Annotated in this window: 105 protein-coding genes and 13 pseudogenes (1 of these 118 cut by a window edge); 63 read left to right on the top strand and 55 right to left on the bottom strand. The window is 68.8% G+C overall.

Going from position 1 to position 111763, the window contains the following annotated elements:
* Positions 1-799: patatin-like phospholipase family protein (locus G6N48_RS00005; RefSeq protein ID WP_163670755.1), on the top strand; the 799-nt coding region annotated here is incomplete at its 5' end.
* A gap of 10 nt (positions 800-809) precedes the next feature.
* Here the strand turns inward: G6N48_RS00005 and G6N48_RS00010 are convergent.
* Together G6N48_RS00010 and G6N48_RS00015 are read right to left on the bottom strand one after the other, a co-directional pair.
* Positions 810-1887, bottom strand: a pseudogene (locus G6N48_RS00010) (patatin-like phospholipase family protein).
* A gap of 65 nt (positions 1888-1952) precedes the next feature.
* Positions 1953-2385, bottom strand: a pseudogene (locus G6N48_RS00015) (lipoprotein LpqV).
* Positions 2386-2492: 107 nt separating this feature from the next.
* Here G6N48_RS00015 and G6N48_RS00020 point away from each other — a divergent pair.
* Positions 2493-3067: pseudogene (locus G6N48_RS00020) on the top strand (cysteine dioxygenase).
* Positions 3067-3506: pseudogene (locus tag G6N48_RS00025) on the top strand (rhodanese-like domain-containing protein). The pseudogenes G6N48_RS00020 and G6N48_RS00025 overlap by 1 nt, the downstream one beginning before the upstream one ends.
* Here G6N48_RS00025 and G6N48_RS28850 read toward each other — a convergent pair.
* The 4 pseudogenes from G6N48_RS28850 to G6N48_RS00040 form a co-directional block, all read right to left on the bottom strand.
* Positions 3503-4581 (bottom strand): annotated as a pseudogene (locus G6N48_RS28850) (alpha/beta-hydrolase family protein). The pseudogenes G6N48_RS00025 and G6N48_RS28850 sit on opposite strands and share 4 nt — an antisense overlap.
* Positions 4569-5235, bottom strand: a pseudogene (locus G6N48_RS28855) (alpha/beta-hydrolase N-terminal domain-containing protein). The pseudogenes G6N48_RS28850 and G6N48_RS28855 overlap by 13 nt, the downstream one beginning before the upstream one ends.
* Positions 5236-5245: 10 nt before the next feature.
* Positions 5246-5994 (bottom strand): annotated as a pseudogene (locus G6N48_RS00035) (enoyl-CoA hydratase).
* Between the two features lie 35 nt (positions 5995-6029).
* Positions 6030-7067 (bottom strand): annotated as a pseudogene (locus G6N48_RS00040) (enoyl-CoA hydratase/isomerase family protein).
* Between the two features lie 224 nt (positions 7068-7291).
* On the opposite strand from G6N48_RS00040, the gene G6N48_RS00045 reads away from it, so the two are divergent.
* Positions 7292-8146 (top strand): Bax inhibitor-1/YccA family protein, encoded by an 855-nt coding sequence (locus G6N48_RS00045; protein WP_163670757.1) that lies wholly within the window; start codon positions 7292-7294, stop codon positions 8144-8146.
* A 65-nt stretch (positions 8147-8211) separates the two neighbouring features.
* Here G6N48_RS00045 and G6N48_RS00050 read toward each other — a convergent pair.
* Together G6N48_RS00050 and G6N48_RS00055 are read right to left on the bottom strand one after the other, a co-directional pair.
* A pseudogene (locus G6N48_RS00050) lies at positions 8212-9431 on the bottom strand (acetyl-CoA C-acetyltransferase).
* Between the two features lie 232 nt (positions 9432-9663).
* A pseudogene (locus tag G6N48_RS00055) lies at positions 9664-10469 on the bottom strand (SGNH/GDSL hydrolase family protein); the annotation flags it as partial.
* Positions 10470-10714: 245 nt separating this feature from the next.
* Here G6N48_RS00055 and G6N48_RS00060 point away from each other — a divergent pair.
* The 4 genes and pseudogenes from G6N48_RS00060 (at position 10715) to G6N48_RS00075 (ending at position 15289) form a co-directional block, all read left to right on the top strand.
* Positions 10715-11781 (top strand): annotated as a pseudogene (locus G6N48_RS00060) (alpha/beta hydrolase).
* Positions 11782-11848: 67 nt separating this feature from the next.
* Positions 11849-13266: pseudogene (locus tag G6N48_RS00065) on the top strand (cystathionine beta-synthase).
* A 92-nt stretch (positions 13267-13358) separates the two neighbouring features.
* On the top strand, positions 13359-14093 hold the full coding sequence (locus G6N48_RS00070; RefSeq protein ID WP_085269412.1) for an RDD family protein: 735 nt from the start codon (positions 13359-13361) through the stop codon (positions 14091-14093).
* Between the two features lie 35 nt (positions 14094-14128).
* Entirely contained in the window at positions 14129-15289 is a 1161-nt protein-coding gene (locus G6N48_RS00075) for a cystathionine gamma-synthase (RefSeq protein ID WP_085269411.1), read from the top strand.
* Positions 15290-15298: 9 nt separating this feature from the next.
* Here G6N48_RS00075 and greA read toward each other — a convergent pair whose 3' ends face one another.
* Together greA and G6N48_RS00085 are read right to left on the bottom strand one after the other, a co-directional pair.
* The gene (gene greA / locus G6N48_RS00080) at positions 15299-15793 is read right to left on the bottom strand and encodes a transcription elongation factor GreA (protein ID WP_085269410.1); all 495 of its coding nucleotides are present in this window, start codon (positions 15791-15793) and stop codon (positions 15299-15301) included.
* Between the two features lie 220 nt (positions 15794-16013).
* Positions 16014-16448 (bottom strand): DUF4307 domain-containing protein, encoded by a 435-nt coding sequence (locus tag G6N48_RS00085; protein WP_085269409.1) that lies wholly within the window; start codon positions 16446-16448, stop codon positions 16014-16016.
* A gap of 111 nt (positions 16449-16559) precedes the next feature.
* Between G6N48_RS00085 and mca the strand changes: the two genes are divergently transcribed.
* Genes mca through G6N48_RS00105 form a run of 4 tightly spaced genes read left to right on the top strand, consistent with a single transcriptional unit; the run spans position 16560 to position 20128 of the window.
* On the top strand, positions 16560-17432 hold the full coding sequence (mca, locus tag G6N48_RS00090) for a mycothiol conjugate amidase Mca (protein WP_085269408.1): 873 nt from the start codon (positions 16560-16562) through the stop codon (positions 17430-17432).
* Positions 17429-17710: a hypothetical protein gene (locus G6N48_RS00095; RefSeq protein WP_085269407.1), complete on the top strand. Its 282-nt coding sequence runs from the start codon at positions 17429-17431 to the stop codon at positions 17708-17710. Before mca ends, G6N48_RS00095 begins: the two co-directional genes overlap by 4 nt.
* The gene (locus G6N48_RS00100; RefSeq protein ID WP_085269406.1) at positions 17697-19730 is read left to right on the top strand and encodes a thioredoxin domain-containing protein; all 2034 of its coding nucleotides are present in this window, start codon (positions 17697-17699) and stop codon (positions 19728-19730) included. Before G6N48_RS00095 ends, G6N48_RS00100 begins: the two co-directional genes overlap by 14 nt.
* 14 nt (positions 19731-19744) lie before the next feature.
* A complete protein-coding gene (locus tag G6N48_RS00105) occupies positions 19745-20128 on the top strand; it encodes a nuclear transport factor 2 family protein (protein ID WP_085269405.1) in 384 nt (127 codons plus the stop codon).
* A 26-nt stretch (positions 20129-20154) separates the two neighbouring features.
* On the opposite strand, the gene trhA is transcribed toward G6N48_RS00105, so the two are convergent.
* On the bottom strand, positions 20155-20916 hold the full coding sequence (gene trhA, locus G6N48_RS00110; protein WP_085269404.1) for a PAQR family membrane homeostasis protein TrhA: 762 nt from the start codon (positions 20914-20916) through the stop codon (positions 20155-20157).
* A gap of 165 nt (positions 20917-21081) precedes the next feature.
* Between trhA and G6N48_RS00115 the strand changes: the two genes are divergently transcribed.
* From G6N48_RS00115 to G6N48_RS00125, 3 genes are all read left to right on the top strand, one after another.
* Positions 21082-21870: a (2Z,6E)-farnesyl diphosphate synthase gene (locus tag G6N48_RS00115; RefSeq protein ID WP_085269469.1), complete on the top strand. Its 789-nt coding sequence runs from the start codon at positions 21082-21084 to the stop codon at positions 21868-21870.
* A gap of 2 nt (positions 21871-21872) precedes the next feature.
* The gene (locus G6N48_RS00120; protein ID WP_085269403.1) at positions 21873-23243 is read left to right on the top strand and encodes a hypothetical protein; all 1371 of its coding nucleotides are present in this window, start codon (positions 21873-21875) and stop codon (positions 23241-23243) included.
* A gap of 235 nt (positions 23244-23478) precedes the next feature.
* Positions 23479-23892 (top strand): hypothetical protein, encoded by a 414-nt coding sequence (locus G6N48_RS00125; protein ID WP_085269402.1) that lies wholly within the window; start codon positions 23479-23481, stop codon positions 23890-23892.
* 37 nt (positions 23893-23929) lie between these two features.
* Here G6N48_RS00125 and coaA read toward each other — a convergent pair whose 3' ends face one another.
* A complete protein-coding gene (coaA, locus tag G6N48_RS00130; protein ID WP_085269401.1) occupies positions 23930-24868 on the bottom strand; it encodes a type I pantothenate kinase in 939 nt (312 codons plus the stop codon).
* A 116-nt stretch (positions 24869-24984) separates the two neighbouring features.
* On the opposite strand from coaA, the gene glyA reads away from it, so the two are divergent.
* From glyA to G6N48_RS00155, 5 genes are all read left to right on the top strand, one after another.
* A complete protein-coding gene (gene glyA / locus G6N48_RS00135) occupies positions 24985-26265 on the top strand; it encodes a serine hydroxymethyltransferase (RefSeq protein ID WP_085269400.1) in 1281 nt (426 codons plus the stop codon).
* 100 nt (positions 26266-26365) lie between these two features.
* Entirely contained in the window at positions 26366-27193 is an 828-nt protein-coding gene (locus G6N48_RS00140; protein ID WP_085269399.1) for an acyl-ACP desaturase, read from the top strand.
* Positions 27194-27416: 223 nt separating this feature from the next.
* Positions 27417-28718, top strand: a complete 1302-nt coding sequence (locus G6N48_RS00145) for a PhoH family protein (RefSeq protein WP_085269398.1) — start codon at positions 27417-27419, stop codon at positions 28716-28718.
* A gap of 87 nt (positions 28719-28805) precedes the next feature.
* A complete protein-coding gene (locus G6N48_RS00150) occupies positions 28806-29681 on the top strand; it encodes a polysaccharide deacetylase family protein (RefSeq protein WP_085269397.1) in 876 nt (291 codons plus the stop codon).
* Positions 29682-29718: 37 nt separating this feature from the next.
* The gene (locus G6N48_RS00155; RefSeq protein WP_085269396.1) at positions 29719-31182 is read left to right on the top strand and encodes an adenylate/guanylate cyclase domain-containing protein; all 1464 of its coding nucleotides are present in this window, start codon (positions 29719-29721) and stop codon (positions 31180-31182) included.
* 9 nt (positions 31183-31191) lie between these two features.
* Here the strand turns inward: G6N48_RS00155 and G6N48_RS00160 are convergent, their stop codons facing one another.
* From G6N48_RS00160 to glpX, 3 genes are read right to left on the bottom strand one after another with little or no spacing between them, the layout of a single operon-like run.
* The gene (locus G6N48_RS00160; RefSeq protein ID WP_085269395.1) at positions 31192-32172 is read right to left on the bottom strand and encodes a hypothetical protein; all 981 of its coding nucleotides are present in this window, start codon (positions 32170-32172) and stop codon (positions 31192-31194) included.
* 24 nt (positions 32173-32196) lie between these two features.
* Complete coding sequence (locus tag G6N48_RS00165) at positions 32197-33609, bottom strand: class II fumarate hydratase (protein WP_085269394.1); 1413 nt, start codon at positions 33607-33609, stop codon at positions 32197-32199.
* A gap of 33 nt (positions 33610-33642) precedes the next feature.
* On the bottom strand, positions 33643-34743 hold the full coding sequence (gene glpX / locus G6N48_RS00170) for a class II fructose-bisphosphatase (protein WP_085269393.1): 1101 nt from the start codon (positions 34741-34743) through the stop codon (positions 33643-33645).
* A 55-nt stretch (positions 34744-34798) separates the two neighbouring features.
* On the opposite strand from glpX, the gene G6N48_RS00175 reads away from it, so the two are divergent.
* Genes G6N48_RS00175 through G6N48_RS00185 form a run of 3 tightly spaced genes read left to right on the top strand, consistent with a single transcriptional unit; the run spans position 34799 to position 37920 of the window.
* Positions 34799-35506, top strand: coding sequence for a DUF4245 domain-containing protein (locus G6N48_RS00175; protein WP_232066502.1), 708 nt, complete (start codon positions 34799-34801; stop codon positions 35504-35506).
* Between the two features lie 40 nt (positions 35507-35546).
* Complete coding sequence (locus tag G6N48_RS00180; protein ID WP_085269391.1) at positions 35547-36344, top strand: dienelactone hydrolase family protein; 798 nt, start codon at positions 35547-35549, stop codon at positions 36342-36344.
* A 16-nt stretch (positions 36345-36360) separates the two neighbouring features.
* On the top strand, positions 36361-37920 hold the full coding sequence (locus G6N48_RS00185; RefSeq protein ID WP_085269390.1) for a carboxylesterase/lipase family protein: 1560 nt from the start codon (positions 36361-36363) through the stop codon (positions 37918-37920).
* Between the two features lie 6 nt (positions 37921-37926).
* Here the strand turns inward: G6N48_RS00185 and G6N48_RS00190 are convergent, their stop codons facing one another.
* From G6N48_RS00190 to G6N48_RS00205, 4 genes are all read right to left on the bottom strand, one after another.
* Entirely contained in the window at positions 37927-39033 is a 1107-nt protein-coding gene (locus G6N48_RS00190) for a 3-beta-hydroxysteroid dehydrogenase (protein ID WP_372511164.1), read from the bottom strand.
* 85 nt (positions 39034-39118) lie between these two features.
* The gene (locus G6N48_RS00195) at positions 39119-39349 is read right to left on the bottom strand and encodes an exodeoxyribonuclease VII small subunit (RefSeq protein ID WP_085269388.1); all 231 of its coding nucleotides are present in this window, start codon (positions 39347-39349) and stop codon (positions 39119-39121) included.
* A complete protein-coding gene (gene xseA / locus G6N48_RS00200) occupies positions 39339-40589 on the bottom strand; it encodes an exodeoxyribonuclease VII large subunit (protein WP_085269387.1) in 1251 nt (416 codons plus the stop codon). The genes G6N48_RS00195 and xseA overlap by 11 nt, the downstream gene beginning before the upstream one ends.
* Entirely contained in the window at positions 40586-41176 is a 591-nt protein-coding gene (locus G6N48_RS00205; protein ID WP_085269386.1) for a lipid droplet-associated protein, read from the bottom strand. Before G6N48_RS00205 ends, xseA begins: the two co-directional genes overlap by 4 nt.
* Positions 41177-41265: 89 nt before the next feature.
* On the opposite strand from G6N48_RS00205, the gene G6N48_RS00210 reads away from it, so the two are divergent.
* Positions 41266-42264, top strand: coding sequence for a 4-hydroxy-3-methylbut-2-enyl diphosphate reductase (locus tag G6N48_RS00210; protein ID WP_085269385.1), 999 nt, complete (start codon positions 41266-41268; stop codon positions 42262-42264).
* Between the two features lie 21 nt (positions 42265-42285).
* Here the strand turns inward: G6N48_RS00210 and G6N48_RS00215 are convergent, their stop codons facing one another.
* Positions 42286-43473, bottom strand: a complete 1188-nt coding sequence (locus G6N48_RS00215) for a DUF6542 domain-containing protein (protein ID WP_179969831.1) — start codon at positions 43471-43473, stop codon at positions 42286-42288.
* Positions 43474-43603: 130 nt separating this feature from the next.
* Between G6N48_RS00215 and ychF the strand changes: the two genes are divergently transcribed.
* The gene (gene ychF / locus G6N48_RS00220; RefSeq protein WP_085269383.1) at positions 43604-44674 is read left to right on the top strand and encodes a redox-regulated ATPase YchF; all 1071 of its coding nucleotides are present in this window, start codon (positions 43604-43606) and stop codon (positions 44672-44674) included.
* Between the two features lie 97 nt (positions 44675-44771).
* Here the strand turns inward: ychF and G6N48_RS00225 are convergent, their stop codons facing one another.
* Positions 44772-45275: a nitroreductase/quinone reductase family protein gene (locus G6N48_RS00225; RefSeq protein WP_085269382.1), complete on the bottom strand. Its 504-nt coding sequence runs from the start codon at positions 45273-45275 to the stop codon at positions 44772-44774.
* A gap of 233 nt (positions 45276-45508) precedes the next feature.
* Here G6N48_RS00225 and G6N48_RS00230 point away from each other — a divergent pair, with 233 nt between their 5' ends.
* Positions 45509-45823, top strand: coding sequence for a hypothetical protein (locus G6N48_RS00230; protein WP_232066736.1), 315 nt, complete (start codon positions 45509-45511; stop codon positions 45821-45823).
* An 85-nt stretch (positions 45824-45908) separates the two neighbouring features.
* Here the strand turns inward: G6N48_RS00230 and phoU are convergent, their stop codons facing one another.
* The gene (phoU, locus tag G6N48_RS00235) at positions 45909-46556 is read right to left on the bottom strand and encodes a phosphate signaling complex protein PhoU (protein WP_085269381.1); all 648 of its coding nucleotides are present in this window, start codon (positions 46554-46556) and stop codon (positions 45909-45911) included.
* A gap of 145 nt (positions 46557-46701) precedes the next feature.
* Between phoU and G6N48_RS00240 the strand changes: the two genes are divergently transcribed.
* The gene (locus tag G6N48_RS00240) at positions 46702-47010 is read left to right on the top strand and encodes a DUF3349 domain-containing protein (protein WP_085269380.1); all 309 of its coding nucleotides are present in this window, start codon (positions 46702-46704) and stop codon (positions 47008-47010) included.
* A gap of 144 nt (positions 47011-47154) precedes the next feature.
* Here the strand turns inward: G6N48_RS00240 and G6N48_RS00245 are convergent, their stop codons facing one another.
* Positions 47155-47514, bottom strand: coding sequence for an Rv2640c family ArsR-like transcriptional regulator (locus G6N48_RS00245; protein ID WP_085269467.1), 360 nt, complete (start codon positions 47512-47514; stop codon positions 47155-47157).
* Positions 47515-47612: 98 nt separating this feature from the next.
* On the opposite strand from G6N48_RS00245, the gene G6N48_RS00250 reads away from it, so the two are divergent.
* From G6N48_RS00250 to G6N48_RS00260, 3 genes are all read left to right on the top strand, one after another.
* Complete coding sequence (locus G6N48_RS00250) at positions 47613-48074, top strand: ArsI/CadI family heavy metal resistance metalloenzyme (protein WP_085269379.1); 462 nt, start codon at positions 47613-47615, stop codon at positions 48072-48074.
* A 20-nt stretch (positions 48075-48094) separates the two neighbouring features.
* Entirely contained in the window at positions 48095-49174 is a 1080-nt protein-coding gene (gene arsB / locus G6N48_RS00255) for an ACR3 family arsenite efflux transporter (protein WP_372511163.1), read from the top strand.
* A 62-nt stretch (positions 49175-49236) separates the two neighbouring features.
* A complete protein-coding gene (locus G6N48_RS00260) occupies positions 49237-49611 on the top strand; it encodes an arsenate reductase/protein-tyrosine-phosphatase family protein (RefSeq protein WP_232066737.1) in 375 nt (124 codons plus the stop codon).
* 75 nt (positions 49612-49686) lie between these two features.
* Here G6N48_RS00260 and G6N48_RS00265 read toward each other — a convergent pair whose 3' ends face one another.
* Together G6N48_RS00265 and G6N48_RS00270 are read right to left on the bottom strand one after the other, a co-directional pair.
* Positions 49687-50511: a hypothetical protein gene (locus G6N48_RS00265; RefSeq protein WP_085269377.1), complete on the bottom strand. Its 825-nt coding sequence runs from the start codon at positions 50509-50511 to the stop codon at positions 49687-49689.
* The gene (locus tag G6N48_RS00270; RefSeq protein WP_232066503.1) at positions 50508-51116 is read right to left on the bottom strand and encodes a TetR/AcrR family transcriptional regulator; all 609 of its coding nucleotides are present in this window, start codon (positions 51114-51116) and stop codon (positions 50508-50510) included. Before G6N48_RS00270 ends, G6N48_RS00265 begins: the two co-directional genes overlap by 4 nt.
* A 132-nt stretch (positions 51117-51248) precedes the next feature.
* Between G6N48_RS00270 and G6N48_RS00275 the strand changes: the two genes are divergently transcribed.
* On the top strand, positions 51249-51647 hold the full coding sequence (locus G6N48_RS00275) for a VOC family protein (RefSeq protein WP_085269376.1): 399 nt from the start codon (positions 51249-51251) through the stop codon (positions 51645-51647).
* 42 nt (positions 51648-51689) lie between these two features.
* Here the strand turns inward: G6N48_RS00275 and G6N48_RS00280 are convergent, their stop codons facing one another.
* Genes G6N48_RS00280 through G6N48_RS00290 form a run of 3 tightly spaced genes read right to left on the bottom strand, consistent with a single transcriptional unit; the run spans position 51690 to position 53591 of the window.
* Complete coding sequence (locus tag G6N48_RS00280; RefSeq protein ID WP_085269375.1) at positions 51690-52370, bottom strand: guanylate cyclase; 681 nt, start codon at positions 52368-52370, stop codon at positions 51690-51692.
* Positions 52371-52393: 23 nt separating this feature from the next.
* Positions 52394-52780, bottom strand: a complete 387-nt coding sequence (locus G6N48_RS00285) for a carboxymuconolactone decarboxylase family protein (protein ID WP_085269374.1) — start codon at positions 52778-52780, stop codon at positions 52394-52396.
* Positions 52773-53591 carry an SDR family oxidoreductase gene (locus G6N48_RS00290; RefSeq protein WP_085269373.1) on the bottom strand — a complete coding sequence of 273 codons (819 nt, stop codon included), beginning with the start codon at positions 53589-53591 and terminating at the stop codon, positions 52773-52775. Before G6N48_RS00290 ends, G6N48_RS00285 begins: the two co-directional genes overlap by 8 nt.
* A 94-nt stretch (positions 53592-53685) precedes the next feature.
* On the opposite strand from G6N48_RS00290, the gene G6N48_RS27620 reads away from it, so the two are divergent.
* On the top strand, positions 53686-53850 hold the full coding sequence (locus G6N48_RS27620; protein ID WP_169718434.1) for a hypothetical protein: 165 nt from the start codon (positions 53686-53688) through the stop codon (positions 53848-53850).
* Here the strand turns inward: G6N48_RS27620 and G6N48_RS00295 are convergent.
* Positions 53847-54656 carry an adenylate/guanylate cyclase domain-containing protein gene (locus G6N48_RS00295; RefSeq protein WP_232066504.1) on the bottom strand — a complete coding sequence of 270 codons (810 nt, stop codon included), beginning with the start codon at positions 54654-54656 and terminating at the stop codon, positions 53847-53849. The two genes, G6N48_RS27620 and G6N48_RS00295, sit on opposite strands and share 4 nt — an antisense overlap.
* Before the next feature lie 142 nt (positions 54657-54798).
* On the opposite strand from G6N48_RS00295, the gene G6N48_RS00300 reads away from it, so the two are divergent.
* The gene (locus tag G6N48_RS00300) at positions 54799-56208 is read left to right on the top strand and encodes a glucose-6-phosphate dehydrogenase (RefSeq protein ID WP_085269371.1); all 1410 of its coding nucleotides are present in this window, start codon (positions 54799-54801) and stop codon (positions 56206-56208) included.
* A gap of 14 nt (positions 56209-56222) precedes the next feature.
* Positions 56223-57245, top strand: a complete 1023-nt coding sequence (gnd, locus tag G6N48_RS00305; protein ID WP_085269370.1) for a phosphogluconate dehydrogenase (NAD(+)-dependent, decarboxylating) — start codon at positions 56223-56225, stop codon at positions 57243-57245.
* Between the two features lie 30 nt (positions 57246-57275).
* Here gnd and G6N48_RS00310 read toward each other — a convergent pair whose 3' ends face one another.
* On the bottom strand, positions 57276-58136 hold the full coding sequence (locus G6N48_RS00310; protein ID WP_085269369.1) for an alpha/beta fold hydrolase: 861 nt from the start codon (positions 58134-58136) through the stop codon (positions 57276-57278).
* 289 nt (positions 58137-58425) lie between these two features.
* Here G6N48_RS00310 and G6N48_RS00315 point away from each other — a divergent pair, with 289 nt between their 5' ends.
* From G6N48_RS00315 to G6N48_RS00325, 3 genes are read left to right on the top strand one after another with little or no spacing between them, the layout of a single operon-like run.
* Positions 58426-59331: an alpha/beta fold hydrolase gene (locus G6N48_RS00315; RefSeq protein WP_085269368.1), complete on the top strand. Its 906-nt coding sequence runs from the start codon at positions 58426-58428 to the stop codon at positions 59329-59331.
* A 31-nt stretch (positions 59332-59362) separates the two neighbouring features.
* Positions 59363-60589, top strand: a complete 1227-nt coding sequence (locus G6N48_RS00320) for a WS/DGAT/MGAT family O-acyltransferase (protein ID WP_085269464.1) — start codon at positions 59363-59365, stop codon at positions 60587-60589.
* A 47-nt stretch (positions 60590-60636) separates the two neighbouring features.
* Positions 60637-61146 (top strand): DoxX family protein, encoded by a 510-nt coding sequence (locus tag G6N48_RS00325; RefSeq protein ID WP_085269367.1) that lies wholly within the window; start codon positions 60637-60639, stop codon positions 61144-61146.
* Between the two features lie 79 nt (positions 61147-61225).
* On the opposite strand, the gene G6N48_RS00330 is transcribed toward G6N48_RS00325, so the two are convergent.
* The gene (locus tag G6N48_RS00330) at positions 61226-62020 is read right to left on the bottom strand and encodes a DUF6065 family protein (protein WP_085269366.1); all 795 of its coding nucleotides are present in this window, start codon (positions 62018-62020) and stop codon (positions 61226-61228) included.
* A 409-nt stretch (positions 62021-62429) separates the two neighbouring features.
* Between G6N48_RS00330 and G6N48_RS00335 the strand changes: the two genes are divergently transcribed.
* The 3 genes from G6N48_RS00335 (at position 62430) to G6N48_RS00345 (ending at position 66361) form a co-directional block, all read left to right on the top strand.
* Positions 62430-62897, top strand: coding sequence for a hypothetical protein (locus G6N48_RS00335; RefSeq protein WP_139825785.1), 468 nt, complete (start codon positions 62430-62432; stop codon positions 62895-62897).
* Between the two features lie 123 nt (positions 62898-63020).
* On the top strand, positions 63021-64526 hold the full coding sequence (gene prpD, locus G6N48_RS00340; protein ID WP_179969832.1) for a 2-methylcitrate dehydratase PrpD: 1506 nt from the start codon (positions 63021-63023) through the stop codon (positions 64524-64526).
* Between the two features lie 101 nt (positions 64527-64627).
* Entirely contained in the window at positions 64628-66361 is a 1734-nt protein-coding gene (locus G6N48_RS00345; protein WP_085269363.1) for a DUF3556 domain-containing protein, read from the top strand.
* An 81-nt stretch (positions 66362-66442) separates the two neighbouring features.
* Here the strand turns inward: G6N48_RS00345 and G6N48_RS00350 are convergent, their stop codons facing one another.
* From G6N48_RS00350 to G6N48_RS00370, 5 genes are all read right to left on the bottom strand, one after another.
* Complete coding sequence (locus tag G6N48_RS00350) at positions 66443-67084, bottom strand: SDR family oxidoreductase (protein ID WP_085269362.1); 642 nt, start codon at positions 67082-67084, stop codon at positions 66443-66445.
* Positions 67085-67127: 43 nt separating this feature from the next.
* The gene (locus G6N48_RS00355; protein ID WP_085269361.1) at positions 67128-67970 is read right to left on the bottom strand and encodes an SDR family oxidoreductase; all 843 of its coding nucleotides are present in this window, start codon (positions 67968-67970) and stop codon (positions 67128-67130) included.
* A gap of 77 nt (positions 67971-68047) precedes the next feature.
* Complete coding sequence (locus G6N48_RS00360) at positions 68048-69328, bottom strand: TetR/AcrR family transcriptional regulator (protein WP_085269360.1); 1281 nt, start codon at positions 69326-69328, stop codon at positions 68048-68050.
* A gap of 298 nt (positions 69329-69626) precedes the next feature.
* Positions 69627-70724, bottom strand: coding sequence for an acyl-CoA dehydrogenase family protein (locus G6N48_RS00365; protein ID WP_085269359.1), 1098 nt, complete (start codon positions 70722-70724; stop codon positions 69627-69629).
* Complete coding sequence (locus G6N48_RS00370) at positions 70721-71866, bottom strand: acyl-CoA dehydrogenase family protein (RefSeq protein ID WP_085269358.1); 1146 nt, start codon at positions 71864-71866, stop codon at positions 70721-70723. Before G6N48_RS00370 ends, G6N48_RS00365 begins: the two co-directional genes overlap by 4 nt.
* A 195-nt stretch (positions 71867-72061) precedes the next feature.
* Here G6N48_RS00370 and G6N48_RS00375 point away from each other — a divergent pair, with 195 nt between their 5' ends.
* The 7 genes from G6N48_RS00375 (at position 72062) to G6N48_RS00405 (ending at position 80891) form a co-directional block, all read left to right on the top strand.
* The gene (locus G6N48_RS00375; protein WP_085269357.1) at positions 72062-73729 is read left to right on the top strand and encodes a nitric oxide reductase activation protein NorD; all 1668 of its coding nucleotides are present in this window, start codon (positions 72062-72064) and stop codon (positions 73727-73729) included.
* A gap of 131 nt (positions 73730-73860) precedes the next feature.
* Positions 73861-74712, top strand: a complete 852-nt coding sequence (locus G6N48_RS00380; RefSeq protein ID WP_085269356.1) for a CbbQ/NirQ/NorQ/GpvN family protein — start codon at positions 73861-73863, stop codon at positions 74710-74712.
* Between the two features lie 95 nt (positions 74713-74807).
* On the top strand, positions 74808-75920 hold the full coding sequence (locus G6N48_RS00385; protein WP_085269355.1) for an ABC transporter substrate-binding protein: 1113 nt from the start codon (positions 74808-74810) through the stop codon (positions 75918-75920).
* Between the two features lie 13 nt (positions 75921-75933).
* Positions 75934-77082 carry a spirocyclase AveC family protein gene (locus tag G6N48_RS00390; RefSeq protein ID WP_085269354.1) on the top strand — a complete coding sequence of 383 codons (1149 nt, stop codon included), beginning with the start codon at positions 75934-75936 and terminating at the stop codon, positions 77080-77082.
* Positions 77075-78064 carry an SDR family oxidoreductase gene (locus G6N48_RS00395; RefSeq protein ID WP_085269353.1) on the top strand — a complete coding sequence of 330 codons (990 nt, stop codon included), beginning with the start codon at positions 77075-77077 and terminating at the stop codon, positions 78062-78064. Before G6N48_RS00390 ends, G6N48_RS00395 begins: the two co-directional genes overlap by 8 nt.
* 10 nt (positions 78065-78074) lie before the next feature.
* The gene (locus tag G6N48_RS00400; RefSeq protein WP_085269352.1) at positions 78075-79292 is read left to right on the top strand and encodes a cytochrome P450; all 1218 of its coding nucleotides are present in this window, start codon (positions 78075-78077) and stop codon (positions 79290-79292) included.
* A 114-nt stretch (positions 79293-79406) separates the two neighbouring features.
* A complete protein-coding gene (locus tag G6N48_RS00405; protein ID WP_085269351.1) occupies positions 79407-80891 on the top strand; it encodes an aldehyde dehydrogenase family protein in 1485 nt (494 codons plus the stop codon).
* A gap of 60 nt (positions 80892-80951) precedes the next feature.
* On the opposite strand, the gene G6N48_RS00410 is transcribed toward G6N48_RS00405, so the two are convergent.
* The 9 genes from G6N48_RS00410 to G6N48_RS00450 all read right to left on the bottom strand — a co-directional run bounded on the left by G6N48_RS00410 (position 80952) and on the right by G6N48_RS00450 (position 91128).
* A complete protein-coding gene (locus tag G6N48_RS00410; protein WP_085269350.1) occupies positions 80952-81404 on the bottom strand; it encodes a universal stress protein in 453 nt (150 codons plus the stop codon).
* A 129-nt stretch (positions 81405-81533) separates the two neighbouring features.
* A complete protein-coding gene (locus G6N48_RS00415) occupies positions 81534-83084 on the bottom strand; it encodes a virulence factor Mce family protein (protein ID WP_085269349.1) in 1551 nt (516 codons plus the stop codon).
* On the bottom strand, positions 83078-84235 hold the full coding sequence (locus G6N48_RS00420) for a virulence factor Mce family protein (protein ID WP_085269348.1): 1158 nt from the start codon (positions 84233-84235) through the stop codon (positions 83078-83080). The genes G6N48_RS00415 and G6N48_RS00420 overlap by 7 nt, the downstream gene beginning before the upstream one ends.
* Positions 84232-85698, bottom strand: a complete 1467-nt coding sequence (locus G6N48_RS00425) for a virulence factor Mce family protein (protein WP_139825784.1) — start codon at positions 85696-85698, stop codon at positions 84232-84234. Before G6N48_RS00425 ends, G6N48_RS00420 begins: the two co-directional genes overlap by 4 nt.
* Positions 85695-87116, bottom strand: coding sequence for a virulence factor Mce family protein (locus G6N48_RS00430; protein ID WP_085269347.1), 1422 nt, complete (start codon positions 87114-87116; stop codon positions 85695-85697). Before G6N48_RS00430 ends, G6N48_RS00425 begins: the two co-directional genes overlap by 4 nt.
* Positions 87113-88153 (bottom strand): virulence factor Mce family protein, encoded by a 1041-nt coding sequence (locus G6N48_RS00435; RefSeq protein WP_085269346.1) that lies wholly within the window; start codon positions 88151-88153, stop codon positions 87113-87115. Before G6N48_RS00435 ends, G6N48_RS00430 begins: the two co-directional genes overlap by 4 nt.
* The gene (locus G6N48_RS00440; protein ID WP_085269462.1) at positions 88150-89457 is read right to left on the bottom strand and encodes an MCE family protein; all 1308 of its coding nucleotides are present in this window, start codon (positions 89455-89457) and stop codon (positions 88150-88152) included. The genes G6N48_RS00435 and G6N48_RS00440 overlap by 4 nt, the downstream gene beginning before the upstream one ends.
* 5 nt (positions 89458-89462) lie before the next feature.
* On the bottom strand, positions 89463-90332 hold the full coding sequence (locus G6N48_RS00445) for an MlaE family ABC transporter permease (RefSeq protein WP_085269345.1): 870 nt from the start codon (positions 90330-90332) through the stop codon (positions 89463-89465).
* Position 90333: 1 nt separating this feature from the next.
* Entirely contained in the window at positions 90334-91128 is a 795-nt protein-coding gene (locus G6N48_RS00450; protein ID WP_085269463.1) for an MlaE family ABC transporter permease, read from the bottom strand.
* 340 nt (positions 91129-91468) lie between these two features.
* On the opposite strand from G6N48_RS00450, the gene G6N48_RS00455 reads away from it, so the two are divergent.
* On the top strand, positions 91469-92617 hold the full coding sequence (locus tag G6N48_RS00455; protein WP_085269344.1) for a thiolase family protein: 1149 nt from the start codon (positions 91469-91471) through the stop codon (positions 92615-92617).
* Complete coding sequence (locus tag G6N48_RS00460) at positions 92614-93429, top strand: crotonase/enoyl-CoA hydratase family protein (RefSeq protein WP_085269343.1); 816 nt, start codon at positions 92614-92616, stop codon at positions 93427-93429. Before G6N48_RS00455 ends, G6N48_RS00460 begins: the two co-directional genes overlap by 4 nt.
* Before the next feature lie 10 nt (positions 93430-93439).
* Here G6N48_RS00460 and G6N48_RS00465 read toward each other — a convergent pair whose 3' ends face one another.
* Positions 93440-94456, bottom strand: a complete 1017-nt coding sequence (locus tag G6N48_RS00465) for an NAD(P)/FAD-dependent oxidoreductase (protein ID WP_085269342.1) — start codon at positions 94454-94456, stop codon at positions 93440-93442.
* Complete coding sequence (locus tag G6N48_RS00470) at positions 94453-94953, bottom strand: isoprenylcysteine carboxyl methyltransferase family protein (protein ID WP_085269341.1); 501 nt, start codon at positions 94951-94953, stop codon at positions 94453-94455. The genes G6N48_RS00465 and G6N48_RS00470 overlap by 4 nt, the downstream gene beginning before the upstream one ends.
* A gap of 153 nt (positions 94954-95106) precedes the next feature.
* Here G6N48_RS00470 and G6N48_RS28860 point away from each other — a divergent pair, with 153 nt between their 5' ends.
* Both G6N48_RS28860 and G6N48_RS00480 read left to right on the top strand, forming a co-directional pair.
* On the top strand, positions 95107-95379 hold the full coding sequence (locus tag G6N48_RS28860) for a hypothetical protein (RefSeq protein ID WP_408632581.1): 273 nt from the start codon (positions 95107-95109) through the stop codon (positions 95377-95379).
* Positions 95376-96098 (top strand): CPBP family intramembrane glutamic endopeptidase, encoded by a 723-nt coding sequence (locus G6N48_RS00480; RefSeq protein WP_085269339.1) that lies wholly within the window; start codon positions 95376-95378, stop codon positions 96096-96098. The genes G6N48_RS28860 and G6N48_RS00480 overlap by 4 nt, the downstream gene beginning before the upstream one ends.
* 6 nt (positions 96099-96104) lie before the next feature.
* On the opposite strand, the gene G6N48_RS00485 is transcribed toward G6N48_RS00480, so the two are convergent.
* A complete protein-coding gene (locus G6N48_RS00485; RefSeq protein WP_085269338.1) occupies positions 96105-97448 on the bottom strand; it encodes a DUF2867 domain-containing protein in 1344 nt (447 codons plus the stop codon).
* Between the two features lie 90 nt (positions 97449-97538).
* Positions 97539-98351, bottom strand: coding sequence for an enoyl-CoA hydratase (locus G6N48_RS00490; protein ID WP_085269337.1), 813 nt, complete (start codon positions 98349-98351; stop codon positions 97539-97541).
* A 129-nt stretch (positions 98352-98480) separates the two neighbouring features.
* Between G6N48_RS00490 and G6N48_RS00495 the strand changes: the two genes are divergently transcribed.
* Together G6N48_RS00495 and G6N48_RS00500 are read left to right on the top strand one after the other, a co-directional pair.
* Positions 98481-99566: a CaiB/BaiF CoA transferase family protein gene (locus G6N48_RS00495; RefSeq protein WP_085269336.1), complete on the top strand. Its 1086-nt coding sequence runs from the start codon at positions 98481-98483 to the stop codon at positions 99564-99566.
* Between the two features lie 54 nt (positions 99567-99620).
* Complete coding sequence (locus tag G6N48_RS00500; protein ID WP_085269335.1) at positions 99621-100385, top strand: 3-hydroxyacyl-CoA dehydrogenase; 765 nt, start codon at positions 99621-99623, stop codon at positions 100383-100385.
* A gap of 173 nt (positions 100386-100558) precedes the next feature.
* Here the strand turns inward: G6N48_RS00500 and G6N48_RS28555 are convergent, their stop codons facing one another.
* Complete coding sequence (locus tag G6N48_RS28555; protein ID WP_139825783.1) at positions 100559-100684, bottom strand: hypothetical protein; 126 nt, start codon at positions 100682-100684, stop codon at positions 100559-100561.
* A 305-nt stretch (positions 100685-100989) separates the two neighbouring features.
* Between G6N48_RS28555 and G6N48_RS00505 the strand changes: the two genes are divergently transcribed.
* On the top strand, positions 100990-103323 hold the full coding sequence (locus G6N48_RS00505; protein WP_085269334.1) for an MMPL family transporter: 2334 nt from the start codon (positions 100990-100992) through the stop codon (positions 103321-103323).
* Positions 103316-103432, top strand: a pseudogene (locus G6N48_RS28005) (hypothetical protein); the annotation flags it as partial. The gene G6N48_RS00505 and the pseudogene G6N48_RS28005, both read left to right, overlap by 8 nt.
* Positions 103433-103452: 20 nt before the next feature.
* Here G6N48_RS28005 and G6N48_RS00510 read toward each other — a convergent pair.
* Positions 103453-104166 (bottom strand): NAD-dependent deacylase, encoded by a 714-nt coding sequence (locus tag G6N48_RS00510; protein WP_085269333.1) that lies wholly within the window; start codon positions 104164-104166, stop codon positions 103453-103455.
* A gap of 37 nt (positions 104167-104203) precedes the next feature.
* On the opposite strand from G6N48_RS00510, the gene G6N48_RS00515 reads away from it, so the two are divergent.
* Positions 104204-104581 (top strand): GntR family transcriptional regulator, encoded by a 378-nt coding sequence (locus G6N48_RS00515; RefSeq protein WP_085269332.1) that lies wholly within the window; start codon positions 104204-104206, stop codon positions 104579-104581.
* Positions 104582-104593: 12 nt separating this feature from the next.
* Here the strand turns inward: G6N48_RS00515 and G6N48_RS00520 are convergent, their stop codons facing one another.
* Positions 104594-105115: a DUF1697 domain-containing protein gene (locus tag G6N48_RS00520; protein WP_085269331.1), complete on the bottom strand. Its 522-nt coding sequence runs from the start codon at positions 105113-105115 to the stop codon at positions 104594-104596.
* Positions 105116-105157: 42 nt separating this feature from the next.
* Here G6N48_RS00520 and G6N48_RS00525 point away from each other — a divergent pair, with 42 nt between their 5' ends.
* From G6N48_RS00525 to G6N48_RS00540, 4 genes are all read left to right on the top strand, one after another.
* Positions 105158-105601, top strand: a complete 444-nt coding sequence (locus tag G6N48_RS00525) for a PPOX class F420-dependent oxidoreductase (protein ID WP_085269330.1) — start codon at positions 105158-105160, stop codon at positions 105599-105601.
* A gap of 37 nt (positions 105602-105638) precedes the next feature.
* Positions 105639-105824, top strand: coding sequence for a DUF5302 domain-containing protein (locus tag G6N48_RS00530; RefSeq protein ID WP_085269329.1), 186 nt, complete (start codon positions 105639-105641; stop codon positions 105822-105824).
* A 98-nt stretch (positions 105825-105922) separates the two neighbouring features.
* Entirely contained in the window at positions 105923-106498 is a 576-nt protein-coding gene (locus tag G6N48_RS00535) for an HhH-GPD-type base excision DNA repair protein (protein WP_085269328.1), read from the top strand.
* A 28-nt stretch (positions 106499-106526) separates the two neighbouring features.
* Entirely contained in the window at positions 106527-106673 is a 147-nt protein-coding gene (locus G6N48_RS00540; protein WP_063892814.1) for a hypothetical protein, read from the top strand.
* Between the two features lie 57 nt (positions 106674-106730).
* Here G6N48_RS00540 and G6N48_RS00545 read toward each other — a convergent pair whose 3' ends face one another.
* Complete coding sequence (locus G6N48_RS00545) at positions 106731-107729, bottom strand: Rv1157c family protein (RefSeq protein WP_085269327.1); 999 nt, start codon at positions 107727-107729, stop codon at positions 106731-106733.
* 44 nt (positions 107730-107773) lie between these two features.
* Entirely contained in the window at positions 107774-108472 is a 699-nt protein-coding gene (locus G6N48_RS00550) for a hypothetical protein (protein ID WP_179969833.1), read from the bottom strand.
* 176 nt (positions 108473-108648) lie between these two features.
* On the opposite strand from G6N48_RS00550, the gene G6N48_RS00555 reads away from it, so the two are divergent.
* Positions 108649-109947, top strand: a complete 1299-nt coding sequence (locus tag G6N48_RS00555; protein WP_085269326.1) for a mannosyltransferase — start codon at positions 108649-108651, stop codon at positions 109945-109947.
* Here the strand turns inward: G6N48_RS00555 and G6N48_RS00560 are convergent.
* Positions 109892-110176, bottom strand: a complete 285-nt coding sequence (locus G6N48_RS00560; protein WP_085269325.1) for a 4a-hydroxytetrahydrobiopterin dehydratase — start codon at positions 110174-110176, stop codon at positions 109892-109894. The genes G6N48_RS00555 and G6N48_RS00560 overlap by 56 nt on opposite strands.
* A 235-nt stretch (positions 110177-110411) precedes the next feature.
* Between G6N48_RS00560 and G6N48_RS00565 the strand changes: the two genes are divergently transcribed.
* Complete coding sequence (locus G6N48_RS00565) at positions 110412-110645, top strand: hypothetical protein (protein ID WP_085269324.1); 234 nt, start codon at positions 110412-110414, stop codon at positions 110643-110645.
* Between the two features lie 673 nt (positions 110646-111318).
* A protein-coding gene (locus tag G6N48_RS00570) for an SDR family NAD(P)-dependent oxidoreductase (RefSeq protein WP_085269323.1) crosses the window boundary here: on the top strand, positions 111319-111763 show its 5' portion. The gene runs 287 nt beyond the window's last position; the window shows 445 of its 732 coding nt (coding positions 1-445); the start codon lies at positions 111319-111321; the stop codon falls past the right edge of the window.

Here is a 111763-nt window from a genome sequence, read left to right on the forward strand (position 1 = left end):
CTGCGCGGGATCGCCGACGGAGTCGCCGAGCGGCGCGGCACGGTTGTTGACGGATTCCGACGTGCTGGTGGGAACCTCGGCCGGTGCGGCCGTCGCCGCGCAACTCGGCAGCGCCAGCACCCTCGACGCGCTGTTCGGCCGGCAGGTCGGCCAGGCGTCGGCCGAAATCGACTCCGGTGTCGACGTCGACACCATCACCGAGCTCTTCCTGGCGGCCTTGGCGGAACCCTGTGAGGGCGAAAACGAACCGGACCACATGCGGCGGCGGCTGCGGCGCATCGGCGGTCGCGACCCACGGTCCCCGCGCCGGTGCGCCGCGAGGTCATCGCGCGGCCTGCCCTCGCTCGACTGGCCCGCGCGGCCGCTGCGGCTCACCGCGATCGACGTCGACACCGGCGAGCTGGTCGTCTTCGACCGGGATTCGGGTGTCGACCTCGTCGACGCGGTGGCCGCGAGTTGCGCGGTGCCGGGGGCCTGGCCGCCGGTGGCCATCGGGGGCCGGCGCTACATGGACGGAGGGGTCGGCAGCAGCGTGAACCTGGGCGTGGCCGGTGACTGCGACGTCGCGGTGGTGCTCGTGCCCTCGGGCGTGGACGCGCCGGCGCCCTTCGGCGACGGGCCGGCCGCCGAGATTGCGGCGTTCGGCGGCTCGGCGTTCGCCGTGTTCGCCGACGGCGCCTCGCTGACGGCGTTCGGGGCCAACCCGCTCGACCCGCGCTGCCGCATCGCCTCGGCGACGGCCGGGCGCGAGCAGAACCGGCGCGAAGCCGCGGCCGTCGCCCGGTTCCTCGGGGTCTGACCGGCCTCGCTCAGCCCTCGATGGTGGGAGGGGCGGGCCGATCGGGCGCCCCGTCCAACGTGGCGCCCGCCTCGCCGCCCGCTTCGCCGCCCACCTCAAAGGCGTCCAGGGCCCGGTTTGCCAGAGCCCGGCCCACGTCGATCACCTCGAGCGCCCGGTGAAAATCCAGGCTCCTGCAGACCGAGCGCGGCACCTCGATGAGCAGGTCCGGCGGGTAGACCGCCAGCGTGTGGCGCGCCAGCGCCGCCTGGGCGATGTCGATGGTCCGGTTCATCACCTCGAAGCTGCCCAGTTTCGGGATTTCCGCGGCGCGCGCCAATTCGTCTTCGATCCGGTCGGGCGTAGCGGGTTCGGCGTCCGGATCGTCCGAGGCTTTCGGGTGTCGCGCCGAACCTGCTCAGCACGGCCCGCGCGGTGGGCCGGTCCAACAACGCCGAGGTGCTGCGCACCACGCGGTTGAGCCACTCGACGCCGGCACCGGGCTCGTCTTCGCGAGCGCCGATGGTCTCGCTGCCGCTCAGGCTCACGGCGATGGTCAGGTCGGCGTTCACCGCCGAAGGGGCCATCGGGGCGGGTCGAGGATGCCCGCCGTCGGCGAGCAGGCGCCCGTCGATCTCGTGCGGGGCGATCACCCCCGGTATCGCGATGGACGCGCGGATCGCCTCGTCGACGGGGCCGCGCTGGAACCACACCGACTTCCCCGCCAACAGGTCGGTCGCCACCGCCGTGTAGGGGATGGGCAGTTCCTCGATCGTGACCGGACCGAGGATGTCGCGGACCGCGTCCAGGATCTTTTCGGCCCGCATCACGCCGGCCGCGCTGATGGACAGGTCGAGCAGCCGCAGCACGGCGCGCTGCGTGAGGGACTTCGCCCAGTCGGCGAACTCGTCGAGAGACGCGGCCTCCAGCCACCGACCACCGCGCCCATCGACGAGCCGGAGATTCCCGCGATGCTGTAGTCGCGTTCCCGCAGCGCCTCGATGACCCCGATGTGGGCGTAGCCGCGGGCGCCGCCGCTGCCGAGCGCCAAGGCCACCGGGCGGCGCCGATCGGCGCGCCGCTGGTGACAGGTCCGCCGGCCATGCCATCATTCTGCGCGGCGAATCAGCCCGGCGTCTGGCGAGCCGACGTTTGAGTAGCCGTGATCGAATTACTAACCGCACTCGTCGGCGGCGGCCGCGCGCGGCCGTGATCACGGCGGCGGCGCCGGGGTCAGGTCCGCCCACCGGTGGTTCCACGTGCCCGGGGTGCCCGACGGCGCGGCCTGGACCATCGCCAGGTACGGCTCCAGCTGCGCCTGACCGGTCTTCGGCTGGGCATCCATCCACCCTTGCGGCGTGACACGCCTGGTAGTACTGCTCTTCCGTCGAATCCGCGGGCACGTCGACCCGGGTGGTCACCCCTCCGGGGGAAAGCCCGACGGCGCCCGGCGGCCCCCGGTCCGCCGCGGGCGGCCGTCGACGGCGCCGGCGAGGGCGCCGTCCCGGCGTTCTGGGGGCATGCGAGCAGCCCACGACCGGCCACAGACCTGCCACGAGAACAACCCGCCCCAAAGCAGGGGCCGATGAGCGGACGCACGTTCTCAATGTATGCAACACTGGCTGCCGTGATGGAGCGCTTCGGATTTTGCGAGTGTTGTCGGCCCTGACCCGCCGCCGCTTGCCCGACCCTTCCATCCTGGAGCCCTCGTCAAATGTCTCTGCCCGTCACCCATGACGCTGCCCTGCGCCCACGTTCCTTCGCGACGCCTTCCTCCGGTCCGACCCGGCTGCGGGTGCCCGACCTGCTGCACGCCACCGACCAAGCCGCCGACGACGTCCTCAGCGGACGCTGCGACCACCTGCTGCCCGAGGGTGGCCCGCGATCGCGGCGCTGGTTCACCCGCATCCACGGCGACGACGAGCTTGACGTCTGGCTGATCAGCTGGGTTCCCGGCCACGCCACTGAGCTGCACGACCACGGCGGCTCGCTGGGCGCGTTGACCGTCGTGTCCGGGTCGTTGGCCGAATTCCGCTGGGACGGAACGACTTTACGACGACGAAGGCTCGACGCGGGCGATCAGGCCGGGTTCCCGCTGGGCTGGGTGCACGACGTGGTGTGGTCGCCCCGGCCCGTGGCCGAGTCCGCCGCCGCGGCGACGGCGCCGGCGACGCTGAGTGTGCACGCCTACTCGCCGCCGCTGACCGCGATGTCGTACTACGAGATCACCGAGCGCAACAGGCTGCGCCGCCGGCGCCAGAACTGACCGACCAACCGGAAGGACCGTGATGAGCCGCATCGACCTGGTGCTCAGAGCCGCCCGGCGCCGCTACCGCCGGCTTCCCGCCGCCGAGGTGCCCGACGCGCTGCGGCGCGGCGCGGTCGTCGACATCCGGCCGCAGGCGCAGCGCTTCCGCGAGGGCGAGGTGCCCGGCGCCCTGGTGATCGAACGCAACGTCCTGGAATGGCGCTGCGACCCGACCAGCGACGCCCGCCTGCCCGAAGCCGTCGGCGACGACGTCGAGTGGGTGATCCTGTGCTCGGAGGGCTATACCTCCAGCCTGGCGGCGGCCGCGCTGCTGGACATCGGACTGGTCCGCGCCACCGACGTCATCGGCGGCTACCACGCGCTGGCCGGAGCCGGGGTGCTCGAGCAGCTCGGCGGCGGCTCCGTCGACCAGGGCCGGGCACCGGCGCACGCCGGCGCTCCGGCCGCCGCTGGATCTAGCCGCTGTTGGCGTGCAGCAGCGGCCGTAGCCTGTCGGTTTTCTCCTGCGTCCACCCCGGCGGGGACGGTACCGCCGCCCACCCGTCGGCGACGTCACCGACGTAGTGATGTCCGTGCCCGTCGGGCACGTCCACCGCGACGGCCATGTCGGCCGACACCTGCAGGAAGGTGACCACCGGGATCCAGCGGGTCTGCGGCAGCGTCGTAGCCCGCTTCTCCTTGAGCCAGTCCGGCTCCTTGAACAGCAGGTTGGGGGTCCACCAGGCGATCGGATCGGAAGCGTGCTGCAGGTACACCACCCGCGGGTGGTCCCATGGAGAGTTCGGACGGGTCAAATCGCTTGCGCGAGCGACGAACCGGACCGCCCTGCCGTCCTGGTAGATCGGCAGCCACTCCGGTGACCCGGCGTCGCGGGTGGCGGTCAGGTCGGTCCAGATGGTGTTGTTGAAGGTCGGACCGCTGAACAGCGCGCCGTCGGTGCGGGCGAGGACATTGTTGAGGCTCATGAAGGGCGCCTCGCCGCCGAAGGACCCGAGCTCTCGCCGAAGACGACGAGCTTGGGACGCCGGTTCTCGGGCATCTGCCGGATCAGCCTGTCGACCGCTTCGAAGAGGGCCTGCCCCGCGTGCCGGGCGTTCTCCTTGTCCACCAGGAACGACAGCCAGCTCGGCAGGAACGAGTACTGCATGCTCACGATGGCGGTGTCGCCGTTGTACATGTACTCCAGCGCCGAGGCCTCGGCCTCGTTGATCCAGCCGGTGCCGGTGGTGGTGCCCACCGCGACGACGGCCCGCTGCAGCCCTCGCGCTGCAGCTCCCGCGCCCAGTTCCGCGGTCTCGGTGATGCCGTGCGCGGAGTTCAGCCCGGCGTAGGCGCGGATCGGCTCGGTGGCAGGCGTCCCGTTGAAGGCGCTGAGCTGCGCGACGCTGGGACCCCTTCGATGAAGATGCGGCCCTCCCGCCCCAGAGTCCCACGACGCCAGCGACTGCGGGCCGAGCGCAGGGGCGTCAGGGGCCGCCGTTGCGGGGCTCATCTCGTCGTTCGCCGAGGCGAAGGTGTTGTTCATGATGCGCATCGCGAGCAGGCACGACACCGTTGAGCACCGTGATGGTGAGCGTGATCAGCACGACCACCACGATGGTCGCCGAGGGCGATCGGTGCGACCCGGTCGAGCTCACCGACCAGGAAGCGCACCAGCCAACGGATGAACTGGCCGATCTCGACCAGGGTGAACAGGATGACGAGCGACAAGACCCCGGCCAGCGGATGGTCGTACCACTTCAGGTGGGCGACGCCCATCAGGTCGCGCACGTCGTCCTGCCACGTGGAATCGGATCGCCATCACGACCATGCCGACCGCGCCGACGGGTATCAGCACCTTCCAGGCCCAGCGCGGGGCCGGCGGACTGGAGCTCCAACCCAGCATGTACCGGACCAGCCAGACCGAGAAGACGCCGATCCCGTAACCGATGGCGCCAGAGATGCCGCTGACCAGGCCCTGGAACAACGCGGCGCGGGGCGGCAACGAGGGCGTCATCGAAAACCACACGAACACAAGGCCGCCCGCAGTGCCGGTGAAGGTGTAGTGACGAACCCACCAGGGCTTGGCGGTCGCCGGTGGCCCGGCGCCTTCGGGAGCGTTCGCGGCCTGCGGCGCGGTCGCCGGCTCGGCCGTCCGGCCGGCGTGCGGTTCGGCGTCGGTGTCTGTCGCAGAACCCGGCTCGTCCATGCCAGGCGTCCTACCGGTGGGTGAAGTTGGGAGCGCGCTCGACGAACGCCGCCATGCCCTCGGATTGGTCCGCGGTCGCAAAGCCGAGTGGAACAGCCGGCGCTCGTACAGCAGCCCTTCCGCCAGAGTGGATTCGAATGCCCGGTTGACGGCCTCCTTGGCCATCCGGGCCGCCGAACGCGACATCTGCGAAATGGTGGTGGCCACCGCCATCGCCTCGCTGATCAAATCGTCGGCCGGCACCACCCGCGAGACCAGCCCGCTGCGCTCGGCCTCGGCGGCGTCGATGGTGCGGCCGGTCAGGATGAGGTCCATGGCCTTGGCCTTGCCGATGGCCCGGGTCAGCCGCTGCGAGCCGCCCATGCCCGGCAGCACACCGAGTTTGATCTCCGGCTGACCGAACTTCGCGGTGTCGGCAGCGATCAACAGGTCGCACATCATCGCGAGCTCGCAGCCCCCGCCCAGCGCGTGTCCGGCCACGGCGGCGATCGTGGGGGTGCGCACGGCCAGCTTCGCCCAGGGGCAAAAGTCGGCGCCGAACGCGTCGGCGAAGCTGAGGCCGGCCATCTCCTTGATGTCGGCCCCGGCGGCGAACGCCTTGGCCGAGCCGGTGATCACGATTGCTCCGATGTCGGATTCGTTGTCCAATTCGGTTGCGGCACAGGTGACTTCGTTCATCATCTGACTGTTGAGCGCGTTGAGCGCGTTGGGCCAGTTCAACGTGATGATGCCGACCCGGTGGTCGCGCTCGACGATGATCGTTTCGTAAGTCGCGTCTGTCGCAAACCGCCTTTCTAGAAACTCAAGTCGTCGTCGACCGGGGCGAAATACGCTTCCACGTCGGCCGCGCTGACCTCTGCCAGCTCCGCCGGCGACCACTTCGGATTGCGGTCCTTGTCAACCAGCTGCGCGCGGATGCCCTCCACCAGGTCGTGCGAGCGCAGCGACGCCGACGACACCCGATAGTCCTGCACCAGAACGTCTTCCAGCGTCTGCGCCTTGCCCGCGCGGCTCACCGCTTCCAGGGTGACCGACAGCGCGATGGGGATCGGGTCGCGATCAGGTCGGCGGCGTCGTTCGCCGGACGCGCGTCATGCCCGCGCAGCTCCGCGACGATGTCCTCGACGCTGTCGCCCGCGTAGCATTCGTCGATCCAGTCCCGTTGCGCGGCAAGCTCACTCGGCGGCGGTTCGACCGCGTGGCGAGGCCAGTGCGGCGTCCACGCCGTCGGCGACCACCGCCGCGGTGAACGCCTCGAGGTCGCCGTGCGGCACATAGTGGTCGGCGAACCCGAGCGCGATCGCGTCGGCGCCGGAGAACGGCGCCCCGGTCAGCGCGGCATGCAGCCCCAGCGCGCCGGGCGCCCGCGACAGCAGATAAGCTCCGCCGACGTCGGGGATGAACCCGATGCCCACCTCGGGCATCGCGACCTTCGAGGTGTCGGTCACCACCCGGGTGTTGCCGTGCGCGCTGACCCCGACGCCGCCGCCCATCACGATGCCGTCCATGAGGGCCACGTAAGGTTTCGCGAACCGGCCGATCTGGCCGTTCATCAGGTACTCGTCGCGCCAGAATCGCCGCGCCTCGGCCCCGTCCTTGCGGGCGCTGTGGTAGACCGCCACGACGTCGCCGCCCGCGCACAGCCCGCGCTCGCCGGCTCCGGAGACAACCACCGCGCGCACCGCGTCGTCGTCCGCCAGCGGGCCAGCACGTCACGCAGGAGGTCGACCATGTTCTGGTTGAGCGAGGTTGATCGCCCTGGGGCGGTTGAGCGTGATCAGGCCGACGTCGCCCTCGACGCGGGTCACGACTTCATCGGATTGGTCGCTCACGCCTTTACCCTCCCATCGCCGGCCCGTTCCCGACCTGCAATCTAGATCCTCTCTGGCGCAGCGGCGCCCGCGGGTAAGGTTTATGTTTGACCCGACGACGGCAGCAGAGATCCCGAACGGCCGGAAACGCCCGCAACCAGCGGCTGGGAACCCGGGCCGGCCGCCAATCGTTGAGCAGATGTTCGCGCAGCTAGAGCCAACAGTTTCAGCAAGAGGATCCGACGGTGCGGGAGACAAGCAACCCGGTATTTCGTTCACTGCCTAAGCAGCGGGGCGGATACGCGCAGTTCGGCACTGGCGCGCCCCCCGTGCAGGGGTACCAGACCAACCCCTATTCGGCGCCCTATCAGGCCCCCTACCAGGAGGCCCGCGAGGTCTCCCGGCCTCTCACCATCGACGACGTCGTCACCAAGACCGGCATCACGCTGGCCGTGCTGACGGCGACCGCCGCCGTCTCCTACTTCCTGGTGAAGTCGGACCTGGCGCTGGCCATGCCGCTGAGCCTGGTCGGGGCGCTCGGCGGCCTGGGCCTGGTGCTGATCGCGACCCTGGGCCGCAAGCAGGACAACCCGGGGATCGTGCTGAGCTACGCCGTCCTCGAGGGGATGTTCCTCGGCGCCATCTCGTTCGTGATGGCGAATTTCAGCGTGTCGTCGGCCAACGCCGGCATGTTGGTCGGCGAGGCCATCATGGGCACCATGGGCGTGTTCTTCGGCATGCTCGTCGTCTACAAGACCGGCGCCATCCGTGTCACACCCAAGTTCACCCGAATGCTGGTCGCTGCCATGTTCGGCGTGCTGGCCCTGATGCTCGGCAACTTCGTGCTCGCGATGTTCGGTGTCGGCGGCGGAACCGGCCTCGGACTGCGCAGCGGCGGACCGCTGGCCATCATCTTCTCGCTGGTGTGCATCGGCATCGCGGCGTTCAGCTTCCTGATCGACTTCGACGCCGCCGATCAGATGATCCGCGCCGGGGCGCCGGAGAGGGCGGCCTGGGGCATCGCGCTGGGGCTGACCGTGACCCTGGTATGGCTGTACATCGAGATCCTGCGTCTGCTGAGTTATCTGCAGAACGACTAGTCAGCCACGACGAAAAAGGCCGGCACTTCGGTGCCGGCCTTTTTCGTGGGCGTCGGCCGGGGGCGTCAGCTCAGCCGCTCGATCACCATCGCCATGCCCTGGCCGCCGCCGACACACATGGTCTCGAGGCCGAAGGTCTTGTCGTGGGTCTGCAGGTTGTTGATCAGCGTGGTGGCGATGCGCGCGCCGGTCATGCCGAACGGGTGGCCCAGCGCGATCGCCCCACCGGACACGTTCAGCTTCTCCTCGTCCATGCCCAGCTCTCGGGCCGAACCGAGCACCTGGACGGCGAAGGCCTCGTTGATCTCGTACAGGTCGATGTCGTTGATCGACATGCCGGCCCGCGCCAGCCTCAACTTCTTGACGCCTCGATCGGGCCCAGGCCCATGATCTCCGGCGACAGGCCGCTGACTCCGGTGGACACGATGCGCGCCAGCGGGGTCAGGCCGAGTTCCCTGGCCTTGGTGTCGCTGGTGATCACCAGCGCGGCGGCGCCGTCGTTGAGCGGGCAGGCGTTGCCCGCGGTGACGGTCCCGTTCGGCCGGAAGACGGGCTTGAGCTCGCTGACCTTCTCGTAGGTGGTTCCGGGCCGGGGGCCGTCGTCGGTGCTGACCGTGGTGCCGTCGGGCAGGGTCACCGGAACGATCTCGCGCTCGAAGAAGCCGCTCTTGATGGCCTCCTCGGCGCGGTTCTGGCTGCGCACGCCCCAGTGGTCCTGGTCCTCGCGGCTGATGCCGGTCATGATCGCGACGTTCTCGGCGGTCTGGCCCATCGCGATGTAGACGTCGGGCAGGTTCCCGTCGGCGCGCGGGTCGTGCCACTCGTCGGCGCCCTGGGCCGCCGCGGCCGAACGCTCCTGAGCCGGGTCGAACAGCGGGTTCTTGGTGTCCGGCCACGAATCGGAGTTGCCCTTGCCGAACCGCGACACCGTCTCCACCCCGGCGGAGATGAAGGCGTCGCCCTCGCCGGCCTTGATCGCGTGGAAGGCCATCCGGGTGGTCTGCAGCGACGACGAGCAATACCGGTTGACGGTGGTCCCGGGCAGGAAGTCGTACCCGAGCTCGACGGCGACCACGCGGGCCATGTTGAATCCGGATTCACCGCCGGGCAGTCCGCAGCCCAGGATCAGGTCGTCGATCTGATGCGGGTTGAGCGCGGGCACCTTGTCGAGCGCGGCGCGCACCATCTGGGCCGCCAGGTCGTCGGGCCGCATCGAGACCAGCGACCCCTTCATGGCGCGGCCGATCGGCGAGCGCGCGGTTGCGACGATGACGGCTTCGGGCATGGCGATTACCTCCAGTGGATGTGGGCTCGCGTCACCGGCGGGTGCTGCGCACGCCGCCGCGACGAGACGCGTCAAATCTAGTCGCTGCCCGGCGGCGAGCACGACGACGGGGCGGTCGCCTCGGGGGCGGGGCGCCGCCGCACCCCGGTCATCACGCCGGTTCGCGCCTGCCCGGGCCCCGGCGCGGGGTCGTCCGCGGCCGCCACCACCTCCGGCGTCGCGGACTCGACCTGCTCGCCCAGCGCGTCGCAGATTGCCGGCAGCAGGGCGTTGGCCGCCAACGCGTACGCGACGGCCGAGGGGTGATAGTTGTCGGCGGAGAACATCTGCTCGGGTGTGGCGCGAAACTGGTGCGCCAGCAACTGCGCCAGCGGCACCGGGATGCCGCCGGCCGCCCTGACCGCCGCGGCCTGCGCGCGGGCGAGCTGGCTTCCGCGGGCGTGCGCCAGCGAGCGCAGCGGCTGCGGGATGACGCTGATGACGCCGAGGTCCGGGCACGTGCCGACGACCACCAACGCCGCGGGCGCGCAGCTTGCAGCTCAACCCGAGACGTTGGGCCGACTGGCTGACGCCGTTGAGGGCCGTCACGTCGTTGGCGCCCACCATGATCACCGCGATGTCGGGCGGCGGACCGGCCACGAACATCGCGTCGACCTGCCCGCAGACGCCCCTCGAGGTGGCGCCGACGATGGCCTTGGTGCTCAGCCGCACGAGCCCGCCGGTCTGCTCGGCGAGGCCGCGGGCGATCAACACGCCCGGCACCTCCTCGGCGCTGGTGCAGCCGTATCCGGTGGCCGTCGAGTCGCCGAAGATCATCAGGTGCAAGTCGTAAGCCATGCCGCGCCGCCACCGCTGCACGGGCCCGCCGCCGCTGGTGTAGACACCGTCGGCGCGCGGCGGGGTCTCCCAGGACTTCGGGATCACGGTGCGCGCGTGCGTCGCCTGGCCCACAAGCAGATTGCGCGCCCCGAGATAGGCCGTACCTGTCGAGGCGAGTGCGCCCGCTGTGGCCAGGGCGATCGTCGAACGACGCGGCAGCCGGATGGTCACGAGAGACATTTTAGAACGGCCGAAAGCCGTGCGAGGGCGGCTCGTCAACAATGTGGTTACGTTGAGAATCAAAAGTGGTATCGAATCAGCTTCTTCAAATGTTCCACCAAGAAACGCCTGTCAAGCTAATTTCATGAGGTCGGCTCAACGCTTGGGGAACCGGGCATAACCAGACGTTGGCCGCCTCGTGTCACATGCTGTTTCGCACTACAAAGGCGTAGGAAGTGTTGAGCATGACCGCACCAGACAAGGTATCCGGCTCGCCCGGAATGCCCTTCGGCCACATGACATCCTGAGGAAGCGCAAGGCACAGGCGCGCAAATTCGCCATCAGCGACGGCGCTCCCGTCGAGGTTCTCGAGTCCGGGCCCAGCGTCGCCGCACGAGTCGCCACCGTGACCTCCCGGCTGACGATCCGGCCCGTCCTGTCCGTCGGCAGCCACGTCCCCAACCTGCCCTGGCCGTGGGGGCTCATCGACCTGGCCGCCCGGGTCCTGCTCCCGGTGTCCGCCACCGTCCGCGAGACGATCGCGCTGCCGCACGCGTCGGCGCAACTGGTGCGGGCGCCCGGGGTGCTGCCCGCCGACGGCACCCGCCGGGTGATTCTCTACCTGCACGGCGGCGCGTTCTTGACCTGCGGGGCCAACTCGCACGGCCGGCTGGTCGAAACCCTGTCGAAGTTCGCCGACTCACCCATCCTGGTGGTCAACTATCGCTTGCTGCCCAAGCATTCGGTGGGAATGGCCCTCGACGACTGTCACGACGCCTACCGGTGGCTGCGCGAGCGCGGCTACGAGCCCGACCAGATCGTGCTCGCCGGGGACTCCGCCGGCGGATATTTGGGGCTTACCCTCGCACAGCGCCTGCAGGAAGAAGGCGAGGAGCCCGCCGCGCTGGTGGCGATCTCGCCGCTGCTGCAGCTGGCCAAGGAATACAAACAGGCCCATCCCAACATCAAGACCGACGCGATGTTCTCCGCGAAGGCGTTCGACGCGCTCGGCGCGCTCGTCGCGGGCGCCGCCGGGAAAAACGTCGTCGACGGTAAGCCGGAAGAGATCTACGAGCCGCTGGAGCACATCAAACCGGGACTGCCGCGCACCCTGATCCACGTTTCGGGGTCCGAGGTCTTGCTGCACGACGCGCAGCTGGCCGCAACCAGGCTCGCGGCGGTGGGCGTGCCGGCCGAGGTGCGGGTCTGGCCCGGCCAGGTGCACGACTTCCAGCTGGCCGCCCCGATGCTGCCGGAGGCAATCCGTTCGCTGCGCCAGATCGGCGACTACATCCGCGAAGCCACGGATTAGGCAGCGCGTCAGCAGCCGGGCGCCAGACCGTCGTGCACCGGCCGAAACGGCCTGAGACGATGGACGCATGCGGATCGCGCAGCACATCAGTGAACTGATCGGCGGCACGCCGCTGGTCCGCCTGAACTCCGTCGTCCCCGACGGCGCCGGCATCGTGGCGGCCAAGGTCGAATATCTCAATCCCGGTGGCAGCTCGAAGGATCGGATCGCTTCGAGGATGATCGACGCCGCCGAAGCCGCCGGGTTGCTCAAGCCCGGCGGCACCATCGTGGAACCCACGTCCGGCAACACCGGCGTCGGCTTGCGCTGGTGGCTCAGCAGCGCGGCTACAAGTGTGTCTTCGTCTGCCCCGACAAGGTCGGCGAGGACAAGCGCAACGTGCTGCTCGCTTACGGCGCCGAGGTGGTCGTGTGCCCGACGGCGGTGCCGCCCGAGCACCCGGACAGCTACTACAGCGTCTCCGACAGGCTGACCGAGCAGATAAGCGGCGCCTGGAAGCCCGACCAGTACGCCAACCCCGAAGGACCGGCCAGCCACTACGCCAGCACCGGACCCGAGATCTGGGCCGACACCGACGGCAAGGTCACCCACTTCGTGGCCGGCATCGGCACAGGCGGGACGATCACCGGCGCGGGCCGCTACCTCAAGGAGGTCTCCGCCGATCGGCCGGGGGGAAGGGTGCGCATCGTGGGCGCCGACCCCGAGGGCTCGGTTTATTCGGGGGGCAGCGGGCGGCCCTACCTGGTCGAGGGCGTCGGCGAGGATTTCTGGCCGGCGGCCTACGACCGGACGGTGCCCGACGAGGTCATCGCGGTCTCCGACTCCGACTCTTTCGACATGACCAGGCGGCTGGCCCGCGAGGAAGCGATGCTGGTCGGCGGGTCCTGCGGGATGGCGGTGGTCGCGGCGCTGCGGGTTGCCGCCGCGGCCGGGCCCGAAGCGCTGGTGGTGGTCCTGCTGCCCGACGGCGGGCGCGGCTACATGGCGAAGATCTTCAACGACGCCTGGATGTCGTCGTACGGGTTCCTGCGGAGCCGCCTCGACGGGTCGGCCGAGCAGTCCACGGTCGGCGACGTGTTGCGCCGCAAATCGGGGGCGTTGCCGGATCTGGTGCACACCCACCCGTCCGAGACGGTGCGCGATGCCATCGGCATCCTGCGCGAGTACGGCGTGTCCCAGATGCCGGTGGTCGGCGCCGAACCGCCGGTGATGGCCGGTGAAGTCGCCGGCAGTGTCTCCGAACGCGAACTGCTCTCGGCCGTCTTCGAGGGCCGCGCGAAGCTGGCCGACGCCGTCGCGGAGCACATGAGCCCGCCGCTGCCGATGATCGGCGCCGGCGAGCTGGCCGCCGCCGCGGGCAAGGCGCTGCGCGACTGGGACGCGCTGATGGTGGTGGAGGGAGGCAAGCCGGTCGGGGTTCTCACCCGCTACGACCTGTTGGGCTTCCTCTCGGAGGGGCCCCGCGGAGTGACGGGCCGACGCTAGATCGGCGGCCGCTCGTGGTTGCGCCGGCACGGGCCGGCGCTCGGGTACTGTAATGCCCCGTTCGGCCGATCCGCGTGGATGGAGGGTTGCCCATGACCGATCAACCGCCGCCTGGTGGCGATTTCCCGCCGCCTGCGCCCTCGTCCGGGCCGTCCGGGCCGTCCGGGCCTTCCGGTGACCATGGGGCGCCGTCCGGCGGGCACGAGGTCCCCGCGCCGCCGTCCGGCGGCGGTTCCTATCCGCCGCCGCCCCCGCCGCCGCCGCCCGGCGGGTCCTACCCGCCGCCGCCACCTCCGTCCGGCGGGTACGCGCCGCCGCCTCCCGGACCGGCGATCCGCACCCTGCCGACGCAGGAGTACACGTCGTGGCTCACCCGGGTGCTGGCGTTCGTGATCGACATCCTCCCGTACGCCGTTCTGCACGGCATCGGCGCCGCGATCCTGTACTCCACCCAGCAGACAGCCTGCGTCACCGACATCACCCAGTACGCCGTCAACCAGTACTGCGCCACCGAGAACTCGACGTTGGGGCTGATCGCGCAGTGGCTGGCGTCTGTGTTGGGGCTGTTCTACCTGATCTGGAACTACGGCTACCGCCAGGGCACCACCGGGTCGAGCCTGGGCAAGTCGGTGATGAAGTTCAAGGTCGTCAGCGAGATCACCGGGCAACCCATCGGCTTCGGGAAGTCCGTCGTGCGCTTCCTCGCGCATTTCATCGACGCCGCCATCTGCTTCGTCGGGTTCCTCTTCCCGCTCTGGGACGCCAAGCGGCAGACGCTGGCCGACAAGATCATGTCGACGGTCTGTCTGCCGATCCCGCAAGGCTGACCGACGACCCGGGGCTGTCACTAGGCTGGCCGTCGATGAGCAACGATCGGCACCGCGAGTTCACCGGGCTGGCCACCAAGGCGATCCACGCCGGCTATCGGCCGGACCCGGCGACCGGGGCGGTCAACGCGCCGATATACGCGAGCAGCACTTTCGCCCAGGACGCCGTGGGGGTGCTGCGCGGCGGCTACGAGTACGCGCGGACCGGCAATCCCACGCGCGCGGCGCTGGAGGCCTCCCTGGCGGCCGTGGAGGAGGGCGCGTTCGCCCGCGCGTTCAGCGCCGGGATGGCCGCCACCGACTGCGCCCTGAGGGCGCTGCTGCGTCCCGGCGACCACCTGGTGATTCCCAACGACGCCTACGGCGGCACCTTCCGGCTGATCGACAAGGTGTTCACGCAGTGGAACGTCGGTTACACGCCGGTGGCGCTGTACGACCTCGACGCCGTCCGCGCGGCGATCACACCGCAAACCCGGCTCATCTGGGTCGAGACGCCCACCAACCCGCTGCTGTCCATCGCCGACATCGGCGCGCTCGCCGAGATCGGTGCGCAATCGCACGCAAAGGTGTTGGTGGACAACACGTTCGCCTCACCCGCGCTGCAGCAGCCGTTGACGCTGGGCGCCGACATCGTGCTGCACTCGACCACCAAGTACATCGGCGGACACTCCGATGTGGTGGGTGGCGCGCTGATCACCGACGACGAAGAGCTGGACGACGCCTTCGCTTTCCTGCAGAACGGGGCCGGCGCGGTGCCGGGCCCGTTCGACGCCTACCTCACCATGCGGGGGCTCAAGACGCTGGTGCTGCGGATGCAGCGGCACAGCGAAAACGCCTTGGCCGTAGCCGAATTCCTCGCCGGGCAATCCGCCGTCGACACCGTGCTGTATCCGGGCCTGCCCGGCCATCCGGGGCACGACGTCGCGGCCCGGCAGATGAGCGGATTCGGTGGGATGGTGTCAATACGCCTGCGCGGCGGCCGGGCGGCCGCTCAAAGCCTTTGCGCCAGAACCGAAGTGTTCATCCTGGCCGAATCGCTGGGTGGGGTGGAGTCGCTGATCGAGCATCCGAGCGCCATGACGCACGCGTCGGTCGCGGGTTCGCAACTTCAAGTACCCGACGACCTGGTGCGCCTGTCGGTCGGCATCGAAGACGTCGCCGATCTGCTCGGCGATCTCGAGCAGGCGCTGGCGTAGTCGCCGCGACTACGCGTGGTAGGGCTCCGCGCTGATCAGCGTGACCTCGACGGTGCTGCCGTTGGGCACGACATAGCTGCGGGTCTCGCCCACCTTGGCGTCGATCAGCGCCCCGCCCAGCGGCGAGTTGGGCGAGTAGACCTCGAGCTTGCCGTCGTTGACGCCTTCCTGGCGGGTGGCGATCAGGAACGTCTCGGTGTCGGACTTGTCGCCGTCGTAGTAGACCTTGACCACCGAACCGGGCAGCGCCACTCCGGACTGCTTGGGCGCCTCGCCGACCTTCGCGTTGTTCAGCAGGTCCTGCAGCTGGCGGATGCGCGCCTCCTGCTGACCCTGCTCCTCGCGGGCGGCGTGGTAGCCGCCGTTCTCGCGCAGGTCGCCCTCCTCGCGCCGGTCGTTGATCTCCGCGGCGATGACCGGACGATTCGCGATCAGCTGGTCGAGCTCGGCCTTGAGTCGGTCATGTGACTCCTGGGTCAGCCAGGTCACCTGAGTATCCGTCATCTCGTCGTGCTCCTCTTATTGTCGTTCCGCGCATCCGCGTGAGCTCTCGAACTCCGCCGCCGGAGTAACCGGGATTGTGCCCGCGTGCTGCGGTCCGTTGTTCTCACGGCCATTAATGCAGCAATACACGGTCCCAGCTGGAACCGTGCATTCATCCATGTTACCACCGCGCAAACAGATGATGACCCTGAAAATTCGCAGCTGAGCCTCCGCGGGACGGTCAGCCCGGGCGCAGGTAGCCGGGCACGTCGGTGCCGCAACCGTAGATATCGGCCATCACCGGAGGCTTGCTGGACTTGAGCGTCGTCGTCACCTGCACCGTGGATTCTCGGGACGGAGCGACCAATACCTCCCGCCTGCCCGTCTCTGCGCCGTCCTCGGACCGCACCCGGACGATGCAGTCCACCGGACGCGCCGGGTCGGATCGGGTCACGCTGATCGTTACCGACGCCGTCTGGGCGTCGATCACCCGGTAGCCGGCCAGTGACCCCGTGACGTCGCTGGTAGCCAGCCGCTGGTAGCCGATGACGGCGACCGCGACGCCCGCCGCGATCACCAGCGCGGACCCGACGATCACCAGGCGGTGCCGGGAGACGCGCGACAGCCGGGGCCGCCCGTAGCGGCTTTCGGGGCGTGGCGGAGGAATTTCGGTCATGCCTGGTACGTCTCGATTATCGGTGGGGTGGTGCCCGCCGACGTCATGCAGCGAACGGAACTGCAATTATAGGGTCTGATCCGGGTGATCAGCGGACCGACAAGGGGGCACGTGAGCAAGCTGCGGTTGATGGCGGTGCACGCCCACCCGGACGACGAATCCAGCAAGGGTGCCGCGACACTGGCCCGCTACGCCGACGAGGGCCATCGGGTCATGGTGGTGACGTTGACCGGTGGCGAGCGCGGCGACATTCTCAATCCGGCGATGGACCTGCCCGACGTGCGCGGGCACATCACCGAGATTCGCCGCGACGAGATGGCCAAGGCCGCCGCGATACTCGGCGTCGAGCACACGTGGCTCGGTTTCGTCGACTCCGGACTGCCCCAGGGCGACCCGCCGCCACCGCTGCCCGAGGGTTGTTTCGCGCTGGTGCCGCTGGAGGTCTCCGTCGAGGCCCTGGTTCGGGTGGTCCGGGAGTTCCGGCCGCACGTGATGACCACCTACGACGAGAACGGCGGCTATCCGCATCCCGATCACGTTCGCTGCCATCAGGTTTCGATCGGCGCGTTCGAGGCGGCCGGTGACTACCGGCGCTTTCCGGACGCCGGCGAGCCGTGGTCGGTGTCCAAGCTCTACTACAACCACGGGTTCCTGCGGGCGCGGATGCAGTTGCTGCACGACGAAGCCGTCAAGCACGGCCACGAGCCACCGTTCAAGAAGTGGCTCGAGCACTGGGACGCCGACCACGACCCGTTCGAATCGCGGGTGACGACGCGCGTGGAGTGCTCTGCGTATTTCGGCCAGCGCGACGACGCATTGCGGGCGCACGCCACCCAGATCGACCCGAACCACGACTTCTTCGCCGCCCCGATCGCCTGGCAGGAGCGGCTATGGCCGACCGAGGAGTTCGAGTTGGCCCGGTCACGCGTCCCGGTGCGACTGCCCGAGGACGACCTTTTCGCGGGATTGGAGGGCGACGAATGAACCACCTGCTCGCCTATGGCGCGGCCGTCTGGACCGGGTGGCAAGCCGACGCCGGCCCGCACAACAACGGGCCTGATTTCGGTAAGGCCAGCCCCATCGGGCTGCTGATCGTCGTGCTGCTGCTGATCGCCACGATGCTGCTGTTGCGATCCATGAACCGGCAGCTCAAGAAGGTACCCAAGTCCTTCGACCCCAAGCACCCGGAGGCCGATCAGGCGGCGGACGAGGGGACCGACGCCGTCGACCCCGACACGGAGGAGCCCCGTGGGTCGGCATAGCAAACCGGAGGCGGAGGCCGGCCAGTCCGGTTCGAACACCTTGGGGCAGGCGATCAGCCCGTATCTGCGTCAGCACGCCGGCAACCCGGTGCACTGGCAGCAATGGACACCGGAGGCGCTGGCCCAGGCCGTGGCGCGCGACGTGCCGATCCTGCTGTCCGTCGGCTACGCCGCCTGTCACTGGTGTCACGTCATGGCCCACGAGTCGTTCGAAGACGACGAGGTGGCCGCCGCGATGAACGCGGACTTCGTCTGCATCAAGGTCGACCGCGAGGAACGGCCGGACATCGACGCGATCTACATGAGCGCGACGGTGGCGTTGACCGGGCAGGGCGGCTGGCCGATGACCTGTTTTCTGACCCCCGACGGCAGGCCCTTCTTCTGCGGTACCTACTACCCGAAAGTCGACTTCTTGCAGCTGCTTTCGGCGGTCTCCTCCACCTGGCGGGAACGCCGCGGGGAGGTTGAGGAGGGGTCCGACCGCATCGCGGCGGAGCTGCGCAGGATGACGGCGGGGCTGCCCGGCGACGGCCCGGCCGTGACGGCGGCATTGTGTGACCACGCCGTCGCCAACGTGCTGGCCGACGAGGACGCGACGCACGGCGGCTTCGGTACCGCGCCCAAGTTCCCGGCGTCGACGGTGCTGGAGGCGCTGCTGCGCAACTACGAGCGCACCGGCTCCCGCGCCGTGCTGGAGACCATCTCGCGCACCGGAAACGCGATGGCCCGCGGCGGCATCTACGACCAGCTGGCCGGCGGCTTCGCCCGCTACAGCGTCGACAAGGCCTGGGTGGTACCGCATTTCGAGAAGATGCTCTACGACAACGCGCTGTTGTTGCGGACCTACGCGCACTGGGCGCGACGGACCGGGGACCCGTTGGCGCGCCGGATCGCCACGCAGACGGCACGATTCATGCTCGACGAGCTTTGCGTGGGGGGCATGTTCACGTCGTCGTTGGACGCCGACGCCGACGGCCGTGAGGGCTCGACCTATGTGTGGACGCCTCAGCAGCTGGCCGGGGCGCTGGGTGGCGTCGACGGACCCTGGGCGGCAAAGGTTTTCGGCGTCACCGAGTCCGGGACCTTCGAGCACGGGACCTCGGTGCTGCGGCTGCCCGCCGACCCGGACGACCCGCAGCGACTCGAACGCGTCCGGACCGCGCTGCTGGCCGCCCGGCGCGCGCGACCCCAGCCCGAACGGGACGACAAGGTCGTCACGTCGTGGAACGGCCTGGCGATCACCGCGCTCGCCGAGGCCTCCGTGGCGTTGGGGGAACCGGAGTTCGCCCGGGCCGCGCAGCGCTGCGCGACGGCGCTGCTGGAGCTGCACCTGGTCGGCGGCCGGCTGCGGCGCGCCAGCCTCGGGAAAGTGGTGGGCGACAGCGCCGCCATCCTGGAGGACTACGCGATGCTGGCGACCGGTTTGCTTTCGCTGTACCAGCTGACCGCCAGCGAGTCCTGGCTGACGGCGGCGGCCGGCCTGCTGGACGCCGCGCTGCGGCACTTCGTCGACCCCGAACGGCCCGGCCGCTGGTTCGACACCGCCGATGACGCCGAGGCGCTGGTGCTACGGCCCGCCGACACCCTGGACGGGGCGACCCCGTCGGGCGCGTCGTCGATCACCGAAGCGCTGCTGACGGCGGCGCACCTGGTCGCCGGCGACCGCGCGGACCTCTACCTGAGTGCCGCGCTCGAGTCGCTGAGCGCGCACTCGCTGCTGCTCGAGCGCGCGCCGCGCTCGGCCGTGCACTGGCTGGCGGTCGCGGAGTCCGCCGTCCGCGGGCCGCTGCAGGTCGCGGTGGTCTGCGATCCGTCGCGGTCGGCGCTGCTGGCCGACGCGCGCCGGCTGGCGCCCGGCGGGGCCATCGTGGTGGGCGGCGCGAGCGACTCGTCGGCGCTGCTGGTCGGGCGCGACCGGGTCGCCGACGCCGACGCCGCCTACGTCTGCCGCGGTCGCGTCTGCGATCTACCCGTAACCGGGGCAACCGAACTCGCCGCCGCGCTGGGCGTCCCGGGGTAGTAGCGTCTCGTCACATGCGCAACGCCGCCGACAGGGTCCAAGCAATCACCGACACGGTCAACCGCTACATCGAACTGGTCGCCAAGGGCAGCGCCGACGACCTGGTCGAGCTGTACGCCGACGACGCCACGGTCGAGGATCCGGTGGGGGGCGAGGTGCACATCGGACGCCAGGCGATCCACGGCTTCTACTCCGCGGTCGACGGCGTGGCGCGCGAGTGCGAACTCGTCTCGTTGCGGGTCGCGGGCAACGAGGCGGCCTTCCTGTTCCGGCTGACCGTGACCGCGGGCGACCACCGGATGGTGATCGAGCCCATCGACGTCATGGTCTTCGACGACCGCGGCAAGGTCACCGCCATGAAGGCCTACTGGTCGGCGGCGAACGTCACCCAGGGGTAGCCCGGCGACGATGCGGCCCGCCCGGCTCAGTGCGCGAGCCAGGCGTGGTTGCCCGCGTAGAAGACCGCGAGCCACATCGCGATGTAGTGCAGGATCGCGGCGACCGCGGTGAAGGCGTGGAAGATTTCGTGGTAGCCGAACGTTCGCGGCCAGGGATCCGGCCAGCGCAGCCCATAGAACACGCCGCCGACACTGTAGAGCACCCCGCCGACAGCCAGTAGCACCATCGCGGCCACCCCGGCCTGGTGCAGGATCGTGGGGGCGTACCACACCGCCACCCAGCCCAGCAGCAGATAGAGCGGCACGCCGAGCCAGCGGGGCGCCGTCGGCCAGCACACCTTCAGCAAAATGCCCGCGGCCGCGCCGCCCCAGACGATCCACAGCACCACCACCCCGGTGTCCTGCGGCATCACCAGCCGTGCGAAGGGCGTATAGCTGCCGGCGATGAACACGAAGATCATCGAATGGTCGAGCCGCTTCATGCGCGTGCGCACGATCGCCGACTTCCAGTGCACGCGGTGATAGGTGGCGCTCACGGCGAACATCGCCACCGTGGAGGCGGCGTAGATCAGCGTCGAATGACCGGCGCGGGGCGAGGCGACCGCCCACGACACCGACACCAGCGTCGCGCCGGTGATCACGGCCAGCCACGCCGAGTAGAAGTGGATCCAGCCGCGCATCCGCGGCTTGCTGGCGGCGCCCTCGACGATGTGGTCGACGGTGTTGCCGGGTGTGATCGGTTCGGACTCGGGTTCCGGATTGGTGGCCGTGCTCGTCTGGCTGCTCATGTCTCCTGTTGCCTCTGCAGCGGGTACGCAAGTAGGGACTTGCCAGGGGGTCGATCGAGATCCACAGTAGTCAGGGTTGGTTACGGGCCGGTCTCGACCGCTCCGGTGGGCTTCCCCCGGATTGCCCCCCGAAATTCGCGGGCGCTCGCAGTAGGGTGAGTGGTCGTGGAAGTCATTCCGCCGCGGCTCAAGGAGCCGCTGTACCGCGTCTACGAGTTGCGGCTGAGGCAGGGGCTGGCCGCCTCGAAGGCCGAGTTGCCCCGCCACATCGCGGTTCTGTGCGACGGAAACCGGCGGTGGGCGCGCGATGCGGGCTACGACGACGTGCGCTACGGCTACCGGATGGGCGCCGCCAAGATCGCCGAGATGCTGCGCTGGTGCCAGGAGGCCGGCATCGAGATGGCCACCGTGTACCTGTTGTCCACCGAGAATTTGCAACGCGATCCCGCAGAGCTCGCCGGGCTCATCGAGATCATCACCGACGTGGTCGAGGAGATCTGCGCGCCGGCAAATCAGTGGAGTGTGCGCACCGTCGGCGATCTCGAACTGCTCGGCGAGGAACCCGCCCGCCGACTGCGCGGTGCGGTGGACTCCACGCCGGTCGTCGCGTCGTTCCACGTCAATGTCGCGGTCGGTTACGGGGGCCGCCGCGAGATCGTCGACGCGGTGCGTGCGCTGTTGAGCAAGGAACTAGCCAACGGCGCGACGGCCGAGGAACTGATCGACGCGGTCACGGTCGAGGGCATCTCGGAAAACCTTTACACCTCCGGCCAGCCCGACCCCGACCTGGTGATCCGCACGTCGGGCGAACAGCGGCTGTCCGGGTTTCTGCTGTGGCAGAGCGCGTACTCGGAGATGTGGTTCACCGAGGCGCACTGGCCCGCGTTCCGCCGGGTCGACTTCCTGCGCGCGCTGCGCGACTACAGCCAGCGGCATCGCCGGTACGGCAGGTAGCCATGGCCGCCCTGTCCGCGTTGGTGTTCACGCTGAGCGGGTGGCTCGGGCTCTACCTGTTGGCGCGCGATCCCCGCAAACCGGTGCTCGCGCTAGCGGCGGTGGGCCTGTGCGGTTTCGCCGTCGTGGTGGCACTGGACGCGGTGCGCACGGCGGGCGTCACGCACACCGGGCTGCTGAGCAAGCTCGAGATCTACCTCGTCGCGGTGCCCGGCGTGGCGTGGTTCGCAGTGCTGGTCGAGCTGGCGCGGCCGCGCGATCACTGGCGGGCGCGCTCCCGCGAGCTGCTCCTGGTGGCCGGCGTCGCCGCGCTGACCCTGTGCGGCGCGGTGCTGGCCGGCAGCGTCGAGGGGCCGCTGCGTGCCGGCCACGTGCTGATGTTCGCCGCGATCTCGCTGTCCACGCTGGGGGCGATGGTGGCCGCGCTGTTGCGTCCCGCGCAACCGGTTCCCGTGGCGGGCGTCGTCGTGGTCGCCACCCTGTTCTTCGCGCTGGGCAACGCCATCCTGATCATTCCCCTGGGCCTGCTGCCGAGCTGGCTGGCGCTGGCCTCCACCGGTTTCGACGTGCTGATGCTGGGGTTGGCGGTGGCCGTCTGGGACGCCTTCGACGAGGGTCAGGCGCTGCGCGCCGACATGCTGCGCTCGTTCGCCGGCTCGATCGTCGTGGCGGTGCTCTTCGGTGGCCAGGCGCTGGTCGCGTTGGCGGTCACGCGCCACGACCCGACGGCGCAGGCGGTGTTGAGCGTCCTGCTGTTCGGCAGCCTGGCGGTCGCGATCGCCGTACAGGTACTCGCCGACCCGCTCGCCGGGATGCTCGACCGGCTCGCCTTCCGGCGGTCGCCGGGTCTGCGGCAGGACCGGGCCACACTGCGGCACACCGGGGCGGCGCTGCCCCTGCGCTCGGTCGACCCGCTCGAAGACGTCGACGACGACACCTTCGCGAGGCTGACCCGCCGTGCGATCGGGCATTACGGCGACCTGACCAAGCTGGTCGCCAGCCCGCTGACCGCGCTGCCCGTGATCGACGAGCGACTGGCGGCGCGGGGCGCGGCCGATCAACCGCTGGAGCGGGCCAACGAGCTCAAAGCCGTTCTCGCCGATGCCATCGGCCGGCTCAAGCCGCGCGACGGCGGGGATTTCGGCACCACCGAGCACTGGCGCCACTACAACTCGCTCTACTTCCCCTACGTCGTCGGTGTGCGCGCGTACGCGCAGAACGCCACCGCGGCGGGGCTGGACCCGACGGCCCGGCAAGCCTGGCAGTGGTTCGCCACCGAGGTCCCTCAGCGTTCGCTGCACAACTGGCAGAACGCCGCGGCGCGGCTGATCGCCGCCGATCTTCGCGGTCGCGTCGCGGTCACCAGCGAGTGAGCCCCCGGCCGAAGCCCCACACGTCACGGCCGTCATCCACGCAGGCGGGTGGCGGTCTGCCCGCTGTGACCGGTGAGGCGGACGTGACGGGGATCACCGCCGCGGGAATAGCGGCGGGAAGTCACTGGTCGTTGTATCCGTGGCAGTGGTTGGCAGTGCCACGAGTCGATATGGCAGTGCTTGGGCGGGACGCTCAAACCTGTTCGACCCATCCGCCATCGCGAGGAGAGATCCCATGACCGCCCTGTCCGGACTACCCACCCGACCCCTCTACGACTCGACCGACTCGCTGCTGCGTTTCGCCATGCGCGCCGATGCCACGTTCACGGGACTTTGCGGCCTTGCCGTCGCGTTCGTCGCAGATCCGCTGTCGTCGCTGACGGGCCGGACGTCTCTGCAGGAGTACGCCCTCGGCGCCTTCTTCGTGCTCTCGGGCCTGCTGGTCTTCGGCCTGGCAGCGATGCCGGACCTGCGCCGTGCGGGGATCGGCGTCATCATCGCCAACGCCGCCACCACCCTGGCCGCCGTCGCCGCCGCCGCAGCGGTGCCCATGACCACGTTCGGGGTCGTCGCGACGCTGGCCGGCGGCGCCTACACCGCCGCGTTCGCCGCGCTGCAATACCTGGGCGTGCGGCGCCTCCCGCGCTGACCGGCCGGCCAGGCGCGGCCACGCAACCGGGGGCCCGTCACAGCTTGCGCAGGCGGAGCCGATTGATGGAGTGATCGGCGTCCTTGCGCAGCACCAGGGTGGCGCGGGGACGGGTGGGCAGGATGTTCTCGACCAGATTGGGGCGGTTGATGGACCGCCAGATCTCGCGCGCGGCGGCGACGGCCTTGGTGTCGTTGAGGGGCGCGTAGTGGTGGAAGTGTGATTGCGGGTCGGCGAACGCTGTGCTGCGCATCGCCAGGAACCGCGACACGTACCACTGTTCGATGTCCTCGATGCGGGCGTCCACATACAGCGAGAAGTCGAACAGGTCCGAGACCATCAGGGTGGGGCCGGTCTGTAAGACGTTGAGGCCCTCGAGGATCAGGATGTCGGGGTGCCTGACGACCTGCTTGGCGCCCGGGATGATGTCGTATTTCAGGTGCGAGTACACCGGCGCGCACGCGTGGTCCGAACCGGACTTGATCGACGTCACGAAGCGCATCAGCGCCCTACGGTTGTAGCTCTCCGGAAACCCCTTGCGATGCATGAGGTTCCGCCGGTCCAGCTCGGCGTTGGAGTACAGGAAGCCGTCGGTGGTCACCAGGTCCACCCGGGGATGGTGATCCCAGCGGGCCAGCAGCGCTTGCAGCACGCGTGCGGTCGTCGACTTGCCGACCGCGACGCTGCCGGCCACGCCGATGATGAACGGCACCGGCCGGTCGGGATTCTGCTGGGGCTCACCCAAGAACTCCGCGGTGGCGGCGAACAACCGCTGCCGCGCGGCGACCTGCAGATGGATCAACCGGGCCAGGGGCAGGTAGACCTCTTCGACCTCGAGCAAGTCGATCTGTTCGCCCAGGCCGCGCAGGCCGACGAGCTCGTCCTCGGTGAGGGCCAGCGGCGTCGACATACGAAGCGCACGCCATTGCTTCCGGTCGAACTCCACGTAAGGGCTCGGCTCGCTAAGCCGCGGCATGCCTCTCAGTCTTGCAGCAGCCGGCTGACAGCGAACGCTGGGGCCGGGTGTTGGTGCCGCTCGATAGACTGAGGCCCGTGACCGCTGGACCTGACGCCCGCCCCTCCACGTCCGTGATGTCCGCCCCGCTCGCCGAGGTGGACCCGGACATCGCCGAGTTGCTCGACAAGGAGTTGCACCGGCAACGCGACACCCTCGAGATGATCGCCTCGGAGAACTTCGTGCCGCGCGCGGTGCTGCAGGCACAGGGCAGCGTGCTGACCAACAAGTACGCCGAGGGGCTGCCCGGGCGCCGCTACTACGGCGGCTGCGAGTACGTCGACGTGGTGGAGAACATCGCCCGCGATCGCGCCAAGGCGCTGTTCGGCGCCGACTTCGCCAACGTGCAACCGCATTCGGGCGCGCAGGCCAACGCCGCCGTGCTGCACGCGCTGATGAAGCCGGGGGAGCACCTGTTGGGGCTCGACCTCGCCAACGGGGGCCACCTCACCCACGGCATGAAGCTGAACTTCTCGGGCAAGCTCTACGAGGCCGGCTTCTACGGCGTCGACCCCAAGACTCACCTGGTGGACATGGACACGGTCCGGGAGCGGGCCCTCGAGCTGCGCCCCAAGGTCATCATCGCGGGCTGGTCGGCCTACCCACGGGTGCTGGACTTCGCGGCGTTCCGGTCGATCGCCGACGAGGTCAGCGCCAAGCTGTGGGTGGACATGGCCCACTTCGCGGGCCTGGTCGCCGTCGGACTGCACCCCTCGCCGGTGCCGCACGCGGACGTCGTGTCCACGACCGTGCACAAGACGCTGGGCGGTGCCCGCTCCGGCATGATCATGGGCAAGCAGGAATACGCCAAAGCCATCAACTCCGCGGTGTTCCCCGGCCAGCAGGGCGGTCCGCTGATGCATGTGATCGCGGGCAAGGCGGTGGCCCTCAAGATCGCCACCACGCCCGAATTCGCCGACCGTCAGCAGCGCACGCTGTCCGGCGCCCGCATCATCGCCGACCGCCTGACGGCCGCCGACGTCAGCAAGGCGGGCGTGTCGGTGGTCAGCGGCGGCACCGACGTCCACCTGGTGCTGGTCGACCTGCGCGACTCGGTCCTCGACGGCAAGGCCGCCGAGGACCTGCTGCACGAGATCGGCATCACCGTCAACCGCAACGCCGTGCCCAACGACCCCCGGCCACCGATGGTCACCTCCGGCCTGCGGGTGGGAACACCGGCGCTGGCCACCCGCGGGTTCGCGGACGCGGAGTTCACCGAGGTGGCCGACATCATCGCCACGGCCCTGGCGGCCGGCACCGCCGCCGACCTGCCGGCACTGCGCGAGCGGGTGACGCGGCTGGCCCGCGAGTTCCCCCTTTACGACGGGATCGAGGACTGGACGCTGGTCGACCGCTAGTCGCGATCGGGCCGGGCGTGCTCAAGGACCAAAGTCACCAATTCGCCGCGACACGAACACGAGATTTCATGAACCTGTGTCAGCGAGTTACAGTAACCCCATGGCACAGAAACCTGTCGCTAACGCGCTGACACTGGAACTCGAGCCCGTGGTCGAAGCGAACATGGACCGCCACCTCAACACCGAGGACATCTGGTTCGCCCACGATTACGTGCCGTTCGAGCGGGGCGAGAACTTCGCCTTCCTCGGCGGCCGCGACTGGGACCCGTCTCAGGCCACGCTGCCCCGCAAGTTCACCGATGCCTGCGAGATCCTGCTGCTGCTCAAGGACAACCTCGCCGGCCACCACCGCGAACTGGTCGAGCACTTCATCCTCGAGGACTGGTGGGGCCGCTGGCTGGGCCGGTGGACCGCCGAGGAACACCTGCACGCGATCGCGTTGCGTGAATACCTGGTCGTCACGCGGGAAGTCGACCCGACGGCCAACGAGGAGGCCCGGGTCCAGTACGTGATGAAGGGCTACCGCGCCGACACGTACACGCAGATCGAGACGCTGGCGTACATGGCGTTCGCCGAGCGCACCCACGCCGTGTTCTGCCGCAACCTGGCGGCGCAACTCGAGGAGCCCATCCTGGCCGGGCTGATCGACCGGATCGCCCGCGACGAGGCGCGCCACGAGGAGTTCTTCTCGAACCTCATCGCGCACTGCCTCGACTACGCACGCGACGAGACCATCGAGGCCATCGCCAAGCGCGCGGCCGAAATGCAGGTGGTCGGTGCCGACATCGACTCCTATCGGGACAAGGTGCAAAACGTCGCCGACGCGGGCATTTTCGATCGCGCACAGCTGCGGCAGGCGATCTCCGACCGCATCACGGCCTGGGGCCTGGTCGACGAGCCCCGGCTGAAGCAGTTCCTCGCCGGCTGAGCCGACTTCCTCCCGCGCCGCCGCCGGCCGGACTCGGCGCGCCTGCGCGGCGGGCGCGCCGCGACGAGAGTAGCGTCAGTGGCGATGGCCAGCGACATGCTCTGCTGCCAGGGCGGCACCTCCCGTCACGATCGCGGAAGGACCGGCCCCGGTCCTGGTGCTGCGGCTCCCGCCCACATGCTCGTGCGGGTCCGCGCGGGCTTTCCCGCTCGAGGAGCGCTACGTGACCGAAATCCGGACCTACGTGATCGACACGTCCGTGCTGCTGTCCGACCCATGGGCATGCAGCCGGTTCGCCGAGCACGAGGTGGTGGTTCCGCTGGTGGTGATCAGCGAACTGGAGGCCAAACGCCATCACCACGAGTTGGGGTGGTTCGCGCGCCAGGCGCTGCGCCTGTTCGATGACCTCCGGCTCGAGCACGGCCGGCTGGACCAGCCCATTCCCGTTGGGACGCAAGGCGGCACGCTGCACGTAGAGCTCAACCATACCGACCCCGCGGTGCTGCCCGCCGGATTTCGCAGCGACAACAACGACTGCCGGATCCTGAGCTGTGCCGCCAACCTTGCCGCGGAGGGCAAGCGGGTCACGTTGGTAAGCAAGGACATTCCGCTGCGTGTCAAGGCCGCAGCGGTGGGTCTGCCCGCCGACGAGTACCACGCGCAGGACGTCGTGGCGTCGGGATGGTCGGGCATGCACGAGATCGAGGCCGCTACCGAGGACATCGACGCCCTGTTCGCCGACGGCGAGATCGACCTGGCCGAGGCCCGAGAACTGCCGTGCCACACCGGCATTCGCCTGCTCGGAGGCAGCTCTCATGCCCTCGGCCGGGTCAACGCCGACAAGCGCGTGCAGCTGGTTCGCGGTGACCGCGAGGTGTTCGGGCTGCGCGGCCGGTCCGCCGAGCAGCGGGTGGCGCTCGACCTGCTGCTCGACGAGTCGGTGGGCATCGTGTCGCTCGGCGGCAAGGCCGGCACCGGCAAGTCTGCGCTGGCCCTGTGCGCCGGCCTGGAGGCGGTGCTGGAACGGCGGACCCAGCGCAAGGTGGTCGTGTTTCGCCCGCTGTATGCCGTCGGCGGCCAGGAGCTGGGCTACCTGCCCGGCAGCGAGAGCGAGAAGATGGGCCCCTGGGCGCAGGCGGTGTTCGACACCCTCGAGGGCCTGGCCAGCCCCGCGGTGCTCGAGGAGGTCCTCTCCCGGGGCATGCTGGAGGTGTTGCCGCTGACCCACATCCGGGGCCGGTCGCTGCACGACTCGTTCGTCATCGTCGACGAGGCCCAGTCGCTGGAACGCAACGTGCTGCTGACGGTCCTGTCGCGGTTGGGCGCCGGGTCGCGGGTGGTCCTCACCCACGACATCGCCCAGCGCGACAACCTGCGGGTGGGCCGCCACGACGGGGTCGCCGCGGTCATCGAGAAGCTCAAGGGACACCCGCTGTTCGCCCACATCACGCTGCTGCGCAGCGAACGCTCACCGATCGCCGCGCTGGTCACCGAGATGCTCGAGGAGATCGCCGGGCCGCACTGACCCCGTCGGCCCACCGAACCGCGTTCACGACCGTGCACGCGCGAAACGCGTCTCCGGTTGCGGGGCGGCGGTGAGTAGGCTTTCACCGTGCCGAAACGACCCGACAACCAGGCCTGGCGCTACTGGCGCACGGTAGTCGGTGTCGTGGCGGCCGCCGCCGTGCTGGTGATCGGCGGCCTGACCGGCCACGTCACGCGCGCCGACGATCTCAGCTGCTCGGTGGTCAAGTGCGTCGCGCTGACGTTCGACGACGGCCCCAGCCCGTTCGACGAAAGGTTGCTGCAGATTCTGAAGGACAACGACGCCAAGGCCACGTTCTTCCTGATCGGCAACAAGGTGGCGGCCAATCCGGCGGGCGCCAGGCGCATCGCCGACGCCGGGATGGAGATCGGCAACCACACGTGGGAACACCCCAACATGACGACCATCCCCTCCCAGGACATCGCCGCGCAGTTCGCGAAGGCCAACGACGCGATCACCGCCGCCACCGGCCACACACCGAACCTGTACCGCCCCGCCGGGGGCCTGTCCGACGACGCCGTCCGCCAGACCGCCGCCAAGTACGGCCTCGCCGAAATCCTCTGGGACGTCATCCCCTTCGACTGGGCCAACGATTCCAACACGGCCGCAACCAGATACATGCTGATGACCTACATCAAGCCCGGCTCGGTCGTGTTGTTCCACGACACCTACTCGAGCACCGTCGACCTGGTGTACCAGTTCATCCCCGTACTCAAGGCAAACGGGTACCGCATGGTCACGGTGAGCCAACTGCTCGGGACGCGCGCCCCCGGCAGCAGTTACGGCTCCCGGGAGAACGGGCCACCCGTCAACGGCCTTCGCGACATCCCGGCCGCTGAGATCCCGACGCTGCCTAACACGCCCTCGCCGAACCCCATGCCCAACTTCCCGATCAGCGACATCCCGGGCCAGAACTCGGGCGGGCCGAACAACGGGGCGTAGCGGCGTGGCAGCCGGACAACGAAAGTCTGCCCGCCGGTTGTCGATCCAATACGGTATCGACCTCGCTTCCGCCTACCTGCTGGCCGTCATCGAGGCCGCCGCCATCTTGATCCCGCTGCGAGGCCACGTCTCGGTGGTGGGGTCCACCGTCGCGCAGCACAACACGGTGGCGATTCCGGCGCTCATTTCCCTGGGCACCATCGGCGTCGCGGCGGCCGGCGTGTGCAGCCTCGCTCCGACCCTGCGCTGGTATGTCCCGGGGGACCGGCCGACGGCCGAACAACGGGACGCGGCGATCAGGCTCGCCGGCCGCCAATCGGCCATCCTGTCCGGGGCCTGGGCGATCAGCGGCGCAATCTTCATGCTGCTCAACCTCGCCGGCGGTGCCCAGCTTCTGCTGCCCGTCGCGCTGGGTGCGCTGCTGGGCGGGCCGGCCGCTGCCGGCACGGGAATGCTTCTCGCGCAACGGATTCTGCGCCCAATTATGGTCGCGGCCACGCGCGACGGTGAACCCCGGCTCGCGGTGCCGGGTGTATATGCCCGGCTGGTGCTGATGTGGTTTGTGGGCAGCGCCTTTCCGATCGGCGTCATCGCGACGCTGATCGTGCTGCGCTCGCACCGGTGGCTGATCGTCGGGTCCGCGTCGCTGGACGTGCCCATCCTGATGGTGGCGCTGGCAGCGCTGATTCTCGGGTTGCCGACCATGATCTTGACGTCGCGTTCCATCTCCGATCCGATCGGCGAGGTGGTCGATGCGATGGCCGAGGTCGAGCACGGGCGCATCGGCACCTACGTCGGCGCGTACGAGCGCTCGCAGATCGGGCGGCTGCAGACCGGGTTCAATCGGATGGTCGCCGGTCTGGTGGAGCGCGAGCGGCTCAGGGACCTGTTCGGCCGGCACGTCGGAACCGACGTCGCCCACCGCGCCATCACACAGGGCGCGTCGCTGTCGGGCGATGTGGTGGAGGCGGCAGTGCTCTTCATCGACCTGGTGGGCTCCACGCACCTCGCGGAAAGCCGCTCGCCGCAGGCGGTTGCCGGGGTCCTCAACGACTTCTTCAGGATCGTGGTCGACGCCGTCGACGAACACCATGGGCTGGTCAACAAGTTCGCCGGCGACGCGGCGCTGGCGGTCTTCGGGGTGCCTCTGCCGACAAGCGAGCCGGCGTCGGCGGCCCTGGCGACCGCGCGTGCGCTGGGCTCGCAGCTGCGCCGGTTGCCCGTCGTCGACTTCGGCATCGGTGTCTCGGCGGGCCGCGTGTTCGCCGGCAACATCGGCGCAGAGAACCGCTACGAATACACGGTGATCGGCGACGCCGTCAACGAGGCCGCGCGCCTGGCCGACCTGGCCAAAACCGCCGACCGCCGGATCCTCTGCGCCGCAAGGGCTATCGAGTGGGCCGGCGAGGCAGAACGCGCGCACTGGGCCGAGATCTATTCGACCGTGCTCCGCGGGCGGTCCGAGCCCACCCACGTCTGTGCGCCGGCGCCGGCGAACTAGCCGGCCGGGTCAGGACTTCGAGGCCTTCAGCGCCCCGACGACCCGGTTGATGGTGGCGGCGTCGGCGGCGTCGCCGATTGGAGTGGCGCCCAGGAAGATGCTGACCGGCTTGGTGTCGACCGCGACGATGGTGACCGAGTCGCCCTTGACGCCGCGGGACGGGTCGGCGATCGTGACGTCGGCGTCCACCCGGGCCGCCTTGAGGCCGTCGACAGTGATCGACGACGTCTTGGGCGCGTTCAGGGTGGGCGACGCGTTCGCGTAGCCGGGGCCGTTGGCGACGCAGTCCATCAGCTTCGAGGCCTGTGCCGTCACGTCCATGCTGCTCACGAAATTGGTGACGGCGACCTCGGCCTGCATCATCCACTGGCTGGCGCCGGGCACTTCGGCGCCTACACCCACCGCGCCGATGAGGTTCGGGGTCTGGTCGTCGGAGAAGCCGGACCACCCGGGCGTCGCGCTGGCCGGGAACGACAGCGGGCCGGCGCTGATCGTGTCGCCGGTGGGCTTCTCGCCGCCGGACACGTTCGGGGTACAGCCGGTCGCGGTCTGGCCGGTGCCGCCGGGTTGCGTCGTCGGGAGGCTCGGCGAGGCAGAGGGGCTCGGCGGACGCGCCGTGCCCGACTTCTTCTGGCCGCCGAGGCCGATGACCAGAATGACCGTCAACGCGATGATCCCGAGTACCGCGACGCCTGCGAGGATCAGCCACGGCAGCTTCGAGCGGGGTCCCCTCGGCGGGGGACCGGGCGGATAAGGACCGCCGGGCCAGCCGGACGGATACTGCTGGCCCGGTTGGGGATATTGCTGCGGCGGCGGGTAGCCGTAGCCGCCCTCGGGGTAGGGATTCGCGCCGCCCGGGTACTGGTAGGGCGCGCCCTGCGGGTACGGGTAGGGGCCGCCCTGCGGCGGGGGACCCCACTGGGGTTGCTGCCCATAGGGATTGGATCCGTACGGGTCCTGGCCGTGGGGACCGCCGGGAGGGACCGTCATCGCCGAACCAGCGCTTTCATCGACTCAGTCCTCCGGCTTCACACGGGCCATCGCCAGCACGTCGAGCCGGCGGTCCAGCTCCTCGATCGACAGCTTGTCGCCGATCAGGCCCCGGTCGATGACGGTTTGTCGAATCGTCTTGCGTTCCTTGAGCGCTTGTTTGGCCACCGCGGCCGCCTCCTCGTAGCCGATGATCGAGTTCAGCGGCGTCACGATCGACGGCGACGACTCGGCCAGTTCGCGCAGACGCTCGACGTTGGCGGTCAGCCCGACGATGCAGCGCTCCGCGAACAGCCTCGACACATTGGTCAGCAGCTTGAACGATTCCAGGATGTTGCGGGCCATCATCGGGATGTAGACGTTGAGCTCGAAGGCGCCGTTCGCGCCGCCCCACGCGATGGCGGCGTCATTGCCGATCACCTGCGCGGCGACCTGAGTAACCGCCTCCGGCAGGACGGGATTGACCTTGCCCGGCATGATCGAGCTGCCCGGCTGCAGGTCCGGCAGGCGGATCTCGGCCAGGCCGGTCAGCGGGCCCGAGCCCATCCAGCGGATGTCGTTGGCGATCTTGGTCAGCGACACCGCGATGGTGCGCAGCGCACCGGAAGCCTCGACCAGCCCGTCGCGGGCGGCCTGGGCCTCGAAAGAGTTTGCCGCGGGCCGCAATTCGTTCAGGCCGGTGGAGGCGACCAGGGTCTCGACCACCTTGGCGCCGAAGCCGTCGGGGGCGTTGAGGCCGGTGCCCACCGCGGTTCCGCCGATCGCCAGCTCGCCGAGCCGAGGCAGGGTGGCGCGGACCCGCTCGATGCCCGCCTCGATCTGGCGGGCGTAACCGCTGAACTCCTGGCCCAGCGTCACCGGGACGGCGTCCATCAGGTGGGTGCGGCCCGACTTGACCACGGTGTGCCACTCCCGGGCTTTGCCGGCGAGTGCCTCGTGCAGCACCTCGAGTGCCGGAATGAGGTGGCGCACCGCGGCCTCGGTCGCGGCGATGTGGGTGGCGGTCGGGAAGGTGTCGTTGGACGACTGCGACATGTTGACGTCGTCGTTGGGGTGTACCTCGACGCCGGCCTTGGCCGCGATGGACGCGATCACCTCGTTGGTGTTCATGTTCGAACTCGTGCCCGAACCGGTCTGGAAGACGTCGATGGGGAACTGATCATCGTGCTGGCCATCGGCGATCTCGGCGGCCGCGGCGATGATCGCGTCGGCCTTTTCCGGCGCGAGCAGCCCGAGGTCCTTGTTCACCTGGGCGCAGGCCCCCTTGAGCAGGCCCAACGCGCGGATCTGGGTGCGCTCCAGGCCGCGACCCGAAATCGGGAAATTCTCCACCGCGCGCTGGGTCTGGGCCCGCCACAGCGCCTGGGCGGGCACCCGGACCTCGCCCATCGTGTCGTGTTCGATGCGGTAGTCGGTGTCGGTGGCGCTATCGGCCATGGCGCAGCGTCCTCGCTTCTCGGGGCTTGGTTGTCAGGGCAGGGGATAGGCGGCGGTGCTGTCGCCGGTGAAGTCGATCGCGGAGTATTCGTTGAGCTTGGAGAGCCGGTGGTAGGCCTCGATCATGCGGACGGTGCCCGACTTGGAGCGCATGACGATCGACTGCGTGGTGCAGCCGCCGGGGTAGTACTGGACGCCCTTGAGCAGGTCGCCGTTGGTGACGCCGGTGGCGCAGAAGAAGACGTTCTCTCCCGACACCAGGTCCTCGGTGGTCAGCACCCGGTCGAGGTCATAGCCGGCGTCGATCGCCTTCTGGCGTTCCGCGTCGTCCTTCGGGGCCAGTTGCGCCTGGATGGCGCCGCCCATGCAGCGGATCGCCGCGGCGGCGATGATGCCCTCCGGGGTGCCCCCGATCCCGGCCAGCATGTCGGTTCCCGACAGGTACCGGCACGCCGAGATGGCGCCGGCGACGTCGCCGTCGGTGATCAGCCGGATGCGGGCCCCGGTGGCCCGGGCGTCCTCGATGAGCTGGGCGTGCCGGGGCCGGTCGAGGATGCACACGGTCATGTCCCGCACCGACAGATGCTTCACCTTGGCGACCGCCCGGATGTTCTCGGCGATCGGGGCCGTGATGTCGAGCACGTCCGCGGCCTCCGGGCCGACGGCGATCTTGTTCATGTAGTACACGGCCGACGGGTCGAACATCGCCCCGCGCTCGGCCACCGCCAGTACCGAGATGGCGTTCGGCATGCCCTTGCTCATCAGCGTGGTGCCGTCGATGGGGTCGACGGCGAAGTCGCAGTCGGGGCCGTCGCCGTTGCCGACTTCTTCGCCGTTGTAGAGCATGGGCGCGTTGTCCTTCTCGCCCTCGCCGATGACGACGACGCCGCGCATCGACACCGAGTTCACCAGCTCGCGCATGGCGTCGACGGCCGCCCCGTCCCCGCCTTCCTTGTCGCCCCGGCCGACCCAGCGGCCGGCGGCCATGGCGCCCGCCTCGGTGACGCGCACCAGCTCCAGGGCCAGGTTGCGGTCGGGTGCTTCGCCGCGCGGCCGTACCTGCGCCGGGTTGCGGCCCGCGACGTCGGTCGGCGACGAGCCGGGTCCAGCGGGGCGGTCGCCCTTACCTGTCATGGTTGCCGATTGTCCCAGAAGCAGATCGGCCTGCTGGAACTGGGATACTCGGGGGGTGACCGAAGACCCGCCGCCCGACAGCGAGCCGAATGGCAACGTCGCCGGGCCCGCTCCGGCGGCCGAACCCGTGCCCGGGCCGGTCGCCAGGCCGGCGAAGCCGCGATTGCTGCAGGACGGTCGCGACATGTTCTGGTCGCTCATGCCGTTGGTGCTCGGATGCATCCTGCTGGCCGGCCTGGTGGGGATGTGTTCCTTCCTGCCGGGCCGGAACAAGGGCCCGGTCCCGTCCTACGACGCGGCGGCGGCACTGCGGGCCGACGCCGCGACGCTGGGGTTCCCCATCCGCCTGCCGCGGCTGCCCGACGGCTGGCAGGCCAACTCCGGCGGTCGCGGGGGGATCCCGAACGGGCGCACCGATCCCGCGACCGGTCAGCGGCTCAATGCGGCCGTCTCCACCGTGGGCTACATCAGCCCCTCGGGGATGTACCTGCGCCTGACCCAGAGCAACGCCGACGAGGACAAGCTGGTCGGCTCCATCCACCCCGCGGCCTATCCGGCCGGCACGGTCGAGGTCGCCGGTATCAGCTGGATCGTCTACCGCGGCTCCGGGCAGAGCGGCGCGGACGCCGAACCGTTGTGGACCACCAGGCTCACCGGACCGACCGGGGCCGCGCAGATCGCGGTCAACGGTGCCGGAAGTCCCGACGAGTTTCGTACGCTGGCATCGGCGACGCAGTCGCAGCCGCCGCTGCCGAGCCGGTAGTCGTCCTCAGCAGCACAGTGAAGCCAGAGAAAGCGACAGCATGACCGCACCCGAAGCAGTCCTGTCCGGATGGTCGGTGGCGCCGTTCACCGGCGGTGGCTACACCCACGACGTCTACCGCCGGGGCGACGGCCCCGGTGTGGTGCTCATCCCGGAGATTCCGGGGATCCATCCAGGGGTCGTGGTCCTGGCCAATCACCTGGTGGACAACGGCTTCACCGTCGCCATGCCGTCGCTGTTCGGTCAGCCCGGCAGGCCGAAGTCGCTCGGCCACATCCTGTCCAGTCTCACGCGTGCCTGTGTGGCAAGGGAATTCGCGGCCCTGGCGACCAACAAGGAGCGGCCGGTGTCGCACTTTCTGCGCGCGCTGGCCCGCGACCTCAACGCGTCCACCCCCGGCAGGGGCGTCGGCGTCATCGGGCAGTGCTTCACCGGCGGTTTCGCGTTGGCCGCTGCGGTCGACGACAGCGTGCTCGCGCCGGTGCTCAGCCAGCCGTCCGTGCCGTTCCCGCTGACCGGCGCCCAGCGGCGCGACACCGGCATGAGCCCACCCGAGATGAAGACCGTCGCCGATCGGTGCGCCAACGAGGGCCTGTGCGCCATAGGCTTGCGTTTCAGCGAGGACAAGATGTCACCGCGCGAACGATTCGCCGCCCTCAAACAGCGGCTCGGCGACGCCTTCGAAGTGATCGAGATCGACTCGGGCCCCGGCAATCAGGGCGGCTTCGGGAAGATGGCGCATTCCGTGCTCACCGACGAGGTCCGCGAAGTCGACGGGCAGCCGGCCTACGAGGCCCGCAAGCGGGTGGTCGAGTTTCTGGCCCAGCGGCTGAATTAGGCGGAGTGCGACACCGATGGCGATCGACAACCTCGTGGTCGAAACGACCTACGGCCCGGTCCGCGGCGCCCTCGTCGGCCCCTCGGCGGGCCCCCCGGCGGGAGATGTCAAGGCGTGGAAAGGCGTCCGCTACGGCGCGCCACCGGTCGGCGAGCTGCGTTTCCGCCGCCCGGAGCCGCCCCGGCGGTGGACCGATGTCGCCGACGCCACCGATTTCGGGCCCGTCTGCCCGCAGCCGGCCTTCCCGAACATGCCGCTCGACCTGGGGGCGCCGCAGGGCGACGATTGCCTGAGGCTCAACGTCTGGGCCCCCGCCGACGCCCGGCCGGGCGACGCGAAACCCGTGATGGTCTGGCTGCATGGCGGCGCCTACGTCCTGGGGTCGAGCAGCCAGGCTCTCTACGACGGGCGTCGGCTGGCGGGCAGCGGCGACGTCATCGTGGTGACCGTCAACTACCGGGTGGGCGCGCTGGGCTTCGTCGACCTGTCGTCGTTCGGGCGGCGTTTCGACTCGAACGTCGGGCTGCGCGACGTGCTGGCGGCGCTGGGGTGGGTGGCCGACAACATCGCGGCGTTCGGCGGTGACCCGCGCCGGGTCACGCTGTTCGGTGAATCGGCCGGCGCGGGAATCGTCACCACCCTGCTCGCCTGCCCGGCGGCCGAGGGCCTGTTTGCGGGCGCCATCGCCCAGAGCTCGCCCGCCACGTCGGTATACGACCGTGTCAGGGCCCGGCGGGTCGCCGACGCCCTGCTCGACAAGCTGGGGCTGGCCCCGTCCGAGGCCGACAAGCTGTGCGAATTACCCATGGCGGCAATCCTTTCGGTGTCCCAGCAGGTGTTCGACGAGGTGCCGGTGAACTTTCCGGGCAGGCTGGCCTTCGTCCCGATCGTCGACGGCGACCTGCTCGACGACTACCCGGTCAGGCTGGCGCAGGCCGGGCGCTCACTGCCGGTCCCGCTGATCGTCGGCACCAACCGCAACGAGGCGGCGCTGTTCCGGTTGATGCGCTCGCCGCTGATGCCCATCACTCCGAGCGCGATCACGTCGATGTTCGACGAGATCGCCGCCGAGCAGCCCGACCTGCAACTGCCCACCGAAGAGGAGATCGGGTCGGCATACTCCCGATTGCGGCGCAGGGCAAGGAGTTTGAGCATCGCAACCGACGTGGGGTTCCGGATGCCCTCGGTGTGGCTGGCCGAGGGGCACGCCCGGGTGGCTCCGGTCTACCTGTACCGGTTCGACTATGCGACCCCGTTGCTCAAACTGCTGATGGTGCGCGCCGCGCACGCCACCGAATTGCCCTACGTGTGGGGCACTCTCGGGGCGCCCAAGGACCCGACGCTGAAGCTCGGCGGCACCAGGGCCGCCCTGGCCGTCTCCAAGCGGGTGCGCACGAGGTGGGTCAACTTCGCGAGGCGGGCCGAGCCGGCGGGACCGGCCGGCGAGCCACACTGGGCGCCGTATCAGCGGCCCGAGCGCGCGTGCCTGATCATCGACCGGCGCGACACGGTCGCGCACGACGTGGACGCCGACATCCGGGCCGCCTGGGGCAGCGAGATGGTGAGCTTCCGGTGACCCGCCCTACCGCATCGCGCTGACGGAGGACGTGGCTTTGGCCTCCGCCGCTCGGGCTTTCATCCGGCCGAACATGTCCACGTAGTACGGCAAACATTCCGACATCGCCTGCTCGGTGGTGAACAGGGGCCGGTAGCCGAGGTCGCGGGTCGCCTTCGCGATCGAGAAGTAGTTGTCCAGGTAGAGCCGCTCGATGGCCAACGGCTCCAGCAGTGGCGCCGGGATGCCGAATCGGAAATGCATTCGCTGCCATCCGGTCATCGCGGCCCGCACCATGGGCCCGTTGACCCGGAGCCGCGGCCAGCGCACACCGCAGGCCTCCACCACGGGCCGGGCGAACTCGAACATGTTGATCGGGTCGTCGTCGTTGACGAAGTACGCCTGGCCCGGCGCGGTGCCTCCGGCGACCAGGTGCCCGGCGGCCAAAATGAAGCCGTGAATCAGGTTGTGCACGTAGGAGTTGTCCAGCCGCGCCGATTTGCGGCCGATCAGCACCTTGACGTGGCCGGCGATCACGCTTTCGAACAACTTGCGAAACATCGTCTGGTCGCCACGGCCCCAGATGCCGCTGGGCCGGATCGCACACGTGAGCATGCCACCGATCCCGTTCTGCGCCAGCACGAATCGCTCGGCGACCACCTTCGTCTCGGTGTAGAGATCGTTGAAACGGGTGGTGTAGGGCAGCGTCTCGTCGCCGCTCGCGATGTTCTGGCCGCCCATCACCACGCTGTTGGAGGACGTGTAGACGAACCGCTTCACCCCGGCCGACTGCCCGGCGTGCACCAGGTTCTCGGTGCCGCCGACGTTGACCGCGAAGCTGCGTTGCCGGTACGCGTCGGTCACCGACGCGCCGCCCATCAGTTCGATGAGGGCCGCGGTGTGAAAGATGGTGTCGATGCCGTCGACCGCCGCCGCGCAGGTCGCTTTGTCGGTGATGTCGCCCTGCAGCACCTCCAGCTGCGGGTGTTGCGCAAGCGGGGAGGGGGCGCGGTCGAAGGAACGCACCTGGTATCCGCGGTCGAGCAGAGTCGTCACCAGGTTGGCGCCCACGAACCCCGAGCCACCGGTGACCAGGACGCGGCCGAGTTCGGTCGTCAGCTCTGCATCAGCCATAGTGTCGCGAAGCATAGCCGAGGATAACTGAAACGTGTTCCAGTTTTACAAGCCCAGGGCCCGCTGGTTCCTGGTCTCGCCGGCCTCAGGCGTCGTCGGACCGGTCCGACCCCAGCGCATCCTCGATTCGCCTGCGGGCTCCGGCCAGGTGTTCTTCACACCTTTTGGCCAGCTCTTCGCCCCTCTCCCAGAGCCGCAGCGACGTGTCGAGGTCCAGGCCGCCACGCTCGAGCTGCTGCACCACCTCGACCAGTTCGTCGCGGCAGGCCTCGTAGCCCAGCTGACTAATAGGTGTAATGCCGTCCTCAGGCGCCATCGGCCGGTCCCTCGCTGACCGCCGCGATGGCGCCGTCGGCGACCCGCACCCGCAGCCGGGTGGCCGGCGGCGCGTCCTTGACCGACCGCAGCACCGCCGGGGCTGTGGTGTCGGGCATCGTCTGCACCACCGCGTAGCCGCGGGCCAGGGTGGCCGCCGGGCCCAGGGTCGCCAGCCGCGCGCGCAGGTGCCCGACGCGTTCGGTCTCGGCGCCGACCATCCGCGCGATGTCGCGGCGCACCGCCGAGCGCGCGCGGTGGATCTCGTCGGCGCGCGCCGTCAGGGCGGCGAGCGGCTCGGCCAGCGCGGGGCGGCTGCGCAGCTGGGCCAGCGCACGTTGCTCGCGCGACACCCAGTTGCGCAGGGCCTGAGCGCTGCGCCGGCGCAGGTCGTCGATCAGGCGCTGCTCGGCGGCGGTGTCGGGGACCACCTTCTTGGCGGCGTCGGTGGGGGTTGCGGCGCGCAGGTCGGCGACCAGGTCGCACAGCGGGTTGTCCGGCTCGTGGCCGACCGCGCTGATCACCGGGGTGCGACAGGCGGCGATGGCCCGGCAGAGCGTCTCGTCGGAGAACGGCAGCAGATCCTCGACGCTCCCGCCGCCGCGGGCCAGCACGATCACGTCGACCTCGGCGCGGCCGTCGAGTTCGGACAGCGCCGCGACGATCTGCGCCACCGCGTTGGGCCCCTGCACGGCGGTATTGCGGACGGCGAAACGCACGGCGGGCCACCGAGCGGCGGCCACGGTCGTCACGTCGTGCTCGGCGGCGCTCGCCCTGCCCGTGATCAATCCGATCGTGTTGGGCAGGAACGGGATCGGCCGCTTGAGCCGCGGGTCGAAGAGGCCTTCGGCATCCAGCAGCCGCCGCAGGCGGTCGATGCGCGCCAGCAGCTCGCCGATGCCGACTGCGCGAATCTCGCTGAGCCGCAACGAGAAAGTGCCCCGGCCGGTGTAGAACGACGGCTTGCCGCAGACCACCACCTGAGTGCCCTCGGCCAGCCGCACCGGCGCGTTGAGCACCAGGTCACGCGGGCAGGTCACGGTCAGCGACATGTCGGCGGCCGGGTCTCGCAGCACCATGAAGACGGTCTTGGTGTTGGGCCGCATGCTGATCTGCGCCAGTTGCCCCTCGACCCACACCGTGCCCAGCCGGTCGATCCACCCCGCGACCCTGATGGCCACCGCCCGGACCGGAAAGGGATTCTCGGGGGAGTTCGATTCCGTGTTCGCGGCCTGAGTCACTTGGCGTTCGCGCGCGTGATCCTGTTGGCGAGCAGCGTCTGGAACGGTGCGCGGGCCTTGGTGGCCTGCTCATAGGCGAGCAGGGCCTCGAGCTCCTCGACCCCCAGCGACTGCAGCCGCGCCCGCAGCTGGGCCAGTGTCAGCGTCGGATAGTCCAGTTCGGCGACGACCTCCGGCTGCGGGACCGACGACGCCTCCACCGAGTTGCGCCCGCCCTTGAGGGGCGCCGCGTCGGCCGCGGCGTCGGCCAGTGAGTACAGGGCGAACCGACCCTCGGTCCTGCGCTCGTCGTCGGGGGCCGCGGCACGGCTCCCGTCGTCCCGGATGCCCGCGGCGTCGGGGAGGTCCTCGTCGAACGTCGCCCACTCGGGTTTCTCGTCCTTGGGCGGGAAGATCGTCTCGAGGGTGTTGTCGCCCTTGTTCACCAGCTCGGCGAGGTTCTGCTGGAACCGCATCACGATGTGCGCCGCCGTGCTGGCCAGCGTCATCGGGTACATGATGATGGTTTTCGGCAGCCTCATCGTCTCCTCGACGGCAACCGTCGCCGCGCCGACCAGCAGCCGGACCCCATACGGTGCAGAACCCATGGCTCCAAGATTGCCCTAATCGGCGGCCAACGCCAAGCTCACCCGCGCGAGCTGGCAGCCCGGCGCCGGCGGAAAGTACCCTGGGTGACATGGCACCGACTGTCGACATGGGGATTCCCGGCGCCTCGAGATCGGTGGCCGTCGACCCTGCCCGCAAGAGGGTGCTCCTGGCGGAGCCCCGCGGCTATTGCGCGGGCGTGGACCGGGCGGTCGAGACGGTCGAACGTGCCCTGGAGAAGCACGGCGCGCCCGTCTACGTCCGCCACGAGATCGTGCACAACCGGCATGTGGTGGACACGCTGGTCAAGGCGGGCGCGGTGTTCGTCGAGGAGACCGACGAGGTGCCCGAGGGGGCCATCGTGGTGTTCTCCGCGCACGGGGTCGCGCCGACGGTGCACGCCTCGGCCGCCGAACGTAACCTGCACACCATCGACGCCACCTGTCCGCTGGTCACCAAGGTGCACAACGAGGCCCGGCGGTTCGCCAGGGACGACTACGACATCCTGCTGATCGGCCACGAGGGGCACGAGGAGGTCGTCGGCACTGCCGGCGAGGCGCCCGACCACGTGCAGCTGGTCGACGGCGTCGCCGGCGTGGAGGGCGTGACGGTGCGCGACGAGAACAAGGTGGTCTGGCTGTCCCAGACCACGCTGTCGGTCGACGAGACCATGGAGATCGTCGAGCGGCTGCGCCGGCGGTTCCCGAAGCTGCAGGACCCGCCCAGCGACGACATCTGCTACGCCACCCAGAACCGGCAGGTCGCGGTCAAGGCCATGGCGCCCGAGTGTGAGCTGGTGATCGTCGTCGGGTCGAGCAACTCGTCGAACTCCGTACGCCTGGTCGAGGTCGCGCTCGGCGCCGGCGCCGCGGCCGCGCACCGGGTCGACTGGGCCGACGACATCGACCCGGCCTGGCTCGAAGGCGTGACCACCGTGGGCGTCACTTCGGGCGCGTCTGTCCCCGAGGTGCTGGTCCGGGGGGTGCTGGAGCGGCTCGCCGAGTTGGGCTTCGGCGTGGTCCAACCGGTCACGACGGCCCAGGAGACCCTGGTGTTCGCGCTGCCGCGGGAGATTCGGTCACTGCTGTGACCATTCGGCCGCGCTGACTGCTCAGCCGTCGTACTCCCAGGATTTTGCCCGTGGGCTGGGCGATGTCCGCGGCCGGCCCTCGCCGTTCGGCTCGGACCGGGCGTCGTCGGCCGCGGCGCCCCCGCGGTAGCGGACCTGGGAGATGGGGTGGTGCGTCGATCCGGCGCCGCTGGTGGTGGCGCTGCGGCGCCCTTGGTCGTGAGCGGGCTCGTAGCGGTCTTCGAAACGTTCATAGCGCCCGAAGTGATCGGGCGCCCGGGGCGGCTCGTACATGTCATAACCGTCGAAACGGCCGCTGCGCGGCGTGGGTCGCTCGGTCGGCCGCTCGTAGGGGCTGCGCCGGGTCCGCGGTTCGCGACGTTCCCGGCGGGGGTCGCGGCGGCCGTCCGGGTCGGCGTCGGGTCTGGGGCGCCGCGGCGACCGCCGGCTCGGTTCGGCCGCGTCGTAGCGCTCGTCTTGCGGCCGCCTGCGCGTCGAGCGTCGCGGACGGTCGGCTGCCGCCTCGCCGTCGAGGGGCCGCCGCGAACGGCCGGAGTCCACCCGGCCGGATCGTGCGGTGGACCTGCTGCTGCGTGCCGTACGGGACCGCGCGGAAGCGCCCGCCGGGCGCCGGCGCCGCCCGTCGCGCGTCGTGTCGTGTTCCGGGTCGTTCCCGCCGTTGCCGGACCGCAGGAACGACTGCAGTTTGGCGGCGGCGGAGCCGATGAGGGACGTGGCGCCGCCGGCGGTCGGGGTGGCCGTGCCGTCCGGGGCTTCGTCGGTGTTGACCGTCCGCTGGGACATCCCGAAGTACCACCGGATCAGGCCGATCAACAGGACACCGCCCGCAGTGCCCAGCATGAGCGGGAAGCGCTCGATCAGCGGATAGCCGCAGTTGATCAGCAGGTCCTTCAGTTTGCCGATGTTGCCGCCGTGAAACAGGTAATAGGCGCCCGGGACCGCGCAGAACAGGATCAGCGGGGGCTGGATGATCGCGGTGAAGACACCGTCTTGCCGTACCGCCAGCACGGCCGCCAAACACCCGGCGATGTAGAAGCCGGCGAAGATGTGGGTCAGCTCTTTGTGGCCGGATCCGGCGTCGATCGCGTAGCCGAGGGCAGTGGCCGACACCGCGGTGAGCAGGGCAGCCCACCACGGCACACCTGGGAGATTGGGATAGACCGAGCGGTGACTGGGTTCCACCGCGGACCTCGCCCGCTGTGCTGACACATGTAGACCGTACCGGGAATGAGCCCAAAGCCGCGTATTCGGCGAGGCGCAGGCCGTGGCGTGCCCTGTCGCCGCGGGGGATCGGTCTCGGCGGCGGGTGGGCCCGGTCGAGCCCTAGACTTGGCTTCCCGTGAGCCTGAGCCTTGCAATAGTGGGTCTGCCCAACGTCGGCAAGTCGACCTTGTTCAACGCGCTGACCCGGAACAACGTCGTGGCGGCCAACTACCCGTTCGCGACGATCGAGCCGAACGAGGGCGTCGTTGCGCTGCCCGATCCGCGACTGGACAAGCTGGCCGAGATGTTCGGATCCGAGCGCGTCGTCGCGGCGCCGGTCACGTTCGTCGACATTGCCGGCTTGGTCAAGGGCGCGTCCGAGGGGGCCGGTCTGGGGAACAAATTCCTGGCGAACATCCGCGAATGTGACGCCATATGCCAGGTGGTGCGCGTGTTCTCCGACGACGACGTGACCCACGTGTCCGGGGAGGTGGACCCGAAATCCGACATCGAGGTGGTCGAGACGGAACTGATCCTCGCCGACATGCAGACCCTCGAGCGCGCCCTGCCGAGGCTGGAGAAGGAGGCCCGGACCAACAAGGACCGCAGGCCGGTCCACGACGCGGCGCTGGCCGCCCAGCAGGTGCTGGACGGCGGCACCACGCTTTTCGCCGCGGGGGCCGACGTCTCGCTGCTGCGCGAGCTGAACCTGCTGACCACCAAGCCGTTCCTCTACGTCTTCAACGCCGACGAGGCGGTGTTGACCGACGCCGACCGGGTCGCCGAGCTGCGCCGGCTGGTTGCGCCCGCGGATGCGGTATTCCTCGACGCGGCAATCGAATCCGAGCTCGCCGAACTCGACGACGAGTCAGCCGCCGAGCTGCTCGAGTCGATCGGGCAGACCGAGCGGGGGCTCGACGCCTTGGCGCGGGCCGGTTTTCACACGCTCAAGCTGCAGACGTATCTGACGGCCGGTCCCAAGGAGGCGCGGGCGTGGACCATCCACCAGGGCGACACCGCGCCCAAGGCCGCCGGGGTGATCCACTCCGACTTCGAGAAACGCTTCATCAAGGCCGAGATCGTCTCCTACGACGACCTTGTCGAGGCGGGCTCGATGGCGGCGGCCAAGGCCGCCGGCAAGGTCCGGATGGAGGGCAAGGACTACGTGATGGCCGACGGCGACGTGGTCGAATTCCGACACGGATGAACGTCCTGGAAGGCTGATGTTGTCGGCGGCGACCAACTCCTGTTGGGTCACGCCGCAGCCTCACTGTGGTCAGACCGCGACGTGATCGGGTTCCGGTTCAGCGCGTCGAGTCCTGCGCGGTGAAGACGTCGATCGGGCGCACCGGAGTCAACATCACCAGAGGTATTTGGCGGCTGGTCGACCGCTGATAGGTGATGTAGGGCGGGTACAGGTGGGCCATGTACGCCCAGACCTCATGGCGCTCTTCGCCTTCGGGCTCACGCCACGTTGCCTCGAACGCTTGCGTCGCGATCTGCACACCGATCGTGTCGCTTTCGAGGATGTTCAAGTACCACCCCGGATGTGTGTCGGCGCCGCCCTTCGACCCGACGATCACGATCTCGCCACCGAAGTTGCCGTAGATCAACGGCCTGACATAAACCTTGCCGGACTTTCGACCCGCGCACCTGATCAGGCAGTGCGTCGTCATCTCACGGCCGCCGACCGCGCGCACGTCCATGATGTGGCCCCGCGCGCCACCGGAGGTCAGGTACTCGTTCAGGTGCTTGCCGATCCAGTCGCCCCGCTCTGCTCGGATCGCTGAGGCATCGGCGTCGGCCATGGGTGACTCCTGATAGATTCCGCAAAGCGGATCGGACTGAAACTGCGTCGTGATACGGCGTCTGATCCATGTAACCATCTGCCTTCCTCTGTGGTTCATGCGGCCGGCGTCGAACGCGGGCCTATTCACGCCGGGCGTGCACAAGCCCACGCTGGGTGCGGGCTGCTTCGCGTACGGTGAAGCAGGTGACACCGTGGGTTCGGCCGATTGCCGGCGCGCTGGTGGCCGGCGCGGTGCTGTGGTCGGCTGCCGGGCCGACCGGCGCTGGCCGGGCCGTGGCGGCGCCGGCTCCCGCGCCGAGCAATCACTGGTGCCCGGGTGATCAATGGAACCCCGGCTGGGGCAACGCCTACGACTGGGACTGGAATCGGTGCCACGACTGGCAGGGTCCGGCCAGCCCGGCGGGCGCTGGGCCGTGGGGGCCGGCACCGGTGTGGGCGCCGCCGCAGCCACCCCCGCCGTCCTGGGCGCCCGGGGCCAGGCTGATGTGGAACCCGACCGCCGGCGTGTGGGGATTCTTCAACAACGGGATCTGGACTCCGGTCTAGCGGACGGTGCCGCGAAAATGGTTGTGCTGAAAGGCATCAGCGTTGGTGCCGGACGTCGGCGGGTCTGCCGGGCGGTGCGCGCGCTTCACGCTTCGGGCGCTGCCCCTGTCGCCTCGAAGACGATGCGGCGGCCGATCTCGACGGCATGGTCGGCAAATCGTTCGTAGAAGCGACCCAGCAGGGTGATGTCCACGGCTGCAGCGACGCCGTGCGTCCACTCCTCGTCCATCACCACGCCGAAGAGCCGCTTGTGCAACTCGTCCATGGCGTCGTCCTTCTCGCTGATCCGAGCGGCCTGCTCTGGATCACGCGACGTCACAACGTCCCTGGCGTTGTTGCCGAGGTCCACGGCAATGAGCCCCATCTCGGCGAAGTAGTCGATGACCTCGTCGGGCAGCGCGCGATGGGGATGGCGGCGGCGCGCGATCTTGGCGACGTGGAGGGCCAGGGCACCCATGCGTTCGGCGTCGGCGACGTTCTGGAACGAGCCGAAGACGCGCCGAAGGTCACCGGCGACCGGCGCCTGTAACGCGAGCAACGCGAATGCGGCTTCCTCCGCTTGAGTCTGCAGCGAAGCGACCTGATCGTGGTCGGTGATCACCCGCTCTGCCATCGCCAGGTCGGCATACAGAAGGGCCTGTGTCGCACGGTCCATCGCCAGGCCGGCAAGCCCGCACATGTTGCTGAGCATCTCGGTCAGCGAGTCGAGCTGTGCATGAAACGCCGTGCGCATGCCACCACCTTAGAAGGACATCGGGTGAAACCACACCGGTGAACGGGTGGTGAACAGGTTCTTTCCGGATACTTGAACAAGTTGTCTTGAGCGGGCATAGGGGAACACTGGAAAGTGGAGGGCGTCTCTGCGACGGGGGGTGAGCATGCCGCTATCCGGTTTGCTGACGCGGATTGTGACGTTTCTTCGGGCGGGCTACCCCGAGGGCGTCCCCGCAAACGACTACATCCCGCTGCTGGCGCTGCTGCGCCGCCGCCTGTCCGACGACGAGGTCCTCGCCATCGTCACCGAGCTGATGGCCGCCGCGCCCCCGCCGGTCCAGGGCACCGACGTCCGCGTGGCGATCACCAAGCTGACCGACGACTTGCCTTCACCCGAAGACACCGACCGCGTGAAGCGGCGGCTCATCGCGGCGGGCTGGTCCGTGACCGACCCGCTGGATCTCCTCGGCTAGCCGCGCGCCGCATCGGTGTGGCAGATCCGTTGCGATTCCCAAGGTTAGGTCGATCCGCCGCAGCGGTTGCGGTGGTTCGGGGGCGCATCGTCGAGGGCACGACGCGCCGAAGGCCCGATTCCTTCGGGGCTACCGGCCCGCGACTCAGCGGCAGCAGTTCGGGTCGAGCACTGCGCACAATGCCATCAGGGATTCGCGCCGGGGGCGATGGTAGACATTCATCCCGCGTCGTTCGGACTCGACCATCCCGGCCCGGCGTAACTGAGTCAGATGATGGCTGACTGTCGACTCGCTGAGTTTCACCGCCGCCGCAAGGTCGCAACTGCACAATTCGCCCGCCTCGGAAGCGAACAGCAGCGAGACCAGCTTGACTCTGATCGGGTCGGCCAGCGCTTTGAGCCGCAACGCGATGTCCAGCGCCGCATCGTCGTCCACCGGGCCGGCTGCCACCGGGGAGCAGCGCACCGGTGCCGACATGTCCACCATCGGCAGGGTCTTCGGCATGCCCGCCATTCTGCCATACCTTATTGACATATATCGAAGTAGTGGCAGGATCGGGGGCAAGACAAGTTCGACATAAGTCGCAGAGTTAGGAGCCCGCCATGCCCCGCGCTCAGCTCGCCCTCAACGTGGAAGACCTCAGCGAGGCGATCGCCTTCTATTCCAAGCTGTTCGACACCGCGCCGGCCAAGGTCAAGCAGGGCTATGCGAACTTCGCGGTGACCGAACCGCCGCTGAAGCTCGTCCTCATCGAAAGCCCCGGCCGCGGTGGAACTCTGAATCACCTCGGTATCGAAGTGGATTCCAGCCAGGCGGTGCACGCCGAGATCGCCCGCCTCGCCGGCGAGGGCCTGATCACCGAAGAAGAGTTGGGGGCCACGTGCTGCTTCGCCGAGCAGGACAAGGCGTGGGTGACCGGGCCGGCGGGGCACAGGTGGGAAATCTATACCGTGCTCGCCGACGCGCAGACCTTCGGTGCCGAGCCCGCGAAAGCCGACGACGCGATCGGCGACTGGCTGTGCTGCGGGCCCGCCGGCGGCGCCGCGCAAGGCGAACCTGCGTGACCCGGGCGACGGAACGACACTTGAGCGAGTCTGTTACGCAAGGCCTTTCACGCCTGGACCGCTTTCTGCCCGTGTGGATCGGCGTCGCGATGTCCACCGGATTGCTGCTGGGCCGGTTCGTCCCGGCGCTGAACACGGACCTCAATCGTATCCGGGCCGACGGCATCTCCCTGCCGATCGCGGCGGGACTGCTGGTGATGATGTACCCGGTATTGGCGAAGGTGCGCTACGACCGCCTCGGCGCGGTCGCCGCAGATCGCAGGCTGCTCGTCAGTTCGCTGGTGCTGAACTGGGCGCTCGGTCCTGCTCTCATGTTCGCCTTGGCGTGGCTGCTGCTACCCGATCTGCCGCAGTACCGCACCGGACTGATCATCGTCGGCCTGGCGCGATGCATAGCGATGGTGATCATCTGGAATGACCTCGCGTGCGGCGACCGTGAGGCCGCCGCGGTTCTGGTTGCGCTCAACTCCATCTTCCAGGTCGCCATGTTCGCCGTGCTCGGCTGGTTTTACCTCTCGGTGCTCCCCGGCTGGCTTGGCCTGCCGCAGAACACCATCAGCATTTCGCCGGGACAGATCGCGAAGTCCGTGCTGATATTCCTGGGCGTCCCGTTGGTCGCCGGGTACCTCTCCCGGCTTATCGGCGAAAGGGTCAAAGGCGGGTACTGGTACGAGTCGGTATTCCTGCCCGTCATCGGGCCGTGGGCGCTCTACGGACTGCTGTTCACCATCGTCATCCTCTTCGCGTTGCAAGGCGATCAGATCATCGACCGTCCTCTCGACGTCGCCCGCATAGCCGTGCCGTTGCTCGCCTACTTCGCCGTGATGTGGAGCGGTGGCTACCTGCTGGGGGCGGTGCTCGGCCTCGGCTACCGGCGCACCGCCACGCTCGCGTTCACTGCTGCGGGCAACAACTTCGAACTGGCGATCGCGGTGGCCATCGCCACCTTCGGAGCGACTTCCGGCGAGGCGCTCGCCGGAGTCGTCGGACCGCTCATCGAAGTGCCCGCGCTTGTCGCGCTCGTGTACCTGTCGCTGGCGCTGCGTCACCGATTCCGACGCCGAGTCGCGCCGAGCACGCTCGACCGGAGCGCCCGATGACCGAACGGTCCGGTAAACCGAGCGTGCTGTTCTTGTGCACCCACAATGCGGGCCGATCTCAAATGGCGATGGGCTTCTTCAGGCACCTCGCCGGGGAACAAGCATTGGCCTACTCCGGCGGATCCGAACCGGCCGAGGAGGTGAACCCCGCTGCCGTCGCGGCGATGGCCGAAGTCGGCATCGACATCAGCCGCGAGCGACCCCGTCCCTGGACGGCTGACGTCGTCGAAGCCGTCGACGTCGTGGTGACGATGGGGTGCGGCGACGCGTGCCCTCGCCTGCCGGGCAAGCGATACGAGAATTGGGAAATTCCCGATCCGTCCGGTCTCGCGGCCGACGAGGTGCGACCGATCCGCGATGCCATCGAGAGCCGCATCCGCCTTCTGCTGGGCCAGTTGGGCCTGACGCCATCAACCATCCGTGCCGCGGACCGTTAGCCCGTCCTCGCGGTCAGCGCCGGTCGCGGCACCGGCGCACGTGAACTTCGGCGCTTGCGCGCCGCCCGCCGCGTGTCACGGATGTGCGACGAGATAGGTCTCGTTGTCCAGCGTGGAGGTGAGTGCCTCGACGTCGAAGGGCCTGTCGAGGCGTGCGTTCAGCTTCTCGCGGTCCACCAACAGGCTTATCTCGACGGTCTGGCGCGCGAGCAGTCGCCCGATCAGCGGGTAGATGCGGCGCATGATCGCACGCTCGGCCGTGGTGCAGCGCGAGGCGCAATAACCCACGTGGCCGATCTCGTCGGTGAGTATCTCGCTGTAGAGCAACGCGATTCGCTCGGCGACGGCGGGTTCGTCGGTGAACAACTCGACGCCGACGCGGCGCAGTTCGTCGAACATGATGCAACCGGCCATCTCCGCGGCGCCGACGAAGGCAAAGCTGATCCGTCGTGGCAGGAACACGTTCGCCTTGACGAACTGTCTCATCACGAACGGTGGCGGCAGCACCTGGAAGGTCAGGTCGAAGACGTCCAGCGCGTAAGCCAGCAACCGGGTGTGGTAGTGCTCTTCGAGTTCCAGGTAGACGTCCTCGGCGGGCGCTTGGGCATCGCTGTTGTGCCCGTAGGTTTCACCGAGTCCGACGCCGAAACGCTCCGCCTGATTGAGCTTTGCGGTGGCCAGCAGGAACAGCATCTTCTTGTCGAGGCCGGGTTCGGGTCTCCGACGACGCAGGTTGCGAAGAAACGTGTGCTGGTCGGCCGGGTGGGCGGACCGGACGGGTTCGGCTTCGAGTCGATCGAAGAACTCCTCCCGCTTCGTCAACCGCCGATTGAGCAGGTCGGCTTCGCCGTCGCGTCTGGCCAGAAAGTTCCGATAGCCGGCAATGCTGTTGGTGCTCATCGCTTCTCCATTCCCTTGACAACTGTTGTCACATAGCGAGTCAGCAAGGCGGCGTCGTGTGCGCCGATCGCCAGCAGCGCGAAGAGCCCGGTCAGGAAGAACGTCGCGAGTTCCGTCGTGTCGGCGTCCGCGACGAGTGCCCCGGCGTCGCGTGCGCGAGTGATGACGCGGATGAGGAACTGGGCGAGCGGGTGGTGGGCCAACTCGTCCTCGACCGGACGGTTCGAGGCGAAGTGCAATCCCAACATGTCCCGGAAGATGGTTGCGCCCAGGCGCCGCTCGGCATCGAGCACGCGATGGACGAGTTCGGTGAGCACCGACGACAGATCACCCTCGGCCTCGCCGAGTTCGGCAACGATCCGGGTCTCCTCGTCGCGTTCCAGTTCGACGAGCACGTGCTCTTTGGTGGGGAAGTGGAAGTAGAACGTCCCCCTGGCCACACCGGCCCCGGCGGCGATGGCACTGACATCGGCGGCCGCCAATCCGCACCGCGAGATCTCCGCTAACGCGGCGTCGAACAGGCGGCTTCGGGTCTCCAGCCGGCGCGCCTCCCGAACGCCCCCGAGCTTCGACTCGGCGGTCACAGAGGCGGCGGGCGACGGCACAGCGAAACCGTACGCCGGATGCTGACGCCCGTCAATGACGCCTGTCAGCGAAATGGACGTGCGGCTTATTGTCGGAGGGGCTTCCTAGGCTTGCTGAAGGTTCGCGACGCCGTCGCTCAAAGGGAGGCTTGTATGAAGTTCGTTTCGACCCGCATCATCACGGCCGACGTCGGACGCCTGGTCGGGTTCTACGAGATGATCACGGAAGTCCCTGCGCAGTGGGGCAACGACTTGTTCGCGGAGATCCCGACGCCGGTGGGCACGCTCGCGATCGGCAGCGACAAGACGGTGCCGCTGTTCGGGGAGGGATCCGCCCGGGCGGCTGCCAATCGCAGTGCGATCGTCGAGTTCATCGTCGAGGATGTCGACGCCGAGTACGAGCGGCTGCGCGGGCGGCTCGAGGAGGTCGTGACGGAGCCGACAACCATGCCCTGGGGGAATCGCGCGCTGTTGTTCCGGGATCCCGACGGCAACCTGGTCAACCTGTTCACGCCGGTCACCGAGGGTGCCCGCGCCAAGTTCGGCATTTGAATCCCGGCCGAACGAACAGGGCGCAGAGGCAACCCCGAACAACTAGTCGGCCGTGACCTCGATCTCGCCGCCGAGCTGATAGCCCGGCGCCAGGGGGAGGTTGTCGCCACTCCAGAATGAGCCGGGATCGAACCAGTTCGAATATTTTCCCGTGGAGAGCAAGCCCATTTCCTCGTAGGTGATCGCCACCGTCTCGGCGCAGTATGCAACCTGCAGGCCGAGCCGCTGGCGCTCCTTGCGTCGCTCGGTCGACTCCCGGGCCCGGTCTTCGACGACCGGAATCCCCCGCGTCCAATCGTAGGCATTGGGGAATCGGCCACGTAGCCACCGCCCGGTGAGGCGCATCGTGGTGGGAAACGCGGTGCCGTCCATCCGGGCGATGACGCGCAGCAGCCGGTTCTCCTGATCGCGGGTGGCCGGGGGAGTCAGCTGGCGCAGCCAGCATCGCTGGCGGTAGCGCCGCGTCCACTGCGCGACGGCTTGGCCGAGGTCGTTGAGTTGCACGCCGCGGTGGTTGGTGCCCGTCCACATGTCGACCAGCTTGTCGCCGAGTTCGGCGTGCCAGATCAGGGGCGGCAGGTCGTCGATGGCCACCGTCATGCCGACGTGGTTGACCGGGCTGTTGGTCAGGGCCTGGATGGCGCGGTCGGGCCGGGAACCGCCGCGGAACAGCCAGAGGTCGCCGGTCCGCGTCTCCTCGAGGGCCTGCTCCAGGGTGGGCATCGTCGGGTAAACCCTTCCGCCGCTTATGTACTCGTCGTGGTGGGGCCGGACAGCACGTCTTGTGCGATCTTGCGCGCGCTGGCCGCCGCGGGATAGCCGGCATAAGCCGCCAGGTGGTAGATCACCTCTTCGACTTCTTCCACGCTCAGCCCGTTGCGCAGCGCGATCGGGAAGTGGAACTTCAGCTCCTCGCCGGCCCGCAGGGCGACGAGCGCGCCGAGGGTCACCAGGCTGCGCGACCGGCGATCCAGGCCCGGCCGCGTCCACAGGGCGCCGAAGACGTGATCGATGGTCATGTCCCCGAGTTCCTCGGCGAAGCCTCCGTCGCGCAGACTGGTCACCCCCTCGGGGATCAGTCCCGGCATCATCTCCCGGAAAACCTCCAAGCCCTCCTCGTGGGGGTCAGCCATCGGTGTTCGCCTTTCCACGGTCGCGGGAGATCTGGAAGTCGATGTAGGCATCCCAGTCGTCGGCGCGGCGACGCAACTCCTCGACGACGTTGGCGTGGGTGGGCACGAAGAAACGATTGCGCAGGATCGCATCGGCGACAAGCTCCCCGACGACTGCGGGCTCGAGCAACGCGAACTGCTCGCCGGGGATGCGCAGGGGCGCCCCGCGGCCGAACGATGGCACACCGACGGTGATATTGGTCGCAACCGGTCCCGGGCACAACACAGTGACGCCGATGTTCTTGGGCCGCAGGTAAATCGCCAGCCCCTCGCTGATCTGGACGATCGCGGCCTTGGTGGCCGCATAAGGCAGCCGGTCGTAAGAGTAGGTGAAGAGCCCGGCGAAGGAGGCGGTGTTGACCACGTGCCCGCTGCCCTGATCGATCAGCAGCGGCAGGAACGCGGCGTTGCTGCGCACCACCGACATCAGGTTGATGTCGACGATGCGCTGCCATTCCGCGACGGGAATGTCCTCGGGAAGCCCGTTTGTCAGCACGCCGACGTTGTTGACCACGATGTCGATCCGGCCGAACCGCCGCAATGCCGCGTCCCGGACTGCCTCGAACGCGCCCGCGTCGGAAACGTCGGCGCGGTGCGGCAATACGGCGGCACCGCGATCGCCGAGACCTTCCGCGAGGGTGTGCAAACCGCCGTCGTCGAGGTCGACGGCCACCAGGCGAGCGCCGCCTTCGCAGAGCGCGCACGCGACGGCGCGGCCGATGCCGCCGGCCGCTCCGGTGATCACGGCGACCTTGTCGCGAAGGGTGTCCATGTGCGGGGGTGGTGCGCAGTCGTTGCCTCGAGTCAGGGCACACAAGTTAACCACAACCGCTTGCACCCCGACCGTCCGCGAATAGCCTGTCGTGATGCGCCGTGTGTGGAAGTGGTTGGGGCTGGCCGGGGTCGCCGGCGTCGTCGCCGGGGGAGCGCTGGTGGCGCGCGACCAACGCAAGCGTCGCGCATATACGGCCGACGAGGTCCGGGCCCGGCTGCATCAACGGCTGGCCGAATCCGACTCCCAGCGTCCTTAGCTTCCCGTTTGCACGGCGTACAGCCGGTGGCTGCCCGAGAAGCCTTTCAACTCCGCGTCGCGCCCTTTGTCGAACCTGATGCCGTCACACTCCGCGAGCGCTTCGCGCACCGGTTCGCTGACCAGGACCTCGCCGCCGGTGGCTTGAGCCGCGACCCGCGCCGCCATCGCGACGTTGCGCCCGAACAGGTCGTCGCCGCGGCGCACCGAGCGTCCCATGTGGATGCCGATCCGGACGCGGATCTCCTCGTGCCGCTTGCGTTTTGCGTCCTTGTGCAGCTCCTGCTGAATGTCGATGCCGCACCGCACCGCCTGTTCGGCCTGGGCGAAGGCGATCATGAAGCCGTCGCCCTGACTCTTCACGACGTGACCGGAGCGTCGTTGCACCAGATCCGAGACCAGCTTGTCGTGCGCGCCAATGAGTTTGACCCATGCCCGGTCGCCGATGCGTTCGTTGAGAGCGGTCGACTCCTCGATGTCGGAGAACAGGATGACCACCCGGCCGTCCGGGGTCACCCGGGCCAGGTCGGGCCTTTCCACCTCCGCCCAATCGGCGAGGTCCTCGATCGAGCTGCGCACCGCGGCCCCGAAGCCTTCCTTGCGCACCAGGTTGGCGGTCTGCCAGACGGTCTTGACGGCCTCGCGGCCGCCCGACAGCAACCGTTTGCGGGCATCGGCCCGCTGCTGCAGCTCGTCGATCTGCCGGCGCGCACCGGCAAGCAGCCTGATCAGCACCGCGATTCCGACACCCTCGAGCACCGCGACCCCGGCGAGGGCGTAGACCGCGATGTGCAGTGCATCAGCCACGGGATCATCCTCGCAAAGGTCCTCCCGGGACCGGCACGCGCTCGGGTTGTCGTGCTCACAGGCAGTGTTTAGTGTTGAGACAGCCGGCCGCGGGTAGTGAGTCTCAAGGGAGCCGAGAAGGTGACTTTCGGGAGGTGCGGTCATGGCTGACAGCGACGGAGAACCGTCTGATTTGCTGGTCATCTTCGGGATCACCGGAGACCTGGCGCGCAAGATGACGTTCCGCGCCCTGTACCGGCTCGAGCGCCGCGACATGCTGGACTGCCCGATCATCGGCGTGGCCAGTGACGACATCTCCAAGGACAAGCTGCTCGAGCGCGCGCGCGATGCCATCGAGGGATCCGGGGAGAAGTTCGACGACGCGGTGTTCGCCAGGTTCGCCGACCGGCTGTCCTATCTGCACGGCGACGTGACCGACGAGAAGCTCTACGGCCGGCTTTCCAAGATGATCGACTCGGGCGCCCGTCCGCTGTTCTACCTGGAGATGCCGCCGTCGCTGTTCGCTCCGATCGTGGAGAACCTCGCGAATGCCAACCTGCTGGAGCATGCGCGGGTGGCGGTGGAAAAACCGTTCGGTCACGACCTGGAGTCGGCGCGCGACCTCAACGCCCGGCTGCGCGCGGTGCTCGACGAGGACCAGATCCTGCGGGTGGACCACTTCCTCGGCAAACAACCCGTCGAGGAATTGGAGTACCTGCGCTTCGCCAACCTCGGCCTGTCGAAGTTGTGGGACCGCGAAAGCGTCTCGGAAATCCACATCACCATGGCGGAGAGCTTCGGAGTCGACGACCGCGGCAAGTTCTACGACGCGGTGGGCGCGCTGCGCGACGTCGTGCAGAACCACCTGATGCAGGTGCTCGCGCTGGTCGCGATGGAACCCCCGGTCGGGCCCAGCGCCGACGACCTCAACGACAGGAAGGCCGAGGTGTTCCGGGCGATGCCGGCGCTGGACCCGCAGCGCTGCGTGCGTGGCCAGTACCGCGGCTACACCGACGTCGCGGGTGTGGCCAAGGATTCCAAGACCGAGACATTCGTCGCGCTGCGGACCGAGATCGACAACTGGCGCTGGTCCGGGGTGCCGATCTTCGTGCGCGCCGCCAAGGCGATGCCGACGACGGTCACCGAGGTCAGGATGTTCCTCCACCACGTCCCCGGCTGTCCGTTCCTGCCCAACGGCCGGCCGAACGAGCCCAACCAGATCGTGCTGCGCATCGATCCCGACCCGGGGATGCGGCTGAGTTTGTCCGCGCAAGTCGGCGACTCGTGGCAGGACGTTCACCTGGACTCGTCCTTCGCGCGCGACCTCGGCGAAGCGGTGCGGCCCTACGAACGCCTGCTGTACGCCGGGTTGATGGGAAACCGCCAGCTGTTCGCCCGGGAGGACGCCATCGAGCAGACGTGGCGGATCGTGCAACCCCTGCTCGACAAGCCCGGCCGGGTGCACCAGTACGACCGCGGCTCGTGGGGTCCCGAGGCGGCGCAGTCGCTACTGCATGGTCATCGCAGCTGGCAATCGCCGTGGCTGCCCGAAGGCTCGCAAGCATCGAACTAAGGAGAACCGGACACATGCAGCTTGGGATGATCGGCCTGGGCCGGATGGGCGCCAACATCGTCCGCCGCGTGACGAAGGACGGACACCAGTGCGTGGTCTACGACCACGATCCCGACGCGGTCAAAGCGCTGGCGGGCGAGGAGAACACCACCGGTGTGTCCTCCTTGAAGGAGCTTGCCGAGAAGCTCGACGCGCCGCGCGTCGTCTGGGTGATGGTCCCGGCCGGGACGATCACGACGGGCGTCATCGAGGAGCTCGCCAAGACGTTGGAGTCCGGTGACACCGTCATCGACGGGGGCAACTCGTACTATCGCGACGACATCGCGCACTCGAAGATTCTGTCGGACAAGGGGATTCACCTACTGGATTGCGGCACCAGCGGTGGCGTGTGGGGCCGCGAGCGCGGTTATTGCCTGATGATCGGCGGCGACGACGACGCGTTCGCGCGTGCCGAGCCGATCTTCGCCACCGTCGCGCCCGGCGTCGACGCCGCGCCGCGTACGCCGGGTCGTGACGGCGAGGTCGCGCAGCCCGAGAAGGGTTACCTGCACTGCGGGCCGTCCGGGGCGGGACACTTCGTCAAGATGGTGCACAACGGCATCGAGTACGGGATGATGGCCTCGCTCGCCGAAGGGCTGAACATCCTGCGCAACGCCGACATCGGCAAGCACATCCAGCAGGGCGACGCCGAAACGGCGCCGCTGTCGAATCCCGAGTTCTACCAATACGATTTCGACATCCCCGATGTCGCCGAGGTGTGGCGCCGCGGCAGCGTCATCGGGTCCTGGCTGCTGGACCTGACCGCGATCGCGTTGCACCAATCGCCCGATCTCAAGGAGTTCTCCGGGCGGGTCTCCGACTCCGGGGAGGGCCGCTGGACCGCGATCGCGGCGATCGACGAGGGAGTTCCCTCGCCGGTGCTGACCACCGCGCTGCAGTCCCGCTTCGCCTCGCGGTCTCTCGATGACTTCGCCAACAAGGCGCTCTCGGCGATGCGCAAGCAGTTCGGGGGACACGCCGAGAAGCCGGCGAACTAGCCGGGCGAAGCGGGTCGCCACGGGACCCGATCAGCGCTCGACGAAGGCCACCACGGCTTGGCTGAACGCGTCGTTGTCGTCCCCGGCCGCGGTGTGCCCGGCGTTGGACAGTTCGACGAACTCCGCGCCCGGCACCTGGGTGAGGAAGTGTTGCACGCCTTCGGGGCTGACAACGTCGGACAGCTTGCCACGGATCAACAAGATCGGGATCTCGAGGCTCGTCGCGGCCTCCTCGAACTTCTCGGTGCGCAGTTCCGGGTCGTCCCCGGGCTTGGTCATGAACGCCGGATCCCAATGCCAGTACCAGCGCCCGTCGCGCAGGCGAAGGTTCTTCTTGAGTCCCTCGGGGCTCCGCGGCCGGGTGCGGTACGGCAGGTAGGCGGCCACGGCGTCGGCGGCCTGCTCGAGCGACTCGAATCCGTCGATGCCGCTGACCATGAAGTCGCGGATGCGGGCGCTGCCGTTCTTCTCGAAGCGGGGCACGACGTCGACGAGCACCAGTCGGGTCACCCGATCGGGGCCGGCCCGGTGGGCGGCGAGGATGCCGGTCAGCCCGCCCATGCTGGCTCCGATCAGTGCGACGGGCCGGCCGATCGCGTCGAGGACCCGCATGACGTCGGCGGTCATGGTCTCGACGTCGTAGTCGGCGTCGGGGGCGCGGTCACTGTCGCCGTGGCCCCGCGAGTCCAGCGCGACGACGTGGAAGCCGTCGTCGGCCAGGATCTGGCCCGTGTTCTTCCAGGAGAACCGGTTCTGACCCCCGCCGTGCAACATCAGGATGGACGGCCGGTCGGCCGCGCCGGCGGCGCGGTTCCACTCGTCGGCGACCAGGGTGATCCCTCCGACACCGCGGAACTCGACCGTCTGGGGGTTGCTGCGCACGGTGCTCACGGGGGTTCCTCTTTCGTCGATCGTTCTCCGACGTTACCTAGGCGATCTATTCACCACGTGCGCTGCCCCCTCCCCGGCGGGGAGGCGGCGGAGTCGGTGGGCGGGCTCACCCGGTGAACCCAGCGGGTACGCCTCGCTCCCATCGCTCGAAAACGATTGCCGCCGTGACACTTTAGCGATTTCTACCCCCGGGTCGGTGCGCCCCGGACAGGCACGGGCTAGGTTGGTCCGTGCGGACGCGCCGAGCAGGGAGTGGACATGGCGGACGATGCTGAGCGGGTAGCCCGCCATGGGTGAACCGGGCTGGATCGATGTACCCGGTAGCGCCGGAGACCTGAAGGCCCTCACGTGGGGACCGCCGGACGCCCCGATCGCGTTGTGCCTGCACGGCTTCCCCGACACACCCTACGGGTGGCGCAAGATCGCGCCCCGCCTCGTCGAGTCGGGGTGGCGGGTGGTGGCGCCGTTCATGCGCGGGTATGCGCCCTCGTCGATTCCCACGGACGGCAGTTACCACGTCGGTGCGCTGATGGACGACGCCTTGCGGGTGCGCTCGGCCGCGGGCGGAACGGACCGTGACGTCGTGATCGGGCACGACTGGGGGGCGATCGCCGCGACCGGACTGGCCGCGATGCCCGACAGCCCGTTCGCGAAGGCGGTGATCATGTCGGTGCCCCCGGCGGCGGCGCTGCGCCGTCGCGCGGGCGCGGCCGAGGGCGCGCGGCTTGCCGTCCGCCTGCCGCGCCAGCTGATGCGCAGCTGGTACATCATGTACTTCCAATTGCCCTGGCTGCCCGAGCGTTCCGGGCAATGGGTGGTTCCGCTGCTGTGGCGGCGGTGGTCGCCCGGCTACCGCGCCGAGGAGGATCTGCGCCACGTCGACGCCGCGATCGGGACGGCGGAGAGCTGGCGGGCCGCGCTCGGCCCGTACCGGGCCACGATCCGCAATACCCGGCCGCCGGCGCGGTATGCTGAACTCAACCGCCTGTGGACCGAGGTGCCGGTCTTGCCGTGCCTGTACCTGCACGGCCGCGACGACGGCTGCATGACAGTGGCTTTCACGCGCTGGGCACAGAAGGTGCTGCCGGCGGGCAGCGAAGTCGGCATCGTCGAAAGCGCCGGACACTTCCTACAGCTCGAACAGCCGGACAAGGTCGGCGACCTGGTGCTGGCGTTCCTCGGCTCGCCCGACTGACGCCGTGGCCCGGGTCGCGGCGGCGCACCGGATGGCGGCCGTGGATGCGCAGTTCTACTGGCTGTCGGCCAAGGTCCCCAACGACGAGTTTCTGCTCTACGCGTTCGACGGCGTACCCGCCGACCGCGGGCGGGCGGTCGAGGAGGTGCTCGGGCGGGCCCGGGCGTGCCCCGACCTCGCGATGCGGGTCCGCGACGACAACCGGCTGACCTATCCGCGGTGGGTGCCGACGCCCGTCACGGTCGAGCAGGTCGTGTTCCGGGAGCCGGCGGATCCCGGCTGGCAGGGCTGCCTGACGGCCGTGGCCGGCCTCTTCCGCGACCAACTGGACATCCGCCGGATGGCGTGGCGGCTGCACGTGTTCACGCCGGTGCCGGGCATCCCCTTCGTCGATGGCGCGGGCACCGTCGCCGTCCTGCAGGTGCCCCACGCGCTGGCCGATGGAGCCCGGGGGGCGGCGCTGGCCGCGTGGCTGTTCGGCCGGCCGGACCCGGTGCCCGGCGTGCCCCGGCCACGGCCGGGTTGCCTGCCGCGCCGGGCCGCCGAGGCGGCCCTCGCTCACCGCCGCCTGGTGCGCGACACCCGGGCCGGGCTGTTGGTGCCGGGCGTCGGGCCGCGCCCGCCGCTGCCCACCAACGCCCGCCCGCACGGCGCCCACACGGTGCGCACGCTGGTGCGTCGCCGCGACCAATTGCCCGGTCCGACCGTCACCGTCGGCGTCCTCGCCGCCGTTGCCTCCGTTTTTGCCGAACTGTTCGGCGACGAAGCCACCTCGGCGGGGGCCGAGGTGCCGATGGGAAAGCCCACCGCACGAGAGGCGTACAACAACTTCGGCAACGTCGGGGTGGGGCTGTATCCGGCGCTCGATCGTGACGCGCGCGCCGAGCGGATTGCGACCGACCTGGCCAACGGGCGGCGCCGCTTCGGGCATCCGGCGACCCGCGCCGCCGACCGCGCGTTCGCCGCCGTGCCCGCAATCCTGCTGCGTTGGGGTGTCGCCCAGTTCGATGCCGATGTCCGGCCTGCGCAGGTGGCCGGCAACACAGTGGTGTCCAGCGTGCACCGCGGAGCGGCCGATCTGGGCTTCGGTGGCGCCGGGGTGGTGCTGACGGCCGGCTACCCCGCGCTGTCGCCGGTGATGGGGCTGACGCACGGGGTGCACGGCATCGGCGACACGGTGGCGGTCAGCGTGCACGCGGCGGCGTCGGCGGTGCCGGACATCGACAACTACATGCGACTGCTGGACGCGGCGCTGTGAGGCGCGCTTGTGTCATCCGATCCGACGCATGCTCTAGGTTTGCTCCTATGACTCCCTATGATGTCGGGTTGCTGATCCTGCGGCTGGTTCTGGGCGTGACGTTGGCCGCGCACGGTTACAACAAATTCTTCGGCGGCGGCCGCATCCCGGGCACCGCGCGCTGGTTCGAGAGCATCGGCATGAAGCCGGGCAAGTTCCACGCCACCGTGGCCGCGTCGACGGAGATGGCCGCCGGTCTCGGCCTCGCCGCCGGGCTGCTCACGCCGATCCCCGCGGCGGGATTCGTCTCGCTGATGCTCGTGGCGGCCTGGACCGTGCACCGTGCCAACGGCTTCTTCATCGTAAAGGAGGGCTGGGAGTACAACCTGGTGCTGGCGGTCAGCGCCGTCGCCGTGGCCACCCTCGGGGCCGGCAGGATCAGCCTGGACTGGCTGATCTTCGGGAAGAACTGGTTCGACGGATGGCAGGGACTGCTGATCTCGGTCGTACTGGGGCTCGCCGGGGCGATCGGCCAGCTGGTCATCTTCTACCGCCCGCCGGCCAAGCAGGCGGGATAGGCGATGGGGTGGCTTCGCGGCCACCAACCGATCGAGCCGGGCGGTAGCGCACCCGCGGGCGGCGCAAGGCTACCCGACCCTATCGCCGATCGTCAGGTTGGCGCTGAACAAACGGATGAAGATGACGGCGGGTCTGGTGGTCCGGTGTTCCGACTTCGCCGTCGATGTGTCGGCCCCGCAGGTAGTCGCCCTGCCACTCCACCTGCTCTCCCGCAGCGACGGCCGCCACCGCCCGGAGCTGCCCCTCCACGTCCCGGGGGCGCAGAAACGCCCTGTGCTTGCGTTCCAGGTCCTCGTCGGACTCGACGCGCCTGAGTTCGGGTGCGAACTCCTCGAGCTCGCCGCGGCGTTGCGGCACGATCATGCAGATCGGCTCGTCGACCTCGAATCGCACCGGCATCATCTTGCGGGTCAGCTTCCAGCTCATGCTGAAACTTGCGCTCGCCCAGTCGGTTTCGACCACGCCCTCTAGCGGGCATACAGCGTCCTTCGGAGAGTTCGCCGGCCCGCGGACCAAGAGGTTGTAGCCCGGCGGTGTGCGAAACAGTATCGGCAGATGGAAGCTGAGGATGCCGTTACCGAAATGGCTGACGGGCAGGAAATGGTCGGTGTCGCGCTTGTCCGGCGCGATGAGCACGTCCACGCCGTCCTCCTGTCCAATCCACGTGGCGGTGAAGGCGCACCGATTGCGCAGCACCCAGCCGCTCTGGTTGGCAATGAGCATCGGCAGACACCGATTTGGCCACCCCGTACGTAGCTCCGACATCTTCGACATCCACGCCCGGTCGCTCGGTGCCGGCGTAATCCGCGGGGCGTCATCGCGGGTGATGTATCCGACCAGCGGGTAGGCCGGCTTGTCGGACTGGTCACTCATCGGATCCTCGATTCGTTGGTGACCCCCGTGCGCGGGCTTACTGCGCCCTTGTCACGCAGAACATAGCGCACGTCATGCCGTGCGGGGACGGCCGTTAACGGGCCTAACGACAGTTCGCTCCCTGAACCGCGGGGCGGTGTCAAGCCATCGACCATTGCGGCGCGGCCGCGGACCGGCACGATTCCGCAGGGTTTCCCGCTCCGCACGGCTCGAGGCGCTGTTCGCCCGATTTGCCGAGATGCCGGATCGGCGTCGTGGCGAGACTCGGCGGGATTTTTGCTCGCGATGCTGTCGAAGTGCGGGCAGGGCCCCTTTGTTACGGCAAAGTTGCCGAATCGCGGGGTAACGCGCCGTGTGATAGACCATCACCGTTGCCGACACGGGTCGGCAAACGGTGAGGAGCGTAATGATGGCTATCGCTCGGCGTTTCGCCGCAACCGCGATGTTCGTCGGTCTGGCTGCCGGTGCACCCGGCACGGCGTGGGCTGACACGCCGACGATGGACGGCAGCTACACCCTGACCTCGACGACGCCTTCCGGTGGAACGCTCACCACCAGTTGGACCGTCAACTCCTGTGGCGACGGATGCGTCTGGATCAAAGCCGGAGCCGGGGGCGGGCCGGCGCGCCTGGTCGACGGCCAGTGGGTGATGGACACGATGAACAACATCAGCTGCGCGGACGGCAGCTACATCCAATACGGCGCGAACTCCCACATGACGTGGGATCCCACCACGCTGACCGGTACGGCTGACCACACCTACCTGGTGCCGGCCTGCGGCCGGCCGGCGGGATACACGCAGACCGACAAGATCTCGATCAGCCAGACGCCGTCATCGTCGTCGTCGCCATCGTCGTCGTCGCCCTCTTCCTCCTGATGCCCGGCGTCAGGGCGTAGATCTGGCACTGCCCTAACCACGCGCCGTCGCGGCACGACCCCCACCGACGACGACGCCGGGAGTAGGTCGTCAACGCCGAACGCGTCGCATACTCTGCGAGCAGTGTTGACGCATACGGTTCGGACGCGGCGCAGCTCCGAGGACTTCCCGCGCCGCGACCACCTGGCCGCCAAGATCGCCGAGGTGGCCGCCGACCCGGTCGCGGTCGAAGCGGATGTCGCCGAGATGGTGGCGAACCGGATCATCGACAACGCCGCCGTGAGCGCCGCGGCGGTGCTGCGCCGCCCGGTGGCGGTGGCCCGGCGGCAGGCGATGGCCCACCCGGCGCGCCCGGGCGCGAGCGTCTTCGGCGTCGCGGGCACCTATTCGGCGGAATGGGCGGGCTGGGCCAACAGCGTCGCGGTGCGCGAACTCGACTTCCACGACACGTTTCTGGCCGCCGAGTACTCCCACCCCGGCGACAACATCCCGCCGCTGGTGGCGGTCGCGCAGCAGCTGGGAGTGCCGGGCGCCGACCTGATCCGCGGCCTGACAACCGCTTACGAAATCCAGATCGACCTTGCCCGCGGAATTTGCCTGCATGAGAACAAGATCGACCACGTCGCCCATCTGGGCCCGTCGGTGGCCGCCGGCATCGGGACGATGCTGCGGCTCGATGTCGAGACCATTTACCAGGCGGTCGGGCAGGCGCTGCACCTGACCACGAGCACCCGCCAATCGCGCAAAGGCCTGATCTCCAGCTGGAAGGCGTTTGCGCCGGCGCACGCCGGGAAGGTCGCCGTCGAGGCGGTCGATCGGGCGATGCGCGGCGAGGGGTCCCCGGCGCCGATCTGGGAGGGTGAGGACGGCGTGATCGCCTGGCTGTTGGGCGGTCCCGAACGCGAGTATCGCGTGCCGCTGCCCGCGCCGGGGGAACCCAAGCGCGCGATCTTGGACAGCTACACCAAGGAACACTCCGCGGAGTACCAGAGCCAGGCGCCGATCGACCTGGCCCGCCGGCTCCGCGAGCGTATCGGCGATCTCGGACAGGTCGCGGCCATCGTGCTGCACACCAGCCACCACACCCACGCCGTGATCGGCAGCGGCTCGCGGGATCCGCAGAAGTACGATCCGGACGCGTCGCGCGAGACGCTCGACCACTCGCTGCCCTACATCTTCGCCGTCGCGCTGCAGGACGGGAGCTGGCACCACGAGCGGTCCTATGCGCCCGAGCGGGCGCACCGGCCCGACACCGTCGAGCTGTGGCGCAAGATCTCCACCGTCGAGGACCCCGAGTGGACCCGTCGCTACCACTCGAGCGATCCGGCCGAGAAGGCGTTCGGGGCGCGCGCCGAGGTGCGGCTCACCAGCGGAGAGACGATCTGCGACGAGCTGGCGGTGGCCGACGCGCACCCTTTGGGCGCTCGGCCTTTTCGGCGCCGTGAGTACGAGGACAAGTTCACCGGCCTCGCCGCCGGCGTCGTGGCCCCGGCTGAGCGGGCGAGGTTTCTGTCCGTCGTGGACTCGCTGGCCGAGCTGGGCGCCGGCGCCCTTCACGCGCTCAACATCGAGGTGGAGCCGCGGGTGCTGCAGAAGGCACCGGCGATCCCGCCGGGGATCTTCGGCTGACCGCCTGGGCGTTCGCGGCGTCCCGGGACGTCACCGGCGGGCAAAACGCTGTTCGCCCCAAGCGGCCCGTTTGTCTAGAACAGGTTCTAATCTGTCAAACCATGGGATTCCTGAAGCCGGAGCTGCCACAGCTCGACATGGTCGAGTGGAACAAGGGCACCCGGAGCGAGAAGATCCGGCCGATGGCCAAGCACTGGGCCGAGGTGGGCTTCGGCACGCCCGTCGCGTTGCATCTGTTCTATGTCGTCAAGATTCTTCTCTACATCGTGTTCGCATGGTTGTTCGCGTCGGCGACCAAAGGGCTCGGCGGGATCACGAACGTCGCGTCGTGGTGGTCGGAACCGATCGTCTTCGAGAAGGTCGTGCTCTACACGATGCTGTTCGAAGTCGTCGGGCTCGGCTGCGGCTTCGGGCCGTTGAACAACCGGTTCTTCCCGCCGATGGGGTCGATCCTGTACTGGATGCGGTTCGGCACCATCCGGCTGCCACCGTGGCCGGACCGGGTGCCGTTGACGAAGGGCACCAAGCGCACCCCGATCGACGTCGCGCTCTACGGGCTGCTGGTGCTGGTGATCCTGCGGGTCTTGTTCTCCGACGGCACCGGTCCGGTGCCCGAGCTGGGCACCACCGTCGGGCTGCTCCCGTCCTGGCAGATCGCGCTGATCCTGGTGATCCTCGGCGTGCTCGGCCTGCGCGACAAGGTGATCTTCCTGGCCGCCCGCGGCGAGGTCTACGCGACCATGGCGGTCACCTTTCTGTTCGGCGGGGCCGACGTGATCGTCGCGTCGAAGGTGGTGTTCCTGGTCATCTGGATGGGCGCGGCGACCTCGAAGCTCAACAAGCACTTCCCCTTCGTGATCTCGACGATGATGTCCAACAACCCTCTGGTGCGACCCCGATCGCTGAAGCGGCGTTTCTTCGAGAAGTTCCCCGACGACCTGCGGCCCGGCCGGCTTTCCCGCGTGGTGGCACACGTGAGCACCGCCATCGAGATGCTGATCCCGCTGGCGCTGTTCTTCTCTCGCGGCGGCTGGCCCACCACCGTGGCCGCGATCGTGATGGTGTGTTTCCACCTGGGCATTCTGGTGTCGATTCCGATGGGGGTCCCGCTGGAGTGGAACGTCTTCATGATCTTCGGCGTGCTGTCGCTGTTCGTCGCCCACGCCCGGCTCGGGCTGGCCGACCTGAAACACCCGATACCGGTGGCGATCCTGTTCGTCGTGATCGCCGGAATCGTCGCGCTGGGCAACATGTTTCCGCGCAAGATCTCGTTCCTGCCCGGCATGCGGTACTACGCCGGGAACTGGGACACCACGCTGTGGTGCATGAAGCCGTCGGCGACCGACAAGATCACCCGCGGCATCGTGGCGATCGCGAGCATGCCCCAGGCTCAGCTCGAGCGGTTCTACGGCAGCCCCGAGGCCGCGCAGATCCCGATCTACATGGGGTATGCGTTCCGCGGGTTCAACACCCACGGCCGGGCCCTGTTCACGTTGGCGCACCGCGCCATGGCGGGGCACAACGAGGACGACTACGTCATCACCGACGGCGAACGGATCTGCAGCACCGCCATCGGCTGGAACTTCGGCGACGGCCACATGCACAACGAGCAGCTGATCTCGGCGCTGCAGAAGCGCTGCCACTTCGAGCCGGGGGAGGTGCGGGTGGTCCTTCTCGACGCGCAGCCGATCCACAAGCAGACCCAGGCCTACCGGCTGGTGGACGCGGCGACCGGCGAATTCGAGCGCGGGGTGGTCAGAGTCGCCGACATGGTGACCCGGCAACCGTGGGCGGACGACGTCCCGGTCGAGGTGCTGTCCGACTCGAACGGTTAAGCGCCCGCCCGGACCTCCTGCGCGGCGGCGACCATGTTGCGCAGCGACTCTGCCTTCTCGTCGGCGGACGGCACCCGCGGCTCAGCTGGCCAGCGCCTCGGCGATGGGGATGTCGCCGTTGTTGAAGTCGATGGTCCGCGCGATCGTCGAGTCGTCCGCCAGCGTCGCGGCCACGACACTCGCTACGTCGGCCCGCGATACCTTGCCCTCACCCTCGCCCAGCATGATCTGGCCGGTCGGTGCGTCCAGGGTCAGGCGGCCGGGCCCCAGGATGGTCCACTGCAGATCGCTCGCGCGCAGGTGCGCATCCGCGGCCGCCTTGGCTTCGGCATAGGGAAAGAACGAATCATCCTGCGGCACCTCGTGATCGGGACCCGCGCCGAAATACGACACCATCACGAACCGCCGCACCCCGGCCCGCTCCGCGGCGTCGATCACCCGGATCGCCGCGTCGCGGTCGACGGCGTACGTCCGGGCCGGGTCACCGCCGCCCGCGCCGGCGGCGAACACGACCGCGTCGTGACCGGCGAGCAGCCCGGCCAGGGCGTCGGTGTCCATCTGCTCGATGTCGGCCACCACCGGGTTGGCACCGGTGGCCGCGACGTCATCGGAGTGGTCGGGATTGCGGAAAACGGAGCTCACGTCGTCGCCGCGCCGGGTCAGGATGGGTGCCAGCTGCAGCGCGACCTTGCCGTGGCCGCCGATGATGACGATACGTGCCATGCCCCTGACGTTACCGTCGCCGTAGTTCGACGGTGACCCGCCGTCAGAGCTTGACGCGCCCCATGATGATGTCGATGATCGGCTTTCCCGGCGGGTAGGCGTTGGTCAGCGAGGCCATCGTGTGTCCGTAGTCGACCAGCAGCGTGATCCCATTGATGCCGAAGGCGGCGGCGCTGTTCAGGAACGCCATCACGTCGCCCATCTGCTCCGGGGTGTGCACCTTGGAGCCGGTTTCGTCGCGGTAGTCCTGGGCGAAGGTGAGCCACAGGTCGGCGTTCGACTGGGCCAGCGGCGTGTCGGTGGGACCCGGGCAGATCGCGTTGATCCGGATGCCCTTCTTCAGCAACGGGTAGCCCTGGGTAGCGACATAGGCGTTGACGACCTTCTTGGAGAAGCCGTAGTGGATGATTCCCTCGGCCTCGTGCGCCTTGACCCATTCCTGGGCCGACGCGAAGTCCGGTGTGGCGAGGAACTCGGTCAAAAGTTCCAGGTCGTTTTCCCAGCCCATGCCGGCGACGGAGGAGATGAAGCAGATCGCGGAGCCCGAGGGCAGGTGGTTCTTCTCGATGAGTCGCTCGATGAGGTGCCGGTGGCCGAGGAAGTTGATCGCCATCAGGTCCGTGGTCCCGTCGGCGATGCCGGCGGCCGAGAACACGGCGTGGACCGGGCCACCCAGCTGCTCGAGCGCGGCGTCGATGGATGCGGTGTCGCGCAGGTCGACCTGGATGGATTTGGCGACGTCGTAGTTCACCGGCGCGTAATCCATCACGATCACCTCGGCGCCGAGCTCGGCCGCCGACTTGGCCGCGGCGGCGCCCATGCCGGTGGCGCCACCGACGACGAGAGCCCGCTTGCCGTCGTAGCGCAACCGATCGACAATGGTCATGAAAATCCCCTTCTCGATAACTGCCAACGCGGTTCTGGTTGCCCAACTGTATGGGTAACAGTTATTTGGTTCAATACCTACCTGCCCCGGACCGCGACGCCGCGCAGGACGGTGTCACGGGCATGAAGGAGCGCCGCGCGCGTGCCCACTGCGCCCAGGATGTTCTCCGGGATCCACTGCAGGGCGATGACGCACCGGGCCAGCATCGCGGTCGACGGTGCGTCGACGCCTATCTCTCCGGATTTGATCGCCTCGGCGAGAAGCGATTTCATCTGCCGGAGTCGCGTGGCATACAACCAGCCGGGGTTGGGTGTGTCCGGCGGCGACTGACGCATCCAGGCGAGCTGAATCCTGAACTCGTCGGAGAACCGGTCGAGCGCGTTGACGTTGACCCAGCTGAGCGCGTCCAACTTCTCGATGGGGGTGGCCTCCGAGCGCAGGACGTTCACCCAGCCCGCCTCGACCTTGCGCCCGAAGGACTCCATGATCGACGCGAGCAGTTCGTCCTTCGAACCGATGACCCGGTAGACGGTTCCGGTGCCGAGGCCGGCCGCGGACGCGATGTCCCTGACGGTCGTGACCTCGTAGCCCTTGCGGCCGAACTCCGCGCGAGCCACCGCGCGCACGTGCGCCGCCTTGTCGCTGGGGTCGGCTTCGCTGTCGTCTTCCCACGCGGCGATGACGTCGTTGGCGGCGGTGAAGGCGGGGGAGCGGTCCAACGCCGAGTCGGTAGGTGGCCGAGTTGCCAGCCCCTGCAACATGATTCGGCACAGCAGTTCGGCGACCTGGTCGGGTGGGGCGTTGTGGCGCATCACGGCCAGGCCGACCTGAAGCATCGTCTGGAAGATGCGGTCGGCCAGGATGGGAAGATCGACGTCGGCCTTGAGGTAACCGCTCCACCGTGCGGCGCGCAGGGTCTGCAACATGGCCTGCTGGATTGCCGTCGGCTGCTGCCGGGCCAGCTTGACCAGCTCCGGATCCGAGCTCGGCCCCTCGTAGAACGACATCTGCATCGCCGCGCCGTGCTGGACGGCGCAGCGCGCGATCGCCGAGCCGAGCTCGATGATCTTGTCGGAAACGCCTCGCGCGTCGGCCTCGTCCAATCTGGACAGGGCGGCCCGGCCGATCCGGTCCATGTCCTCCTGATACCGGTGGCTCAGCTCGACGAGGATCGCCTCTTTGGATTCGAAATGATGATAGAGGCTGCCCGGCAGGATGCCGGCGGCGTCCGCGATCTCCTGCAGCGAGGTCCGCAGTCCGGACGAGGCGATCAACGACGCAGCGGTCTCGAGGATCTCGGTGCGCCGCGTCCCGGAATCGAGCGCGTCGACGGCTCGCGACGACCTGGCGCCGGCCATGGCTAGCGGGGCGCGCAACTGGACGACTGCGGAGTCGCGGCCATGCGCATTCGTCCTTTCGCCGAACCAAATGTTTGTTAAAGGCTATCAGACCGTCCGCAGAGAACGCGCTGCACAGCGCGGTGATCACCCAGCATAGAACGCGGGGCCGTCCCAGCCGTCGCGTGCGACCAGCTCATCGACGGAAGCGCCGCGACGCCGGATGGAAGCTTCGACCGGCCCGCAGTAGGTAGGCCTCGCGGTACAGCCCGGCGATCTCGGCGCGCAGCGCGGGGTCCGAGCAGGTACGCGATGTCCATCACCGACGACCTCTGCTGGCAAGGCGCGCACCGAGTTCGCTGAGGTAGCGGTCCGGACCGCCGCGCAGTGCGCTCCAGCTCAGCAGGCGCTTGAGGTAGAGATGAGCGTCGTGTTCCCAGGTGTAGCCGACACCGCCCAGCACCTGGATGGCGGTGTCTGCGACGGTGGCCAGCCGCCCGGCGAACGCCTTCGCGCGAAGCGCGGACAGGTGGCGCTCGTCGGGATCGGCATTGTCGGCCGCCCACAGCGCGTGGATCACACCGCTGCGGGCCAGCTCGACGGTCTCATACATGTCCACACACAGATGTTGGACCGCCTGGAACGAGCCGATCGGCTGACCGAATTGCTTTCTGGTTTTTGCGTATTCGACGGCGAGGTCCATGACGGCACGCGCAGCGCCGAGCGCGTCGGCGGCGGTCGCGATCAGCGTGTCGTCGATTACCGCGGCGACATCTTCGGGGGACACCGTGCCGAGTCGCCGCGCAAGTGCCGCGTCGAAGGCGATGCGGAACTGCTTACGGGTCCGGTCGATACCAAGCTCGGGCGCCACCGAGACCCCGGACGAGCCGTGCTGCACCGCGAAAAGCTTTGTGCCGTCGCCATCCTCGGCCAGCACCAGGAGTATGTCGGCGGCAGCCGCATCGGGCACTCCCCCGACCTCGCCGCGTACAACGAAGTCGTCACCGTGCGGATCAACGGAAGCGTCGTAGGAACCGGGGAAGCAGACCGTGGCGATGGTGCCGCCGTCCGCGATCCCGCTCAACAGCTCGCCTGCGGATTCACCGTCGCTCAGCCGGGTCAGTGCCCGCGTGGCGGCCACCGCGGTCGACAACCACGGCCCCGGATGCAGCGCGGCGCCCAGCTCTTCGGCGACGACGCCCGCCTCGACCATCGTCATGCCGGCCCCGCCGAGTTCCTCCGGCACCAACAGCCCGGTCGTTCCGAGGTCGGCGAGGCCGCGCCACACCGCTTCGGTGATGCCGGTCGGATCGTCGAGCAGCGGTCGCACGTGGCCTGAGACCGACGCCTTCTCGGTGAGGAAGCGCCGCGTGGTGTCGCGCAGGGCGACTTGTTCGTCTGTGAGCTCGAGGTTCATTTTCGCGGCAATCCGAGTACGCGTTGCGCCGTGATGTTCTTGTTGATCTGGCTCGTGCCGCCCGCGATGGTCAGTGACCGCGACGTCAGACGGTAGTTCGCCCACGGGGCGTCCGCGCCGCTGGTGCCCAGCACGTCGAAGGCCAGGGCGGCCAGGGCCTGCCCGATCTCGCCCCACACGGTCTTGGCGAGGCTGGCCGAGCCCAGAGCGTCTGCGCCGTGCAGCGTCGCCGAGATCGACCGCTGGCACAGGACTTCGAGATACTTGATGCGGAGCGCGATTTCGCCGAGGCGCCGCAGTGTCACCGCGTCGTCGAGGGCGTCGGTGTGTGCGGCGATGTCGTCGACCAGTTCTTCGAGCCTCACCTGCATCTCCGCGTACAAGCGGGCCGCTCCTGCGCGCTCGTGGCTGAGCGTGGTGGTGGCGACGTGCCAGCCGGCGTTCAGCGGCCCGAGCAGCGCGTCCGCCGGCACGCGCACGTCGTGAAAGAACACCTCGGCGAAATCGGCGTCGCCGTTGAGCGTGACCAGCGGGCGGGCTTCGATGCCGGGAAGCGTCATGTCGACGATCAGGCAGGAGATGCCCTTGTGCTTCGGCGCGTCGGGATCGGTGCGCACGTAGAGCTGGCACCAGTCCGCCCGGTGCCCGAGCGAGGTCCAGATCTTCTGGCCGTTGACGACGAAGTCGTCACCATCGCGCGCCGCTCGGGTGCGCAACGCCGCGAGGTCGGATCCGGCTTCGGGCTCCGACATGCCTTGGCACCAGATGTCATCGGCGCGCATCATGCGGGGGAGCAGCCTGAGCTTCTGATCTTCGGTGCCGTACTGCATGATCGCCGGCGCGATGTTGTTCAGCCCAATGACGTTGAGCGGCATGGGTGCTCGGGCGCGCGTGGTTTCCTCGGTGTAGACCAGTTGCTCGAGAACGGTCGCGCCGCGGCCACCGTATTCGCGGGGCCACGAGACGGCGGCCCAGCCCGCGTCGGCCATCAACGCGTTCCACGCGCGCAGCATCTCGAAGGTGGCGTCGTCGCGGCCGGCGGACCGGCGCGCCGCCACCAACTCCGGGGTCAGATTGGCGGACAGCCAGTCACGCAGCTCGCCGCGGAACTTTTCCACTTCGGGTGGGTAGGAGAAATCCACTTGCCTATTCTCTAGCCTCGGCTCATCTGGTCAACAGCGCGTGTGTAGCGGCGCGGCGCCGCGAGCGACCTCGCCCGCCGATTGACTGCGCTGAAACCGGACTCTACGGTGGAACAGATATTTGGTCAACGAGGACGACGGTCGGAGGCGAGCGTGCCAGGCGACGTTCTTGGCGACCGGTTGCAGGCCCTCCGGATGTTCGCATCGGCACTCGCGGGCCAACCCGTGACGGTCGCAGAGCTACAACCGGGTGAGCCTGCTTGGACGGACGGCCAGACGATCTATGTCGATCTCGGCACCGCAGACCACGCCACACCCGAAGCCCTCAGAACTGTCGCCGTGCAAGCCTGCATGATCGCCGCGGGCAGCTTGGATCCCGACGTGCTGCGCCCGCTGGTCCGACACCCCCGGCTGGCCAGGCGCTACCTGGCGGTCGAGGCGCACCGCGCCCTGGTCGGCAATAGCGGTTTGCTGCCAGCCAGTTTGGCCACGGCGGGCAACCGGGACATTGCGAGTCGCAGCACCTCGCCCGCCGCCTCCCTGAAAATTGCCCAGGGGCGCGCCGCAATCGACGGGCCGCCGACGGAATTCGGTGTGATCCGTGCCGCGAAGGCGTTGGCCGCCCGCTCTCGAGCGACACCGCGCGACGCGGCTGCGGCCGGACACATCCCGCGGCGCGACGGCGGGAAGGAACTCGAAGAACTCGACGACGGCGGGGTCGACGACTCCGACGATCCGGACCTGTTCACCAGCGCGGTCGGTGGGGGCGGTTTCATCGGCAAATGGCTGAACAAAATGCTGTCGTCCGCGCGTAAGACCGGCAGCGGCGGCGGACCGCCCGGTGCGGATGCCCCGACGCATCGGACGAATTCCGCAACGCGCGGGCCGCACGCGGTGACGTCACTGGCTTCCCCCTCGATCGCGGACGGCACCGATCAAGAGCTCGCCGCCCCGGACGGCGTGACGTATCCGGAATGGGAGGCGGCGCGCAAGAGGTACCGGCCCGCGTGGTGCACCGTGCGCGAGGTCGAGCCGAAGATCAGGTCTTTCTCTTTTGGGGCGAGCCCGCCATTCGACGGCGCGATCGGCCTGCGGCGCCCGCTGGCACGCCTGGGGATGGGCCTGCATCGCCGCCGTCGCCAATCGCAGGGCGACGACGTCGACATCGACGCGGCAGTCGAAGCCCGCGTCGAGGTGCTGGCCGGGTCAGTGCCGGACGAGGCGTTCTATCTCGACAGCCTGCGGCGCCGGCGCGACCTGTCCGTGCTGCTGCTCATTGATGTTTCGGGCTCGGCGGCAGAGCCCGGAACCGTGGGGCGCACGGTCCACGAACAGCAACGTGCCGCGGTCGCAGGCCTCGCCGTGGCCCTGCACGACCTCGGTGACCGAGTCGCGCTGTACGCGTATTACTCGCAAGGCCGTCGCGCGGTGAGCATCGTGCCCGTCAAACGATTCGACGACCACCTCGACTCCCAGGTCATGAGGCGGCTGAACAGCCTGGAACCAGGGGCGTACTCGCGCCTCGGGGCGGCCATCCGGCACGGCTCGGCGGTTCTGGAAGCACGGGGTGGTACGTCGCGGCGGCTGCTGGTGGTGCTCTCCGACGGGCTCGCCTACGACCACGGATACGAGCGGGCCTACGGCGCGGCGGACGCGCGCCGCGCCCTGACGGAGGCCCGTCGCCGTGGCACCGGCTGCGTGTGCCTGACGATAGGCGCGGGCACCGACGTGCAATCGGTGCGCAGAGTCTTCGGTAGCACCGCGCACGCGACGATCGCGCGCCCCGATCAACTTGCCGGCGTGATCGGACCGCTGTTCCGGTCGGCGCTGCGCTCGGCAGAAGTCCGCCGGAAGGTGTCGTGATGAATGCCTGGTCGCGCGGACATCGCTGGGCAGGAACGCAATTGGATTATCGGTGCGCCGGGCGAGCCCGCCGGCGTGCTTGAAACAAACATCTGTTCACAGATAGGCTCCGAGTAAGCGGACGGGAAGCCATGGCGAGGGAGTCCCGGCTTGCGGTCCGAAACGGCGCTTCGTCCAGGAAGGGCGGAAGGGGAGAAGTGCGGCCCTACTACCAGGCGATCGGCAGCGAAGAGGCGGTCTTCAAGGCGGCCTATCGTCAGGGGCTGGCACTCGTCCTGAAGGGCCCGACGGGTTGTGGCAAGACCCGTTTCGTCGAGGCGATGGCCCACGACCTCGGCCGCCAACTGATCACGGTCGCCTGCCATGACGACCTGACCACGGCCGACCTCGTCGGCCGGTATCTGCTGCAGGGTGGCGAAACGGTGTGGGTGGACGGTCCGTTGACCCGGGCGGTGCGCGAGGGGGCGATCTGCTACCTGGACGAAGTGGTGGAAGCCCGGCAGGACACCACCGTCGTGCTGCACCCGCTCGCGGACCATCGCCGGCAGCTGCCGATCGAGCGGCTCGGTGTCACGTTGGACGCCGCACCCGGATTCGGGCTGGTGGTGTCGTACAACCCCGGTTATCAAAGCGTCCTGAAGGACCTCAAGGATTCGACCCGACAGCGGATGGTGGCCATCGAATTCGGTTTCCCCGCAGCGGACGTCGAGGAGGGCATCGTTGCCCACGAAGCGGGCGTCGACGCCGCCACCGCAACGGAGCTGGTGCGTTTCGGGCGGGCGATCCGCAGGCTGGAAGCCGGCGGGCTGCGTGAGGTGGCGTCGACCCGCGTGCTGATCGCAGCGGGGAGGCTCGTCGCCGAGGGGCTGAGCATGCGGGAGGCGGCCCGGGCCGCGATCGCCGGACCGCTCACCGACGACGTGGCGGTGGGCAAGGCGCTGGGGCAGATGATCGACATCTACCTGGGGGATGCGGCGGGATGATTGACGGTGCGTGCCGCCGTCGCTAGTGTCTGAACAAATATTAGGTTTTCTCGGTGTGCGCCCGTGTGCTGGCCCGCCGGGAGGTCGGAGGTCGAGTGTCCTACGAAAGCAGTGCGGAGCCGATCAAGATCGGCTACCTGATGGATTTCACCCTTCCGCCGGGCTTTCCCGACGAATTGCAGGCGAGCTTCACCCGCTGTTTCGACCTCATCTTCGAGGAGGCCGTCGCGCAGGGCGTCATCGATCGCCCGGTGCAGATGATCTACCGCGAGGTGGAGGGACTGCCCAAGGGATCGGTAAAGGCGGTGATCGACGCCTTCGGCGAGCTTGTCGACGACGGCTGCCTGGTGGTCTTCGGGCCGCATATCACCGACAACTGCGTCCCCACCCGCGAGGCGATCGAGGAGCGGTTCAAGGTCCCGGCCATCAGCGTCACCGGCACCGACGATTGGCTGGGCGAATGGACATTCGCGTTCCCGCAGGGCTCCATGACCGATGAGCCGATCTTCATCGCGGACCTGGTCGCCAAGCGGGGGCTGTGGGAGATCGGGGTCCTGGTGGAGCAGAACCTGATTGGCGAGAGCTATCTCAAGAACTTGCGCGGTGCCTGTCGGCGCAACGGGATTCGCATCGTTGCGGAGGCGCCGATCGCCCAGACGGCGCAGGACATCAACGAAGCCGTGCGAACCCTGCACGATGCGAAAGCGCAAGCCATCGTCCATCTGGGTTTCGGCTTCGGGATCGTGTTCATCAACCCGGCGCTGCAGGCCGTCGATTGGGATCCGCCGCGCTTCACCACGACGGCCTTCCAGAACGCGTGGGTGAACCCGATCATGTGGGACGCGTTCATGGGCTGGATCGGCGTCGACCAGTACGACGAGGCCAACAAGGCCGGCCAGGACTTCCTGGACCGTTACGCACAGAAGTACGACGGCAGCCGCCCCGAATATTGCGTCTCGGTGGTGAACCGCGATGTCGCCGCCACACTGGTGCGCGCGTTCGCCGACGCTCACCCGCTCAGCCCGCGTGGGGTCAAGGAGGCGCTGGAGCGGGTGAAGATGATGCCCGCCGCTTCGGGCTCCCCGGGCACCCGCGTGTCGTTCGGCAAGTGGACCCGCCGGGCCTGGATGGGCGCCGGCTATCTGGTGGCGCGCAACCTCGACGCCGACGGGACCAACTCGCACTTGGTCGATCGGTTCGGAGAGTGAGGCCGTGAAGGCAATGAGTACCGGTCAATCCACATCGCTTGGCGCACAGGAGAAGTCGGCGTCACCGCAACGAAAGGACAAGCGTGGCTGGGGCGGCTGGGTCGCCGGCGCCGCCCTGGCGGCGTTCGCGCTCTTCTTCATCGCGAACTGCCGTGTCGCCCTCGATCCCCGCGTCGCCAACCCGAATGTGCGGGGCCGGCCGCGCCCGGTGAGGTTCATGTTCGGGCTGGACTACATCACCTTCCTGGACGCCGCCACGGTGGTGGCGCTGATCACGCTGTTGGTCGTCTTCATCAGAGGCTGGCGACGCAATCCCGGTAGCCCGGTGATGTTGATGTTCCTGTGTACGACGCTGATCGTGTGGCAGGACCCGATCATGAACTGGGCGCCCTTCGCCGTCTACAACCCCGATCTCGTCCACTGGCCGGAGTCATGGCCGCTGGTGTCGCTGTCGCCCACCGTCGAACCATTCGTGGTCTTCGGTTACGTGATGTTCTACTTCGGCCCGTACTTCCCGGCGATCTGGATCCTGCGCAAGCTGCAGGCGAAGTACGGACCCGCGGGCTATGTGTCGCGGCATCCCCTGGTCAGCCTCGGTCTGACCACGCTGGTGATCGGTTTCATCTTCGATGCGTTCCTGGAAAACATTCTGATCCACTGGGGCATGTACATCTACTCCCAGGTGATCCCCTGGGGCTCGGTGTTCACCGGCACGACCTTCCAGTTCCCGCTGATCTGGGAGTCGTTCTCGGTGTGCTTCGTGATGGTGCCCGCCGCGATCCTGTGCTACCGCGACGACACCGGAAAGTCGGTGGCCGAGAAACTGGCAGCCAAAGCCAAGATCTTCCCGGGAAAGCCGGTGCTGGGCACCTTCCTGGTGATGTTCGTGATCATCAACGTCTCCTACTTCGCCTACGGCGCCTGGTTCGCCGTCATCAAGATCAGCCACGCGGCCACCTCGGTGGCCTGCCCGTGGCCGTATCCGGAAGCCAAAGTGTATGACCCGCAAGGGTATTACGAGGAGGCGGGCGCGCCGGGCCCGTACTCCGTCGGAATCTGGTCGACCTGGGCGAGCGGGGAGCCGAACGGGCGGCCGCACGTTCAACCACCACCGCCGGGCGAAGGCCCCTGTGCGACTTTCAATTCCGGCAACAATGGCTGAGCCCCGCACCGTCGTCATCACCGGCGCGTCCCGCGGTCTGGGCTTCGCCTCGGCCGTGCGGCTCTACCGCGAGGGCTGGCGGGTGGTTGCGGCGATGCGCACACCCGATGAGGGAATGCCGCGACTGCGCGAGGCGACCGGCGCGGCCCCAGCCGACGATCGACTGATCGGCGTGCAGCTCGACCTGGTCGATGGCGCGTCGGTGGCCGCGGCGGCCAAGACCATCGAGGACGCCGTCGGAGCGCCGTACGCGATCGTCCACAACGCGGGTATCTCTGCCGTCGGCATGGTAGAGGAGACCGATACGGCGTTGTGGCAGAACATGTTCGCCACCAGCGTCCTGGGGCCGGTCGAACTCACCAAGGCCCTCCTGCCGTCGATGCGGGCGGCGGGTGAGGGCCGCATCGTGCTGGTGTCCAGCGCGGCCGGGGTGCGGGGTCAGCCCGCCACGGCGCCTTACTCGGCGGCCAAGGGGGCGTTGGAGCGGTGGGGCGAGTCGTTGGCATGCGAGATCGCGCCCTTCGGGCTCGGCGTCACCGTGCTGGTGGCCGGCACCTACGACACGGAAATCATCACCGACGCGGGCACCACCGACAATCGCGACCTCGCCGGCCCGTACGCCCGGCTGCACACCACCATGAACTCCCGGGGAAGGGCCGCGATGAAGCTCGCCCGGCCACCCGAACGATTCACCGACGGCCTGCTCAAGGCGCTCGATGATCGGGGGGCGTTCCGCCGCCACGGGGTGGGCCCGGACGCGTCGATGCTGTTGGCGTTCAGCCGGGTGCTGCCGGCATCCGGCATGCACCACGTGTCCCGGATCGTGCTGGGCATACCCAAGCAAGGGTCGATGCGGGGCGGGGCCTGGCCGCTGACGTGCAACCAGCGGGCGATGGTGTACGCGGCGCGCGTTCTTCCTCAGCCGGTGCTGCAGCGCCTGGCGTCGATGGCGGCAAAGCGCAAGGGAAATCAGGGGACGTGAAGGGGTGACAATGGAACAGCTTTTCGACGACCTGGAGGATTTCGGCGCCTTCGACGACGCGATCTCCGGTGACGTGCGAGACCCGTACACCGAATTGGCGCGGCTGCGCCGCGAGGAACCGGTGCAGCGGCTCGAGACATCGGGAGCGCTCCCGCACGAAGAATCACTGCCGATGTTCATCGTGTATCGCCACCAGGACATTGCGCAGATGCTGCGCGACAACGAGACGTTCTCCTCAGCCGCCGTCATCGCCGCATTCGGCCCCGTGCTGGGCGACGGCGTGATGCTCGGCATGGACGAACCCGTCCACGGCCGGCTGCGTTCGCTGGTGTCGAAGGCGTTCTCGCAGAAGTCGTTGGCGCGCTGGCAGGACGAGTTGGTGGGCCGGGTGGCCAACAGCCTGATCGACAACTTCGCGCCCAACGGCAAGGCGGATCTGGTCAAGGAGTTCACCTTCGACTACCCGAGCCGGATCATCGCGGGACTGCTGGGCCTGCCGGAGAAGGACTACCCCCAGTTCCAGCGGTGGTCGATCTCGCTGCTCAGCTGGCTGATGAACCCGGAACGCGGGCTGGCGGCCTCGGCGGCCCTGTGCGAGTACTTCGCGCCGATCCTCGAGGCGCGCCGAACCGAGCCGAAGGACGACCTGATCAGCGCGCTCGGTGCGGCCGAGATCGACGGCGAGAAGCTCGCCGACGAGGAGATCTTCTCGTTCCTGCGGCTGCTGCTGCCCGCCGGCGTCGAGACGACCTACCGTTCCCTGGGCAGCCTGCTGCTGGCGCTGTTGTCGAATCCGGCGCAACTGGACGCCGTCCGGGCGGACCGGTCGCTTTTGCCGGCGGCCATCGAGGAGGGTGTGCGCTGGGAATCGCCCCTGTTGACGATCACCCGCGTCGCCACCCGCGACACCGAACTCGGCGGTGTGGCGATCCCGGCCGGCGCGACGGTGATGCCGATGCTGGGTTCGGCGAACCGGCAAGAAGATCGCTATCCCGATCCGGACCGGTTCGACATCCACCGCGAGTCAAGGGCGCACCTGGGCTGGGGACACGGCGTGCACGTCTGCCTCGGCATGCATCTGGCACGCCTCGAAATGCGCACGGCCATCAACCTTTTGCTGGACCGGCTGCCCAATCTTCGGCTGGACCCGGACGGGGACGACCCGCATATTCGCGGACAGGTGTTCCGGTCGCCCACGTCGGTCCCGGTGCTGTTCGACCCGCAATAGCAAGCCCACCCGGACGTTGCACTTGCCAATCGGCTAGTTTCCAGTAAGGCTCCCCGTAGGGTAACCAGTGCTCTGCGGGACCCCCTCTAAACGAGTCAGAAGAGAGTGACAGATATGACTGAGGCTGTAAAGGTCCGCTTCGAGCCGAAGATGATGATCGACGGCAAACTCGTCGACGGGCAGGCCGGCACCTTCACGAACATCAACCCGGCGACCGAGGAGCCGCTCGGCGAGGTCGCCGACGCGTCCAAGGAGGACATGCACCGGGCCATCGATGCCGCACGGCGCGCGTTCGACGAGTCCGACTGGTCGACCAATCGCGAGCTGCGCAAGCGCTGCCTGCTGCAGTTGCACGAGGCGATCGAATCGGAGAAGGAGGAGCTGCGCGAGGAGCTCATCCTGGAGGTCGGCTCACCGCGGGCCATCACCTTTGGACCGCAGCTGGACGCGCCGCTGGAAGACGGACTGAAGTACCCCGCCAGGCTGATCGACGAATACGCCTGGGAGACCGACCTCGGCGACAAGGTGATCAGCCTGACCGGAACGCTGACCACCCGCAAGGTGTGGCGGGAACCGGTGGGTGTGGTCGGCGCGATCGTGCCGTGGAACTTCCCGTTCGAGGTCACCCTGAACAAGCTCGGCCAGGCGCTGGGCACCGGCAACACCGTGGTACTCAAACCGGCGCCCAACACGCCGTTCAACGCGACCCGGCTCGGCAGGCTGATCGCCGAGAAGACGGACATCCCGCCGGGCGTCGTCAACGTCGTGACCGCGTCCGACCACTTCGTCGGCGAGGAGTTGACGCTGTCGCCGAAGGTCGACCTGATCTCCTTCACCGGTTCGACCGTGGTCGGCCAGCGGATCATGGAGAAGGGCGCCGCGACCATGAAGCGGCTGTTCCTGGAGCTCGGCGGCAAGTCGGCCACGATCGTCCTGGAGGACGCCGACTTCGGGCTCGCGTGCGCGATCGGCATCGCACCATGCATGCACGCCGGGCAGGGCTGCGCGAACCCGACCCGGATGCTGTTGCCGCGGTCGCGCTACGACGAGGGGGTGGCGATCCTCAAGAGCATCTACGAGAACGTCACGTGCGGTGACCCGCAGGACCCCGCCACCCTGTGCGGGCCGGTGATCTCGGAGGTGCAGCGCGACCGTGTGATGGGTTACATCCGCAAGGGCGTCGAGGAAGGCGCCACGGCGCTGGTCGGCGGACCGGACGCGCCCACCGGGTTCGACAAGGGATTCTTCGTCCGGCCAACGCTTTTCACCGGCGTCGACAACTCCATGACCATCGCGCAGGAGGAGATCTTCGGACCCGTGCTGGCGGTCATCCCGTTCGACGACGAGGAGGACGCGATCCGGATCGCCAACGACAGCCGCTACGGGCTGGCGGGCAACGTGATGTCGGGCTCGCTGGAGCGTTCGCTGGCCGTGGCGCGCCGGATCCGCGCCGGCTTCATGGGCGTCAACGGCGGTGCCCCCTATGGCGCCGACACACCGTTCGGTGGCTACAAGTACAGCGGGATCGGTCGACAGAACGGCGTCGCCGGATTCGACCAGTACACCGAGATCAAGTCGGTCGCCTACCCCGCCGGCTGACTGGGTGAGAGCGCTCGGGAGCCGGCCGGCCGCGAACAGGGGTTACCGGCGCTCGAACGTTCAGTCGGTGGTGTGGACGATCAAGACGTCGATGTTGGCCTTGTTGGCGATGCTGCCGGGGACCGAGAAGACCCGGCCGATGAGCGCCGACCGGGCGTTGAGCCCGACATTGCCGACCACCAGCAGGTCGGCGCCGACCTGCTCGGCCAGGTCCACGAGTGCATGTACCGGAGCATCCTGGATCGGCCGTTCTTCGATGTCCTTGGCTCCGGCCGCCTTGGCGCGATCACGGGCGTCGCGCAGGATCGCGTAGATGGGCGCTCTGCCGCTCACCTTGTAGGCCTCGGCTCCGAGGACGTCCTGCGCGCGCGAATCGTTCTCCGGGGGAGAGTAACCCGTGGCGATGATCAGCTTCGCGCCCGACTCCGCGGCAACCGCGCCGGCCCGATCGACCGCCCGCAGCGACGATTCCGAACCGTCGGTGCCAACGACCACGGTCCGATAGTCCGTCATCGACGTCCAGCCTTCGTCCGCAGTTCTCGTCGCCGTTGAGTGAGCATGGCCTCAGTTTCCTATCTCGCCACGGGCTGCGGCAATAAGAATCTCAACCTTAAAGGCGATTCGGCCAGTTTGGCCCCGGTTTCAACCGGCCGGCGCCAGCATGTCCTTCCAGCCATCGTCTCCCGTCTTGCCCGAGTTCTCGACCGCGTACCGCACACCGTCGGGCCCCACCAGCTCGCCGCTCTGCGGGTTGTAGATCGCGGCAGGCGGTCCGTCGGGAGTGTAGAAGCACGGATTCGGTTGCTGCCCACTGCAAGTCACGACTCCCGAACCCGGCCGCTGTAGTGCGTCGCTCACGGGAGGCGGCGTCCCCGCCACCCGGTCCGAGGGCGCGGGGTTGACGCCGTTGTCGACCGATGGCGCGGGGATCACCTGCCCCGGCTTCACCGGCTGATCGCAGCGCGCGGCGGGAGCGGGACAGGTCAGAATCTGGTTGGGGTCGCCGTACCACGGGTTGGTGCCTGCCGGGACGTAGGGTTTGGTGTCGCGGCACTCTCGCGGCGTCGCAGCACGCTTGCCGGGGACGTCGACACACGGCAGGTTGCGTGCTCCGCGCACGGCGTTCGCCGGATTGTCCTGCGGGATCTTGCAATACGTTCCGGACGGCATCGGCGCCAGGCTGGTGTCCGCCGGAGACCGCCACTGAGGCGCGGGCAGAAAGCCGGTCAGGCACGGTGGGGGCTGGTTGATGGTCAACGAGGTGCCGAGCGAGGCGTAGCCGGGGAAGGGCGAGGTCACCGTCTGGCCCTCGGCGGCGCCCTGCGGGTAGGCCACCAGCAGTTGCTCGACGCCCTTGTGATAGCGCTTGAGCATCTCCAGCACGATCTCGAGGTTGGCCAGTGTCTGCGGCAGCGACTCGCGGACGTCGCCGAATACCGCGTTGACCTGATCGGCGGTGGGCGCCGCCCGGCTCAGGATGTTCTGGACGTGGTCGTCGTTCGCGGCGCTCTGTGCCGCCAGGACGTTCAAGTTGTGCGCCCAGCGCCAAATCGAGTCAGTCGAATCGACCTGGCTGTCGATGATCGGACCGGAGTTTTCGATGATGTCGTCGACGTCTGCGATGTTGGTCTTGAAGTCGCCGGCGATGGCCTGCGTCGCGTCGACCAGCCGTTGCAGCGCCGGGCCCAATCCGCCTACGGCTTGGGCGGTTTCGTCGAGCAGCGCGGCGATCTTGTCTTTGGGCAGCGCGGCCAGCCCCCGGTTGGCGGCGTCCAGGGCCGGGCCGATCTCGGTGGGCACCGTGCCTTTGGTGATGGTCTGTCCCGGGGAGAAGTATCTGCCCGGGTTGCCCGACGACACCAGATCCAGATACTGCTCACCGACCGCGGATACCGAGTGGACGTTCGCCGACGCGTCGACGGGGATCTTGAAGCGGTTGGCGATGCTCATGGTCGCCCGCGCGCCGGTCTCGGTCGGCTCGACGGCCGTGATCACACCGATGGTCTCGCCGCGGTAGGTCACGTTGGCCGTCTTGTACAGGCCGCCGGACGCGGGTAGTTCCGCCTTCAGGGTGTATTGGCCGATGCCCGCCGCGGCGGGAATCCGGAGGTAATACCAGCCCAGCGCGATCGCCGTGACGACGGACAGGACGCCGAACAGGATCAGCTGGCGCCAGATGAAGCGGGTCAGCATTGCCTGTCCGCCCTCACGACCAGTGGCCCGCCCGGGGCGTCGTTCGGGTTCGGCGTGTACCGGACATCGGGGATCATCGTGTTGGGGTCGCGGCCCCACGACTGCTCGAGCGCGCGCAGTGCCCCGGAGAATCCGGTCCCGGTGAGCACCGCGTTGTCGACTGCGCTCAGCGTCAGGTCGAGCGTCAGCGACAGGTTGAAGTAGTCACCGCGGAACGACTTCGGCACGGCGTCGATGTCGAACGGCCGCACGAGGATCAGCTTGAGCGCGCGGACCAGATACGGTGCGGCCCGACCGAGCTCGCGCAGCGGGCATTGCAGCGCCACCAGGTCCTGGTGCAGGTCGTTGCGCGAGGCGGACAGGTATTCGTCGGCGACTCCGCTGAGCCGTCCCGTGGCGTTGACCGCGTCGATCAGCAGTTTCTGCTTGTCGGCGAAATGCTTGATCAGCGGGGGGAATTCGGTGAGCACACGATCCAAGACGTCCGAGCGGGGGCCGACGTAAGCCAGCAGCCGGTCGGTGGAATCGATGGCCCTGGTGATATCCTCGCGCTGCTCGTTGAGCCGGGCGGTGAAGGTGTCCAGCTTGCCGAGGAAAGCCCGGATCTGGTCGCCGCGCCCGTTGAGGACGTCGTACACCTCGTTCTGCACCACTTCGAGGTTGGGGATGCCACCCCCTCGAATCACCATCGCGATGCTGGCCAGGGTCTGCTCGGTCGTCGGGTAGGCCGACGAATTCTGCAGCGGGATGGTGTCGCCGTCCCCGAGCAACTCCGGCGCGGGGTTGGGGGGCGCGGCCAGTTCGATGTGCTGAGAACCCAGAAGACTGGTCTGCCCGATCTTGGCGGTCGCGTTCTTGGGTAACTTGACGCTCTTGTCCACCCGCAGCGTCAGTGTGGCGACCCAGTCCTTGAGCCGGATCGCGCGCACCGTACCGACGAAGACGTCGGCCACCCGCACCCGGCTGTTGTCGTTGAGGGCAAGTGTGTCGGGCATCTGCACGTAAACGGTGTAAGAGCCGGGACCGCTGCCCGGTCCACCGGGCATCGGCACGTTCGCGATGCCGTGCCATTTCGCGCACGACGTCACGACCGTCGCGGCCACCAGGAGGGCGAGCCCCTGCCGAACCCGTGCGCACGAGGGTTGCCTCACGAGCCCGGCCCCGTCGACTTCGCGGGCAGCACCGGGTACTCGTCGTACGAATTCGGCGGCCCCGGCGGGGTTTGCAGCCCGGCGGGTGGTGGTCCGGCGTCCGGGCCGCCCATCAATTCGTCCAGCGACTCCGGCGTCATCAGGCCCGCCGTGACCGGCCCGACCTGTTCGCCCTGCATCCCCGGCGCCGCTGTCCAGCCGGGCTGGGTGTTGCGGTGCGAGAACGGGGTATCGGGCACCCAGATCCCGGGCACGGTGGTGTCTTTGTATCCGTTCGGCGGCTGCAGTCTGGGCTCGGAGTAGGCCACCTCCTTGGGGAGCGTCTCGGCGGTGCTGAAGAGGTTCAGCCCGAACGGGGGGTAGTTGAACTTGACCGCGTCGAGGATCGGCGCGAGGTATTGCGCGCACAGTTCCGCGGAATCCTGATAGCCCAGCCGGCTGCCGGCCTGAATCATGCTGCAGAAGAACTGCATCGGGTTCGCGAAGTTCGGGATGGCCGGAATGGACATGACCGCGCCGTGCGACGGGTGGTAGATCTGGCTGAGGTTGGTCTCCAGCGTCGGCAGCACGTGCAGAGCGGTCTCCAGGCCGTTGCGCGGCTCCGGCTGGACGAGCGCGGTGGTGAGGCTGGCGAGGTTGCCGATGTCGTGCGTGAGCGCCCCGCGGTTCCTGGCCAGGAACGGGCGCAGCGTCGCGAGCAAGCCATCGAACTGTTGGATCGCGGTCGACAGGTCGCGGTCGGAACCGGTCAACGTGTCGGTGAATCGGGCGAGATTGTCGTTGAGCGCCACGTACTGCCGGTCGTCTTTGTGCAGGGCGTCGACGAACAGCGCCAGGCTGTGGACCACCGCGAAGAAGTCGCCGCGCCCCTCGTTCAGCGCGGTCAGTGCCTGCGACAGGCTGTTCAGGGTCGTGTTGATCTGCTTGCCCTTGCCGGCCAGCCCGTCGGCGAACGATTCGATGAGGTCGCCGAAGGGCCCCTTGGGCTGCTCGGGTGTGGGGCCCAGTTTGGAGATGACGTTGGCGACGCTGTCGCGCAGTTGGTCGAACTCCGTGGGCACCTGGGTTCGCTCGACGGGGATGACCGCGCCGTCGGACATCACCGGGCCCCCTTTGTACGGTGGCTCCAACTGGATGCTGCGCGAGGCCACCAGGGTGGGGTTCACGATCACCGCGGACGCGTTGGCCGGCACTTTGTACTTGTTGTCGTAGTGAAACGTCACCTTCATCTTGTCGCCGGCCGGCTCGATCTTGTCGACGGAACCCACACGGACGCCCATGATCTGGACCCTGTCGCCGGAGTAAAGCGCGTTGGCCGCGGGCAGGTAGGCGATCACGGTGTTGTTGCCCAGCTTCTGGTAGAGCCGCCAACCGAAGATCGCGGTGGCGGCGATGAGCACCGCCACCAGCGCCGAGGCGGCTCTGCGCAATGACGGGCCGTGCCGGTCGAGAGCTTTGGTCAATTCGGTTCGCCTCCCGGATTTTGCGTTCGCGCCCCCGGCGGTGCCTGGGTGGGAAGCGGCACGGGAGTGCCCGGGACGTCCGGCGGTGGCTCGCCCGGCCGCCCGGCGATCGGGATCCCCGGCGTCGGGGGCAGGCCGCCGGGGTTCGGCGGCGACGTCTGCACGTCGAACGGCGCCGGGAAACTGCCTCCGAATGGTCCCGTGTCAATCCCCATGCACGGCAACGGGTTCCACGGTCGCGGCAGCGCCCCGGACGCCGGCGTGTACGAGCATGCCGTGCCCGGCGGGACACCCGGCCCCGGGTGCTCGGGGGTGCCTTCGAGCACGGGAGGTGCCGGTGGCGGTGCTCCGTTGGCGAATCGGGTGCCGTTGGGGTCGGGCCAGCGGAACGCGGGCAGGCCGGCACTGCGCCAGAAGTCCTCGGGGTCGATGCCACGCTTCTTGAAGGCGGCGTCGACGAATGGCTGCAGGATCCAGTACGGCAGCAGGTTGGACAGGACGATCTTGAAGTACGGACCCGACGCGACGGATTCTCCGAGCGACGCGGCAAATTGGCTTACATACGTCAGGGTTTGCGCCAGGTCTTCCCTGCGTGCCACCAACACGTCGCTGAGGGTGCGCAGTTGCTCCAGCACGGGGTTCAGGTTCGGGTTGTCCTTGATGAAGCCTTGAGTTTGAGCCGACAGGGCGGAGATGTTCGCGAGCAGGGCGCCGATGGCCCGGCCGCGTTCGTTGAACGCGGCCAGCAGTGTCTTCGCGTTGACCAGCAACCGGTTCAGCTGTTCGCTGCGGTCGCCGAGGACGGCGGCTATCTGGCGGGCCTGGGCGAGCAGGTGCTTGATCTGTTCGTCGCGCTTTCCGATGGTGTCGGAGAACCCGGCCAGCCCGTCGAGTGCCGGGCGCAGGTGCGGGTAGGTCTGATCGATGGTCTGCGACAACACATTCAGCGACTGCCTGACGCTGTCGATGTCCCAGCCCGCGGCGGCCTTGTTGACGTCGAAGACCGCGTCGTAGAGCTGGTAGGGGGTGGTGCTCTGGCCCAGCGGCAACACGCCCCCCGGTCGCAGCGTCCGGGTTCCGCGCGGCTCGATCTCGAGCACCTTCTTGCCCAGGATGGTGTCGGTCTTGATCGCGAGCCGGCTCTCGGTGCCGATGGTATTGCTGCCGATGGAGAACTTGATCAGCACGTGATCGCCGTCGATGTCGAGCGCCTGCACCGTCCCGACGTTCACGCCCGAGATGCGCACCTTGTCGTTCTTGTTCAGCTGACCGGTGTCGGCGAACTGCCCGTAGTAGGCCGGGCTGGCGAACATCATCGGGATGCTGGTGAAGCTCTGGCCGACCGCGACGACGAGCGCCAGCACGGTGATGCCCATCAGTCCGCCACGGCGCCGGTTGAATTCCGTCAGTGTCCTCATTGCGGCGTGCACCTGCCCGTGGGCTGTTGCCAGATCCGCACCGTGCGCACCGGGCCACCGGGTTGCAGTCCGTTCCACTTGATCGTGAGGTCGCACAGGTAGAAGTTGACCCAGTCGCCGTAGAGGCCGATGCTGCGGCCGATCAGGTTGAGCGCGGTCGGCGTCTTGTGAATGAGGTCGCCCAGCTGGTCTTTCTGGTCGATGAGCGGCTGCTGCAGTGCCTGCAGGTAGTTGATCTCCTTGTGCAGCAGGGCCCGGTTGTCGGCCAGCAGGTCGGCGATCGTCCCGGCCGCGTTGCTGATGTGCGCGGTTCCCGCGGCGAGCGGGTCGGCGTGGTCGCGCAGCCCGGTGATCAGTCTCTCGAAATCGGCGACGGTTCGGTCGAACTCCGCCCGATGCCGAACGGTGGTGTCCAGCACGGTGTTCAGGTTCTTGACTACCTCGCCGATCGCCTGGTCGCGTTCGGCGAGCTGCGTGGTCAGTTGCGCGGTTTGGTCCAGGATGTCGTTGATGGTGCCGCCCTGCCCCTGGAACACGGTGATGATGGTCGACGCGATGGTGTTGACCTTCTGCGGGTCCAGCGCCCGGAACAGCGGCTTGAAACCGCCGATCAGCGCGTCGAGGTCCAGCGCCGGCGAGGTCCGCGCCAGCGGGATGAACCCGCCCACCGGCAACACCTTGTCGGCGCCCTCGCCCTGGCCGCGCTGTAGCTCGAGGTAGCGGTTGCCGATCAGGTCGAGATAGCGGATCTGCGCGCTCGTCGACTCGTACAGCGGTATCGAGCGGTCGACGTCGAAGTCCACCAGAACCTTTGTGCCGCCTTCGATCAGCCGCACCTTCTTGACCTTGCCGATCTCGACCCCCGAGGCGCGGACGAATTGACCGTCGCGCAGGCCGGTGGCGTTGCTGAACTCCGCCGAGTAGCTGCTGGTGGGGCTGAAGCGCATCTGGCCGAACACCACCACGATCGCGACGGTGATCATCAGCAGCACCACCGAGACGATGCAGAGTTTGACTGCGGAGCCGGCGATTCTCATGGGTTGATCGTGTTGTCCCCGACCTGGCGGCCCCAGACGTACTCGATCGCGTACGGGGACCCGGTCTCCAAATGGTTGTACGGCGCGAGGCTGGCGCCGGTGTCGACCACGAGGGCCGGCGCCGGCCACAGATCGCGCGTGACGGCCTGCCAGCACCCCGGCGCGCCGCCGGGCCCGCCGCTGGCATTCACCCTTGGCAGATTGTCCGGGTACACATAGGGATTCGGCGCGCCGCCCACCAGCCCGGCGAGCCCGAGAAGCCCCATGGTGGCGGCGGTCCCGGTCAGCCCGGGCAAGGTCAGGATGCCCCCCAGGCCCGAGGTCAGCTCGGTCATGGTTCTCAGCGCGTAGCCGTTGCCGCCGCCTGTGGTCGCATAGGCCAACGGCTCCTCGTCGTAGTAAGCGCGGATGGTGCAGTAGATCTCGGGGCTGTAGGTGTCGAGCAGCCGCGCGGTGGGCAGCAGATCGGCCGCCCCCCGCTGTAGGTAGGGGCCGCCGCGGGTGAAGATGTCCTCGCCGGTGTTGCCCAGCCCGGTCGCAGCCAGCAGCGCGGCATCCAGGTCGGCTTCCTGCCGGTGCAGCGTGCGCGCCGTGACGACCGCGTTGTCAAGCGAGTCGAGCAGGTCGGGCGCGGCCTTGGCGTAGGTGTCGCCCAGCGCCGCGAGCTGCGCGATGTCATGGCGGATGTGCGGCATCCGGGGATTGAGATCGTCGAGGATGGCGTTGCCGTTGACGATCGACTGGCCGAACTTCTCGCCCAATCCGGTCAGGGCCTGCGCGGCGGCGGCCAGCGTCAGGTTCACCTTGACCGGATCCACCTTCTCCGCGATCGCCGTGATGGTCTCGAACAGCGTGTTGAACTCTGTCGTCACCGATCTCGCGTCGATCACCACCTGCGGGCTGATGCGTTGCGGTGTCGGGTTTTTCGGGGAGGTCAACGAGACGTACTTGTTGCCGAACACCGTGGTCGCTCTGATGTTGGCGTCCACGTTGGCCGGAATCAGCGGGATGTACTTCGGATTGATGTCCATGGCGAACCTGGCCGCCGGCACGCCATCGCGCCGGATCTCCGAAATATTGGACACCCGACCGATTTCGACGCCGTTGTAGGTGACTTTCGAGCCGGGATCCATCACCAGACCCGCCCGGGGGGCCACCATCGTCAGGGTCGTCTTCGGCGTCAGCTCACCCCGGAACTGCATCCACACGAACGCCAGTACCGCCGTGGCGACCGCCAGGAACCCGACCGCCGCCGTCTTGTACGGCGGGATCCGTGGCGGGTTCGGCTTTGCGGGAGTGGTCATCGCGGTCACACGGTGAGGTTGAAGTTCGGATTTTTGCCGTAGACCGCCATCGCGGTCAGCACGACCACGACGACGATGGTGACCAGCGACAGCCGCATCGACCGGCCGACCGCCTCGCCGACGCCGACCGGGCCGCCGCTGGCCGTGTAGCCGTAGTAGCAGTGGGTGGTCATCACGACCACCGCGACCAGGATCACCTCCGCGAACGACCAGCCGACGTCGTTGAGCCGCAGGAAGGTGTGGAAATAGTGGTTGTAGGTGCCGGCCGACTGCCCGTAGAACACGATCGTGGTGAGCTGCGCCGACAGGAAGGCCAGGGTGATCGCCAGCGCGTAGAGCGGGATGATGACGACGAGGCCCGCCACCACCCGGGTGGAGGCCAGGTAGGCGATCGACCTGATGCTCATCACCTCGAGTGCGTCGATCTCCTCGCTGATGCGCATGGCCCCCAGTTCGGCGGTCGCGCCGGCTCCGACCGTGGCGGCCAGCGCCTGACCCGCCGCCACCGGCGCCACGAACCGCACGTTGACCATCGCGGCCAGAAATCCGGTGAAGGCCTCGACGCCGATGTTGCCCAGCGACGCGAAGCCCTGGATGGCGACCAGCGATCCCGCGGACAGGGTGATGAAACCGACGATGGCGGCGGTGCCGCCGGCCACGGCCATCGCGCCGGTGCCCATCCCCATCTCGGCGACCATCCGCACCAACTCCCGGTGGTAGCGGCGCAGGGCGAAGGGGATCAACCGGATTGCGGTCAACGCGAACCAGACGATCTGCCCGATCTCGACCAGAACCCGGGCCGGAGAGTCACCTAACCGGTTGAGCGTGGTCGTCGTCCGCGGGAAGCGGACGCGCAGCGCACCGGCGGCCACCATGTCAGCGCCCCGTGCCGAACCGGACACCGATGGTGGTCAGCGCGGCGTTGACCGCGAACAGCGCGATGAAGCACAGGACCACCGTCTCGTTGACCGCGGTGCCCAGGCCTTTGGACCCGCCGCGCACGATCAGCCCGCGATAGCAGCCGACCAGCCCGGCGATCAGCCCGAACGTCGCGGCCTTGATCATCGCGATCACCACCTCGGGCAGGCCGGTGAGCGCCGTCAGCGTGGAGAGGTAGGCGCCGCTCGACACGTTCTGCAGGTACACGCTGAACAGGTAGCCGCCCCCCAGGCCGACGCCGATCACGAGCCCGTTGAGCAGCACCGCGACCACGGTCGACGCGACCACCCGGGGCACCACCAGCCGGTGGATGGGATCGATGCCGAGCACCTCCATCGCATCGATCTCCTCGCGGATGGTGCGCGCGCCGAGGTCCGCGCAGATGGCGGTGCCGCCGGCACCGGCGACCACCAGCACGGTCACGATCGGGCCGAGCTGGGTGACCGCGCCGATTCCGGCGCCCGCCCCCGAGACGTCGGCGGCGCCGAACTCGGCCAGCAGGACGTTGAGGGTGAAGATGAGCAGCACGGTTTCCGGGATCGACACCGCGATGGTGGGCAGCAGCGACACCCGCATGAGGAACCAGCCGTTCCAGATGAATTCGCGCCACTCGAACGGCTGCCGCAGGGCCTTGGCGGTCAGCATGCACATCCGGAAGAAACCCCCGGCCACCTCCAGCCCCGGACCGACATGTTTGCCGAGCCGGCCGGCGAGCACGTTCGACGTGGTCATCGCCAGGGTCTCCGGTGCGGCCGGCCGCAATCCTCGTCGACCCGCCCGGCCCGGGGCCGGGGGTGCTGGGAGAGATGCCGCCAAGGGGCTCGGTGAGCGGGCACCGTCAGACTGGTTGACATCGGCGTGCTCCCTTGGCGAGGTGGTCTCCTCTGGTCCGCAGAGTCCGGACCTCAGGCGAGTCTCTCTCCGCGCATCGCCCCCCACGAGGGCACTACGGCCCTCCTCGGGAGGGCCGTAAGTCGCTAGCAAAGCGATCGAGATGACCCCGCCCTTCGCCCGCCCAACGCGTTGGTTGAGAATCGAGCGCAGAGACCAACCCGTCAAAGGAGACATCACCATGGCTGAAGCCGTCATCGTCGAGGCGGTCCGCTCACCGATCGGCAAGCGCAACGGCGGACTGTCCGGGGTGCACCCGGCCGACCTGTCCGCGCAGGTCCTCAACGGCCTGGTCGAGAGGGCCGGAATCGACCCCGAGATCGTCGACGACGTCATCTGGGGCTGCGTCATGCAGGCCGGCGAGCAGGCCCTCGATATCGGCCGCACCGCCCTGCTGGCCGCCGGCTGGCCGGAGACCGTTCCGGGTGTGACCGTCGACCGCCAGTGCGGGTCCAGCCAGCAGTCCATCCACTTCGCGGCCGCCGGGGTGGTCGCCGGGCATTACGACGTCGTGGTCGCCGGCGGCGTCGAGTCGATGTCGCGCACCCCGATGGGCTCGTCGCTGGCCAACGGCGGCCGCCCCTACCCGAAGACCTTCCTGGACCGCTACGAGGGCCAGATCCCCAACCAGGGCCTGGGCGCCGAGATGATCGCCGAGCAGTGGGGGCTGGACCGCACCGCGCTCGACGAGTTCTCGCTGGGCTCACACGAAAAGGCGGCCGCGGCACAGGATTCCGGCGCCTTCGACGACCAGATCGTGGGCATCAAGGACCAGGACGGCAATGTGGTGCTCAAGGACGAGGGCATCCGTCGCGGCACGCCGATGGAGAAGATGGCGTCGTTGAAGCCGGCGTTCAAGGAGGACGGCGTGATTCACGCCGGCAACTCCTCACAGATCTCCGACGGTGCGGCCGCGCTGCTGTTCATGTCGGCCGAGAAGGCGAAGTCGTTGGGGCTCAAGCCGATCGCGAAGGTGCACACCGCGACCCTGGCCGGCGCCGACCCGGTGATCATGCTGACCGCGCCCATCCCGGCCACGCAGAAGGTGCTCAAGCGCTCCGGGCTGAGCATCGGCGACATCGGTGCCTACGAGGTCAACGAGGCGTTCGCGCCGGTGCCGATGGCGTGGCTGAAGGACATCGGGGCCGACGAGAAGAAGCTCAACCCCAACGGCGGCGCCATCGCGCTGGGTCACCCGCTGGGCGGCTCGGGAGCACGCATCATGACCACGCTGCTCTACCACATGCGGGACAAGGGAATTCGCTACGGCCTGCAGACGATGTGCGAGGGCGGCGGCCAGGCCAACGCCACCATCGTGGAGCTGCTGTGACGGATGCCGGCAACGGCGAGGCCCCCGCGGAACCGGCGGTCCTGGTCGAGCGACGCGGCAACGTCATGATCGTCACGATCAACCGCCCCGAAGCCCGCAACGCGATCAACGGCGCGGTCAGCCTCGGGGTCGGTGAGGCGCTGGAGACCGCGCAGCACGACCCCGACGTGCGGGCGGTGTTGATCACCGGGGCGGGCGACAAATCCTTCTGCGCCGGAGCGGATCTCAAGGCCATCGCGCGCCGCGAGAACCTCTACCACCCCGACCGTCCCGAGTGGGGCTTCGCCGGCTACGTGCGGCATTTCATCGACAAGCCGACCATTGCCGCGGTCAACGGCGCCGCCTTCGGCGGCGGCACCGAGATCGCGCTGGCCAGCGATCTCGTGGTGGCGGGCGAAAGCGCGAAATTCGGTCTGCCCGAAGTCAAGCGGGGACTGATCGCCGGCGCGGGCGGCGTGTTCCGGATCGCGCAGCAACTGCCCCGCAAGGTGGGGATGGAAATGCTGCTCACCGGCGATCCGATCAGCGCGGCGCAGGCCGCCGACTGGGGTTTGATCAACCAGGTCGTCCCGGACGGCACCGTGTTGCAGGCCGCGCTGGCCCTCGCGGAGCGGATCACCGGCAACGCGCCGCTGTCGGTGCAGGCCAGCAAGCGGATCGCCTACGGCGTCGACGACGGTGTCGTCGTCGACGACGAGGCGGGCTGGGCTCGGACCACCCGGGAGTTCGCCACGCTGCTGAAGACCGAGGACGCCAAGGAAGGGCCGCGGGCCTTCGCCGAGAAGCGCGAGCCCGTTTGGAAAGCGCGGTAGCAACAGGGGTTCAACGCGCCAGTATGTTGACCGCGCCCTGGAACGCGCCCGGCAGCATCGCGCACGCCGGCACGATGGCGGACCGCGCCGCGCGGGGGGTGCCGGCCAGCACCAGAGCGCGGGTGAGCAGCCGGTAGTCGCGGGTCACCCGGTGCCATGCCGCCTCGTACGACGACGGCGCGTCGGCGACTATCGCGTCGACCGCCGCGGCCGCCTGCTTGACCGCCAGGCTGATGCCCTCGCCGGTGAGCGCGTCCTCGTATCCGGCCGCGTCCCCGACCAGTAACACCCGGCCCGCGACCCGGCGGGACACCACCTGGCGCAGCGGGCCGCAGCCGCGCGCCTGTGCCCGGCCGGCCCCCTCGAGCCGCCGGGCCAGCCGCGGGAACCATGCCAGGTCGGGTCGCCCGCGGGACAGGATCGCGACGCCGACCAGGTCGGCTTCGACCGGCGTCACGTACGCCTCACCCCAGCGCGACCAGTGCACCTCGACGAACTCCGACCACGCCGGCACCCGGAAATGCCAGCGCACGCCGTAACGCCGCGGTGCGCCCGCCCTGGTTGTGATGCCGAGGGCGCGGCGGACCGGCGAATGCAGGCCGTCGGCCGCAACCATCCACCTCGCGCGCACCCCGGCGGCCGTCACTCCCCGCGCGTCCTGCCGGACGCCGGTCACCCGGGCCCGGATCCATTCGGTGTCTTGTTCTTTGGCCCGCGCCGCCAGCGCCGCGTGCAAGGTGGTGCGGCGCACACCGCGGCCCGGTCCGTTCACGAACCGCGCCTGTGCCCGGCGGTGTTCGCTGACGTAAGCGATTCCGCGCAGGGGCATCCCGGCCGGGTCGACGCCCAGCGATGTCAGTTCGCACAGGCCGCCGGGCATCAACCCCTCGCCGCACGCCTTGTCGATCGGGCCTTCGCGCGGCTCGGCCACTATGACCGAAAGCCCTTGTGCGCGAGCGTGTAACGCGGTCGCCAGGCCCGCGGGCCCGCCGCCCGCGATCAGCAGATCGGTGTCGAAGCCCGTCACGCGTAGCCCAACGCGGAGTTCTCGACCTGCAGCCGGACCCTCAGCAACAACGCGTTGGCCACCGTGAAGGCGGCGGCCGTCAGCCACGCCGTGTGCACCAGCGGCAGCGCGACGCCTTCGGCCACGACGGCGACGTAGTTGGGGTGGTGCAGCCATCGGTAGGGGCCCTGGCGCACCAACGGCGCCTGCGGCAGGACGATCACCCGGGTGTTCCAGCGGCGGCCCAGCGTCGTGATGCACCACCAGCGCAACCCCTGGCTGAGCGCCACGACGGCCAGCATGGGCCAGCCCAGCCACGGGAGGAACGGCCGGTGCAACGCCCACGGTTCGACGAGGCAGCCGGCCAGCAGGGCGGTGTGAATGCCCACCATCACGGGGTAGTGCGAACGACCGAACTCCCGGGCGCCCTGGGCGAACGACCATTGCGCGTTGCGGTTGGACACCACCAGTTCGACGACGCGTTCGATCGCGACCGCCAAGACCAGTAGGTAGTACATGCCTGCCACTATTCCTCTGCGATCCGGTTGCGACGACCGATCTATCCGGTGACTGTCCCGATCACGGATAGGCCGCCGCGGCGGTTCAACCGGCAACCGCTGCCGCCGCGGCCCACGGCGGGCCGCGTTAGGGTCGAGGATATGCGGCTGCTGGTGACCGGTGCGACGGGCTGTGTGGGATCGCGGCTGGTCACCGCCCTGCTGACCGCTGGGCACCAGGTCGGGGCGGCCAACCGGGACCCCAAGCGCCTCGCGGACCTGGTCGAATCGTGGGACCACCCGAGGGTGGCGTCGGCCAGCGGCCCGCGCGACCGGGTGCCCGACCCAATGAGATTGGTCGACAACGTTCCAGGGCCGCTCGCGGGCGCGGTCCGAACCGGCCTCGACGTCGTGATCGCCCTGACCCCGAAGGTGCGCCCTGCATGAGCCAGTCCGTCACGTCGCAGCACAGCGGCTTCTTCTCCGAGGTGCAGCGCGCGGCCACCAAGGTGGCCGCGCCCCAGAACGAGTCGCCCGGCGTCGTGCGACGACGACGCGTCGTCGTCGCGATCACGCTGGTGGTCGGCGCCGTGGTGCTGGGCTTCTCGCTGCGGTGCCACCCCGGGGAGGACAGCTTCTACTGGTTGACCTTGGCGCTGGCGGCGGTGTGGCTCGCCGGTGGGTTCATCTCCGGTCCGCTGCACCTCGGCGGCATCTGCTGGCGCGGCCGCAATCAGCGGCCGGTCATCATAGGGACGACGGTCGGGCTCCTGCTCGGCGGGGTGTTCGTGGTGGGCGGATTGATCGCCCGGGAGATCACGCCCGTGGCCGAGTTGATCACCCGCGTGCTGCTCTACGCCCACCAGGGGTGGTATCCGGTGATCGTCGCGATCACGCTCGTCAACGGCGTCGCCGAAGAGGTGTTCTTCCGCGGCGCGCTCTACACCGCCCTGGGCCGCTACCACCCCGTCGTGATCTCGACCGTCCTGTACACCTGCGCGACGCTGGCCAGCGGAAACCCGATGCTCGGTTTCGCCGCGATCATCTTGGGGACGGTGTGCGCCTTCGAACGCCGGGCGACCGGGGGAGTGCTGGCACCGATGCTCACCCACCTGGTCTGGGGGCTGATCATGGTCCTCGTGTTGCCCCCGATGTTCGGCGTCTGAAGCCTGCTATCCCACCGCGGCCACGACGTCACGCTTGAGCGCGCGGTATGCCGCGGCCTGCAGCGGCCGGGCCGCCAGCCAGTACAACCGCCCCGGGATGCCGGTCGGAAGGAAGATCGCCCGCTGCGTGTACCGGCTGCCGCCGCCGTCTTGCGGCGTGACCGTCAGTTCCAGCCACGTCCGCCCCGGGGCCCGCCGGCGCGATCGCAATCGGATCATCGAGCCCGGTTCTCGCTCCTCGATGCTCCAGCGCCGCAGCCGGCGGCCCTGCGCGGCGTTCTCGACCGCCTTCCACAGGGCCTCGGGGGCGTCGGCGGTCGCGGCGGTCTGCACATCGGAGTACACGACCTCGCCCGCCCAGTCGGGGTCGCTGGGCAGCGCCTCGGCCGGCTCGGATCGCAGTGACGCCCAGGTAGCTTCGGGCAGGCCGCGTCTCGCGCGGTCAAGCGCGAGGGCGACCGCGCTCCGATAGTCGGTGAGGCCGCCGGGCGGGGGTGCGATGACGCCGTCGATGTCCGAATTGCGCATCACCGCATCGCATTCCAGTGATTCGACCAGCGGCCGGGCCAGGCCCGAGGGGATGGGAGTCACCGACCCCACCCACAGGCTGGCGATCGTCGGGGTCAAAAACGGCAGCACGATCATGTGGCGCCGGCCCAGGCCGGCCACCTCCGCGTAGATGCGCATCATCTCGCCGTATTCCAGGACGTCGGGTCCGCCGATATCCCAGGTCCGCGACGAGGGCACCGGCGCACTGGCAGCCGCAACCAGGTAGTGCAGCACGTCGCGTACCGCGATGGGCTGGATCTTGTTGTGCACCCACTTCGGCGTGGTCATCACCGGCAGCCGGTCGGTGAGGTGGCGGATCATCTCGAACGACGCCGAGCCCGACCCGATGACGACCCCCGCCTGCAGCACCAGGGTCTCGATGCCGGAGTCGATCAGGGCGTCGCCCACCGCCGTGCGCGACTCGAGGTGCGGCGAGAGCTTGGTGCCCTCCGGGTGCAACCCGCTCAGGTACACCACCCGCCGCACCCCGGCACGGCGCGCGGCCGTCACCACGTTGCGCGCGGACCGGGATTCCTCGGCGGCGAAATCCTTCGACGTGCCCATCGAATGGACCAGGTAATAGACGACGTCGACCCCCTCGAACGCCGCGATGAGCGAGTCGACGTCGCCCAGATCGCCGCGGGCCACCTCGGCCCGGTCGCGCCACGGCACGTCCGAGAGTTTGGCCGGCATGCGCGCCAGCGCCCGCACCCGATAGCCCTCGTCGAGCAATCGCGGCGCCAGCCGGGCGCCGATGTATCCCGTCGCCCCGGTCACCAGGCAGCGCACCTGTTCGCTCATCGAGCCTCCGTTTCCTGCGTATCAGCCGTTCGGCTGACGCAAAGGAGGATTGCCCTTTCCGCCGGCCGGTAAGCGCCGCGGCGGTGACCGTCAGCGGTCGGTGAAGCGCGGGGTGCGGCGCTGCTGGAATGCCGTTGCCCCCTCGATGAAGTCGTGCGCCCGCAGCAGCCCCGACTGCCCCTCGTACTCGCGCTGCAGGGTCGGGTCCAACTCGGTGAGCGTGGCCGCGTTGATCGCGAGTTTGGTCTTGCCGAACGCCACGGCCGGCCCCGCCAGCAGGCGTGCGATCACCTTGTCCACCTCGGCTTCGAAGCCGTCGGCCGGGTAGACCGCGCTGATCAGGCCGTAGGCCAGCGCGTCGGCGGCCGGCAGCCGTTCGGGCAGCAGCGCCATGCGCATCGCGCGGATCCGGCCGACCGCGGCGGCGATCAGCGTCGACGCGCCGCCGTCGGGCATCAGCCCTATCTGAGTGAAGGCGAGCATGAAAAACGCCTTCTCCGAAGCCAATACGACGTCGCAGGCGAGGGCCAGCGACACGCCGACGCCGGCGGCCGGTCCCTGCACCACGGCCACCACCGGATGCGGCAACGTGGTGATGGCCCGCATCAGCCGGTTGATCTCGAGGATGATCTCGTCCGGCGGGACTGCGCCGCCGCGGGACACGTCGTCGGCGCTTATGCCCGCCCCGGAGCAGAAGCCGCGCCCCGCACCCCCGAGGCGCACAACCCTGACGTCGGGGTCCGTCGCGGCGAGCTCGATCGCGTCGGCGAGCCCCGTGATCACCGGAACGGTTAGCGAATTCAGGCTGTCGGCACGGTCGATGGTCACCGACAGCACGCCCTCGGACAGCGCGACGTCGAGACCCGTGACGGGGTTCAGGGTGTCGATCACGGATTGCGGCATGAGCTCACATTAGGTGACCGGGAAAGCGACCGGCCTACGCGGCCGCCGGGTGCGGCTGCAAAGATGCGATCGGCCGGTGTTTTCCGGGTTCCGGCCGAGCCGTCAGAGCAGACGAAAGGTCGGTGTGCCGTGGCTGGACCGCTGAGTGGGTTGCGTGTGGTGGAGCTGGCGGGCATCGGCCCCGGCCCGCACGCCGCGATGATCCTGGGCGACCTGGGAGCCGACGTGGTGCGCATCGACCGGCCGTCCAAGGGCCCGGGCGGGGTGGCCAAGGACGCCATGCTGCGCAACCGGCGCATCGTGACGGCCGACCTCAAGTCCGACGAGGGGCGCGGATTCGTGCTCAAGCTGGTGGCAAAGGCCGACGTGCTGATCGAGGGCTTTCGCCCGGGCGTCACCGAGCGCCTGGGGCTGGGTCCCGAGCAGTGCGCCGCGGTCAACGACCGGCTGATCTATGCCCGGATGACCGGCTGGGGCCAGACCGGCCCGCGCAGCCAGCAGGCGGGCCACGACATCAACTACATCTCGCTCAACGGCATCCTGCACGCCATCGGCCGCGCCGACCAGCGGCCGGTGCCGCCGTTGAACCTGGTCGGCGACTTCGGCGGCGGGTCGATGTTCTTGCTGCTGGGCATCCTGTCTGCCCTCTGGGAGCGGCAGACGTCCGGCAAGGGCCAGGTGGTCGACGCCGCGATGGTGGACGGTTCCAGCATCCTGATCCAGATGATGTGGTCGATGCGGGGCATGGGCGTCTGGTCGGACACCCGCGGCGTCAACATGCTCGACGGCGGCGCGCCCTACTACGACACCTACGAGTGCGCCGACGGCCGCTACGTCGCCGTCGGCGCGATCGAGCCCCAGTTCTACGCGGCCATGCTGACCGGCCTGGGTCTGGACGGCGCCGACCTGCCGCCGCAGAACGACGTCAGCCGCTGGCCGGAACTGCGCGCGGTGTTGACCGAGAAGTTCGCCGGCCGCGACCGCGACCACTGGGCTAAGGTGTTCGCGGACTCCGACGCCTGCGTGACGCCGGTGCTGGCGTTCGGCGAGGTGCACACCGAGCCGCACATCACCGAGCGCAACACCTTTTACGAGGTCAACGGAAGTCTCGAGCCATTGCCCGCGCCGCGGTTCTCCCGGTCCGTACCCGACACACCGCGGCCCCCGGCGGCGCCGCTGGACGACGCCGAAGCCGTGCTCAGGGATTGGGTATAGTTCCCGACCAACAGGTTGGTCGGTAGAACTTCAGCAGCGATAGGAAGGATTCGGATGCAGATCAGGGACGCCGTAGCCGTCGTCACCGGGGGTGCCTCGGGGCTGGGCCTGGCCACCACCAAGAGGCTGCTCGACGCCGGCGCGCAGGTGGTGGTGATCGACCTCCGGGGCGAGGAGGCCGTTCGCGAGCTCGGCGAGCGCGCGCGATTCGTGGAGGCCGACGTCACCGACGAGGCCGCCGTCGCCAAGGCGCTGGACGTGGCGGAGTCGCTGGGCCCGCTGCGCATCAACGTCAACTGTGCCGGCATCGGCAACGCCATCAAGACGCTGTCCAAGGACGGCCCGTTCCCGCTGGACGGCTTCAAGAAGGTCATCGGGGTCAACCTGATCGGCACGTTCAACGTGCTGCGGTTGGCCGCCGAGCGCATCGCCAAGACCGAACCCGTCGGCCCGCCGGACTCCCCGGAGCGGGGCGTCATCGTCAACACCGCCTCGGTCGCGGCGTTCGAGGGCCAGATCGGCCAGGCCGCCTACTCGGCGTCCAAGGGCGGCGTGGTCGGGATGACGCTGCCGATCGCACGCGACCTGGCGCGCGAACTCATCCGCGTGGTGACCATCGCGCCCGGTCTGTTCAAGACCCCGTTGCTGGGTTCCCTGCCCGAGGAGGCGCAGAAGTCGCTGGGCAAGCAGGTGCCCCACCCGGCTCGGCTCGGCGACCCCGACGAATACGGTGCGCTCGCGGTCCACATCATCGAGAATCCGATGCTCAACGGCGAGGTCATCCGCCTCGACGGCGCCATCCGGATGGCGCCCCGCTGAGCACCGGTGACCCCGGAGACACGGAGACACCGGAGACACCGGAGACAAGGAAAGCCCCCCGCGTCGCGGGGGGCTTTCCTAACTCGGCGAGGGATCCGTCGGCTAGCGGCGGAACCATCGACTGACGGCGGGTTCGGCCATTAAAAGGCGCGCAAGCACACTCATGGGTTACCTCAACTCGCCGTCGGCAGCGAGTCTTCGAACTGCTCTGAGGTGACGCCCTCGACGAGCATGTCGCCGTGGTAGAGGGCTTCGAAGTCAGCTTTGATGACGTCGGCACTTGAGTCGTCGATCCACATGTCCATGAGCGTATGGGCCGCCCTTAAGGAATCTTTGAGTCCCCATTCGGAAAATGGTGGCAATTTACTGGCCGGTAGGTTTCTCGCCGGTAAGGGGGCCAATCCGCCTCCTGATCTGCTCACCTGACGCATACTTTTCTTGCCGGACTCTTACTCTCGGGCAGGTTTGACGTTTGCGGTGAACCAAACGGATGCGGCCTTCGTAGAGGTGGCAGGAGCTGTTCGGCACCTGTTACTTAGCGTTGTTAAGTTATCGCCGGTAGCGCGGCCGGGTCTCGGGCCCGGCGGCGGGGAGGGCTCGAAATATGCTGCAGGGGATCGCGCGTCTGGCCATCGCCGCGCCGCGGCGCATCATCGCCATCGGTGTTCTGGTTTTCGTGGCCGCCGCGGTGTTCGGGATCCCGGTCGCCAAGACCCTTTCCGCCGGCGGGTTCCAGGACCCCAACTCCGAGTCCTCCCACGCCCTCGATGTGCTCCGGCACAAGTTCGGGCAGAGCGATCAGCAGATGCTCATCCTGGTCACCGCGCCCGACGGCGCCCGCAGCGAACAGGCCGCCAAGGTGGGCACCGATCTCGCCGGCGTCCTGCAGCGCTCGCCGCTGGTGTACAACGTGACCTCGCCCTGGACCGCGCCCCCGCAGGCGTCCGCCGACCTGATCAGCACCGACGGCAAAACGGGACTGATCGTGGTCAACCTCAAGGGCGGTGAGAACAACGCGCAGAAATACGCCCAGACCCTGTCGGACGACTTCGTCCACGACCGCGACGGTGTCACCGTCCGCGCGGGTGGCACGGCCATGGTCTACGCGCAGATCAACACCCAGAACCAGAAAGACCTCCTGGAGATGGAGGCGATCGCGATCCCGCTGAGCTTCCTCGTGTTGATCTGGGTGTTCGGCGGGCTGCTGGCAGCGGCGCTGCCGATGGCCCTGGGCGCATTGGCCGTCGTGGGCTCCATGTCGGTGCTGCACCTCATGACGTTCACCACCGAGGTGTCCATCTTCGCGCTCAACCTGAGCACGGCGATGGGTTTGGCGCTGGCCATCGACTACACGCTGCTGATCGTCAGCCGCTACCGCGACGAGTTGGCCGAGGGCCGGGACCGCCACGACGCGCTGGTCCGCACCATGGTCACGTCGGGACGCACGGTGTTGTTCTCCGCGGTCACGGTTGCGCTGTCCATGTCGGCCACGGCCCTGTTCCCGATGTACTTCCTCAAGTCGTTCGCCTACGCGGGCATCGCCACGGTGGCGTTCGTCGCCATCGCGTCCATCGTGCTCACCCCGGCCGCGATCGTCCTGCTGGGCCCGCGGCTGGACGCCCTGGACGTGCGCCGGCTGCTGCGGCGTATCTCAGGCAGGGGGGACCCGGCACCCAAGCCCGTCGAGCAGCTGTTCTGGTACCGGTCCAGCAAGTTCGTGATGCGGCACTGGCTACCCGTCGGCCTGGCCGTCATCGCGTTCCTGGTGTTGCTCGGCGTCCCGTTCGCCTCGGTGAAATGGGGCTTCCCGGACGAGCGGGTGCTGCCGCGGTCGGCGTCGGCGCATCAGGTCGGTGAGCAGTTGCGGCACAACTTCGCGCACGACTCCGCGACGGCGGTGCCCGTCGTCATCCCCGACGCGCAAGGCCTGGGACCGGCCGACCTCGACACGTACGCCGTCGCCCTCTCGCAGGTGCCCGACGTGTCGGCGGTGACCTCGCCGACGGGGACGTTCGTCGCAGGCAAACTGGTGAGCCCGCCCGCCGCGGCCGCCGGGATGGCCGACGGCAGTGCCTTCCTGACCGTGAGCAGCACGGCGCCGCTGTTCTCGCCCGCCTCGGCCACCCAGCTCTCCCGGCTGCACGCGGTGCCCGGGCCGGCGGGCCGGCCGGTCGAGATGGCCGGCGTCGCGCAGGTCAACCGGGACAGCGTGAACGCCGTGACGCACCGGCTCGCGCCGGTGCTGGGACTGATGGCCCTCATCACGTGCTGCCTGCTGTTCCTGCTCACGGGCAGCGTGCTGCTGCCGCTCAAGGCGCTGGTCTGCAATGTTCTGTCGCTGAGCGCGGCCTTCGGCGCACTGGTCTGGATCTTCCAGGACGGCCACTGGGGAGCGCTGGGCACGACGCCGAGCGGCACGTTGGTGGCGAACATGCCCGTCCTGCTGTTCTGCATCGCATTCGGCCTGTCCATGGACTACGAGGTCTTCCTGGTTTCGAGGATCCGGGAGTACTGGCTGGCCTCGGGCGCGGCCCGGCCGGCGACGCCGAGCCCCGCCGAGGCGCGCGCCGCCAACGACGAGAGCGTTGCGCTGGGTGTCGCCCGCACCGGCCGGGTGATCACCGCCGCGGCGCTGGTGATGTCGATGTCGTTCGCCGCGCTGATGCCCGCGCACGTGTCGTTCATGCGGATGTTCGGCATGGGCCTGACGCTGGCGGTCATCGCGGACGCCACGCTGGTGCGAATGGTCCTGGTCCCGGCGTTCATGCACATACTGGGGCGTTGGAACTGGTGGGCGCCCGCCCCGCTGGCGTGGTTGCACGACCGGCTGGGCATCACCGAGGCGCCCGCTGCGCAGGCCGCGAGCCCCGAGCGGAGCGACGCGCCGCTGGGGCACAACGGGCGTCCGGTCACGGAGTCGGTCACCAAGATTGGCTAGCGAGGGCGCAGCGGCGAACGTGACGCCGGCAACGAATCCCAGGCTCGACAATCCGCTCTTCGCGCGGATCTGGCCGTTCGTTGCCGCCCACGAAGCTGAGGCGCTGCGGCGCCGACCGGACCCGGCCGCCTAGCTCAGTAGTGCGGGCAACCGCTGCAGCAGCCCGGGCAGGGCCCGGCTGGCGGGCTCGCGGATGCTGATCGTGGCGTTGTGGGTCAGCGGCGTGACCTCGGGGTTGACCTCGATGACGGCCGTGCCGCGCGCCAGCGCGAGCTCGGGCAGACCGGCCGCCGGATAGACCATCGCGGAAGTGCCCACGACCACCACCACGTCGGCGGCCTCGGTCGCTTCGACGGCGCGCTGCCACGGCTCGTCGGGCAGCGGCTCACCGAACCACACGATGTCGGGCCGGATCAGGCCGCCGCAGTGGCAGACCGGCGGTTCGACCTCGAGCAACGGTTCCGGCATCTGCGGCAGGTCGCCGTTGTAGCGCATACCGCAACTGGCGCAACGGAATTCGAATAGGCTACCGTGCAGGTGATGCACCGGCGCGCTGCCGGCGCGCTCATGCAGGTCGTCGACGTTCTGGGTGACGACGCTGACCTCGACGTGGTCCTGCCAGGCGGCGATCGCCCGGTGCCCCGCATTGGGCATCACGTCGGCCACCAGGTAGTGGCGCCACAGATACCAGCCCCAGACCCGCTCGGGATTGTCACGCCATCCCTGGGTGCTGGACAACTCGTAGGGATCGAAGCGCGCCCACAGCCCGTTCTTGTCGTCGCGGAACGTCGGCACGCCGCTCTCGGCGGAGATTCCCGCGCCGCTCAGGACCGTTATTCGCATCTCACAAAGATAGTCGCGCCGGGGACATACTGAGTGGGTGGAACTGAGCGAGTGGTTGCGGGTCGACACGAAGGCGGGCAGGCCGCTGTTCGACCAGCTCAGGACGCAGGTCATCGACGGGGTCCGCGACGGCGCGCTGCCCCCGGGCACCCGGCTGCCGACGGTACGGGACCTGGCCGGTCAGCTGGGCGTCGCCGCCAACACCGTGGCCCGCGCCTACCGTGAGCTGGAGACCGCGGCCATCATCGAAACCCGCGGCCGATTCGGGACTTTCATCGCCCGCTACGACCCGACCGACGCCGCCATGGCGGCCGCGGCACGCGAATACCTGGACGTGGCAGCCCGATTGGGGCTGAGCAAGGCCGACGCCGTGCGTTACGTCGAGGAAGTTGGCGACGACGGAAACCGTCGCTAGCCCAACCGGCCGCTACCGCAGCACTTTTGCCAGTGTCCGCAGATTGCGCGTGGTGGTCGACGACTTGTAGCGCGGCTTGCCCATCGTCTTGCCGACCGCGCTGTCCAGCGTGCTGCCCTTGGGCACCTGCCAGTAGAGGACGCCCTCGCCGGGACTGATCTTCTCGTCCGGACCGGCGCCGTCGGCGAGGGCGGCGAGCTCGGTGAGCACCGCTTTGTCGGCGACGAAGGTGATGTAGGACTGGTATCCGTCGACCTCGCGCTCGAACGGGTAGGCCTCGACGAGGCAGCGCACCGCGTCGAGCGCGTAGACCAGCACCCAGGCGTCGTAGCCGAACCTGTCGCGCAGCGCGGCCTCCGCCTTCTTGCGCACGGTGGCCGCCGTGGCCGGGGACTCCAGCAGCACGTTTCCGCTGGCCAGGATGGTGCGCACCCCGGTAAATCCCGCGTCGGTCAGCGCTGCGGCCACCTCGGCCATCATGAGATTCACGCCGCCGACGTTGACGCCGCGCAGGAAGGCGGCATATTTGGTCATGAACCGATTTCACCAGGCCTGCCGCGACGTAGAGTCGTCGGCATGGGACGCCATGTCATCGACGACAAGCTCTTGGCCGTGATCAGCGGGAACTCCCTGGGAGCGCTGGCCACGATCAAACGCGACGGCCGCCCGCAGCTCTCGATCGTGCGGTATCACTTCGAGGCACGCGACATGGTGCTGCGCGTGTCGATCACCGAGCCGCGGGCCAAGACGCGAAACCTGCGCCGCGACCCGCGCGCGTCGCTGCTGGTCGACGCCGACGACGGTTGGTCCTACGCAGTCGCCGAGGGAACGGCCGAACTGACGCCGCCCGCGGCGGCCCCCGACGACGACACCGTCGAGGCGCTGATTGCCTTGTACCGCAACGTCGCCGGCGAGCATCCCGACTGGGATGACTACCGGCGGGCGATGGTCACCGACCGGCGGGTGCTGCTGACGCTGCCGATCTCACACGTCTACGGCATGCCGCCGGGTGTGCGTTAGCCGCCCGCAATCGGCGAGTGGGCGCTAGGCTGCCGCTATGGCCGCATCGAAGTCTCCCGAGTCGGAGTCGGAAGACGACACCAAGCGCAAGTTCCGGGAAGCCCTGGACCGCAAGATGTCCAAGTCGGCGGGGGCATCGGAGCACAAGGACGGCCGGGGCAAGCAGTCGCGGGCGCACGGTCCGGTGGAGAACCGTCGGGAATTCCGCCGCAAGAGTGGCTGAAGTTCTGCGGTAGAGGCGGTTTCGTTCAATCGGGCCTCTGCCGACCCCCCATGAAAGCCCCCGGCGCGCTACCGCAGCGCCGGTTCTAAGATGAACGGGTGCCGAAACTGCAGCTCGTCCAAGACCCGGCCGCCGACGCTCTGCTGGATGACAACCCGTTCGCGCTGCTCGTCGGCATGCTGCTCGACCAGCAGGTGCCGATGGAGACCGCGTTCGCGGGGCCCAAGAAGATCGCGGACCGGATGGGTGGCTTCGACGCCGGGGAGATAGCCGACTACGACCCGGAGAAGTTCGCGGCCTTGTGCTCCCAGAAGCCGGCGATACACCGCTTTCCGGGATCGATGGCCAAGCGCATCCAGGCGCTCGCGCAGATCATCGTGGAGGTCTACGGCGGCAATGCGGCCGGCTTGTGGACAGACGGCGAGCCCGACGGCAGGGAACTGCTGCGACGACTCAAGGAGCTGCCCGGTTTCGGGGCGCAGAAGGCGCAGATCTTCCTGGCGCTGCTGGGCAAGCAGTACGGGGTGACGCCGTCGGGCTGGCGCGAAGCGGCCGGGGACTTCGGCCGGCCCGGCACACACATATCCGTCGCCGATATCGTCGACGCCCGTTCGCTCGGGCAGGTGCGATCACACAAGAAGCAGATGAAGGCGGCGGCCAAGGCGGCGAAGTAGCCGGTCACCAGAAGGGAAGGGCGGCAACGTGAAGACCCACATTACGTGCCCGTGCGGCGAGGCCATTGTCGGCAAGGACGAGGACGAGCTGGTTGAGCTGACGCAGGCTCACCTGGCCAGCGTGCACCCGGGCCTCGACTACGACCGCGACGCCATACTGTTCATGGCCTACTGAGCGAAAGGGCGCGTGTCACCGTCGCGGTGAGACGCGCCCTTTCGAACGAACGGCCGCTCAGGGCACGACCGTCGAGCCGATCGTGGGCAAGAACTGGCACTGCTTCTCCTTGGTGGTGACCTGCCCGAAGATCGTCGACATGATGCTGCCCGAACCGGTGTCGGCGATCGCGGTCAGCGTCGTCGGTCCCTCGGCGTTGATGTCGGTGCGCGGCTTGAGCGCGACCGTCCCGGACTTGCCCGTGGTCAGGTTGACCCAGGTGACGTTCAAGGGCAGCTTCTGCACCTCGGCGGGACCGGGGGTGCCGACCGCGGTGAAGACGTAGGCGGTCTGGCCGGGACCCGGACCGGGTGTCGGGATCTTGGCCGGTCCCGCGACCGACAACGCGGTCGCGATGGCACTGGTGCCGTCCGCGAGGCAGTTCGTACCGATCGAGGGATACATGAAGTCCTGCGTGGGCGGTGCGTCAGGCCCGAAGTTCGGCGCGGGACTCGGCGCGGGAGCCGGCGCCGGTACGGCATCCGGCGCGGGTGCCGCGGCGGGTGCGGCCGCGGGGGCAGGCGCCGGTGCGGGTGCCGCGGCCGACGGCGCAGGTGCCGGAGCGGCCAGTGGAGCCGGACCCGCGGCGTGGGCCGGGTCGATGCCGGTTGGCAGGTGTGACTGTGCGCCGGGTTCGATTCCCGCCGCCGGCACGTGGGGGACCGGCGCGCCGTCGGGCACGGGTGCGGCGGCCGGCGCTGCCGGTGTGGCGGCGAACTGATTCACTGACGCGGCAACGCTTTTCGACTCGGAGGGGGCACTCGGGTTGTGCGCGAACGCCTGCGCGGCGGCCATCAACAGCTGGGTGGCCTGCTGGGGATCACCGGCCGCCTGCTGGATGATCGGGCTCAGCTCCGACAACGCGGGTAGGCCCGGCAGCTGCGGGGCGGCCGACTTGGGTTGCGGTGTCGGCTGCGGCGCCGGGTCGGCCGCCGCGTTCGGGGACATCCCGAACGCGGCAGCCGATGCCATGGCGACAGCGGCCAAACCCTTGGAAAGATTCCAACTGCTTGCCATGACGTCCTCCGGTCTCGGTAGTGGTTAGCCGTCTGACGGGCTGATCAGGGCAGGGCGGCGAGCAGGCCCGACGACGGTGTCGGTGCTGCGGGGTTGGCCGGCGCGGCCGGTGCCGCCGGCGTGCCCGGAGCCTGTCCCGTCGCCAGTGCCGTCAGATCCTGCGGAAGCGTCAGCTTCGGCGGCACGTTGGCCCCCAGGCCCGACGGCAACGCCGGCATGTTGACCTGCGCCTGCGGGAGCTGAGGGGTGGGCGGGGTCGCGGGCGCGGCGGGCGTCGAGAGCCCGGGGACGGCCGGAAGACCCGGCAGCGACGAAGCGGCCGGACCGGTGGGCGCCGCGGGCGCGGCTGCCGGCTGCTGGGTCAGGCCCTGGATCAGGCCGGGGATGCCGGACGGGCTCGCAGCCGGGGCGGCAGGAGTGCTGGCGGCCGGAGGCGTGAGGCCCGGAATCGACGGAAGGCCCGCCGGCGACGACACCGGTGACGTCGCGCCCGCGGCCGGAACGCCCGGGAAGCTGATCCCCGGAGTCGCCGGGGCGGCCGGCGGGGTCGCGCCCAGCGCGGTGGCGAGGTTCTGCAGGATCTGCGGCGCGTTCGCCGCCGAGGCGATCAGCTGCTGCGGGATGCTCGACACGTCCGGCACCGGCGGCGCCGGGTCGGCGTGGGCGATGCCGCCCGTGAGTAGCGCGGCGGACGAACCGACGACGACGGCGGTTGCACGCAAGTAGGTCCAGATGGTTGGCATGATTCTCCCTGGTATTCGACGACTGGTCCGCCGCCGAAACTACGGTGTTACTGATGGGACTCAAGTGACACGTGTGGCATTTATTTGATCGTTATCGATACGAGTGACGGCGGTGACCCGGCCGAGCCGCGAGTTTGCCGGGGAGGCACACCCGCCGGGCCTGCCCGATACCGGCGGTGACCGCCGACGATGGCCCGGTGGCCGCCGCGATCGCTAAAGTCGGGCGCATAGACACGACCTCGGCCGCCGCGGCGGCATCCCACTCCCGGCGGTCGGCGAGTCCTGCGGTCGCGGCGGCGCCGGCCTTGTTCATCGCGAGCGTCGCGGCGCGCTTCGCCTGGACCTACCTCACTGCGCACGGCGCGAACTTCGTCGACCTGCACGTCTACCTCGGCGGCGCGGCCGCGATCGACCATCCGGGCACCCTGTACCGCTACGTCTACGCCGACCAGACGCCGGACTTCCCGCTGCCCTTCACCTATCCGCCCTTCGCCGCGATCGTCTTCTACCCGCTGCACCTGCTGCCGTTCGGCCCGGTCGCCTTCCTCTGGCAACTCGCGACGGTGGCCGCGCTGTACGGCGCGGTCCGGGTGAGCCAGCGACTGATGGGCTCCGCGGGGGGCCACCGGATCGCGATGCTGTGGACGGCGGTCTGCATCTGGATTGAGCCGATGCGCAGCACATTCGACTATGGACAGGTCAATGTCGCGCTGATGCTCGCCGTCCTGTGGGCGGTCGCGAGCACCCGCTGGTGGCTGTCGGGGCTACTGATCGGGCTGGCGGCCGGAATCAAGCTGACCCCGGCGATCTCGGGTGTGTATCTGGCCGGCGTCCGGCGATGGGGCGCGGCGGCGTTCTCGGCGCTCGTCTTCGTGGCCACCGTCGGCGTGTCGGCTCTGATCGTCGGCGACCAAACCCGCTACTACTTCACGGTTCTGCTGGGTGACGCGCACCGGGTGGGGCCGATCGCCACGTCGTTCAACCAATCGTGGCGGGGCGGCATCTCCCGCATCCTGGGGCACGACGCCGGGTTCGGTCCGCTGGTCTTGGTCGCCATCGGCGTCACCGCGGTGCTGGCCATCCTGGCCTGGACGGCGCTGGACGGCTCGGACCGGCTGGGCAAGTTGCTGGTGGTCGAGTTGTTCGGACTGCTGCTCTCGCCGATCTCGTGGAGCCATCACTGGGTGTGGCTGGTGCCGTTGATGATGTGGGCGATCCACGGGCCGCTGCGCGAGCGCGCCGGCGCGCGGATCGTGGGATGGGGATGGCTGGCGCTCACCCTGGTCGGCGTGCCGTGGCTGCTGAGCTTCGCGCAGCCGACGATCTGGCAGATCAGCCGGCCGTGGTACCTGGCCTGGGCGGGGCTGGTCTACGTCGTGGCGGCGGTGGCGACGTTGGGCTGGATCGCCGCGACCGGGACTACTCTGCGACGATCCCGTCGATGTCGCGCGCCATGTCCACGTCCTTCTCGGTGATGCCACCCTCGGAGTGCGTGACGAGCGCGAAAGTGACTGTACGCCAACGGATATCGATGTCCGGGTGATGGTCCTTGCTCTCGGCGTGCTCGCCCACCCGGCGCACGGCGTCGATGCCGGCGAGGAACGACGGGAACTTGATCGACCGGCGCAGGGCGCCGTCGGCGCGCTCCCATCCGTTCAGGCCGGGCAGTGCGGCGTCTACTTGCTCATCGGTTAACACAGCCATATCCGCAACCTTTCTCTGCACGAAAACGCTTGCTAAATGCCATTTTACGCCTTAGCCGTGGCGCCGTGAGGGCGGTTTGATCCCGATCCCCATCCCTATCCGACTGCGGCCCACGGGCCTGCGTTGCCGCACGGTCTGACGCGTCCGGGGTCGTTTTCGCCGGAATTTAACCCATGGTGTGAACGGGGGTATTACCCTCGATATGAGGATTTCGCGGCATCTAGAGAACACAGGTATGAGCGAGAGGAATGACGGGATGGGACAACTGATCGGTGTGGTCGCAGCGGCAGCGGCCATCGCCTTCGCTCCAGTCCCGCAGGCACCTACCCCCGCGACCACGATCCAGGGTGACCCGTGTCAGGTCTGGCACGCCACCACGCAGGATGTCGCCGGGCAGACGCTGTACTGCGTGCGTACATCCGACGGCAAGAACATGTACTGGATGCCCCATCTGACGGACGGAAACTAATCCGAAAATTTTGGTGCAGGGCACCGGGGTGGGGCTTCCCCGCCAGCCAAATTTCCCAAGTATCAGCACGCCGCAACCCAACTCGCGTGACACGCATCCGACCCGGATTTGCCCGGTATCCCGTCTCCTTCCCGCGGCCCGGTTCCTAAGGCCGTCTCCGCAGCTGAGTCTAAATATCATGCGGCACAACGTATCTGGGGACTAAACCGTTGTTATCCCATCGTTAAAGTGTCGATGGCCATGCGCGTTGTTGTTGTCCGGGAACGGCTTAAGGGCCAGGTCGCACATGACGAATTCCCTGCGCACCCAGCGCATAGGCCCAACCTGGGTTACACGCGCATAGGGCGGCGCCAGGCGATGGACATCTTCATTGGGATGCCGTCGATGATCCAACTTCATCCGATTTCCACCGTCCCACCGTCATCAGGCGAGAAATTGGTTGCGAATAACGACCCCTACACCGGTACCGGGTTTGCTATGTTTCCCCAGGTGAGGTACGGCGTTGGCTGCCGCAGAACACAGCCATGGCTTCACCGTACCGCCGCGTTTGCCCGGGTGGACGGGAGCGATCCCGAACAGGCCCGCGCGGGGGGCGCTCTACCCGAAGTCGGCCCGACTGAGGAGAATCCGTGTCTGTGAGAAGCAACGGGTGTCGTGGCCGGGGGAGCGTCGGATGCCGGCCGTAGTCACCGGCGGGGCGTCGGGGATCGGCCGGGCGGTGGTGGAGCGGCTGCGCCGGGCGGGCGACGACGTGACCGTATGGGACATTACGGGCGGTGACATCGATTGCGACGTCAGCGATCCGGACGCGGTGTCGACCGCCATCGCGGCCACGGTCGCCCGGCACGGACCGCCGACCCGCCTGGTTGCCTGTGCGGGGGTGGGCGCCAGCGGCCTGCTGCTCGAACAGACACCGGAGCAATGGCGCCGCGTCCTCGATGTCAACCTGACCGGAACGTGGTTGACACTGCGCGCCGTCGCGCAAGCCATGGCCGAGGGCGGCGCCGGCGGGTCGATCGTGGCCGTGTCGAGCATCAGCGGCACCATCGCGGACCGGGACATGGGCGCCTACTGCGTGTCCAAGGCCGGCATCGACATGCTGGTGCGGGTGGCCGCGG

The organism is Mycobacterium parmense (genome assembly GCF_010730575.1).
Classification (GTDB): Bacteria; Actinomycetota; Actinomycetes; order Mycobacteriales; family Mycobacteriaceae; genus Mycobacterium; species Mycobacterium parmense.

Excerpts from the sequence above, each read along its gene's own strand:
- greA (WP_085269410.1), bottom strand. The coding sequence starts at position 15,793 with ATGACGGATACTCAGGTGACCTGGCTGACCCAGGAGTCACATGACCGA.
- G6N48_RS00485 (WP_085269338.1), bottom strand. The coding sequence starts at position 97,448 with ATGAGCGAACAGGTGCGCTGCCTGGTGACCGGGGCGACGGGATACATC.
- G6N48_RS00245 (WP_085269467.1), bottom strand. The coding sequence starts at position 47,514 with ATGCCGAAGACCCTGCCGATGGTGGACATGTCGGCACCGGTGCGCTGC.
- G6N48_RS00075 (WP_085269411.1), top strand. The coding sequence starts at position 14,129 with ATGAGCAACGATCGGCACCGCGAGTTCACCGGGCTGGCCACCAAGGCG.
- G6N48_RS00225 (WP_085269382.1), bottom strand. The coding sequence starts at position 45,275 with ATGGCCGACGCCGATGCCTCAGCGATCCGAGCAGAGCGGGGCGACTGG.
- G6N48_RS00520 (WP_085269331.1), bottom strand. The coding sequence starts at position 105,115 with ATGACCAAATATGCCGCCTTCCTGCGCGGCGTCAACGTCGGCGGCGTG.
- G6N48_RS00490 (WP_085269337.1), bottom strand. The coding sequence starts at position 98,351 with ATGCCGCAATCCGTGATCGACACCCTGAACCCCGTCACGGGTCTCGAC.
- G6N48_RS00260 (WP_232066737.1), top strand. The coding sequence starts at position 49,237 with ATGGCGATGGGCTTCTTCAGGCACCTCGCCGGGGAACAAGCATTGGCC.
- G6N48_RS00360 (WP_085269360.1), bottom strand. The coding sequence starts at position 69,328 with ATGGCCGGCGCCAGGTCGTCGCGAGCCGTCGACGCGCTCGATTCCGGG.
- glpX (WP_085269393.1), bottom strand. The coding sequence starts at position 34,743 with ATGACAGGTAAGGGCGACCGCCCCGCTGGACCCGGCTCGTCGCCGACC.
- coaA (WP_085269401.1), bottom strand. The coding sequence starts at position 24,868 with ATGCCGCGGCTTAGCGAGCCGAGCCCTTACGTGGAGTTCGACCGGAAG.
- G6N48_RS00440 (WP_085269462.1), bottom strand. The coding sequence starts at position 89,457 with ATGACCACTCCCGCAAAGCCGAACCCGCCACGGATCCCGCCGTACAAG.
- G6N48_RS00275 (WP_085269376.1), top strand. The coding sequence starts at position 51,249 with ATGAAGTTCGTTTCGACCCGCATCATCACGGCCGACGTCGGACGCCTG.
- gnd (WP_085269370.1), top strand. The coding sequence starts at position 56,223 with ATGCAGCTTGGGATGATCGGCCTGGGCCGGATGGGCGCCAACATCGTC.
- G6N48_RS00105 (WP_085269405.1), top strand. The coding sequence starts at position 19,745 with ATGCGCAACGCCGCCGACAGGGTCCAAGCAATCACCGACACGGTCAAC.
- G6N48_RS00505 (WP_085269334.1), top strand. The coding sequence starts at position 100,990 with ATGCTGCAGGGGATCGCGCGTCTGGCCATCGCCGCGCCGCGGCGCATC.
- G6N48_RS00450 (WP_085269463.1), bottom strand. The coding sequence starts at position 91,128 with ATGACCACGTCGAACGTGCTCGCCGGCCGGCTCGGCAAACATGTCGGT.
- G6N48_RS00095 (WP_085269407.1), top strand. The coding sequence starts at position 17,429 with ATGAACCACCTGCTCGCCTATGGCGCGGCCGTCTGGACCGGGTGGCAA.
- G6N48_RS27620 (WP_169718434.1), top strand. The coding sequence starts at position 53,686 with ATGCGCCGTGTGTGGAAGTGGTTGGGGCTGGCCGGGGTCGCCGGCGTC.
- G6N48_RS00335 (WP_139825785.1), top strand. The coding sequence starts at position 62,430 with ATGGCTATCGCTCGGCGTTTCGCCGCAACCGCGATGTTCGTCGGTCTG.
- G6N48_RS00190 (WP_372511164.1), bottom strand. The coding sequence starts at position 39,033 with ATGGCTGATGCAGAGCTGACGACCGAACTCGGCCGCGTCCTGGTCACC.
- G6N48_RS00325 (WP_085269367.1), top strand. The coding sequence starts at position 60,637 with ATGACTCCCTATGATGTCGGGTTGCTGATCCTGCGGCTGGTTCTGGGC.
- G6N48_RS00375 (WP_085269357.1), top strand. The coding sequence starts at position 72,062 with ATGTTCGCATCGGCACTCGCGGGCCAACCCGTGACGGTCGCAGAGCTA.
- G6N48_RS00290 (WP_085269373.1), bottom strand. The coding sequence starts at position 53,591 with ATGGACACCCTTCGCGACAAGGTCGCCGTGATCACCGGAGCGGCCGGC.
- trhA (WP_085269404.1), bottom strand. The coding sequence starts at position 20,916 with ATGAGCAGCCAGACGAGCACGGCCACCAATCCGGAACCCGAGTCCGAA.
- G6N48_RS00510 (WP_085269333.1), bottom strand. The coding sequence starts at position 104,166 with ATGCGAATAACGGTCCTGAGCGGCGCGGGAATCTCCGCCGAGAGCGGC.
- G6N48_RS00185 (WP_085269390.1), top strand. The coding sequence starts at position 36,361 with ATGGCGATCGACAACCTCGTGGTCGAAACGACCTACGGCCCGGTCCGC.
- G6N48_RS00140 (WP_085269399.1), top strand. The coding sequence starts at position 26,366 with ATGGCACAGAAACCTGTCGCTAACGCGCTGACACTGGAACTCGAGCCC.
- G6N48_RS00470 (WP_085269341.1), bottom strand. The coding sequence starts at position 94,953 with ATGTACTACCTACTGGTCTTGGCGGTCGCGATCGAACGCGTCGTCGAA.
- G6N48_RS00125 (WP_085269402.1), top strand. The coding sequence starts at position 23,479 with ATGACCGCCCTGTCCGGACTACCCACCCGACCCCTCTACGACTCGACC.
- G6N48_RS00240 (WP_085269380.1), top strand. The coding sequence starts at position 46,702 with ATGCCGCTATCCGGTTTGCTGACGCGGATTGTGACGTTTCTTCGGGCG.
- G6N48_RS00330 (WP_085269366.1), bottom strand. The coding sequence starts at position 62,020 with ATGAGTGACCAGTCCGACAAGCCGGCCTACCCGCTGGTCGGATACATC.
- G6N48_RS00280 (WP_085269375.1), bottom strand. The coding sequence starts at position 52,370 with ATGCCCACCCTGGAGCAGGCCCTCGAGGAGACGCGGACCGGCGACCTC.
- G6N48_RS00165 (WP_085269394.1), bottom strand. The coding sequence starts at position 33,609 with ATGGCCGATAGCGCCACCGACACCGACTACCGCATCGAACACGACACG.
- G6N48_RS00445 (WP_085269345.1), bottom strand. The coding sequence starts at position 90,332 with ATGGTGGCCGCCGGTGCGCTGCGCGTCCGCTTCCCGCGGACGACGACC.
- G6N48_RS00205 (WP_085269386.1), bottom strand. The coding sequence starts at position 41,176 with ATGGGTTCTGCACCGTATGGGGTCCGGCTGCTGGTCGGCGCGGCGACG.
- G6N48_RS00390 (WP_085269354.1), top strand. The coding sequence starts at position 75,934 with ATGAGTACCGGTCAATCCACATCGCTTGGCGCACAGGAGAAGTCGGCG.
- G6N48_RS00500 (WP_085269335.1), top strand. The coding sequence starts at position 99,621 with ATGCAGATCAGGGACGCCGTAGCCGTCGTCACCGGGGGTGCCTCGGGG.
- G6N48_RS00565 (WP_085269324.1), top strand. The coding sequence starts at position 110,412 with ATGAGCGAGAGGAATGACGGGATGGGACAACTGATCGGTGTGGTCGCA.
- G6N48_RS00345 (WP_085269363.1), top strand. The coding sequence starts at position 64,628 with ATGGGATTCCTGAAGCCGGAGCTGCCACAGCTCGACATGGTCGAGTGG.
- G6N48_RS00560 (WP_085269325.1), bottom strand. The coding sequence starts at position 110,176 with ATGGCTGTGTTAACCGATGAGCAAGTAGACGCCGCACTGCCCGGCCTG.
- G6N48_RS28555 (WP_139825783.1), bottom strand. The coding sequence starts at position 100,684 with ATGTGGATCGACGACTCAAGTGCCGACGTCATCAAAGCTGACTTCGAA.
- G6N48_RS00365 (WP_085269359.1), bottom strand. The coding sequence starts at position 70,724 with ATGAACCTCGAGCTCACAGACGAACAAGTCGCCCTGCGCGACACCACG.
- G6N48_RS00120 (WP_085269403.1), top strand. The coding sequence starts at position 21,873 with ATGGCCGCCCTGTCCGCGTTGGTGTTCACGCTGAGCGGGTGGCTCGGG.
- G6N48_RS00550 (WP_179969833.1), bottom strand. The coding sequence starts at position 108,472 with ATGCCAACCATCTGGACCTACTTGCGTGCAACCGCCGTCGTCGTCGGT.
- G6N48_RS00395 (WP_085269353.1), top strand. The coding sequence starts at position 77,075 with ATGGCTGAGCCCCGCACCGTCGTCATCACCGGCGCGTCCCGCGGTCTG.
- phoU (WP_085269381.1), bottom strand. The coding sequence starts at position 46,556 with ATGCGCACGGCGTTTCATGCACAGCTCGACTCGCTGACCGAGATGCTC.
- glyA (WP_085269400.1), top strand. The coding sequence starts at position 24,985 with ATGTCCGCCCCGCTCGCCGAGGTGGACCCGGACATCGCCGAGTTGCTC.
- G6N48_RS00180 (WP_085269391.1), top strand. The coding sequence starts at position 35,547 with ATGACCGCACCCGAAGCAGTCCTGTCCGGATGGTCGGTGGCGCCGTTC.
- G6N48_RS00430 (WP_085269347.1), bottom strand. The coding sequence starts at position 87,116 with ATGAGGACACTGACGGAATTCAACCGGCGCCGTGGCGGACTGATGGGC.
- G6N48_RS00545 (WP_085269327.1), bottom strand. The coding sequence starts at position 107,729 with ATGGCAAGCAGTTGGAATCTTTCCAAGGGTTTGGCCGCTGTCGCCATG.
- G6N48_RS00405 (WP_085269351.1), top strand. The coding sequence starts at position 79,407 with ATGACTGAGGCTGTAAAGGTCCGCTTCGAGCCGAAGATGATGATCGAC.
- G6N48_RS00350 (WP_085269362.1), bottom strand. The coding sequence starts at position 67,084 with ATGGCACGTATCGTCATCATCGGCGGCCACGGCAAGGTCGCGCTGCAG.
- G6N48_RS00300 (WP_085269371.1), top strand. The coding sequence starts at position 54,799 with ATGGCTGACAGCGACGGAGAACCGTCTGATTTGCTGGTCATCTTCGGG.
- G6N48_RS00265 (WP_085269377.1), bottom strand. The coding sequence starts at position 50,511 with ATGAGCACCAACAGCATTGCCGGCTATCGGAACTTTCTGGCCAGACGC.
- G6N48_RS00160 (WP_085269395.1), bottom strand. The coding sequence starts at position 32,172 with ATGACGGTCCCTCCCGGCGGTCCCCACGGCCAGGACCCGTACGGATCC.
- G6N48_RS00400 (WP_085269352.1), top strand. The coding sequence starts at position 78,075 with ATGGAACAGCTTTTCGACGACCTGGAGGATTTCGGCGCCTTCGACGAC.
- G6N48_RS00435 (WP_085269346.1), bottom strand. The coding sequence starts at position 88,153 with ATGAGAATCGCCGGCTCCGCAGTCAAACTCTGCATCGTCTCGGTGGTG.
- G6N48_RS00195 (WP_085269388.1), bottom strand. The coding sequence starts at position 39,349 with ATGGCGCCTGAGGACGGCATTACACCTATTAGTCAGCTGGGCTACGAG.
- G6N48_RS00210 (WP_085269385.1), top strand. The coding sequence starts at position 41,266 with ATGGCACCGACTGTCGACATGGGGATTCCCGGCGCCTCGAGATCGGTG.
- G6N48_RS00415 (WP_085269349.1), bottom strand. The coding sequence starts at position 83,084 with ATGCTGACCCGCTTCATCTGGCGCCAGCTGATCCTGTTCGGCGTCCTG.
- G6N48_RS00410 (WP_085269350.1), bottom strand. The coding sequence starts at position 81,404 with ATGACGGACTATCGGACCGTGGTCGTTGGCACCGACGGTTCGGAATCG.
- G6N48_RS00480 (WP_085269339.1), top strand. The coding sequence starts at position 95,376 with ATGAGCCAGTCCGTCACGTCGCAGCACAGCGGCTTCTTCTCCGAGGTG.
- G6N48_RS00250 (WP_085269379.1), top strand. The coding sequence starts at position 47,613 with ATGCCCCGCGCTCAGCTCGCCCTCAACGTGGAAGACCTCAGCGAGGCG.
- G6N48_RS00530 (WP_085269329.1), top strand. The coding sequence starts at position 105,639 with ATGGCCGCATCGAAGTCTCCCGAGTCGGAGTCGGAAGACGACACCAAG.
- G6N48_RS00525 (WP_085269330.1), top strand. The coding sequence starts at position 105,158 with ATGGGACGCCATGTCATCGACGACAAGCTCTTGGCCGTGATCAGCGGG.
- G6N48_RS00320 (WP_085269464.1), top strand. The coding sequence starts at position 59,363 with ATGGCGGCCGTGGATGCGCAGTTCTACTGGCTGTCGGCCAAGGTCCCC.
- G6N48_RS00285 (WP_085269374.1), bottom strand. The coding sequence starts at position 52,780 with ATGGCTGACCCCCACGAGGAGGGCTTGGAGGTTTTCCGGGAGATGATG.
- G6N48_RS00070 (WP_085269412.1), top strand. The coding sequence starts at position 13,359 with ATGACCGATCAACCGCCGCCTGGTGGCGATTTCCCGCCGCCTGCGCCC.
- G6N48_RS00455 (WP_085269344.1), top strand. The coding sequence starts at position 91,469 with ATGGCTGAAGCCGTCATCGTCGAGGCGGTCCGCTCACCGATCGGCAAG.
- G6N48_RS00380 (WP_085269356.1), top strand. The coding sequence starts at position 73,861 with ATGGCGAGGGAGTCCCGGCTTGCGGTCCGAAACGGCGCTTCGTCCAGG.
- G6N48_RS00355 (WP_085269361.1), bottom strand. The coding sequence starts at position 67,970 with ATGACCATTGTCGATCGGTTGCGCTACGACGGCAAGCGGGCTCTCGTC.
- G6N48_RS00315 (WP_085269368.1), top strand. The coding sequence starts at position 58,426 with ATGGGTGAACCGGGCTGGATCGATGTACCCGGTAGCGCCGGAGACCTG.
- G6N48_RS00085 (WP_085269409.1), bottom strand. The coding sequence starts at position 16,448 with ATGACCGAAATTCCTCCGCCACGCCCCGAAAGCCGCTACGGGCGGCCC.